Source organism: Ligaoa zhengdingensis (assembly GCF_014384885.1).
Classification (GTDB): domain Bacteria; phylum Bacillota; class Clostridia; order Oscillospirales; family Ruminococcaceae; genus Ligaoa; species Ligaoa zhengdingensis.
The window spans coordinates 1-100118 of the sequence record NZ_JACRST010000009.1 but is presented as its reverse complement, the minus strand read 5'-3'; the positions used below and the strand labels follow the sequence as shown (position 1 = coordinate 100118).

The 100118-nt window shown below is 58.1% G+C and carries 83 protein-coding genes and 3 tRNA genes; 33 read left to right on the top strand and 53 right to left on the bottom strand.

Annotation, left to right across the window (positions count from 1 at the left end; genetic code table 11):
* The 22 genes from H8711_RS07650 to H8711_RS07545 form a co-directional block, all read right to left on the bottom strand.
* Positions 1–59: transfer RNA gene (locus H8711_RS07650), tRNA-Asp, on the bottom strand.
* A gap of 16 nt (positions 60–75) precedes the next feature.
* A tRNA-Val gene (locus H8711_RS07645) sits at positions 76–151 on the bottom strand.
* Between the two features lie 139 nt (positions 152–290).
* On the bottom strand, positions 291–1166 hold the full coding sequence (gene hslO, locus H8711_RS07640) for an Hsp33 family molecular chaperone HslO (RefSeq protein ID WP_249282881.1): 876 nt from the start codon (positions 1164–1166) through the stop codon (positions 291–293).
* A 1-nt stretch (position 1167) separates the two neighbouring features.
* The gene (locus H8711_RS07635) at positions 1168–1959 is read right to left on the bottom strand and encodes a class I SAM-dependent DNA methyltransferase (RefSeq protein ID WP_249282880.1); all 792 of its coding nucleotides are present in this window, start codon (positions 1957–1959) and stop codon (positions 1168–1170) included.
* A gap of 2 nt (positions 1960–1961) precedes the next feature.
* Positions 1962–2264 (bottom strand): YerC/YecD family TrpR-related protein, encoded by a 303-nt coding sequence (locus H8711_RS07630; protein ID WP_249282879.1) that lies wholly within the window; start codon positions 2262–2264, stop codon positions 1962–1964.
* Between the two features lie 211 nt (positions 2265–2475).
* Positions 2476–3777: a diaminopimelate decarboxylase gene (gene lysA / locus H8711_RS07625; protein WP_249282878.1), complete on the bottom strand. Its 1302-nt coding sequence runs from the start codon at positions 3775–3777 to the stop codon at positions 2476–2478.
* A gap of 28 nt (positions 3778–3805) precedes the next feature.
* Positions 3806–4414, bottom strand: a complete 609-nt coding sequence (yihA, locus tag H8711_RS07620; RefSeq protein WP_249282877.1) for a ribosome biogenesis GTP-binding protein YihA/YsxC — start codon at positions 4412–4414, stop codon at positions 3806–3808.
* Positions 4415–4424: 10 nt separating this feature from the next.
* Positions 4425–6857 (bottom strand): endopeptidase La, encoded by a 2433-nt coding sequence (gene lon, locus H8711_RS07615; protein WP_249282876.1) that lies wholly within the window; start codon positions 6855–6857, stop codon positions 4425–4427.
* A 266-nt stretch (positions 6858–7123) separates the two neighbouring features.
* Entirely contained in the window at positions 7124–8449 is a 1326-nt protein-coding gene (gene clpX / locus H8711_RS07610; RefSeq protein WP_249282875.1) for an ATP-dependent Clp protease ATP-binding subunit ClpX, read from the bottom strand.
* Positions 8450–8520: 71 nt separating this feature from the next.
* Positions 8521–9105 (bottom strand): ATP-dependent Clp endopeptidase proteolytic subunit ClpP, encoded by a 585-nt coding sequence (gene clpP, locus H8711_RS07605; RefSeq protein WP_249282874.1) that lies wholly within the window; start codon positions 9103–9105, stop codon positions 8521–8523.
* Between the two features lie 249 nt (positions 9106–9354).
* Positions 9355–10656: a trigger factor gene (gene tig, locus H8711_RS07600; protein ID WP_249282873.1), complete on the bottom strand. Its 1302-nt coding sequence runs from the start codon at positions 10654–10656 to the stop codon at positions 9355–9357.
* Positions 10657–10798: 142 nt separating this feature from the next.
* On the bottom strand, positions 10799–11500 hold the full coding sequence (locus H8711_RS07595; RefSeq protein WP_249282872.1) for a metallophosphoesterase: 702 nt from the start codon (positions 11498–11500) through the stop codon (positions 10799–10801).
* Positions 11497–12987 carry a threonine synthase gene (thrC, locus tag H8711_RS07590; RefSeq protein WP_249282871.1) on the bottom strand — a complete coding sequence of 497 codons (1491 nt, stop codon included), beginning with the start codon at positions 12985–12987 and terminating at the stop codon, positions 11497–11499. Before thrC ends, H8711_RS07595 begins: the two co-directional genes overlap by 4 nt.
* Before the next feature lie 57 nt (positions 12988–13044).
* Positions 13045–13602, bottom strand: a complete 558-nt coding sequence (locus tag H8711_RS07585) for a flavodoxin domain-containing protein (RefSeq protein WP_249282870.1) — start codon at positions 13600–13602, stop codon at positions 13045–13047.
* 20 nt (positions 13603–13622) lie between these two features.
* The gene (locus H8711_RS07580) at positions 13623–14555 is read right to left on the bottom strand and encodes a dipeptidase (RefSeq protein ID WP_249282869.1); all 933 of its coding nucleotides are present in this window, start codon (positions 14553–14555) and stop codon (positions 13623–13625) included.
* A gap of 4 nt (positions 14556–14559) precedes the next feature.
* Positions 14560–14925 (bottom strand): YraN family protein, encoded by a 366-nt coding sequence (locus H8711_RS07575; protein ID WP_249282868.1) that lies wholly within the window; start codon positions 14923–14925, stop codon positions 14560–14562.
* Entirely contained in the window at positions 14922–15533 is a 612-nt protein-coding gene (gene rnhB / locus H8711_RS07570) for a ribonuclease HII (protein ID WP_249282867.1), read from the bottom strand. The genes H8711_RS07575 and rnhB overlap by 4 nt, the downstream gene beginning before the upstream one ends.
* Positions 15530–16411 (bottom strand): ribosome biogenesis GTPase YlqF, encoded by an 882-nt coding sequence (ylqF, locus tag H8711_RS07565; protein ID WP_249282866.1) that lies wholly within the window; start codon positions 16409–16411, stop codon positions 15530–15532. Before ylqF ends, rnhB begins: the two co-directional genes overlap by 4 nt.
* Positions 16412–16450: 39 nt before the next feature.
* Positions 16451–17014 (bottom strand): signal peptidase I, encoded by a 564-nt coding sequence (gene lepB, locus H8711_RS07560; protein ID WP_249282883.1) that lies wholly within the window; start codon positions 17012–17014, stop codon positions 16451–16453.
* Positions 17015–17126: 112 nt separating this feature from the next.
* Positions 17127–17471 carry a 50S ribosomal protein L19 gene (rplS, locus tag H8711_RS07555; protein WP_249282882.1) on the bottom strand — a complete coding sequence of 115 codons (345 nt, stop codon included), beginning with the start codon at positions 17469–17471 and terminating at the stop codon, positions 17127–17129.
* A 176-nt stretch (positions 17472–17647) separates the two neighbouring features.
* A complete protein-coding gene (locus H8711_RS07550; protein ID WP_249282865.1) occupies positions 17648–18337 on the bottom strand; it encodes a TIGR03936 family radical SAM-associated protein in 690 nt (229 codons plus the stop codon).
* A complete protein-coding gene (locus H8711_RS07545; protein ID WP_249282864.1) occupies positions 18334–20196 on the bottom strand; it encodes a TIGR03960 family B12-binding radical SAM protein in 1863 nt (620 codons plus the stop codon). Before H8711_RS07545 ends, H8711_RS07550 begins: the two co-directional genes overlap by 4 nt.
* Positions 20197–20357: 161 nt before the next feature.
* On the opposite strand from H8711_RS07545, the gene H8711_RS07540 reads away from it, so the two are divergent.
* Positions 20358–22022 (top strand): glycoside hydrolase family 13 protein, encoded by a 1665-nt coding sequence (locus tag H8711_RS07540; RefSeq protein ID WP_249282863.1) that lies wholly within the window; start codon positions 20358–20360, stop codon positions 22020–22022.
* 56 nt (positions 22023–22078) lie between these two features.
* On the opposite strand, the gene H8711_RS07535 is transcribed toward H8711_RS07540, so the two are convergent.
* Entirely contained in the window at positions 22079–29206 is a 7128-nt protein-coding gene (locus tag H8711_RS07535) for a discoidin domain-containing protein (protein WP_249282862.1), read from the bottom strand.
* Between the two features lie 168 nt (positions 29207–29374).
* Between H8711_RS07535 and H8711_RS07530 the strand changes: the two genes are divergently transcribed.
* Entirely contained in the window at positions 29375–30220 is an 846-nt protein-coding gene (locus tag H8711_RS07530; protein ID WP_249282861.1) for an AraC family transcriptional regulator, read from the top strand.
* Positions 30221–30867: 647 nt separating this feature from the next.
* Positions 30868–33198: a SpoIIE family protein phosphatase gene (locus H8711_RS07525; protein WP_249282860.1), complete on the top strand. Its 2331-nt coding sequence runs from the start codon at positions 30868–30870 to the stop codon at positions 33196–33198.
* A 52-nt stretch (positions 33199–33250) separates the two neighbouring features.
* Here H8711_RS07525 and H8711_RS07520 read toward each other — a convergent pair whose 3' ends face one another.
* The 4 genes from H8711_RS07520 to H8711_RS07505 form a co-directional block, all read right to left on the bottom strand.
* Positions 33251–34696: a potassium transporter TrkG gene (locus H8711_RS07520; RefSeq protein ID WP_249282859.1), complete on the bottom strand. Its 1446-nt coding sequence runs from the start codon at positions 34694–34696 to the stop codon at positions 33251–33253.
* A gap of 43 nt (positions 34697–34739) precedes the next feature.
* Complete coding sequence (gene trkA / locus H8711_RS07515; protein ID WP_249282858.1) at positions 34740–36101, bottom strand: Trk system potassium transporter TrkA; 1362 nt, start codon at positions 36099–36101, stop codon at positions 34740–34742.
* Between the two features lie 203 nt (positions 36102–36304).
* A complete protein-coding gene (locus H8711_RS07510; protein ID WP_249282857.1) occupies positions 36305–36643 on the bottom strand; it encodes a DUF1622 domain-containing protein in 339 nt (112 codons plus the stop codon).
* Positions 36644–36773: 130 nt separating this feature from the next.
* Complete coding sequence (locus H8711_RS07505) at positions 36774–37208, bottom strand: FMN-binding protein (RefSeq protein ID WP_249282856.1); 435 nt, start codon at positions 37206–37208, stop codon at positions 36774–36776.
* 266 nt (positions 37209–37474) lie between these two features.
* On the opposite strand from H8711_RS07505, the gene H8711_RS07500 reads away from it, so the two are divergent.
* From H8711_RS07500 to glpK, 8 genes are all read left to right on the top strand, one after another.
* On the top strand, positions 37475–38581 hold the full coding sequence (locus H8711_RS07500) for an FAD:protein FMN transferase (RefSeq protein WP_249282855.1): 1107 nt from the start codon (positions 37475–37477) through the stop codon (positions 38579–38581).
* 137 nt (positions 38582–38718) lie between these two features.
* On the top strand, positions 38719–40032 hold the full coding sequence (gene rsxC / locus H8711_RS07495) for an electron transport complex subunit RsxC (protein WP_249282854.1): 1314 nt from the start codon (positions 38719–38721) through the stop codon (positions 40030–40032).
* Between the two features lie 13 nt (positions 40033–40045).
* A complete protein-coding gene (locus H8711_RS07490) occupies positions 40046–40981 on the top strand; it encodes an RnfABCDGE type electron transport complex subunit D (RefSeq protein WP_249282853.1) in 936 nt (311 codons plus the stop codon).
* Complete coding sequence (locus tag H8711_RS07485) at positions 40978–41550, top strand: RnfABCDGE type electron transport complex subunit G (protein WP_249282852.1); 573 nt, start codon at positions 40978–40980, stop codon at positions 41548–41550. Before H8711_RS07490 ends, H8711_RS07485 begins: the two co-directional genes overlap by 4 nt.
* Before the next feature lies 1 nt (position 41551).
* Entirely contained in the window at positions 41552–42235 is a 684-nt protein-coding gene (gene rsxE, locus H8711_RS07480) for an electron transport complex subunit RsxE (RefSeq protein WP_249282851.1), read from the top strand.
* On the top strand, positions 42236–42835 hold the full coding sequence (locus tag H8711_RS07475; RefSeq protein ID WP_249282850.1) for an electron transport complex protein RnfA: 600 nt from the start codon (positions 42236–42238) through the stop codon (positions 42833–42835).
* Positions 42836–42850: 15 nt separating this feature from the next.
* The gene (locus H8711_RS07470) at positions 42851–43183 is read left to right on the top strand and encodes an RnfABCDGE type electron transport complex subunit B (protein WP_249282849.1); all 333 of its coding nucleotides are present in this window, start codon (positions 42851–42853) and stop codon (positions 43181–43183) included.
* Between the two features lie 81 nt (positions 43184–43264).
* Entirely contained in the window at positions 43265–44749 is a 1485-nt protein-coding gene (glpK, locus tag H8711_RS07465) for a glycerol kinase GlpK (protein ID WP_249282848.1), read from the top strand.
* Between the two features lie 73 nt (positions 44750–44822).
* On the opposite strand, the gene H8711_RS07460 is transcribed toward glpK, so the two are convergent.
* From H8711_RS07460 to H8711_RS07425, 9 genes are all read right to left on the bottom strand, one after another.
* Positions 44823–46103, bottom strand: a complete 1281-nt coding sequence (locus H8711_RS07460) for an L-cysteine desulfidase family protein (protein WP_249282847.1) — start codon at positions 46101–46103, stop codon at positions 44823–44825.
* Between the two features lie 102 nt (positions 46104–46205).
* Positions 46206–47303, bottom strand: a complete 1098-nt coding sequence (locus H8711_RS07455; RefSeq protein ID WP_249282846.1) for a Gfo/Idh/MocA family protein — start codon at positions 47301–47303, stop codon at positions 46206–46208.
* A 343-nt stretch (positions 47304–47646) separates the two neighbouring features.
* The gene (locus H8711_RS07450) at positions 47647–47853 is read right to left on the bottom strand and encodes a helix-hairpin-helix domain-containing protein (protein WP_249282845.1); all 207 of its coding nucleotides are present in this window, start codon (positions 47851–47853) and stop codon (positions 47647–47649) included.
* Positions 47854–47871: 18 nt separating this feature from the next.
* A complete protein-coding gene (locus H8711_RS07445) occupies positions 47872–48345 on the bottom strand; it encodes a VOC family protein (protein ID WP_249282844.1) in 474 nt (157 codons plus the stop codon).
* 39 nt (positions 48346–48384) lie between these two features.
* Entirely contained in the window at positions 48385–49209 is an 825-nt protein-coding gene (locus tag H8711_RS07440; RefSeq protein WP_249282843.1) for a helix-turn-helix domain-containing protein, read from the bottom strand.
* 20 nt (positions 49210–49229) lie between these two features.
* A complete protein-coding gene (locus H8711_RS14025) occupies positions 49230–49358 on the bottom strand; it encodes a hypothetical protein (protein WP_283245885.1) in 129 nt (42 codons plus the stop codon).
* A 68-nt stretch (positions 49359–49426) separates the two neighbouring features.
* Positions 49427–50425: a helix-turn-helix transcriptional regulator gene (locus H8711_RS07435; RefSeq protein ID WP_249282842.1), complete on the bottom strand. Its 999-nt coding sequence runs from the start codon at positions 50423–50425 to the stop codon at positions 49427–49429.
* Between the two features lie 50 nt (positions 50426–50475).
* Positions 50476–50736, bottom strand: a complete 261-nt coding sequence (locus H8711_RS07430; RefSeq protein ID WP_249282841.1) for a DUF1905 domain-containing protein — start codon at positions 50734–50736, stop codon at positions 50476–50478.
* 93 nt (positions 50737–50829) lie between these two features.
* The gene (locus tag H8711_RS07425; RefSeq protein ID WP_249282840.1) at positions 50830–51792 is read right to left on the bottom strand and encodes a GDSL-type esterase/lipase family protein; all 963 of its coding nucleotides are present in this window, start codon (positions 51790–51792) and stop codon (positions 50830–50832) included.
* A 168-nt stretch (positions 51793–51960) separates the two neighbouring features.
* On the opposite strand from H8711_RS07425, the gene yaaA reads away from it, so the two are divergent.
* Positions 51961–52716: a peroxide stress protein YaaA gene (gene yaaA / locus H8711_RS07420; RefSeq protein ID WP_249282839.1), complete on the top strand. Its 756-nt coding sequence runs from the start codon at positions 51961–51963 to the stop codon at positions 52714–52716.
* A gap of 57 nt (positions 52717–52773) precedes the next feature.
* Here yaaA and H8711_RS07415 read toward each other — a convergent pair whose 3' ends face one another.
* The 4 genes from H8711_RS07415 to H8711_RS07400 are packed head-to-tail and all read right to left on the bottom strand — an operon-like array spanning position 52774 to position 56437.
* A complete protein-coding gene (locus H8711_RS07415) occupies positions 52774–53613 on the bottom strand; it encodes a hypothetical protein (protein ID WP_249282838.1) in 840 nt (279 codons plus the stop codon).
* A 24-nt stretch (positions 53614–53637) separates the two neighbouring features.
* A complete protein-coding gene (locus tag H8711_RS07410) occupies positions 53638–54828 on the bottom strand; it encodes an amidase domain-containing protein (RefSeq protein ID WP_249282837.1) in 1191 nt (396 codons plus the stop codon).
* A gap of 18 nt (positions 54829–54846) precedes the next feature.
* Entirely contained in the window at positions 54847–55911 is a 1065-nt protein-coding gene (locus H8711_RS07405; protein ID WP_249282836.1) for a uridine kinase family protein, read from the bottom strand.
* Positions 55874–56437, bottom strand: a complete 564-nt coding sequence (locus H8711_RS07400) for an ECF transporter S component (protein ID WP_249282835.1) — start codon at positions 56435–56437, stop codon at positions 55874–55876. The genes H8711_RS07405 and H8711_RS07400 overlap by 38 nt, the downstream gene beginning before the upstream one ends.
* A 238-nt stretch (positions 56438–56675) precedes the next feature.
* Between H8711_RS07400 and H8711_RS07395 the strand changes: the two genes are divergently transcribed.
* Positions 56676–57062, top strand: coding sequence for a MerR family transcriptional regulator (locus H8711_RS07395; protein ID WP_249282834.1), 387 nt, complete (start codon positions 56676–56678; stop codon positions 57060–57062).
* Positions 57063–57324: 262 nt separating this feature from the next.
* Here the strand turns inward: H8711_RS07395 and H8711_RS07390 are convergent, their stop codons facing one another.
* The 4 genes from H8711_RS07390 to ytvI all read right to left on the bottom strand — a co-directional run bounded on the left by H8711_RS07390 (position 57325) and on the right by ytvI (position 60666).
* Entirely contained in the window at positions 57325–58866 is a 1542-nt protein-coding gene (locus H8711_RS07390; protein WP_249282833.1) for a recombinase family protein, read from the bottom strand.
* On the bottom strand, positions 58863–59027 hold the full coding sequence (locus tag H8711_RS07385; protein WP_249282832.1) for a hypothetical protein: 165 nt from the start codon (positions 59025–59027) through the stop codon (positions 58863–58865). Before H8711_RS07385 ends, H8711_RS07390 begins: the two co-directional genes overlap by 4 nt.
* 68 nt (positions 59028–59095) lie before the next feature.
* The gene (locus H8711_RS07380) at positions 59096–59410 is read right to left on the bottom strand and encodes a hypothetical protein (protein WP_249282831.1); all 315 of its coding nucleotides are present in this window, start codon (positions 59408–59410) and stop codon (positions 59096–59098) included.
* Positions 59411–59565: 155 nt separating this feature from the next.
* A complete protein-coding gene (ytvI, locus tag H8711_RS07375) occupies positions 59566–60666 on the bottom strand; it encodes a sporulation integral membrane protein YtvI (protein WP_249282830.1) in 1101 nt (366 codons plus the stop codon).
* Positions 60667–61018: 352 nt separating this feature from the next.
* On the opposite strand from ytvI, the gene H8711_RS07370 reads away from it, so the two are divergent.
* The 9 genes from H8711_RS07370 to H8711_RS07330 all read left to right on the top strand — a co-directional run bounded on the left by H8711_RS07370 (position 61019) and on the right by H8711_RS07330 (position 72202).
* Positions 61019–61459: an ACT domain-containing protein gene (locus H8711_RS07370; protein WP_249282829.1), complete on the top strand. Its 441-nt coding sequence runs from the start codon at positions 61019–61021 to the stop codon at positions 61457–61459.
* A 97-nt stretch (positions 61460–61556) separates the two neighbouring features.
* Complete coding sequence (locus H8711_RS07365) at positions 61557–62801, top strand: homoserine dehydrogenase (protein ID WP_249282828.1); 1245 nt, start codon at positions 61557–61559, stop codon at positions 62799–62801.
* A gap of 18 nt (positions 62802–62819) precedes the next feature.
* Entirely contained in the window at positions 62820–63710 is an 891-nt protein-coding gene (gene thrB / locus H8711_RS07360; protein WP_249282827.1) for a homoserine kinase, read from the top strand.
* A 188-nt stretch (positions 63711–63898) separates the two neighbouring features.
* On the top strand, positions 63899–65110 hold the full coding sequence (locus tag H8711_RS07355) for an aspartate kinase (RefSeq protein WP_249282826.1): 1212 nt from the start codon (positions 63899–63901) through the stop codon (positions 65108–65110).
* Positions 65111–65238: 128 nt separating this feature from the next.
* Positions 65239–67131: a polysaccharide biosynthesis protein gene (locus H8711_RS07350; RefSeq protein ID WP_249282825.1), complete on the top strand. Its 1893-nt coding sequence runs from the start codon at positions 65239–65241 to the stop codon at positions 67129–67131.
* A complete protein-coding gene (locus H8711_RS07345; RefSeq protein ID WP_249282824.1) occupies positions 67128–68405 on the top strand; it encodes a lipopolysaccharide biosynthesis protein in 1278 nt (425 codons plus the stop codon). The genes H8711_RS07350 and H8711_RS07345 overlap by 4 nt, the downstream gene beginning before the upstream one ends.
* The gene (locus tag H8711_RS07340; protein WP_249282823.1) at positions 68398–69789 is read left to right on the top strand and encodes an O-antigen ligase family protein; all 1392 of its coding nucleotides are present in this window, start codon (positions 68398–68400) and stop codon (positions 69787–69789) included. Before H8711_RS07345 ends, H8711_RS07340 begins: the two co-directional genes overlap by 8 nt.
* The gene (locus H8711_RS07335) at positions 69786–70898 is read left to right on the top strand and encodes a glycosyltransferase (protein WP_249282822.1); all 1113 of its coding nucleotides are present in this window, start codon (positions 69786–69788) and stop codon (positions 70896–70898) included. The genes H8711_RS07340 and H8711_RS07335 overlap by 4 nt, the downstream gene beginning before the upstream one ends.
* Positions 70899–70906: 8 nt before the next feature.
* Positions 70907–72202, top strand: coding sequence for a glycosyltransferase family 4 protein (locus tag H8711_RS07330; protein WP_249282821.1), 1296 nt, complete (start codon positions 70907–70909; stop codon positions 72200–72202).
* 25 nt (positions 72203–72227) lie between these two features.
* Here H8711_RS07330 and htpG read toward each other — a convergent pair whose 3' ends face one another.
* From htpG to H8711_RS07315, 3 genes are all read right to left on the bottom strand, one after another.
* A complete protein-coding gene (gene htpG / locus H8711_RS07325; RefSeq protein WP_249282820.1) occupies positions 72228–74147 on the bottom strand; it encodes a molecular chaperone HtpG in 1920 nt (639 codons plus the stop codon).
* A 152-nt stretch (positions 74148–74299) separates the two neighbouring features.
* The gene (locus H8711_RS07320) at positions 74300–77491 is read right to left on the bottom strand and encodes a UvrD-helicase domain-containing protein (RefSeq protein ID WP_249282819.1); all 3192 of its coding nucleotides are present in this window, start codon (positions 77489–77491) and stop codon (positions 74300–74302) included.
* 147 nt (positions 77492–77638) lie between these two features.
* A complete protein-coding gene (locus H8711_RS07315) occupies positions 77639–78532 on the bottom strand; it encodes a YitT family protein (protein WP_249282818.1) in 894 nt (297 codons plus the stop codon).
* 230 nt (positions 78533–78762) lie between these two features.
* Here H8711_RS07315 and H8711_RS07310 point away from each other — a divergent pair, with 230 nt between their 5' ends.
* The 4 genes from H8711_RS07310 (at position 78763) to H8711_RS07295 (ending at position 82509) form a co-directional block, all read left to right on the top strand.
* Complete coding sequence (locus H8711_RS07310; protein WP_249282817.1) at positions 78763–79959, top strand: DegT/DnrJ/EryC1/StrS family aminotransferase; 1197 nt, start codon at positions 78763–78765, stop codon at positions 79957–79959.
* Positions 79960–79966: 7 nt separating this feature from the next.
* Positions 79967–80659, top strand: a complete 693-nt coding sequence (locus tag H8711_RS07305) for a sugar transferase (protein ID WP_249282816.1) — start codon at positions 79967–79969, stop codon at positions 80657–80659.
* 107 nt (positions 80660–80766) lie between these two features.
* Positions 80767–81993: a class I SAM-dependent rRNA methyltransferase gene (locus tag H8711_RS07300; protein ID WP_249282815.1), complete on the top strand. Its 1227-nt coding sequence runs from the start codon at positions 80767–80769 to the stop codon at positions 81991–81993.
* An 87-nt stretch (positions 81994–82080) separates the two neighbouring features.
* A complete protein-coding gene (locus H8711_RS07295) occupies positions 82081–82509 on the top strand; it encodes a DUF2871 domain-containing protein (RefSeq protein ID WP_249282814.1) in 429 nt (142 codons plus the stop codon).
* Between the two features lie 67 nt (positions 82510–82576).
* Here H8711_RS07295 and H8711_RS07290 read toward each other — a convergent pair whose 3' ends face one another.
* From H8711_RS07290 to H8711_RS14020, 3 genes are all read right to left on the bottom strand, one after another.
* Entirely contained in the window at positions 82577–83020 is a 444-nt protein-coding gene (locus H8711_RS07290; RefSeq protein ID WP_249282813.1) for a glycosyl hydrolase family 18 protein, read from the bottom strand.
* A 16-nt stretch (positions 83021–83036) separates the two neighbouring features.
* Positions 83037–84626 (bottom strand): recombinase family protein, encoded by a 1590-nt coding sequence (locus H8711_RS07285; RefSeq protein ID WP_249282812.1) that lies wholly within the window; start codon positions 84624–84626, stop codon positions 83037–83039.
* 99 nt (positions 84627–84725) lie between these two features.
* Positions 84726–84860 (bottom strand): hypothetical protein, encoded by a 135-nt coding sequence (locus H8711_RS14020; protein WP_283245883.1) that lies wholly within the window; start codon positions 84858–84860, stop codon positions 84726–84728.
* Positions 84861–85047: 187 nt separating this feature from the next.
* Here H8711_RS14020 and H8711_RS07280 point away from each other — a divergent pair, with 187 nt between their 5' ends.
* Together H8711_RS07280 and H8711_RS14350 are read left to right on the top strand one after the other, a co-directional pair.
* The gene (locus tag H8711_RS07280) at positions 85048–85284 is read left to right on the top strand and encodes a hypothetical protein (protein WP_249282811.1); all 237 of its coding nucleotides are present in this window, start codon (positions 85048–85050) and stop codon (positions 85282–85284) included.
* Positions 85285–85566: 282 nt separating this feature from the next.
* Positions 85567–86016, top strand: coding sequence for a helix-turn-helix domain-containing protein (locus H8711_RS14350; RefSeq protein WP_425515990.1), 450 nt, complete (start codon positions 85567–85569; stop codon positions 86014–86016).
* Positions 86017–86142: 126 nt separating this feature from the next.
* On the opposite strand, the gene H8711_RS07275 is transcribed toward H8711_RS14350, so the two are convergent.
* Both H8711_RS07275 and H8711_RS07270 read right to left on the bottom strand, forming a co-directional pair.
* Positions 86143–91332, bottom strand: coding sequence for a glycoside hydrolase family 97 N-terminal domain-containing protein (locus H8711_RS07275; RefSeq protein ID WP_249282810.1), 5190 nt, complete (start codon positions 91330–91332; stop codon positions 86143–86145).
* A 227-nt stretch (positions 91333–91559) separates the two neighbouring features.
* Positions 91560–92435 (bottom strand): LysM peptidoglycan-binding domain-containing protein, encoded by an 876-nt coding sequence (locus tag H8711_RS07270; protein ID WP_249282809.1) that lies wholly within the window; start codon positions 92433–92435, stop codon positions 91560–91562.
* Between the two features lie 339 nt (positions 92436–92774).
* Here H8711_RS07270 and H8711_RS07265 point away from each other — a divergent pair, with 339 nt between their 5' ends.
* Both H8711_RS07265 and adhE read left to right on the top strand, forming a co-directional pair.
* A complete protein-coding gene (locus H8711_RS07265; RefSeq protein ID WP_249282808.1) occupies positions 92775–94571 on the top strand; it encodes an LTA synthase family protein in 1797 nt (598 codons plus the stop codon).
* A 269-nt stretch (positions 94572–94840) separates the two neighbouring features.
* Entirely contained in the window at positions 94841–97456 is a 2616-nt protein-coding gene (adhE, locus tag H8711_RS07260; RefSeq protein ID WP_249282807.1) for a bifunctional acetaldehyde-CoA/alcohol dehydrogenase, read from the top strand.
* Positions 97457–97547: 91 nt separating this feature from the next.
* Here adhE and H8711_RS07255 read toward each other — a convergent pair whose 3' ends face one another.
* A complete protein-coding gene (locus H8711_RS07255; RefSeq protein WP_249282806.1) occupies positions 97548–98249 on the bottom strand; it encodes a TVP38/TMEM64 family protein in 702 nt (233 codons plus the stop codon).
* Between the two features lie 330 nt (positions 98250–98579).
* Here H8711_RS07255 and H8711_RS07250 point away from each other — a divergent pair.
* The 3 genes from H8711_RS07250 (at position 98580) to H8711_RS07240 (ending at position 100026) form a co-directional block, all read left to right on the top strand.
* Positions 98580–98655 (top strand) — tRNA-Ala (locus tag H8711_RS07250).
* A 127-nt stretch (positions 98656–98782) separates the two neighbouring features.
* Positions 98783–99364: a DUF305 domain-containing protein gene (locus tag H8711_RS07245; protein WP_249282805.1), complete on the top strand. Its 582-nt coding sequence runs from the start codon at positions 98783–98785 to the stop codon at positions 99362–99364.
* A gap of 221 nt (positions 99365–99585) precedes the next feature.
* A complete protein-coding gene (locus H8711_RS07240; RefSeq protein WP_249282804.1) occupies positions 99586–100026 on the top strand; it encodes a nucleotidyltransferase domain-containing protein in 441 nt (146 codons plus the stop codon).
* Positions 100027–100118 lie beyond the last annotated feature (92 nt).

Below are 100118 nucleotides of genomic sequence, written 5' to 3'. Positions count from 1 at the left end.
GATGGGGCTCGAACCCACGACCTCTAGCGTGACAGGCTAGCGTTCTAACCAACTGAACTACCAGGCCATTTCTTTTGGTGGGAACAACAGGGCTCGAACCTGTGACCCTCTGCTTGTAAAGCAGATGCTCTCCCAGCTGAGCTATGCTCCCCCACTGCTATCGCCTCAAGCGACGATATTTATTATATAACAATTGATAGGATATGTCAATCCTTTTCTGAATATTCTGACAAAAAAAGCCACATAAAAAAATGGGAGGCCCGGCGAAAAATGCCGGGCCAGCGCTTCTATCAACAGGTTTCAGCGAGCGTTTTTAAATCCTCACTGGAAAAATGATACTTTTTATTACAAAAATGGCAGGCTACTTCGGTCTTTTCCTGTTCCTGCGCCATCTCGTTGAGCTCTTTTTTCCCCAGGGAAATCAAAGCGCGCTCGATGCGCTCCCGGCTGCAATTGCAGCGGTATTCCACATAGGCTTCATCTAAAATTTGAGGGGCGAACCCAGCCAAAGCGCGTTCGCACACCTGCTCCGGGGTAGCGCCTTCTGCGATCAACTTGGAAATAGCCGGCATCTCCCGCACGTTCTGTTCCAAGCGGTCGATCTCTTCGTCGGTAGCACCGGGCATAAGCTGCACCAAATAACCGCCAGCCGCCTTGACGGTCAAGTCCGGATTGACCAGCACCCCCAGGCCACACACAGTGGGGATCTGCTCACTCACTGCAAAATAGCTGGTGATGTCCTCTGCGATCTCGCCCGAGACGATAGGGATCTGCCCCGCATAAGGCTCCTTGAGGCCAATATCCTTGATGACCTGAAGATACCCCTGGGTACCCACAGCCCCCTTCACATCCAGCTTGCCGTACTGATTGAGCGGCAACTCGACGATCGGGTTCTGCACATAAACGCGCGGATTCCCCTTAGAATCGGACACTGCGATGATCGATCCAGCCGGACCGCCGCCCGCCAGGCGCAGCGTTACCGAATCCTCCTCCCCCTTCAATTGGGAACCCATCAAGGACGCCGCGGTTGCCAGGCGGCCAATCGCGGCGGTCACCACTGCGGAAGTGCAATGAATCTGTTCCGCTCGCGCGGCGATGTCCGTTGAATCGATCGCGGTGCAGACAATTCCCCCGTTTTCTGAGATGGAACGTACCAGTTTGCTCATTCTATTTCCTCCGAATCCGAATCTTTTTGGTGTTGTTTGCAGCAATCCCGCCCCGTTCGGGCGGCAGCTTGCGCGTCACATAGATCAGGCGCTGGGTATCCTCCTGAGGGGGCTGTAACGTATCGTCCCCATATACCGCCAGGATCTCCAGCCCAGCGCTATGCAGCATCTGTTCCAGTTCCTCCCGCTCGTAAGCGCGTTCGCAGAAACTTTCGCTTTCCCTGCGGTAGCGCTCCCCCTCCTCTTTGACAAAGAAGTCGAGATCGATCTGCACCAGATGATCCTGCTCCTGGTACTCATTCTGCCAGACACAGCAGCAGTCGTCGTTTTCGTAAAAAAAGGTGTTGCACCCGAGCACCTCGCGATGCTTATAGACCGTGTTCACGTCAAACAGGAACAGCCCATCCGGCGCGGTGAACAGCGTCACCCGCCGGATCACACGGCTGAGCTTATCCGCATCGATGATGTGGTTGAGACTGTCCAGGGCGCAGATGGTGGCGTCGATCGTCCCATAAAGGTTAAGTTCGGCCATATCCTGGCACAAAAACAGCGCGCCCGGCGCCTTGGACGCAGCAACAGACAGCATTTCAGCCGAACCGTCCACGCCGATCACATCGTAACCGAGGGATAGCAATTCCACCGTCAAGCTGCCTGTTCCGCACGCCAAATCCAGGATCAATTCAGCGCGATCTGTATATTGCCGAATCAACCGGTCGAAATACCGCGCCCGTTCCGGATAGGATACATTCCCCGTGAGGCGGTCGTAGTGGTTGGCAAAACAGGTGTATGACATTGTCAATCTTCCTGCTTCGCGGCATCCATCCGGTCAAATACGATCCGGTAGCCATCACATCCGTAGTTGAGCGAGCGGTTCACACGGCTGATCGTCGCAGTAGACGCGCCGGTCGCGTTGACGATGTCGCTGTACACCTTGTGCTCATCCAGCATTTTCGCCACTTGAAGCCGTTGGGACAGGGCCTTGAGCTCCGGCACCGTGCACAGATCGTCAAAAAAGTCGTAACATTCTTCCATTGTCTCCAGCGAAAGCACAGCTTTGAATAGAATTTCTACATTGATATCCTTCAGCTTTGAATTCATTGAGATGCCCTCCAAATCGTATGGTAAGCACGGGGGAAGAAATTCGCCCGCACATTTGCAGCGAACCAATTGATATTTAAGTTTAGTTTAACATACTAAATTGTGAAAGTAAACATCTGAAATGTGAATTTTTCTAATCTGTCCGCACACTGTGGACGAGAGGGCAAAACAGCCGCCCGAATGGGGCGGCTGTCAGTTTTCATCCATGATTTCAAAGGAGGTCGTTTTGCAGCAGTTCATCATAGCTTTCGCGGCGGATCACCACGCGGGAATCCCCGTCCTTTACCATCACCACGGCGGGCTTGGGCAGCCGGTTATAGTTGGAGGCCATCGAGTAGTTGTACGCGCCGGTGGCCAATACCGCGAGGATGTCCCCCGGCTTGGCCTGTTGAATCAGCATCCCTTCGCCGATGAGGTCGCCGCTCTCGCAGCATTTGCCTGCGAGCGTCACCTTCATATCCCGCTGGAGACCGGTCTTATTGGCAACCATCGCATGGTATTCCGACTGATACAGGATATAGCGCGGATTGTCCGCCATGCCGCCGTCCACCGAAACATAAGTGCGCACGTTCGGGATCTCCTTGACTGCGCCGATGGTGTAGAGGGTGACGCCCGCATCGCCCACCACCGAGCGCCCCGGTTCGATGATAATGTAGGGGATTTCCAGCCCCAACTCGGCGCAGGCGGCGTGCACCACCTTGGAGACGCTCTCCATATAGCGGTCATACTCCACCGGCTGGTGGTCCGGCACATACTTGATGCCGAAGCCGCCGCCCAAGTTGAGCTCGTGCAGCTCCACGCCGGTCTCCCGCTTGATATCGGCGATAAAGCGCAGCATCACCTGCGCTGCCAGCTCGAACGGGCTGATATCAAATATCTGCGAGCCGATGTGGCAGTGCAGCCCCTTGAGGTTGATATGCGGGAGGGCCAGCGCCTTTTTTACCGCATCCATCGCCTCGCCCGTCTCCAACGCAAGGCCGAACTTGCTGTCAATCTGGCCGGTACGGATAAACTGATGGGTGTGGGCGTCGATGCCAGGCTTGATGCGGAACATGATATCGGCATTTTTGCCGCGCGATGCCGCCAGGCTGTTGAGCAGCTCCAGCTCGGTCAGGTTATCCACCACGATGCGGCCCACGCCGTACTGCAGCGCCTGGGCAATCTCCTCCACCGTCTTGTTGTTGCCGTGAAAATAGATGCGCTCTGCGGGAAAATTCACGCTCATTGCGGTGTAGAGCTCCCCACCGGAGACCACATCCAGCCCCATGCCCTCTTCCATTGCGATTTTACACATCGCCTTGCAGCACATCGCCTTGCTCGCATAGGCCGCAATCCCTTTGCCGCCGTAAAAACGGTCGATGGAACTCTTGTACTTGCGGCAGTTGCGGCGGATCTGGTCCTCATCCATCACATACAATGGGGTTCCGTACCGCTCCGCCAGTGCGACGGTATCCAACCCGCCGATGGTGAGGTGGCCTAGCTCGTTGACGTTTAAGCAATCGGATACAAACATGGTGCTCACGCTCCTCATAAATTTTGTCTTATTCTTCAGCCGGTCCTTCCAGCTCCTCGGCGGCGAGCTCCTCGATGATCGAGCGCAGCTCATCCATCCCCTCGCCCGTTTCGGCCGATGTTACCACCATCGTGATCTGTTCAGCGCAGGGGATCTCCTGCTGCAGCGCGGCGAGGCGCTCCTCCCGCTGTTTCTTGCTCAACTTATCCGCTTTGGTCAGCGCGATCACAAACGGAGTCTCCGAATCGATCAGGTAATCGATCATTTGCAGGTCGTCCTTGGTGGGTGGATGGCGCATATCGACCAATTGGAACACCAGCACGATTTCGCGGTCGCTGTGCAGATAGTTGCTGATCAGCCCGGCCCAGCGATCCTTTTCCGAGCGCGATACCTTAGCGTAGCCGTAGCCGGGCAGGTCGGCAAACCGCACTTTCTCCAACCGGAAAAAGTTGATGGTGGTGGTCTTGCCCGGCATCGAGCTCACCCGAGCCAGCGACTTCCGGTTGAAAATTTTGTTGATCAGCGAGGACTTTCCGACATTGGAACGGCCGGAAAACGCGATTTCAATCGTCTCACAAGGGGGGATCTGTGAAAACAGCCCATAGGACGCCTCAAACTCCACCTGATTCCAATTCATAGCTCTCTCCTTACTGCGTAATCGCTTCCTGCGGCGCGGAAATCTCTCCCGCTTTCACCCGAGGCGCTGCGGCCAGCTCCGGCGGCACACAGCGGGATTCATAGGCGGAGATCAGCGCGGTTTTGAGCACCGTGTCGATCTGGTCGGCCGGCACAAACTGGATATGGCTCGCCACCACGGGGTCAATCTCGGCCAAGTCCGGCTCGTTCTCCTTGGGGATCACCACGGTCTTGATGCCCGCGCGGTAAGCGGCCATCGTCTTTTCCTTCAATCCGCCGATCGGCAGCACCCGGCCGCGCAGGGTGATTTCGCCGGTCATAGCCACATCGTAGCGCACCGGCGCACCTGAAAGAGCGGACGCCACAGCGGTGCACATGGTTACGCCCGCCGAGGGGCCGTCCTTGGGGATTGCACCCTCAGGGATGTGGATGTGAATATCCTTGGTCTTGTAGAAATCGGGTTCGATATGCAGCGAGGCGGCACGGGACCGGATGTAGCTGATGGCCGCGTGCGCAGACTCCTTCATCACGTCGCCGAGTTGGCCGGTGAGCTCCACCTTTCCCGATCCGTCGAGGATCGCCACCTCGATTTGCAGCATCTCGCCGCCCACCGAGGTCCAGGCCAGGCCGTTGACCAGCCCGATCTCATTTTTCGGCTCCACCATCTCGGGGCGAAACTTGTGGGGGCCCAGATATTCGGTGATATTCTTGCCGCTGATCGTGACCTTCTTGTGCTCGCCCGCCACAATCTGTTTGGCAGCCTTGCGGCAGAGGGACGCGACGGTACGTTCGAGGGTGCGCACGCCCGCCTCGCGGGTATAAAAATCGGTGAGTGCGTAAATCGCGTCGTCGGTGAGCTTGAACGTCCTGGCGCTCAGCCCGTGGCGCTTGGCCTGCTTGGGGGTCAGGTATTTTTTCGCGATCTGGAATTTCTCTTCGCGGGTGTAGCTGGAGAGCTCAATCACCTCCATGCGGTCGCGCAGCGGGTCGGGAATGGCGTCGAGGTTGTTTGCCGTCGTGACGAACAGCACATCGCTCAGATCGAACGGGATTTCGATATAGTGGTCGCGGAACGCGCTGTTCTGCTCGGAATCGAGCACCTCTAAAAGCGCCGAGGACGGATCGCCCCGGAAATCGTTGCCCAGCTTGTCGATCTCATCCAACAGGATCAGCGGATTTTTGCTGCCCGCCAGCTTGAGCGCATTGATGATACGGCCGGGCATGGAGCCCACGTAGGTCTTGCGGTGTCCGCGGATATCCGATTCATCCCGCACGCCGCCCAGCGAGATGCGGGTGTAGTTGCGGCCGAGCGCCCGCGCGATGCTCTTGGCCACCGAAGTTTTGCCGACGCCCGGCGGGCCCACCAGGCAGATGATCTGCCCCTTGATGTCCGGCGCGAGCTTGCGCACCGCCACCAGCTCGAGAATGCGCTCCTTGACCTTGGCGAGCCCATAGTGGTCCGCATCCAGAATTCTTTTGGCGCGCGCCACATCCGCCTTCTCTTTGGTCGCGGTGTTCCACGGCAGCTCGATGCAGGTGTCCAGATAGGTTCGGATCACCGCCGCCTCCTGGGAGTTGCCCGGCACGCGGGAAAGGCGCTCCACCTCCTGCCGCAGCTTTTGATCCGACTCCTCGGGGAGGGCGAGCTTATCGATCTTAGCCATGTACTCGTCCGCTTCCTCAATCGGGTTGTCGGTCTCGCCCAACTCCTCAGAGATCACCCTCATCTGCTCGCGCAGGAAGTAGTCGCGCTGGTTCTGGTCGATCTGATCCTTTACCTTATCGTAGATATCCTTTTCCAAACTCAGGATGTTGTTCTCATTCTCCAAAATTCCTGCGAGCGTCTCCAACCGCTTGACAATCACCGATTCCTCGAGGATACGCTGCTTCTCCTCCACATTGAGGGGGATGTTTGCGGTTATGTATTCGCCCAGGTAAACCGGATCTTCGCTTGAAAGCGCGTTCACAATCATTTCGCGCGGCATCTTGGGGGTGAGGTAGCAATATTCCTCGAACATATCCTTGACGGTGCGCATCAGCGCGTCGCAGAGGGCCGTGCGCGGGTAACGGGGCGTCTTTAACGGATAGCTTTCCACCGTGGCCTCAAGGTAGTTACCGGCATCGTTGAGACGCAGCATCTTCGCGCGGTAGTCGCCCTCCACCAGCACCCGCAGAGTGGAACCCTGCGCCTTGAGAATCTGGCGGATCTTTGCCACAACACCCACCCGGAAGAGATCCTTTTCGCCTGGGTCCTCCACCTTTACGTCTTTCTGTGCAACCAGAAAAATTTTCTGGTCATTTTTCATCGCTTGGTTGAGCGCGCTCATCGATTTTTCGCGGCCCACCTCAAAATGCAGCACCATATTGGGGAAGAGCACCAACCCCCGCAGCGCCAGCATCGGCATGGTGACCGGGGTTTCCTGCTCTTTGCGTTTCTCTTCCATCTTGATTCCTCCTTTGGAAGCTGCCTTTCACATCTATGGTTCAAAACCAGCCGGTTTTGTCACTCATTTTTTGTTGTGAAGTCATTATAGCGGATAATTGTGAATTTTGCAAGTAAGATTATTCCATCCTGCATTTTCAAAAAGAAAAAACAAGCCGGAGGGTGGATTCCCTCCGGCGCGATACTTGCAACATTCTGCGGCGCGGCGGTCAAATATTTCCACCGGCTGCGCCCCTTTGCAGCGCTTATCCGATCGCACTCGCCCGATCAGGAAACCGAAGAGGAGGACCGGGAACGGGGCTGCGCCCGCTTGGCTGAGAGCTGCAATTTTGAAGGTTTTCTTGCAGGATTGTAGGAGTACAGGGGAGGTTCTTTGCCCTCCACACAGGCTGCAGTCACGGTGACGGTCTCGATCGTGTGGTCGGACGGCGCGTTGAACATCGCATCTGAGAGGATGCCCTCCATGATACCGCGCAAGCCGCGCGCACCGGCCTTCTGTGCGATCGCCTTCTTGGCGACCGCCGACAGCGCCTCCTGTTCAAAGTTGAGCGCGATGCCGTCGAGCTCGAACAGGCGGGTATACTGCTTGAGCAACGAATTCTTGGGCTCGGTCAGGATGCGCACCAGCGCCTCCTCATCGAGGTTCTCGAGCGGCGCGATCACCGGTACGCGGCCGACCAACTCGGGGATCAGGCCGAATTTCACGAGGTCGTGCGCCTCAATATTTTGAAGAAGATAATCCTTTTCCTTGGTCTTTTTGTCGATCAGCTGCGCGCCGAACCCGATCGATGCCGAACGGTTGAGGCGCTTTTCGATGATCTTCTCGATGCCGTCGAACGCACCGCCGCAGATGAACAGAATGTTGGAGGTGTTGATCTGGATAAACTCCTGCTGCGGATGCTTGCGCCCGCCCTGTGGCGGCACATTGGAGACGGTGCCCTCCAAAATTTTAAGCAACGCCTGCTGTACCCCCTCGCCGCTCACATCGCGGGTGATCGAGGGGTTTTCGGACTTGCGCGCAATCTTGTCGATCTCGTCGATGTAGATGATACCGCGCTCGGCCTTCTGAATATCGAAATCCGCCGCCTGGATCAGACGGAGCAGGATGTTCTCCACATCCTCGCCCACATAACCCGCTTCGGTCAGTGTGGTCGCATCCGCAATGGCGAACGGCACATCCAAAATCCGTGCGAGCGTCTGCGCGAGCAGCGTCTTACCCACGCCGGTGGAACCGATCATCAGCACATTGCTTTTTTGCAGGTCCACATCCGCCCCCGACCCAAAGTAGATGCGCTTGTAGTGGTTGTACACCGCGACCGAGAGCGCGACCTTCGCCTTCTCCTGCCCAATCACGTATTCGTCGAGCGTCTCCTTGATCTCGCGCGGCTTGGGGATCACCAGTTCGGGTTCCTCGCGCGGGGCGCGCTTTTTCTGCGCCACATACCCCTCGTCATCCAGCACGTGTTGGCAAAGCTCGACACATTCGTTGCAGATGCACACGCCCGAACCCGCGATCATGCGCGTCACCTGATCCTGCGTCTTTCCGCAAAACGAGCAACGCAACGGTTTATTGTCGTCATATCTGTTGGCCATTGGCTCAAGTCCTCCATCTATATCTCGGAAAAAACGTGGGCTGACCCGTGAAACCAGATCAGCCCGGGATTTTATTCAGCCTTGGTGATCACTTTGTCGATCAAACCGTACTGCTTCGCCTCTTCGGCGGACATGAAGTTGTCGCGCTCGGTGTCGCGCTCGATGACCTCGAGAGGCTGCCCCGTGGCGTCGGCCAACATCTGGTTCAACTTCTTTTTGATCTTAATGAGGCGCTCCGCCTGGATTTTGATGTCTGTGACCTGGCCCTGCGAACCGCCCGACGGCTGATGGATCATGATCTCGCTGTTGGGCAGTGCAAACCGCTTGCCCTTCGCGCCTGCGGTCAAGAGAAATGCGCCCATCGAGGCGGCCATGCCGAGGCAGATAGTGGACACGTCGCATTTGATGTAGTTCATTGTGTCGTAGATCGCCATGCCGGCGGTCACAGAGCCGCCCGGGCTGTTGATATAAAGCGAAATGTCCTTGTCGGGGTCCTGCCCTTCCAGGAAGAGCAGCTGCGCCACCACCAGGCTGGCGGTGGTATCGTTCACCTCGTCGCAGAGCATCACGATGCGGTCGTTGAGCAGGCGGGAATAGATATCGTATGCGCGCTCGCCCCGGTTGGTCTGTTCAATTACGGTTGGCACCAGTGCCATAACACTCACCCATTTCTCCGCACGTCATATCAGTTTTGTTCAAAAATCCGGACGCACCCTCCGTGCGGAGAGCGGCGCGCCTTTTGCCGCAAATGGGGAGCTCTCCCTCCCGAAACACGCCAACCCGATCCGGTGCTGGCACAACGGAGAAGGCGGCGCGGCGGTTTCAATCAAGAGGATTGACCGTCTGCGCCGCTTCTATGCGCCCATCCGCCGCCATGTGGGGAAAACCTTGCTGCGTCCTGCCGGTCACTCCTGCACAGGGGCGGGCCCCTCGGTGATCACGGCGCTGTCGCGAACCAGATCGATCGCCTTGTTGACCGCCAGATCCTCGCCGACCTCTTCCGGGGAAACGGCCTTCTTGACCTGCTCGACCTTCATGCCGTAATTTTCTGCGAGCTTCGCATATTCGGCCTCGATCTCCTCCTCGGTGGCCTGGATACCCTCGAGTTCCACAATCTTCTCAAGCGCCAGACGGATCTTCACCTGTTTCTCGGCCTGTGCCGCGAACGTCTTGCGGAAGGTCTCCAGATCGGAGCCGGTATATTTGAGATAGTCGTTCAGGTTAAGGCCCTGCGACTGCAAACGGTATTCAAACTCACGCACGCTCTGGTCGATGCGGTGCTCATACATGCACTCGGGCACCTCGGCCTCCATGTTGGCGATGACCGCGTCGATCAGGCGGTTCTCCACATCGTCCTGCGCGTCCTTGTCCTTGCGCTCCTGCAGTTTGGTCTTGATGTCCGCCTTGAGCTCATCGAGGGTGGAGAAGTCGCTCATATCCTTGGCCAGCTCGTCGTCGAGGTCGGGCAGCTCCTTGGTCTTGAGCTCGTTGAGCTTGCACTTGAAGAGAGCAGGCTTGCCAGCCAGGCTCTCCTCGCCGTAGTTCTCAGGGAAAGTGACCTCAACGTCGAACTCCTGGCCGATCTCACGGCCCGCGACCTGCTCTTCAAAGCCGGGGATAAATTGGCCGGAACCGAGCTGCAGCGGGAAGTTCTCCGCCTTACCGCCTTCAAACGCGACCCCATCGCAGAAGCCTTCAAAGTCGATCACAGCGGTGTCGCCCATCTGGGAGACGCGGCCCTCCACGGGCACGATACGGCCAGCGCGCTCGCGCAGCTGCTGTAGCTCCGCATCCACCTCTTTGTCGGTGACCTCGGCCATATATTTCACCGCGTTGATGCCCTTGTAATCCTTCACCGCAACCTCAGGCTGAACAGTGACGGTCGCCGTGAAGGTGAATCCGTTTTTGTCCACATCGGACATCTCCACCTCGGCGCGGTCCACCGGCTTGATGCCCGCTTCCTTCACCGCGTCGTTGTAAGCGGTGGGATACAGGGCGTTGACCGCATCCTCATAAAACACACCCTCGCCGTAAGCCTTCTCGACAACCTTGCGGGGCGCTTTGCCCTTGCGGAAGCCGGGCATAACGATATTCTTGACCGCTTTGCGGTAAGCCTTCTCAACGGCGGCCTCAAACTCCTCCGCCTCGATGGCGATTTCCAGCTGATATTTGTTCGTCTCAATCTTTTCCGCTTTGATCAGTTTCATTTTCAAACTCCATTCCGCCGCTTGTATCGGCAAAAATTACAATCATTCGCGCGCAGATATCCGCATCTTCAGCATTCTGCGGACCCGGTCCCAGCCGGTTTCTGTTTAAGTGCGAAACATTATTATTATAACATATCCATTTTTAAAATTCCACTATTTGCTGTATTTTTATGGGGGAAAATCGCAAAAAGTCGCTGGAAATCAGCCGAAATTCGACCCCTTCATACTCCCCATTGAGGGCGTAGGCGCAACCGGTGGAATGGATATGTCCATAGTAGCACCGGCGGATTCCATTTTTTTTGAGCACCGCCACAATCTCCTCCGAGGTTTCGTCCGCATACACGGGTGGGTAGTGCAGAAACACCACCCGCTCGCCCTGCATATCCCGCGCCGCGTCGATCGACATCTGAAGCCGCGCCGCCTCGCGGGCCAGAATCTTCTGGTCGTGAGCCTCGCCCTTTTCAAACAGCCAGCCACGGGTGCCGCACAGCGCCATCCCCTCGGCCTGCACCGCACTGTTATGCAAAATGTGCAGCGAAGTCAGGCCGTTGGCCTCGAGGTATGCGTCCATCTTGGCGCGGGAGTTCCACCAGTAGTCGTGGTTGCCTTTGATGAGATACTTTTCCCCCGGCAAGCTGTGGATAAGCTGGAAATCAGCAAGGGTTGCGCTGAGGGTCATCGCCCAGGAGGTGTCCCCCGCCAAAATCACGGTATCCTCGGGCGAAATGAGGGCGCGCCAGTTCTGTTCCAGGCGCGCGACATAGTCCTGCCAGCCGGGGAAAACATCCATAGGCTTATCCCCACCCAGCGACAGATGCAGGTCGCCGATGGCAAATACACTCATAGGCCCAGCTGCTCCACCACATAGTCGAGGATGCCCTCGCGATCACACACGTCGGAAAACCGCGGCACCCTACCTTTGAGGGAGGCCAGCCCCGCCGGGATTTCACATCCGGTGCACGCCGCCAAGCGCTCCACCAGCTCGAATTCGGCCAGCCCCTCGGCCGGCTCGCCCAATGCTTCCAACACGCTGTGGGAAAACTTGAACGGGTTGGCGGTGGAGGCGATCACCGTCTTGGTGGCGTCGCCAGTGCGCGCAGCGTAATCCTGATATACCTTAACCGCAACGGCGGTATGGGGATCGCACAGGTAGGAGTAGGTGTCGAAGGTGGCGCGGATCGCCGCGCGGGTCGCGCCGTCGTCGCAGCAGCCGGCCGCAAACTCATCGCGCAGCCGCTCCAGCATCGGCGCGGGCAGGGTGTAGCTCCCCTCTGCGCTCAGTGAATCCATCAGCGCGCGCACCTGCGCGTCGTCGTTGTCCGCCAGCGCGTAGAGCAGCCGCTCCAAGTTGGAGGATATGAGGATATCCATCGAGGGGGAGATGGTAGTGTGGAACGGACGGTTACGGTTATAGACGCCCGTCTCGATGAACTCGGTGAGGACGTTGTTTTCATTGGAGGCGCAGATCAGCTTTGCCACCGGCAGGCCCATCCGCTTGGCGTAATAGGCCGCGAGGATGTTGCCGAAGTTGCCGGTGGGTACGCAAATGTTGATGGGATCGCCCAAAGCGATCTCCTCGTCCGCCAGCAGGTCGCAGTAGGCGCTGATATAATAGACGATCTGCGGCGCGAGGCGGCCCCAGTTGATCGAGTTGGCCGAGGAAAACATGCGGCCGCTCTGCTCCAAGCGCCCGGCCAGCGCCTGATCGGTGAAAATCCGCTTGACCGCCGTCTGTGCGTCGTCAAAGTTGCCGCGGATGCCGCAGACCGCGACATTGCCGCCCTCCTGGGTGGTCATCTGGAGCTTCTGCATCGGGCTGACTCCCTGTTCGGGGTAGAACACCAGCATACGGGTGCCCGGAATATCCTTAAAGCCCTCCAGCGCAGCCTTGCCGGTGTCGCCCGAGGTGGCCACCAGAATCACGATCTCCTTGCCATCCACTACCTTTTTCGCAGAGGTGGTCAGCAAATGGGGCAAAAGCTGCAGCGCCATATCCTTAAACGCGCAGGTCGGCCCGTGCCACAGCTCCAACAGATAGGCATTATCGCCCAAACGCGCGAGGTTGGTCACCGATTCGTCGTCGAACTTGCCCGCGTAGGCGCCGGAGACGCAGCGGTACAACTCCTCCTCAGTGAAGTCGGTGAGATATTCGCCCAAAATATCCTTGGCGCGTTCAATATAGCTCAATTTGGAGAGCTGAAGCAGACGCTCCTGCGTGAGCTGCGGAAATCGCTCCGGCACAAACAGGCCGCCCTCCCTGGAGATACCGGTGGCAATGGCTTCGGCCGCCGACGCTGTGCGATGGCTATCGCGTGTGCTGTTATAGTTCATTTATTTTCCTCCTTGCGGCTGCCCGACGGCAGCTTCAGTTGCTATCATTTTCTGTCGTCATCTGGCCTCAGCGGCCCTTTCCAGTTCTTTTAGGGCGTCCACCACCGGGCGCAGCGCCTTGCGGTCGGTGAAATCGACCGGTTTTTCATAGGCATTCAGGATCATCCGGTCGTTCTCAGTGAGCTCTTCCACTTTCTTCTTTGCGAGCACCCCGTGCAGTCCCTTCATCATCATGCGGTGCAGCAGGTTTAGCTTTCCGCAATCGAGCGCGCCGTTCAAATGGAATAAGCGCACCTGATCCCGCATCGCAGGCGGAAAGTTTTGCTCCAAAATCGCGGTGGAGGCGGCCGCATCCCGGACGGGATTCAGCCCCACGGTGAATACCACCAGCGTCTTCCCCTGAAATCGGTCCGGCCGCCGGGTGAGAAACGAAACGCCGTTGATCCCGCCTGCATAAAGTCCGCCGCCATAAGCGATGATCGGGACATCCTGCACCACATCCGGCCGGACCTTGGCTGCATTGTAGCAGTCGGCGCCGAGCTCCTCCGCCAGCCATCGGGCGTAGCGCTCGGTACTGCCGTAGTTGGATTGATACACCACTGCGATCTTTTTCATATCCTTCCCTCCATTTCCAATCAGGGCGTCATCCGCTCTCGATAAAACCGATGGGCGTTTTCAAAAAATATCTGATCCACAATGCCTTGATCTGAAATAGAGTGTAACATAAAGTCATAGAGATTTGCAATTTTTTCAACCGAATTTACCCCCCGCGGCATGGACGCGCCGTCGAAATCCGAGCCGATGGCCAGCACGTCCCGGCCGCCGATGGCCAAAAAGTGTTCGACGTGGTTGAGGATGTCGCGGAAGCCCGCCCCGTCCGGATCGGTTTTGCGCAGAAACAGGGGATAAAAGTTGATGCCCACCAGCCCCCCACGCCGCACAATCTCCCGGAACTGGTCATCGGTGAGGTTGCGCGGGACATCACAAACCGCGCGGGAATTGGAGTGGGTGGCGACAAACGGCCCGCGGGCAATCCCCACGAGGTCGTCGAAGCCCCGATCGGAGAGGTGCGAAACATCGGTGACGATCGACTGGCGCTCGAGCTCCGCCACCGCCTCCCGCCCAAACGGGGTGAGCGGCAGGTTTTCGTCCTGCCCGCTGCCCAGCTCGTTGACCCCGTTCCAGGTCAGCGTCAGGAGGGAGACCCCCTGCTGCTTGAGCAGGGCGATGCGGCGCAGGTCTCCCGCCAGCACCGCGCCGCCCTCCACCGAGAGCACCGCGGCGATCCTTCCCCCGTCCAACACCCCGCCGAGCTCACACCCGCTGCGCACCGGAGCGATGCGCGAAGCATAGCGCTCCATCTGCGCGTAAAAATAGGCCAGGTTGCGATCAAAGTATTCGACCGCCGCCTGCCCGCGGCACCCGTCGGGCACGAAGATGGCGAAGGTCTGGACGTAGCGGTCGAAGTCCGGCCGGTCGATCGAAAGCTGAAAGGTGCGGTTGACCAGGTCTTCGCCGGCGCGGCAAAGCTCGGTGATGGTGTCACAGTGCAGGTCGAACAGGTTCATCCGATCACTCCCCAAAAGCGTTTTCCAGGTGGTTGTGGCCTGTGACTCCGCCGTCCGGGGCGGTATACACCTCGAACACGTCGAAACGGGGCTGCCGGCCGCTCGGATGCTGCAACAGATAGCATTCGGCGGTTTGCAGCAGGCGGCGCTGTTTCACAGCATGAACCGCCTCGGCGGGGGTGCCAAAGCACCCCACGGCGCGGGTCTTTACCTCCACAAACACAATATACGGCCCGCTTTCCGCGATAATGTCAATCTCGCCAAAACGGGAGTGATAATTTTGGGCGAGAATCCGATAGCCGGCCTGTTCGAGACAGCGGGCGGCATACGCCTCCCCCATACGGCCGGTGGTCTGCGCGGCAGTTTTCATCGCCGCGCCTCCCATTTCTTTAAAAAGCTGCGCCGGTGGATGGGGGACATCCCGTACTGTTCCAGCATCTGATAGTGCAGCTTGGTGCCGTAGCCCTTGTGCCGCTCGAACTGATACTGAGGATATTGCTCCGCCATCCTGGCCATATAGCGGTCACGGCTGACCTTGGCCAGAATTGATGCGGCCGCGATTGAGGCGGAGCTCGCGTCGCCGCCCACCACGCATTCGGCTTTCAGGCCGCCGAGGTCGGGCATCTGGTTGCCGTCTATGTACACGGCCTGCGGCCGCACGGCGAGCCCCAGCACGCAACGGCGCATCGCCAGCAGGGTCGCCTGTAAAATGTTGATCTCGTCGATCGTCTTTTCGTCCACCGCGCAGATTTGGTAGGCGACCGCCCTGGCTGTGATCTCGTCGAACAGGGCCTCCCGCTTCTTTTCGGTCAGCTTCTTGCTGTCGTTGAGCCCCTCGATCTCAGCGTCTCCTGGCAGGATCACCGCTGCCGCGTAAACCGGTCCGGCCAGCGGGCCGCGTCCAGCTTCATCCACGCCGCAGATGAGTTCCAGTCCCTGCTGTTCACGGCGCTCCCGCTCAAATTCATACAGGCTCATGCAAGCACCTCCTCGGGCGGCCGTTCCAGCGTGATGCGCCCAATTTTGCCGCTGCGGAATTCATCCAGCACCGTGATGGCGGCCCGCTCGGTGTTGACCTCGTTTTTGGCCAGCAGCATCCCGCGCTTGCGGCCCACCAGCTCCAGCAGGTCATAGGGCTCGATCCCATCGGTCTCCTCGTCGGTGAGGTTGTAGCGGGCGCAGAGCAGCCCGTGGTATTCGCGGTTGAGCAGGTCGAGCAGGCGCATCGCCAGCAGCTCGATATCCACCACATCGTCCTTCACCGCGCCGGTGAAGGCCAGGTGCTCGCCCACCGCCTGATCCTCAAATTTGGGCCAGAGCACGCCCGGCATGTCCAGCAGATCGACGCCCCGCTCGAGGCTCACCCACTGTTTGCCGCGCGTCACGCCTGGACGGTCCTCCACCTTGGCTCGTTTGGAATTGGCCATGCGGTTGATGAACGAGGACTTGCCCGCATTGGGGATGCCCACGATCATCATGCGGATCGGCTTGCCCGCCATTCCCTTTTGCTCGCGGCGCTTCAGCTCGTCTGCGAGCACCTCGCGCACCAGCGGAATGAACTGCCCGAGCCCCTTGCCGCTGCGGCAATCGGTCGGGAGCGCAGGCACCCCTTGCCTGCGGTAGTAATCGCACCAAGCGCGCACGAGCGCTTCGTCCGCCGCATCGCACTTGTTGAGCAGCACGATGCGCGGCTTGCCGCCGGTCAGCCGGTCGATCTCCGGATTGCGGCTGCTCGCCGGGATGCGCGCATCGGTCAGTTCGATGATGATATCCACCAGCGGCAGGTTGGCCTGAATCAGCCGCCTGGTTTTTGCCATATGCCCTGGAAACCATTGGATGGAGGGCGCGTCGGTCATATCAGATAGCCTCCTTAAAAATCAAAACAAAGACGGCGCTCAACGAATCAGCCCGATCTCGCTGACAGGCAGCACCCGCATCAGCGCCTTCCCCAGCAGGTAACGGTTGTCCACCATGCCGATCGAGCTGTCGCGGCTGTCAAGTGAATGGTTGCGGTTATCCCCCATCACAAAGATGTGCCCCTTCGGCACCGTCTGTGGAAAACCGATGTCGTATTTCAAGTGGGTGCGTTGTGCGATGTACGGCTCGTCGAGCACTTCGCCGTCCACCGTCACGTCGCCGGTGATAAAATCGATATCCACCGTCTGGCCCTCGGTCGCGATCACCCGCTTGATGATCGGGATGTCCAGGCTGACGGTCGGGGTGATCACCACCACGTCCCCCTGCTTGGGCTGATAAAACAGGTCCGAAATGATGACAAAGCTCCCGTTCGTCAGGGTGGGCTCCATCGATTCGCCGTCCACCCCGACCACGCGGAACAAAAAGGTGAAGATCAGCACCACGGTGATCACCGCGAAAGCGATCGATTCCACCCATTCGTAGGCGCTTTTCACCATGCGCCGTTCGGCGTTCATCGCCTGTTCCCGCTGTTCCTCTTCCATCCCGTTCACCAGCTCTCTTGCTCATCTATTTGATTGTAACCGCGCGCAGGCGGTTTCATCCGTTTTGTAATAAAAGAAAAAGGGACGAAAAAATCCGTCCCTTTCGCGTTCATCAGCGAAGTTGCTCTTTCACTTTTGCAGCTTTACCAACTCTATCACGCAGGTAGTACAACTTGCTTCTGCGGACTTTACCGTGACGGACAAGCTCCACCTTGTCGACGTTGGGGGAGTGCAGCGGGAAGACTCTTTCGATCCCGCAGCCGTGCGCCACACGTCTGACCGTGAAGGTCTCAGCCACGCCGCCGTGACGTTTGGCAATTACTGTGCCCTCGAACACCTGGATTCTTTCGCGATCGCCCTCTTTGATCTTGACGTGAACCTTGACGGTATCACCGATCTCTACGACAGGGACTTCCGCTTTCAGGGAATCCTGTGCAATGAGTTTCAACGCATCCATGGAAAAATTTCCTCCTTCAATTTCAGACATTCATACTCACTCATCGGTGACAGAGGACTGTCCGCTCTAATGTCTCGGCCCATGGCCGGGCATTAGTCCCCACCCCGCAAACGGACGCGGTGCGGCCACTAAATGCCTAAATAGAATATCATATTTTACAAAAAAAAGCAAGCAATTTATTCAAATTCCTCGTCTCGAATCGGATTATCGGTGTAAACCGCGAGTTTTTCCACCCGCAGGCAGTCGAGTTCCACTTCATACAGCCGGGAAAAGGTGTCGAACACCAGCGTAGGGTTGATGTTGTTGGCGTTGCCCGCCGCGAGGCGCAGCACCATCCTCAGCCCGCTGCCGTCCGATGCGAGCGAGCGCAGCTCGATCAAGGGCTTCAAATCGATCGTTTTGCTCCCCTTCTTGGTGCGCTTCTCCGCCGGAATCTCCGGCTGGGCGAGCATCCCGCGGAACAGCGCCTCCAGCTCCGCCGCGCCCTTCTGCGGCGAAGAGACCTCCACCCGGTAGTCCGCGCAAGCGATATCGTCGGTGCCGTGCACCGGGAAAGCGGCGCGGGTCACGCGGAAGTCGGGCGGGAGCGCCGCATTGAGGCGATCCCGGACTTCCTCCATCGGGACCTCCGAAATCAGCCGCAGGTCCATCGTCTCGCAGCGGCTCTCGTAGCCCAACGGGCAAGGCATGGCGAAGGTGATATAGATGTGGGGATTGAACCCCTGCGTATACCAGACGGGCAGGTGCGAGCGGGCGAGCGCCCGCTGAAAGCAGCGGCTGACATCGAGGTGGGAGATGTAACGCGCCGACCCGTGCCGGGTATAGAACACCCGGATGTCGGTAAACGGTATCTGCTGCTGGCTCACAGGTGGCACCTCCCATCCGCATTGAGTCGGTTCGCGCCGCACCCGCTGCACTGTTGGCGGCAGTTCGGGGTACAGGCATCCGCGTGGGCGCGCTTGTTTTCTTCAATAAAGAACCGCTTGGACACCCCGTAGTCGAGGTGATCCCAGGGCAGCGCCTCGTCGTAGGAGCGCGCGCGGCTGGAATAGAACAGCGGGTCGATTCCGCACACCTCAAACGCCTGCATCCAGGTGTCGTAGCGGAAGTGGTTGTCCCAGCCGTCGAGGTTGCAGCCGTTCTTCCATGCGGTCTCGATCACGCTGCACAGGCAACGATCCCCGCGTGCCAGCACCCCTTCGAGCGCGCTGGTCTCCGCGTCGTGGTAATTGACGTTGATCTTGCGGCTGCTGACACAGGAGAGCAGATACTTCTGCTTCTGATGCAGCTGTTCCACAGTGGCCTGCGGCTCGAACTGGAAGGGGGTGAACGGCTTGGGCACAAACCCCGCCACGCTGATGGTGACGGTTACGCCGCGGCCCTTGGGCTTGTTGGGCAGCGAGTAGTACAGATCCACCACCTTCTGAGCCAGATCGACGATGCCCTTGAGGTCCTCTTCCGTCTCGGTGGGCAGGCCCAGCATAAAATAGAGCTTGACTGCCGTATAGCCGCCCTGGAAGGCTGTGGTACAGGTACGGATGACCTCCTCCTCGGTGACGTTCTTGTTGATGACGTCGCGCATCCGCTGGGTGCCCGCCTCGGGCGCAAAGGTGAGGCCGCTCTTGCGCACCTTGGCCACCTGCTCAAGCAGCTTCTCCGAGAAGTTGTCCACCCGCAGGGACGGCAGGCTCAAATTCACCTTCTCCCCGTCGGTCCAGCAGAGCAGCCGGTCCAGCAAATCTTCCAGCTTTGAATAGTCGCTGGTGGAGAGAGAGGAAAGCGAAATCTCGTCGTAGCCGGTGGTGCAGGTGAGGTTCCGCGCGTCGCGGTCGAGGGTTTCGGGCGATTTCTCGCGGAACGGCCGGTAGATAAAGCCCGCCTGGCAGAAGCGGCAGCCGCGGATGCAGCCGCGCAGCACCTCGATCATCGAGCGGTCGTGCACCGGCTCGACAAACGGCACAATGAACGATTTGGGGAAATAAACCTTGTCCAAGTCCTGGATGACGCGCTTTTTCACCACAGCGGGCGCGCCATCCTGCGGCGTCACTGAGTGAACAGTGCCGTCGGGGTTGTAATCCACATCATAAAGCGACGGGACGTACACCCCGCCCAGCTGTGAAGCTCGCAGCAGAAATTCCCGCTTGGAAAGCCCTTCGGCGCGCGCTGCGCGGTAGAGCTGCACCAGCTCGGGCAGCACCTCCTCCCCTTCGCCCAGCATGAACAGGTCGATGAAATCGGCGACCGGCTCGGGGTTGCAGGCGCAGGGGCCGCCCGCCACCACCAGCGGGGCGAGGGACTCGCGGTCCGCGCTGCGCACCGGCAGGCCCGCGAGGTCAAGCATGTTGAGCACAGCGGTGAAGCTGAGCTCATATTGCAGCGTGAAGCCGATCATGTCGAAGCCGCGGATCGGGTCCATGCTCTCCAGACCGTACAGCGGGATGCCATTTTGGCGCATCAGCGCCTCCATATCCGACTCGGGCGCAAACACGCGCTCGCACCACACGCCGTCCATGTCGTTAAGCTCCGCATAGAGAATCTTCATACCGAGGTGGGACATCCCCACTTCATAGGTATCGGGAAAACAGAACGCAAAGCGGAAATCTACCTGAGAGCGTTCCTTGACCACGCTGTTGAGTTCGCCGCCGACGTAGCGCGCCGGACGCTGCGTTTTGAGCAATATCTTATCCAACTGGTTTTTGATCTGTTCGATTTGAAAAACCCCCAATATTGGTATCCTAAAACTTATTTATCATACCGTATCCGGCAGTTTTTTGCAAGTTTCCGCGCTTTTTTACCGCTCTGATGTGTTTTGCCGCCACCCACTGCGCACAATAAACAGCGGCGGGGCGTGTCCCCGAAGCGATCAAACAGAAAGAAGGCGTATTCATGGAAAAAAAGGCGTGGTGGAAGGAGAGCGTCGTCTATCAAATTTATCCCCGCAGCTTTGCGGACAGCAACGGAGACGGCATAGGCGATCTGAACGGCATCACTGAACACCTCGATTATCTTCGCGACCTGGGGGTGGACGTGCTCTGGCTGTCTCCGGTCTATCAATCCCCCAACGACGACAACGGCTATGACATCTCCGACTACAAGGCGATCATGGCTGATTTTGGAACGATGGAGGACTTCGACCGGCTGCTCGCCGAGGCGCACAAACGCGGGCTCAAAATTGTGATGGACCTGGTGGTCAACCACACCTCGGACGAACACCCGTGGTTTGTGGAAAGCAGGCGTTCTGCCGACAGCCCCTACCGCGACTATTACATCTGGCGGGAGGGCAAAAAAGGCGGCCCGCCCAACAACTGGGGGTCGTTCTTCAGCGGTCCGGCCTGGGAATACGACGAAGCGAGCGGCATGTACTATCTGCATCTGTTCTCCAAAAAGCAGCCCGACCTCAACTGGGACAATCCCAAGGTGCGAAACGAAGTCTACGACATGATGACCTGGTGGTGCGACAAGGGGATCGACGGCTTTCGGATGGATGTGATCAGCATGATATCCAAAGATCCGGCGCTGCCTGACGGCCCGGTGGACGGCCTCTACGGGGACACCGGCCCGAGCTGCTGCAACGGCCCGCATGTGCACGAGTATTTGCAAGAGATGAACCGGCGGGTGCTCTCCCGCTACGACCTGATGACCGTGGGTGAGACGGGCGGCGCCACAGTGGAGGATGCGAGGCGCTACGCGGGCGAGGACGCCGGCGAGCTCAACATGGTGTTCCACTTTGAGCACGTGGGTCTGGGCGGCGGCGAGCTGGGCAAATGGACCGACCGCAGAATCCCGCTGCGCGAGCTGCGCGCGGTGCTCAACCGCTGGCAGACCGGGCTGGAGGGCACGGCCTGGAACAGCCTTTACTGGGACAACCACGACCAGCCCCGCGCGGTCTCCCGCTTTGGCGACGACAGCCCCCTGTGGCGGGAGCGCTCTGCAAAAATGCTGGCCACCTGCCTGCACATGATGAAGGGTACCCCCTACATCTACCAGGGGGAGGAGCTTGGGATGACCAACGCATATTTCCATAGCATCGGGGACTACCGCGACATCGAGAGCATCAACGCCTTCCACGAGCTGACCGAACAGGGGCTTGCCACCGAAGAAGAAATCCTGCACTACCTCAGGGCGATGAGCCGCGACAACGCCCGCACCCCCATGCAGTGGAACAGAACCCCAAACGCCGGCTTCACCACCAGTACCCCCTGGATCGCGGTCAACCCCAATTATTTGACGATCAACGCGGCGGATGAGGAGGCTGACCCGGAGAGCGTCCTTCATTATTATAAAAAGCTGATCCGCCTGCGCAAGCAATATCCGATTATCGTGTACGGAAAGTTCCTGCCCCTACTTGAGGACGACGACGCTATTTATGCCTACGAGCGCAGATTGGATGCCCAGCGCCTGACGGTCGCCTGCAACTTCACCCGCGATCCGCAGCCATGCGCCCTGTTCGGCAGTATCAAAGGCGGCCAAGAATTGATCTCGAACTGCGGTTCACACAAGCCGGGCATGCTCCAACCATACGAGGCGGTGGCGATGCTCCACGAAAGCTGATGCAAAAAATCCCCGAGGATGCCCTCGGGGATCTTTTTAGCCCTTGAATCAGGAGATCAATGGGCTTTGTGGTTCTTTCTCCATGCGGCAACTACAATGAGACCTGCCGCCGTCAGCACCAGCAGCCACAGACCCGAGAGGTTCTCGCCCTGCTCCGCCGCTTGCTGCGCGCCGCCGATCGTCTCGCTCGCACTGGCCGCTTCGCCAGCAGGCGCCGCCGCGTTCGGCACCGTCGCTGCCACCTCGCCGCCCGTCTCCGGGTTCAGGCTGATGGCGCCGCTTTGTGCCGCCGTCTCGCCGTCCGCCATCGCAATCAGTTCCGCCGCGCTGTAGTACACTGCGGATGCGTCGATCGCGTAATTGCTCAGCAGATATGCCTTTCCGCCGATCTCGATGTTCAGCGCGACACCCTTCGCCGCCGCTGCATCGATCACCGTCGCCGGCGTCATCGCTCCGCTCTCCAGCGTCGCGTTTACCGTGCCGCCTTTGGTCGTGCTGTTGATCTTCTCGATGATCTCGTTCCAGTAATCGCTGTCGCTTACTTTAGAAACGGAGCCGCTCGAGCCGCCCTTCTTCACCAGGCTCTTCACTGCGTTCGCCAGCTTAGTCGCTGCGCCGGTCAGCTCTTCTGCCGTCGCGTTTTCGTTCGCCAACAGCGCTTTCGCTTCCGCCTGCGCTGCCTGCACCGCATTCCAGCTCGCCGCCGTGTATCGCGCCGCGTTCAGCCCGTTCACTTCGGCCACCGCCTGCATGAGGCGCACCTTCGCAATCGCTCTGGTCAGCTCCGCTGCCATATCGTCGAGACCTTTCTGGGTCGCTTCATCGCTCTCGCACAGCGCTTCCGCTTTGGCCACCAGCTCGGCCAGGCCAGCCTTGCTCGCCTCGTCGTACTTGCTGTCAGCCAGGATCTCCTTCGCCAGCTTGATCGCTGCGTTGATCGCCGCATAGTTGAACTCGCTCTGCAATGCGTTGATCGCTTCAAACAGCTTGTCGCACGCCTCTGCGATCATCGCCTCGGTCGCGTTGCCGTTTGCTTCCACTGCCTTCGCCTCGGTCAGCACCGCTTGCAGGTTCGCCCAACTGCTCGGGCGGTAGTTTCCTTCTTTCAATTCTTCCGCCATTGCGATCAGCTGTCTCAGCAGGGTCTTATCCGCCTTCACCAGCTCGGTGATCCTGGTCATCACCGCTTCGTACTCGGCGTTGATCTCAGCCTGCGTCGCGTCCGCGTTATCCAGCACCGCTTTCGCGCTGTTCACTGCCGCTTGCAGCGCTTCCTTGGTGGCCGCAGTCAGGCTCTCGTCCTTCAGCAGGTCTTCCGCGATCTCGACCGCCAGCGCAAGCAGGCTCTTGTCGGGCGCGTAGGTCAGGCCGTCGCGCGCCGCTACCAGCGCGAGGTACGCTTCAAACACCTGGCTTTCGGTTGCAGCCGCGTCGGTAACGACCGCCTTCGCTGCATTCAGCGCATCGGTCAGAGCCTTCCAGCTCTCTGCGGTGTAGCGGGTCTCGTCGTATTTTCCTTCGACCGCCGCGATCAGAGCTTTCAGCGCCGTCTTATCTACGTCGGAGGGAGTGTCGTCCACGGGCACCAGCGCTTTCATGGCATCCAGAATCTTTTCGGTCAACACATCGGCATCGTGCTGCGTCGCCGCAGTCAGTGCGCCAAAGTTAGCCGCTTCATTCAGATATCCTTCCAATACACTCCACGATTCAACGGTGTAATCGGCCTGATTCAGCGCTTGCGCCTGCGCGACTGCCGCTTTCATTTCTTCTACATTGGGAGGGCGCGTCTCATCTTTGGGCAGCACTGTAATGGTGTAAAGGGCTTTGACATTCTTAAAGTTGGCCACGCCCTCTTTGTAAATATGTCCGGTAAAGGTATAATCCCCTGGAACGTTGGGATTGTAGTATCCCTCGCTCCAGATTACCGGCAGCACCTCAGTTTTATCGCCGCCAAAGAATACCTCCACCTCTTCTGGCAGCGGTGCGTTTTTCAAAATCTTCTCCAGCGCGGTGCCAAAACGCACAACCTGTGCCGGAGGATTCTCCACCGAAACAATGGTGTCTCCATTGTAAAGTTTCACCTCCGCAAAAGAAGCGGCGTTATCCTGTGTGAGAGATTTCTCCACCTGGATTTTGATAAATTTGGCCTCCTGCCGGTCAAAGGCAAAGACGCGGTTTTCATTGATATAGTTAAACTCCTCTTCGGCCACGACCTGGCGCCAGCTCTGGCCATCGTCGCTCAGGAAAATGGACGCCTGATAGATACCGCCGCCAGGGTTGTTCGGCCGGGCGTAGACGTACACCGCGCTCAGTTCGGTCATCTGAGGCAGCTCCAGTGTGACCGACTGGGGCAGCGAAGTTGTCTGATAGGCGGAATGCCAGATGGTGTTGAGGTTGCCGTCAATGGCGTTTTCAACCTTGTAGGTGCCGTTATCCAACTGGCTGGTTGCGGTAGCGGTCACGCCGGTCATATCCACCGGGGTGAGCTCCGCCTGACCGACTGTGACGACCAATTGGTTGGTGTAAATGGTCTCGCCCGCCGTCACAGTGGCCGTGACAGTCGTCATGCCGTTGGCAACCGCTGTGACAACGCCGCCAACGTCCACTGTAACGATGCTCTTATCCGCGCTCTCATAGGTGGTCGCAGCGCCGTCGGGCAGAGCCACCACCTGACCTTTGCTGTTGACGCCCTTCACCGTGATTTGGGCGGTTTCGCCGATCTGCAGCGAGGCATTTCCACTCAGCTGAATACCGGTCAATTCCTGGGTCGGCAACCGCTGTTTCAGGAAATCCGCCTCCACATCGACAGTGGGGTTAAAGTCGTCGCTATGCATATATTGAAGCATGGAGGACAAGAGCTGCTTGGAAGCCGCGTCAGACTTGTCCAGCAGGTTCAGGGTAGACACCATCAGCTTGCCCTCGTACACCTTGGCTTCAAAGATCGCGGCCAGGCGATCGGGCTGGTCAATGGTGGAGATAGGCTGCACGATCGGTTTGAGATCGACTGGCGCGCCGTTAATCAGCATGCCGCGTGCGCCGCCCTGTTCGATGCCGTACCATTGCCAGTTAGCAAACTCCTGGGTGGGGAAGTCGCGGAACATGGGATGCTCCTGGTCGATGTACACGCCCAGGGAATATCCATTCGAGCTTTCCGAGGCAACCGGGCCGTGGAACATCGGGCTCCAGAAGTCCTGACGGAAGCTGATGGCGCGGCTCTTGGGCAGGGACGCGGTATTTCCCTCCGAAACGATCAGCACCTTTTTGCCAGCTTTGAGATCCTGTTCGGCCTGGGGGCTGAAGTCGCGGTAGATGTTCACGTCGTCCGGAGCTTCGGTGTTGATGGTCTCTTTTGCGGGGAATACCCAAATCTCATACTCGTTTTTGCCCATCGAATAGGGTGCGATCTCCGCATAATCTTCGTTGGTCAAGCTCAGCTTGAACAGCAGGCGCTGCGCCTTGTCCACGCCGTTCAGGTCTGCGGTCACGCGGCCGTAGTCGGTGTTGGCGCCCTGCGGGGCACCCTTTGCATCCAGGCTGCCGCTTGCGATCACGTCGCCGGTCTCGGTTTCCAAACTCCAATTGATGCCGGTGTGGATACCATTCGCAGCAAAGTTGCCGATCAACAGGTTGGCCGAGAGCTGCTGGTTGTTTTCCAGGACAAAGTTGTCTAGCTCGGCCAACACCACCAGTTCGGAGCAGGACTGACGGAACTCCTCAGGGGTGATGTCGCCTTTGCTCTCTAAGAAAGCGTCCAGGATGCCGACCAGAGCGGTGCCCTGACCGGGGAAATCCTGCAGGCCGAGCAGCTGGAAGCCGCCTGCGCCATCGGTGCGGATGTAGGATTCCGCAAAATAGCGGTAGAACATGGCGGACAGGCTACCCGTTGCATCGCTGAATTTGCCGGACATATCGCCGATTCCGGCGCTCTTCAGAATATCCCAGAAATATTCGAGGTTGCGGGGCTTGAGCACCGCATCCTCATACTTGGGAAGTTCGTCCTCGTAGTCCGGATAGACCTGTACCTGGCCGGGTTCGTGGCCCATCGCCGCAACCGGCGTGGATCTGGTAAAGCTGTTGTAATTCCAAGTATTGCGGGGCTCCTCGTGGGGCAGATAGCCATAATTGTGCTTCGCGGCGAAATCCGCGCTTTCAGGGAAATAGCTGTGGCCCGCGATATCCGAGAGAAGCAAATCGGGTTCCAGCTTCTCGCAGAACTCCAGGAAGGTCTGGTAATAGATCCAACCGGGGCGCAGCTCGTTACCCAGCGCCATCATCGCAGCGGAGGGGCTGTTGAGGTAGGCCTGGAAGATCTTTTTGGTGTCCTCCTGGTAGTAGGCTTCGCCCGAGGGCTTGCCGTTTACTTCCTCGCCGAACATGCTGTAGCTCCAGTTGGGAAGCTCAAAGTTGAGGTAGAGGCCCAGGCGGTCGGCCGCTTTGAACGCTGCCTCCGGCGGAACCCAGGTGTGGAAACGGACGTGGTTGATACCGTAGTCCTTGTAGGTCTGCATGATCTTCATCCATTCCTCAAGCTCCATCGGAGCATAACCGGTTTTGGGGAACGCAGCGCAGTTGATCTCGCCGCGCATCATGACGACCTTATCATTGATCAGGAACTGACGGCCGCCGTTGGAATCGATCACAGTAAGCCGGCGCATACCGAACTCGCGTTCTTCAATGGTGCAGCTAGGCTCGTTGTTTTCATCCTGTTCGGTGGTGAGAACCGCCTTCATGGTGTACAGGTTGGGGGTGAACTCGTCCCAGAGTTTTACATCGTTGCCCATCTGATAGTTGTATTTCACGCCGGTTACCGTCTCGCTTGCCGCAAACGCGAAGGAAATCTCCTGCGGTTCGGCGCGGTGCGGTTCACCCTCGTGGTTAAAACTTTCCGCCGAGAGGGATACCGTGCCGTTAACTGCATAATCGGCCGATGCGCGCTCAATCCGCAGGGTCACGGCGGCGCTTTTCAGGTCGCTGTTGGGACGGATCTGGAAGTCGGTGATGTGGACCGATGGAGTCGCCTTCAGCTCCATTTTGCCCACGATGCCGTTCCAGTTTGTCTGGGTATATTCGCTGACCTGATGGCACCACGCGCGGTCGGTGCTATCTGGCGCGGTGTTGAAAAAGGTGTCAAAAATCGAAATCGGCAGCCCAGTTTCGTCGTTGTTCACCTCGATGGTGAGGGTCTGGGTTTCACCGGGTTTCAAAAATGCGGTGACATCATAAACATGGGGCGTGGTCAGGCTGAGTTGTTGCGGCCCGACCATTTGGCCGTCGATCTGAACCTTGGTTTTTTTAGTGCGTTCCAGGTTCAGGGTGACCGTTTTTCCGGCCCAATCGGCGGGCACCTGGATGGTGCGCTCATAGGTGGCCAGCCCGATCAGCATGGTATCACGGTTGAGGTGCTTGGGGCTGATGTTTTGCCGGTTGTCGTGCCCCAGGCCCGCCTCGTCGGTGCTGCCGGGCAGCTCGATGGTGTCGGTGTATTCCCCGCTCTCCTCAATTGCTCCCTCGCGGAACTGCCAGGTTCCGGCGATGCTCATCACATCATCTTCGCTGATCACTATAATCTGCGAACGGAACGCCGCCATCGCTTGCTTGAGCGACTGATAATCCGCAAACAGCTCCGCGAGCTGTTCCTCGGTGACATAGCCCGAAAGGTCGATCTGTTCTGCGGCGACAATCGCCTTTTCAAAGGCATCCTTGGCCGCCTGCGGAGCCTGGCCGTTTTCCTCGCCCGCCTGGGTTCTGTTCTGGAGGGCGCGCGCCTCCTGGCGCAACGCGTCGAACAGATCGGCTGTAAAGCGCTTTTCCGACGCCAAAAATTCATCGGTCGCCGCGTTCAACGCTTCGATCGCCTCGCTCAATCCGCTCTTATCGGCGAGCGCCCGCTCCGCATCCGCGATGGCCGACAGATACCGGTTATACGCCGCCTGCGGATACTGTCCAAAATCATCGCCCACCTGACCGGCCGATTCCTCCGCCAGCACTTTGGCCTCGGCAACACGCTTGGTGAGGGCGAACAGCGTCTCAACATCGATCACATCGGTGTTGTAAACCGCGGCATCCAGCTCGGCGATCGCCATGAAATTGTTGTTGGCGCCCTCGACTTTAACGTACCGTCCGTAGGCGTTGACCGGGACTTTGGTGGTGACGCCCTTGCCGTTGTCCAAAGCATAGTCGCTCACGACCGGGTCGCCCCAGGTCTGGCCGTCGCTGCTCACGTAAAGGTTGACCTTGACGCCCGTGACAGCCGGATGGTCCGGGTTCGCCCCCGCATCCTTGCGGTGGGTGATCGACACCGATTCGACCGCGAAATCCTCAGCGGCATCCTGATCCAGACAGAGGGAAATCCAGTAGGGCAGAGGTTCTGTTCCATCCCATTGGCCGTGCCACAGGGTCATCGCGTCGCCATCGATCGCCTTGCCGGCGCTGTAAGCGTCGCCGCCGCTGCTGCTGGCTTCCACTGCAAACCCGCTCTGCGGCAGCGCCACAACGGCGTCTTCAGCAGGGGACGGGGTCTCGCCGCCAGCCACGCCGAATTGGATTTCGCCGACCGACATGCTGATCGGATCATAATCGGAAATTTCGTGATGCTTGGATAAAAACACCAGCTTGAGCTTAGCGGCTGTTTCTGTCTGTTCAAACACAATTTCCCGATCCTGTTGCGCTAGTTCTCCACTGTAATCCGGTTGATCGCCATATTCCCCGTCCGCGCTTTCGCTCAGGTAAATTTCGTAACCCTTTATGTAGTGGGGATAATAGGCGTTATCTCCTCTCGGCTCATAGCGGATGACATCCATCTGGATCGGCTCGTGGAGTACGAATTCCAACCAATGGGGAAACTCCGTGGGAACAATTGGATTTCCGTCCGCGTCTTCCTCCATGGAATACTCGGTGTGCCAAATTGTGGCGGGATCGCCATCCAGCACATTTTCGACTAGAAACCCCTCGTCAGTCGCCGTATTGTCCGCAACAACCGACGACACCACCTCCTGCATATCCAGATATTCGATCTGCGCTGATGTTTGCGAAATCTGCATTTCAGCCGCAGCCGCCTCATGGATTTGCGGCGCCAATTCTGTGGCGTCCAATCCGTCGGCTTGCGCCCAGGCCATGGTCAGATTGCTCGACGCCAAGCATATCGCCAGGCAGCAGGCAAGCCATTTCCCAGTCCTCCGTTTCATTGGATTTCCTCCTTTTGCTTTCTCTTTTATTCTCATCCGCGCTGACAGCGCAGAAATGAGCGTGGGCCATCCATCAAAAATTATAAAAAGTTGACAAGTTTCCCTCATCTTTCCTATACTAAAGATAGCTTCTGATCCACATCTTTTGATCACAAAGAGGTATCCTCCATGAAATTGTACGAAAATGGGGTGCTGATTCCATCGGACACCTATCTGCACACCATCAGCGAGAACGCACAGAAATTGTACTTCTATCCGCTGTGCTTGGGGCATTACTTTTGTAACGAGGATTATTTTGTCAACCGCGCCAACTACGACAGCTATCTCATCATATATGTCAAAAAGGGGAGCGGTTGCGTCTATTTGAACGACCGCAAAACACCTCTTGAAGAGGGAGGAGCCGTGCTGCTGGATTGTTACCATCCCCACCGTTATGGCACCGACGTCGGCTGGGAAATCCTGTGGCTGCACTTCGATGGCCTGTTGGCAAAGGACTACTATCAGGCGATCGTTCAAAACGGCAACCAAATCGTCTCTTCTTCGTCCCCTTCCTCCATTCCGCGGAACCTGTTTAAAATCTACGATATGTACCACAGGCTGCACAGGGTGAGTGAACCGGTCATCAACAAATACATCGTCAGCATCCTCACCGATTTCCTCACAGTTCACAAAAACAGCCCGGATAACCAGCCCAACATCATCGAGGAGGTTCTCGCCTACATCACGGAGAATATCAGCCAACCGATCACCCTAGAGCAGCTGGCAAAACGCGCTTCGCTGAGCCCCTTTTATTTCACCCGCCTGTTCAAACGGGAAACCGGCTATACGCCGCACGAATATCTGCTGACCTCGCGTGTCAACATGGCCAAATTCTACTTAAAAACCACATCCCTGCCCGTCAAAGAGATCACTTTCCTCTGCGGATTCTCCAGTGAATGCAATTTTTGTACGGCGTTCAAGCGTGTCACCGGCTTTACACCGCTTTCTTACCGCAGCAAAGCATTAGGTATTTAAATTTATTATAACAAGGTTTCTACTTTTTCCATTCTTCAAACTTGCCCTTTTATTTTGAAAAATTGCTCTTTCATTTTTTGTTCATCTTTTCTGTTGTCAATAAAGTACACTTTATTTTGTATGTATTCAGTGAAAATAACGGCCAATACCCCCAAAATCTCTTCTTGTTTTTGGAATCATTTTTTGTAGATACGACGCATATTTCCATGTTGTAATTAATTTCCCGAAAAACTTTATAAAACCATGTATAGACCGACTTTAAAATATTGCCTTTCTAAAGCAGTATAGCCATACAAAACGAGCCCAGCGCCATTCTATTGTAAATGCGCTGGGCTCATTTTTATCCTTAATTTTTTACCTTACTTGAGGTTGCGAACCGTAACCGCATACGCCAAAATGATATTCTTTTGACGCATCGTCTTTTCCCCCAGCCCTAAACCGTTCGGGTGCAATTTTTATAGCCAAAACGGGGGCAAGCCCGCCTCTCTTCGCTTCCACGCGCATCCCCGCTCTTTTTCGTCACCTTTTGCTGTGGGATTCTGACAGAATCTCGTCTGCAAATTGTAATAAAATGGAAATGAAAAACAGGATTATGCTGCGGCGGGCGGCCGATATCTGCCGTTCGCCGCCGAAATGGAGCGGATCAGATGAAAACAGCACTGGAAAGGACAAGCTTCGGCGGACGGATCAAACAACTGTTTCTGAGCAAAATGGGTTGGATTGAAAGCGGCGTCTGCGCAGCCGTGGCCTTTTTGATGGCAAACGCCTTTCTCTTCAACACCATGGCCCCCTTTGGGGTCAGCTTTGCGGCATCGGTCAAACGCGAACACGGGTTGGCCGCGGCTGCGGGCGCAATTCTGGGATATACCTTTTCGTATAACCCCACCTCCAATGTCAAATACATCATCGCTGTGGTGCTGACACTGGCGGCCAACTGGGTCATCACCGACACCAAGCTGATCAAGCACCGCGGCATCGCCGTGCCGGTTATCACACTGCTGGCCGTGCTCGCCTCCGACTTCGCCGTACTTTCGATCGGCGGGCTGACCCTGTACGATGCGGTGCTCTCCCTGTCTGAGGGCGCACTGGCGGGCGGCGTCACCTTCTTCATCATGCGCACCCTGTCGGTGGCAGACCGCCGGGAAAACCTCGTCGCCATCTCCAAGTCAGATCTCTCCTGCCTCATCATCACCTTTGCGGTGGCGATGATGGCGCTGGGCTCCTTCACAGTCGCAGGCCTCTCGATGGGGCGCGTGGCATCGGTGGTGGTCATCCTGCTGTGCGCCAAATACGGGCAGGAATCCGCAGGCGCGGTGGCGGGTGTGACCGCTGGCGCGGCGATGGGCCTGTTGGGCGGTGAACTCACCTATCTGGCCGCGTCCTACGGCTTCGGCGGACTGGTGGCGGGCATGTTCTCCACCTTCGGCGGCTTTGGCTGTGCGGTGGTGTTCGTCATCGTCAACGGCATCGTGTCGCTGGTGATGGGCGGCCGCACAGAAGTGCTCAGCTCGATGTACGAGGTGTTTGCGGCCAGCGTCATCTTTGTGCTGATCCCCGGCTCCTGGACCGACAAGCTGATGCTGGCGCGGCGCGGCAAGGTGGAGGCGGTGACCCAGACCGCAAAAAACATCATGCTGGGTAAGCTGCACTTCGCCTCCCACGCGCTTTCTGATATTTCGACCACCACCCAGCAGGTCTCGGGCAAGCTGATGGAGATGCAGAATGTGGACATCAGCAGCGTGTACAGCAAGAGTGTGGACACCGCCTGCCGCAAATGCAAGCAGCGCGGAGACTGCTGGGGGAGCAATTTTTCTGAGAGCATGGATAGCCTCAATCACCTAGGCGCCGCCCTCAAGCGCAAGGGCAAAATTTTTGAACAGGATATCGGCGGCCGGTTGGGTGAGGTTTGCGTCCGCAAGCCCGAACTGGCAATCGCTGTCAACGCGGAATACAGCGTCTTCACCCAGCGCCAGGGCAGCCGCCGACGGGTATCCCAGATTCGTGGGGTGGTCACCGACCAGTTCGAGGGCATGGCGATGCTGCTCGACACCCTGGCCGACGACCTGTCGCAGATATACGAGGTGGACAACCGCAAAAACCGCTGCATCGTCGATCTGTTTCAGCGCAACAACACTGAATTGACCTCGGCCTCCAGCTATGAGGACCGGTTCGGGCGGCTATATGTGGAGGTGGACCTGCCCGCCTTCAAGCTGGCGCGGCTGCCGGTGGCCGAAATCACCGCAGAGCTCTCCGATTTGTGCGAAACCACCTTCGACCTGCCGGTGGTGCGCCAGGCCGAGGGCAGCGCGAACCTGCTGTTCGCTGAGAAAGCTGCTTTAAGCGCTGAATACGGCCGGGTACAGATTCCTTACGGCGACAGCAAGCTGTGCGGCGACTGCGGCGATTTCCTGCTGGATAACCGCGGCCGCGCCCACATGATCCTGAGCGACGGCATGGGCAGCGGCGGCAAGGCGGCGATCGATGCGGCCATGACCGTGAGCCTGTTCACCAAGCTGATCGGCGCGGGCTTCGAGTACGACGCCGCCCTCAAGATGGTCAACTCCGCGCTCCTGGTCAAATCCAACGAGGAGTCGCTCTCAACGGTGGACATCGCCTGTGTCGATCTCTACACCGGCAAGACCGAGTTTCTCAAGGCCGGTGCAGCTCCCTCCTTTGTGCTGCGGTCCGGCACGGTGGGCAAGGTGGAGTCGATGTCGATGCCAGCCGGCATCCTGCGCGGGGTGGAGTTTGAAAAGTCCACCATGACTCTGCGCGAAGGGGATGTGATTGTGATGATCTCCGACGGGGTGATCCTCACCGGCGTAGAGTGGCTCTATCCCCAGATCAAGCTCTCGCGCGACCGTTCTGCACAGGAGATGGCGCAGGAGATCGCCGAGACCGCCAAGCTGCGCCGCACCGACAGCCACGACGACGACATCACCGTCTCAGTGCTCAAGCTGGGACGCGGCGTATCATAATCAAAATCCCTCCACCCGAATCGGGCGGAGGGATTTTTTGCACTGTATTTCTTTATTTTCTTTTCCAAACCGGGGGCAAAAACAGCATGAGGATCGGGAAAATTTCCAGACGGCCGGCCAGCATATTGAAGCTGAGCAGCAGCTTTCCCGCATCCGAAAAGATTGAGTAGTTGCCGGTGGGGCCCACCAGGCCGATACCTGGCCCGATGTTGTTGATGCAGGCCGCCACCGCCGAAAAGGTGGTGGCGAAGTCGAAATGATCGAGCGATAACAGCAGCACCGATCCCGAAAAGAGCATCATATAGACGATGAAAAAGGTATGGATGGAGTTGAGCGAGCTTTCCTCCACCCGCTTGCCCTCGAATTTAACCGCGACCACCGAGCGCGGCTGGAACAGATGGCGAATCTGTGCCAGGCCCGATTTGACCATGATAACCAGGCGCGCGGTCTTGAGCCCGCCGCCGGTGGAACCCGCGCAGGCGCCAAAAAACATCAACAGCAACAGAATTCCCTGAGAAAACTCAGGCCAGGCGGTGTAGTCCGCGGTGGCGAATCCGGTGGTGGTGATGATCGACGCCACCTGAAAGGAGGCATACCGGAACGCCTGCAGCAGGTTGTCGTACAGGTGCCCGATGTTGAGGGTGATGGCTGCGATGGAGACGGCGATGATGCCGAGGTACCAGTGCAGCTCCTCGCTGCGCAGCGCCCGCAGAAAGCTGCCCGCGATGAGAAAATAAAACACGTTGAAGTTGATGCCAAACAGGATCATAAACACAGTGATGACCCCATCGACATAGGCGCTGTTATAAAAGCCGATGCTCGCATTTTTGATGGCAAAGCCGCCGGTGCCCGCCGTACCGAACGCATTGACCAGGCTGTCGAACACCGGCATGCCGCCCAGACAGAGCAGCAGGACCTCCAGCGCGGTCATGGCGATGTAGATGCCATAGAGGATGCGCGCGGTCAGCCGAATTTGCGAAACCAGCTTGCCCACCGTGGGGCCGGGAACCTCGGCGCGCATCAGGTGCATGCTGTTGCCCTCCGATTTGGGCATCACCGCGAGCACAAAAACCAGCACCCCCATGCCGCCCACCCAATGGGTGAAGCTGCGCCAAAACAACATCCCGTGGGAGAGGGCCTCGACGTCCGTCAGGATGCTCGCACCGGTCGTTGTAAAACCGGATACCGTCTCAAAAAAGCTATCGACGAACGACGGGATTTCCCCACTCAGCCAGAAAGGCAGCGCCCCAAACAGCGAAATCAAAATCCAGGCGAGCGCCACAGTGATAAAGCCGTCGCGCGCATAATAGGTCCGGTTGTGCCGGGGCTCCAAACGGGAAAGCAATGTTCCCAACAACATCAAAACGCCGATCGGCAACAAAAATGCCAGGATGGTATCCTCCCGGTAAAGCAGCGCCACGGCCAGGGGCAAAAGCAGCAGCGCCGCAACGACGTGCATAATCCTGCCCAAGATGGAAAAGATCATTCGATAATTCACAAGAAATACCCACCTGTTGCCATTTTCTTGCGGACAATCCGCATCAAACCGAACGGATATCGCTCAGGTTGCTCAGATAACGGTTGGAGGTCACGATGATGACATTGTCCCCCACCCGGATGGTGTCGTTGCCGCCGGGGATGATCGGGCGGTTGTCCCGCACAATGCAGGCGATGAGCAGGTTATCCAGCGTGGGCAGGTCCTTGAGCGGAATGCCCACCACGCCGGAGCTGTCGTCTTTCACGTGGAATTCCAGCGCTTCCACCTGCTGATCGACCAACTGATAGAGGGTTTCCACGCTGCTGCCGATCGAACTCTGCTTTGCGCGGACATAGCGCACGATCCGGTTGGCCGTGACATATTTGGGGGAGATCACGCTCTCGATCCCCAAGCTGCCCAGCATTCGCATCAAGCTCATGCGGTTGATCTTGGTCACCACGCGGCCGATCCCTCGGGACGCGGCGTACATCGACACGATGATGTTCTCCTCGTCGATGCCGGTGAGGGCAACGAACCCGTCGCAGCTGCCGATTCCCTCCTCCTCCAGCACATCCTGATCGGAGCCGTCCCCGTGGATGACCTCCGCTTTGGGCAGCAGGTCGCTGAGGACGACGCTCCGCGATTCATCCAGCTCGATGATCTTGACATGCATTCCCCGTTCGATCAGGTCCCGGGCCAAATAGTAGCCGATCCGGCCGCCGCCCACGATCATAGCCGAGCGCACCTTGCTTTTAAAGATGCCGATCTGGCGGAAAAAACTTGTGATCTCATTGGGCGCGCCGGTCAGCGAAATTTTGTCCCCTGCGCGCAGCACAAAGCTCCCGTTCGGGATGACGACCTCACCCTCCCGCTGCACGATGCACACCAGGATTTTGACATGATAAGCCGCTGGCAATGCGGACAGCGCCATCCCGTCCAACGGGCTGTCGTTGGGCAGCTTGATTTCCACCAGATCTACCCGCCCGCGCGCGAACGAATCGATCTTGAGCGCCGATGGAAACCGCAAAATCCGGGAAATCTCGTTGGCGGCCTCCATCTCGGGGTTGACCACCATACTGAGTCCCAATTCATCCTTTAAAAACAGTAACTGCTGGGAATATTCCGGGTCGCGCACACGGGCGATGGTGTGCCGTGCGCCGATCTTTTTCGCCACCATACAGCTGAGCAGGTTGAGCTCATCCGACGAGGTGGCCGCGATCAGCAGGTCGGCCTTATTGACGCCAGCCTCCAGCTGCACCGCGCGGCTCGCGCCGTTTCCGTTGATTCCCATGACATCGTAAGCGTTGACCGCATTGTCGATCACCTTCGAGCTGCTGTCGATGATGACGATGCTGTGCCCCTCCTTGGACAACTGCTCCACAAGCGCCTGCCCCACCTTGCCGTCGCCCACAATTACAATCCGCATCTGAAACAGAACCCCCCATTTTTGTACATCCCTACTATAGCACAACCGGACAAGAAAGGGCAATTTTCTGCAAAAAAAAGCAATCCGCACAAAGATAAATTTTTTCTTTGTAGAAAAGCCACAATAAAAAGCGCGCAGACGCGGTTTCCCGCCGCCTTTGCGCGCTCTGTTTTCAACATCCAGCCGCCGCATCCAGCACCCGTTCATTCCTGATGCGGATGCTGTGTCTCCGCCAGCTCCTCATTTTTGATCTCCCAATGGATCAAAACCGTGAGGGCCGCGCGCAGCACAATGATGCCCGCCACCGTAAAAATTTCGGAAAAATCCCGCACCACCACGGTGCGCAGAATCTCGCTGCCCAGCTTGAACTCCAGGCCCATCGCGAGCCCCTTGGCAAGGTTCAGCCTGGTCTGGGGGTCGCGCCGCAGATAGCTGACGGTGCCGCGGATACCGGAAAGGATCACCACGACGACACCCACCAGCTCAAACAGCAGGATAGATACATCCACGACCCGGTTGAGCACCTCGTGCAACAGTTCCAACTTGCTTTTCTTCCCTTCTCCTACAACGGCAAAAGTCTACGCCGTCTAGTTTATCAGATTCCCGAATATTGTCAATATAAGAAAACGGCGGGAAACCTCCCGTTTCCCGCCGTTTGGCCAGATCAATCGTTTAGCGCGTCACGATGGCTGCGTCAGTCTTACCGTTTTTCGCGTTCTTCAGGGCCTCGGTGGCCAGCACTTTGAAGGCGTCGGAGGAGTTGGTCGCGCCCGCGACGGTATCCACCTTCTTTACCTCTTGCTTGTCCACCAGCTGCTGCTCCAGCTCGGAAGAAAACTTCTCGGGATAGGTGCCGGAGACGGGCTCCATCGACTCTTTGTAAGCCGCATCTTCGGACTTGCGGGTCCCTTCCTCGTTCACCGCATCGTAGTCCACCGCCGTAATTTTGCCGCTGGAAACCGTCACCTCGACAAAATCTTTCCAGCCGTGATCGTCAAAGCTGCTATACTCCGCACGATAGGTGCCGTCCTTCATCGAAGAACCGCAGGCGGTCAGAAGCGCCAAAGCAAATACCATAGCCAAAACTGCTGCCAAAATCTTTTTCATACATGTTACCTCCAAACTATTGATCAAAAAGCTTTTCTATTTTATAATAACTCTGCACAAAAGTCAACCGCAAAAATCTGGCGTTTCACCAAGATGTAATACTATACCAAATTAATCCAGTTTTCTTTTCTTTTATTATAATCCTTTGTCTCCATTTTGTCAATTACCTGCGTTCGAAAATTATTGTATGCGTCCGCCCCTGGTCTATGCATTGTGGCCGCAAAAAAGGCAAAGGTAAAACCAAACAGCAAAAAGGAAGTGTCTTCATGGAACAGCGCCGGCGCAACCTCGTCCTAGTTTTGATTCTAATCGCAGCGGTGTGCCTGTTTGTGGGCCTCACGCTTTCGCGGCGGGAAACCCACGCGGAACGCGTCGATTTTTTGATGGATACCTTTGTGGAACAGCGGATCACGGGACCGAACGCAGAAAAAACCGGAGAAAAAGCCTATCAGGCGCTCCGCGATTTTGACGAGGCGCTCTCGCTTTACAACGCGGAATCGCAGATCAGCCGGATCAATGCGGCCGCCGGCCGGGAGCCGGTCGTTGTGGAGCAGATGGTCTACGATCTGTTGAAGCGCGCACGCGACCTCTCGGAGCAGTCCTACGGCGCGTTTGACTTCACCATCGCTCCGGTGACAACCCTGTGGCACGAGGCCAAGGCGGAGGGGCGGCCGCCGGAAAACGACGCCGTCGCCCAACGGCTGGCGCTGGTGGATTACCGCAGGGTGCGCTTTGACGACGCGGCCCGCAGCGTAATGCTGGAGGAGGCCGGCATGGCCATCGACCTCGGCGGCATCGCCAAGGGGTATGCCTGCGACATCGTGCGCCAGATCTATCGCGAATCCGGCGTATCCACGGCGCTGGTATCGATCGGCGGCAATGTCTACACCTACCGTGCCCCCAAAGGCGAACAGACCTACCACGTCGGCATCCGCAACCCGCTCGGGGACTCCGCCGACCCGATGATGAGGCTGAACATCACCGAAGAAGTGATTGCGACCTCGGGCGCTTACGAGCGTTTTTTCGAGTATGAAGGGGTGTCTTATCACCACATCCTGTCCACCCAGACCGGCCAACCGGCGGAAACCGACCTGTTGGCGGCTGTGGCGATCTCCCCGGACGGCGCGCTGGCCGATTTTCTCTCGACCACTTTTTTTGTGCTCGGACGCGATGCGGTTCTGGAAGCGATTGCACAGGAGGAGACGCTGCTCGCGCAGGGAGAGCAGCCACAGTTCCGCGTGATTGCAGTGGACCGGGATCACAAGATTTATGTCTCCCCCTCCCTGCGCGGCCAGGTGGAGCTGTTGGAGCCGGAGCAATTCCAGATTGTGGAGCTTTCCGGCGATGAAATCAAAAAAATAACAACAGATTGAATGAAAACGGCGGATGGTTGGATATCCTATGGGATGAAACCGAATTCTGACATCCGTTGTTTTCTGAGCGCACAGGGCTCGGACTGACACTTCTATGGGTCGGTCCGGGCCTTACTTTTTTGTTTGGAGGTTTTCCCGTGAGTCTTTCCAAAACGAGATTGCTGCACGGCGTGCGGCTGGCGCACCAGAAAAACACCGCGCAGTCATCCACCGTGATTCTTCCCACACCCAAGCGGGTGACCCTGCCGATGCGCCAGCACCTGGGTGTCCCCTGCCAGTGCACCGTTTCTCCAGGGGAAGCGGTTGGCCGCGGCCAGCCGGTCGGTCAGTGCCCCAACGAGGCGAGCTTTTGTTCCCCCGTCCACGCCAGCGTGTCGGGGACTGTCAAATCAATCGAGACGATCGACGACCCATGGGGCGGACAATGCGAAGCGGTGGTGATCGACAGCGACGGCAAGCAGACCCCGTGGGACGGCCTCGCAAAACCGTCGGTCGCCTCACGCGAGGAGTTCATCACGGCGGTAAAAAACTCGGGCGCTGTGGGGCTGGGCGGCGCGGGCTTCCCCACCTGGGTCAAGCTCAACCTGAAAAACGGCCAGCGCGCCGAGCTTTTGTTGGTCAACGCGGCGGAGTGCGAGCCGTACATCACCTCGGATTACCGCGAGATGCTTGAAAACACCGATGACATCGAGGCCGGCATCCAAGCGGTCAAGACCTGGCTGGGCATCCCGCGCGTGATCGTGGCGATCGAGGACAACAAACCAGAGGCGATCGAGCGGATGAGACAGCGCGCAACCGGGACCAACGCCTTCGAGGTGTTTTCCCTGAAATCGCGCTACCCGCGCGGCGCGGAGAAGGTCGTCCTGCACGACGCGGCGGGACTCGTCATCCCCGAGGGCAAGCTGCCCATCGATGTGGGCGCGCTGGTGATGAACGTGGCCACAGTGGGCTTTTTGGGGCGCTACCTGCGCACCGGGATGCCGTTGGTGTCCCGCCGGGTGACGGTGGACGGCGGCGCGGTGTGCAAACCGCAGAACCTGCTGGTTCCGATCGGGACCCCGCTCAGCGCGCTCGCCGATTTCTGCCAGGTGGACAGCAAAGCGGCACGGATGGCGATAATGGGCGGCCCGATGATGGGCGTCGCGGTGGAAAGTCTCGATCAGCCGGTGCTTAAGAACAACAACGCCGTGTTATTTTTCGACGAGAAGCAGGCGCGTCTGCCCGAGACCACCCTCTGCATCCGCTGTGGCAAGTGCCTTGCGGTCTGCCCCGTGCGCCTCGCCCCCGCCGCGCTCGAACGCGCTTATGAGGCGCAGGACCCCGACCGGTTGCGGCGGCTCAAGGTCAACCTGTGCATCGAATGCGGGTGCTGCGCCTACGTCTGCCCCGCCCGCCGGCCCCTGGTGCAGGCCAACCGCGCCTCCAAGGCGCTGATTAAAAACAAACGATAGAGGGTTTTGCCGAATGTCTAAAAAACTCATAACCTCCCCGTCGCCGCATATCCGCGGGCGGCGCACCACCCAAAACCTGATGGGCGACGTGGTGATCGCACTGCTGCCCGCGCTGGCTGCTGCCTGCTACCTCTTTGGCGCGCGGGCGCTGCTGCTCTCGGCGGTGTGCGTCTTCTCCTGCGTGTTCTTTGAGTGGACGCTCTGCCGCCTGCTCAAAATGGACAGCGCCATCGGCGATCTCTCCGCCGTGGTGACCGGCCTGCTGCTCGCCTTCAACCTGCCCGCCGCCCTGCCCCTGTGGATGGCGGTGATCGGCTCGTTCACCGCCATTGTGGTGGTGAAGGGGCTGTTCGGCGGCATCGGGCAGAACTTTGCCAACCCGGCCATCGTGGCTCGCATTGTGCTGTTCGTCTCCTTCTCATCGGCGATGACCACTTGGGTAAAGCCGTTCTCCTACCAATACCCCACCGCCGACGTGATTACCACTGCGACTCCGCTGGCTCTGATGCGCAACGGGCGTTGGACCGAGTACGCCGACCTGTTCTGGGGGACAACCGGCGGCTGCCTGGGCGAGACCTGCGCCGCAGCGCTGCTGTTGGGCGGCGTTTACCTCGTGATCCGCCGCGTTATCAGTCCGTTGGTGCCGCTGGTCTACCTGGGTACGGTAGCGCTGGGCGCGTTTCTCGGCGGGCAGGACGTGCTGTTTCACCTGCTGAGCGGCGGCCTCATGCTGGGCGCGATTTTTATGGCGACCGACTACACCACCTCCCCGACCACCACCTGGGGACGGGTGCTGTTCGCATTCGGCTGCGGCGCAATCACCATTCTCATCCGACTGTTCGGTTCCTACGCCGAGGGCGTCTCGTTCGCCATCCTGTTTATGAACCTGTTGACCCCTTATCTGGAAAAGGCGACCCTGCCCCGCGTGATCGGAGGTGCCACCGAATGAATGAAACAAACAAACAGTCCTCTATTTTTGCGCCGATCGCGGCGCTTGGGCTCACCTGCCTGATCGTCACCGCGCTGCTGGCGGTCACCAACTTTTTCACCGCCCCAGTCATCGCGGAACAGAGCGGAAATAAAGCCAACGCCGCACGCCTGCTGGTACTACCCGAAGGGGACGACTTCTCGTTGATCGACCTGCCGGAGGGCGCGGCGGAAAGCGGCGTCACCGAGATAGCCCGGGCGGGCAACGGCGCGGGGTACACCGTCACGGTGGTGACCCCCGGTTACCACGGCGATATCACCGCGATGTTCGGCATCGGCCCGGACGGAAAAATCAGCGGTGTGGAGGTGCTGGAGCACACCGAGACGCAGGGTCTGGGCGAGCGCATCGTCACGCCGGAATTCCGGCAGCAGTTCACCGGCAAGAGCGGGGTGCTCAACCTGGTCAAGGGCGGCGCCAACACCGAACAGGATATCGAGGCGCTCGCGGGCGCGACCGTCTCGTCCACCGCAATGACCAACGCTGCAAACGCCGCACTGGCGGCCTACGAACAGAGCAAGGAGGTATCGTGATATGGAGCAAACGGCCGGCGATAAACGCCTTTCCGTTTTATTAAACGGCATCCTCCGCGAAAATCCTGTGATGGTGCTGCTGCTGGGCACCTGCCCCTCCCTGGCGGTCACCACCTCCGTGACCAATGCCATCGGCATGGGGCTTGCCACCACCTTTGTTCTGCTGGGTTCCAACGTGGTGATTTCGCTCATCAAAAAGCTGATCCCCTCCTCGGTGCGCATCCCCTGCTACATCGTTGTGATCGCGGGCTTTGTCACCATCATCAAACAACTGATGATGGCCTACCTCCAGCCGCTCTACCTCGCGTTGGGGGTCTATCTCGACCTGATCGTGGTCAACTGCATCCTGCTGGGGCGCGCGGAGGCGTTCGCTAGCCGCAACACCGTGGGGCTCTCCTTCCTAGACGGGCTCGGCATGGGGCTGGGCTTCACCCTCTCGCTCTTTGCCATCGGCAGCATCCGCGAGTTATTGGGCAACGGCTCCTGGTTCGGGGTGGAGCTCACCGCGGGCGTGATCGAGCCGATGGGCATCTTCGCCGCGCCCGCCGGCGGGTTCTTCGTCTACGGTATTTTGATTGCACTGGTGGGCATTCTGCTGCGCCGAGACGGCCGTAAGCCGCGCAAATCGTTCGGTTGCGGCGACTGCCCCTCCGCCAAAGACTGCAAGGGAAAGGAGGGCGCATAAATGGAGCTGGCGCGAGAACTTAGCATCGTGCTGTTCAGCGCGATTTTGGTGGACAACTTTGTGTTGACCCGTTTTATGGGCATCTGCCCGTTCCTGGGCGTCTCCAAAAAGGTGGGACCCGCCTTCGGCATGAGCTGCGCGGTTATCTTCGTGATGGTCGCAGCCACTGCCGTGACCTATCCCATCTACACCTATCTGCTAGAACCAAACGGGCTCGCGTACCTCGACACCCTCACCTTCATCCTGGTGATCGCCGCTTTCGTGCAGTTGGTTGAGCTGGTATTGGGCCGCTTTTTGCCCTCGCTGCACCGCACGCTGGGCATCTACCTGCCGCTCATCACCACCAACTGTGCGGTGCTGGGCGTCACCCTGCTCAATATCCAGGAGGGTTACGGCTACCTCACCGCGCTCGCGCACGCCCTGGGCGCCGGGCTCGGTTTCCTGCTGGCGATGCTGCTGTTCGCCGGGGTGCGCATCCGCCTGGAGAACAGCCGGGTGCTCGAAGCCTTCCAGGGTCTTCCCATCACGCTGATCTCAGCATCGATCGTGGCGCTGTCCTTCCTCGGCTTCGGCGGGGTGGTGGACGGCATTTTCCGATAACAAGGAGGCGCTTTTATGCTCGAACAAATCTGGTTTCCGGTCGCCCTGCTCACCGCCATCGGCGTTGCGGCCGGCCTGCTGCTGGCGCTGGCCAGCCGCTTTTTGACCATTCCTGTGGGCAAAAAGGTGGAGGAGGCGCGCTCGTTTCTGCCGGGAATCAACTGCGGGGCCTGCGGTTACCCCGGCTGCGACCAATACGCCAAAGCGGTGGTTGAGGAGGGCGCGGCCCCCAACCGCTGCGTCCCAGGGCGGGAAGCCACCGCGCGGAAGCTCTGCGACCTGATGGGGGTGCCGTTTGAGGGCATGGCCGCCCGCAAAAAGCCGCCCCAGCGCCCGCAAAAAAGCTGACCGGGCTTTGCAATCCGCCCGCCTTTGCTCTATAATAAAACGTGTAATCACCCGTTCATTTTGAGAGAGGAGCGTTAACCGATGGGAACCTATGTCTTGGCGCTGGATCAGGGAACCACCAGCTCCCGCGCAATTCTGTTCGACCGCGAACAGAACATCGTGGGCATCGCGCAGAAGGAATTCACGCAGTATTACCCATGCGAGGGGTGGGTGGAGCACGACCCCATGGAGATTTTTTCTTCCCAGTACGCGGTGATGATGGAGGTGATCGCCCAAAGCGGCATCCGCGTGGAGGAGATCGCCGCCATCGGCATCACCAACCAGCGCGAGACCACCATCCTGTGGGATAAGGCCACCGGACGGCCGATTTATAACGCGATTGTCTGGCAATGCCGCCGCACCGCACCGTTGGTGGACCAACTGGTGGCGGATGGGTTCGGCGATGCCATCCGTGAGGCCACGGGGCTGATTCCCGACGCCTACTTCTCCGGCACCAAAATCAGGTGGATTCTCGACCACGTGGAGGGCGCGCGGGAACGCGCCCGGCGCGGCGAAATCCTGTTTGGCACGGTGGATACCTGGCTGATCTGGAAGCTGACCGGAGGAAAGGTTCATGTGACCGATTACACCAACGCCTCGCGCACCATGATCTACAACATCCACACCCTCGACTGGGACGACCGGCTGCTCGCGGCGCTGGACATCCCCCGTCAGATGCTGCCCGAGGTACATAACAGCAGCGAAGTGTACGGCACCACCACCATCCAGGGGGTGCCGGTGCCGATCGCGGGCATCGCAGGCGACCAACAGGCCGCCCTGTTTGGCCAGACCTGCTTTGCAAAGGGCGAGGCCAAAAACACCTATGGCACCGGCTGTTTCCTGTTGATGAACACCGGGGATACCCCCTGCCGCAGCGAAAACGGCCTGCTCACCACCATCGCCATCGGGCTGAACGGCAAGGTGCAGTATGCGCTGGAGGGCAGCGTGTTTGTGGGCGGCGCGGTCATCCAGTGGCTGCGCGACGAGCTTCGGTTTATCACCGAAAGCCGCGACGCGGAATACTACGCCCGCAAGGTGGAGGACACCGGCGGGGTCTATCTGGTTCCCGCCTTCACCGGGCTGGGCGCGCCCTACTGGGATATGTACGCGCGCGGCTGCCTGGTGGGGCTCACGCGCGGCACCCGGCGGGAGCATATCATCCGCGCTGCGCAGGAGTCGATCGCCTACCAGAGCTTCGACCTGGTGGCTGCGATGGAAAAAGACACCGGTGTGACTCTCACCGAGCTCAACGTGGATGGCGGGGCCAGCCGCGACAGTTTCTTGATGCAGTTCCAGGCGGATATCCTGGGCAAGCGCGTCCGCCGGCCGATGATCCGCGAGACCACAGCGCTGGGAGCGGCCTATCTGGCCGGGCTGGCCACGGGCGTGTGGAGCGGGCCTGACGAAATCAAGCGGCTGTGGAGCTGCGACGTCACCTTCTCTCCGGATATGGACGCGGAGCGCCGTGAGGCGCTGCTGAGCGGCTGGCATAAGGCGGTCGGCCGCAGCCTCGGCTGGGCGCGCTGACCGGATTTTAAGACGCACAAAGGGCGGATCCCCGTTTGCTTCGGGAATCCGCCCTTTTCTCTCTTCCGATGGCTCACCGGTCGATCATAATCTTGAGAATTTCCTCGTCGGTCACCTGCATCCCGTCCTTGGCGAGGCGGGACACGCTGTCGATGGTGTCCTCCACCCCCGCCTTCACAATCCCCTCGCCGGGGCGGAAACGGCGCTTCTGCATGGTCATGTAGCAGGCGAGCAGCGCCGCGTCCACGCTGGAGGCGATTTTGGCCGCGCAGCTCGGCTTCGCGCCGTCGCACACGATGCCCGATACGTTGGCCAGGGTGCTGGTGATCGTCTCGGAGATCTCCTCCACCCCGCCGCCGTAGAGATAAGTGACGCCCGCGCCCGCGCCCGCCGCCGCGCTCACCGCGCCGCAGTAGGCCGAGAGTCGGCCGATTTTGGCCTTCTGATGAATCGCCACCAGGTTGCTGACGCACAGCGCCCGGTAAAGCCGGTCGGTGGTGACGCACAGCTCCTTGGCGTATTCGATGACCGGCAGAGATACGGTCATGCCCTGGTTGCCGCTGCCCGAATTGATGACCACCGGCATCTCACACCCGCTCATGCGCGCATCCGACCCGGCGGCAGCCGCCGCCTTGGCGCGGGTCTTCACATCGTCCCCGTACACGCTCAGCAGGGTGATGCCGATGTTCGCCCCGTAGATGCGGTGCAGCCCCTCGTCGGAGATGGCTGTGTTGTACGCCACCTGCTTGGCCAATACGTCGCGCACGTCGTCCACGTCCACGGTATTGGCGAATTCCACGATGTCCGCGATGTTCAGGCAGTCGCGGCTGGTGGCGGCCTCCTCTTCTTCGCTCTCAGAATGGGGGATATCGAGGATCACCTCCCCGTTTTTCTCGATGTGCACGATGCCGGTGTGGGTGTGGATGATCTCCACCATCGCGCTGTCACCGCCCCGGTACACGCGGACGACGATGTGCAGCTTGGCCCTGGTTTCGAGTAGCTTCTCCTCGCACACCCCGGCGTCGATCATCGCCTTGGCGCGGTCGAGGTGCTCCTGTGTGACGTTGCTGAGCACCTCCAGCTGCCTGCTCGCGTCGCCGCCCACCACGCCGATAATCGCGGCCGCCTCGATGCCGCGCAGGTCCTTGGTGGTCGGCACCACCACGCCCTTGACATTTTTGACGATGTTGCCGCTGCATTCGGCCACGATCCGTTCGGGCATGCCGCCGAGCACCTCGCGCGCTTTTGCCGCCGCATAGGCGATCGCAATCGGTTCGGTGCACCCCAGGGCCGGGATCAATTCCTCCCGCAAAATATTGACGTATCGCTCATAGATTTCTCTGGTCAAGGCCATCGCTCCGCGCCTCCGTTCCAATTGAATGTTGCAATTCTGGTTATTCCCATTGTAGAACAGCCGCCGTCGCAGCGGCAAGTTCTAATGTTACAAAGTATCGCTTTATCGCTTGTGCAGCGCGCTGTGCCACGCCTGCGGCTGTGCCGCCTGCTCCCGGCCGGTGGCGATCGCCTGATCCATCAGCAGCGCCAGATAGGCATCCTGAAGCGACTCGCACAGCGGGTAGCACTCCGCACCGCCGCGCACGTAGCGCCCCATCTCCAACATCCGCTGCGCCGTGGCGATCTCGTCGTCATTCAGCCGCGCCATCTTTTCCGCAAAGGGGTTTTGGTAGACGAACCGCTCCCCCAGCAGGATACCCCGGTGACAGTAGCCCTCCAGGTTACCGTCGCGCCCCAGATCCACACGGTGCAGGGACAGGGTGACGGGAAGATTCTCCTCGTTTAAAAAATTTACGGTATTGTCGCAGATTTCGCCCCGGCTGCCCCACACCTGCATGTGGCGGGTGTGGATATAGTTGAAGTATTGATCGTTGCAAAAATCATAAAACGCGGTCTTGCCGCCCTCGAACCGGAAAGTGGCGACCTTGCGGTTGCCCTTGTCGTTGACCGCGCCGGAGGCGTCCATGCCGCTGCGGCCGCAGGTCGCTGTGACCGGGAAATGGTAAAGGCGCGCATCCACCGCGCAGGGCTCGTCCTGCACGCCGAGCAACAGCCGGATGTTGCTGACCGCGTGGTAATCGTGCAGCATGGAGATGCGCAAGCTGTGCACCTCGCCCAGCAGCCCGCTGCGCACCACCTCGCGAACCGCCGCCTGGTAGGGGAACAGGTGGCAGTGCTCGAACACCTGAACCCGCGCGTCGTACCGCTGCTTTAGTTCCCACAGGCGGGTGAGCTCCTCCAGGCCGTTGGCGGCGGGGGTCTCGGTGAGCACAGGCACCCCGCGCGGGTAGAGCAGCTCGCTGTAGGCGAGCGCCGCGCCGCGCACGCACAGGATCACATAGTCCGGATTTTGCGCCAGAAACTTGTCCAGATCGGTGAAAGCCTTGCCAGGCCGCTCCTGCGCGAAGCGGCTAGCCTTTTCGCTGTTGCGAAAGAGCATCCCCGTCAGCTCAAAGATATCCGGCAGCGCGTCGATCACCCGCAAATAAAAGCCGGTGCGCCATCCGTTGCCGATGATGCCGACCCGTATTCTCTCCATTTTGCATCCCTCCATCGACTCTATTATATCGAATTTTGCAGCGGTTGAACATAGGAATCTTTTGAACACAAAGTTTCATGCACCAGTGCGCACCACGAAATTTATCAAAAGTTGCGTGCATGGAGTTTTTTGTGCATGTGAGCCGTCCCCAACCCACGCACTTTACTCTGACGGCCGTGCCGTCAGAGAGGGCATATGGCCATTTTTACTATGTAAAAGTATAGCAAAAATGAAACGGCAGGCGAAATGTCCTGCCGTTTCAAAGTTTACGCCACTATTTTGAAAAAACGCTGTGGTACTCGTGGTTTTTCCAATACCACCAGCGGAGCTTTTCCGGATCGGGCTATTCTGTCTCAGCGAAATAGACCGCGCAGCGAAAGACATAGAGCACACAGCGGTCGACTGCGCATCCCTTGCGGATGCACTCCCGATTGTACATATCCTCGGGGTCGGCCCCGCGCAGCGACGCCACCGATGGATAACCGATCGCAATCAGGTCCTGCTCTATCGATTTGCCCACGCCGGGGATGATCTTGAGATCGGTCTTCACAGCTGTCTGCACCTCGCTTTACCGTTTACTTTGCTCTTCCACCATGCGGACAAACTCAAGCGGGAACATGGTGCGCTCAGCGACCTGTTCGGCGGGCATCCCTTCGCGCAGCAGACGGCCTACCACACAGTCCATCGGCTCCCCCACCTCGATGATGTGGCCGTCCGGGTCATAAAACCGCACCACCCGCTGGCCCCACGGCTGCTCCAGCAACGGATGCACATACTGAATGCCGCCCATCTGCTCCAGGCTTTTGACAAATTCGTCGATCTTTTCCTCCTCAAAGTAAAGCTCCGCATTGTGGGAACGCTTCACTTCTGTGGCCGGGTCGAGCCCCAGCATTTGAGTAAACCTCGCCTGAAGCACCGGCCCGCCCTCAAACGTGAGGTTGGCGCCGAAATCCTGAATCACTTTGCGCCCCAGAACCGTCTCATAAAACTGCCGCGAACGGGCCATATCCGTCACCGACAACAAAAATCCTTCTAATTTCATTTCAATCGCCCCTTTCTCTTTGGTTTCCCCCATCATACCTCAGAATTTGAGCGCTTCATTGTAAAAACCGGACATCCCTTCGAGGTATTGCCGCGGGGTTACCCCGCACACCGCCTTAAATTCGCGGATAAAGTGCGACTGATCGTAAAAGCCCGACTCCTGCGCAAGCGTAGTCAGGGCGACTTCGCGCCGCTGCATCCGCTGGATTGCGCCGTTGATGCGCACCAGACGCAGAAAGGTCTTTGCACTCACCCCGACATGATCCCGGAACATCCGGTTGACCTGCCGCTCGCTGTATCCCGCGAGAGCCGCCAGGTGAGCCACTGTGAGCTGCCCGCCCGCGCCGCGGCCGTGCGCCATCGCCGCACAGAGGGGCGCTGGAAGGCCGTCCGGCGGCAGCCGCCTGAGCAGGAGCTGTTCTACAAGACACACCCAGGCGTCGAGATCCTCCGCCCGCTCATAGGCCTCCGCCACTGCCCGCTCCAGCCCGCGGTCCACGTCGGAGAGGGCCGGCCGCAGATCGGTGAGCTCGGCCGGGCCGGCGCAGAGAAACCGCCCCAGCCCGCCGGGCAGGAACTCCACAAACAGGCGCAGCGGGTTCACATCCAGGTCGTTGTTGACCACCACCGTCCGGGTTGTAGCTCCGTAGACGGTTCCCTGCAAGCCGTTTGAGGTCGGACCAAAAATCAGGCATCCGCTGGCGTCCGGCACCAAGGCGAGGGTATCGGTTCGCGCCTCTCCTCCCGCCATGGTGATGGTGTAATGGGCGACGTATGGTTGCAGCAGCGGGTGCGGCCGGATGTAGAGATGGGACGCGGTGCGCCCCATTTCGTTGAAACAGCGGTTTTGAAATTGCAGCCGCATCCCGCACCCCCTCTGCGCGGTCACGCCGCGCTCAATTCCTCCAGGTCGTCCAGAGCCTCCTGCTCGGTGTCGGCGGAGAACAGAAAACGTCCCGCCGCATCGAACACTTCCACATGCCCCTTTACCCACTTGATTCTGAACTCCTTCATGACCGACACTTCCTTTCGTTTTGGTATCTCTACTATACCGCAGAAAGTGTCCCATAAGAAGGACTATATCATCCGACCGGCGCGCCCTGCTGGTACTGCCCCAGCACGGCCTGCGCCTGCTGCCGCAGCTGATCGATCACACTGTCCGGCGACAGCACCGTGACGTCTGCGCCGAAGGCGAACAGCCAAGAAAGAAATTGTGGGCTGACCGCCACCTGCAGGTTGATGACAAAATGCTCTGGGCCGCTGCGGGTCATGGGGATATCCCGCCCGAACCGGTCGATCACCACGCCAGCCAGCCGGTTGGCAAAGCGCAAGCGCACGGTTTCCTCGCGCCCATTGAACATGCCGAACATCTTTTTGGAGTAAACAGCCATATCGAAGCACTCAAAATGCTCCTGCCCGTCCCGGTTTTCTTTGGTGACCGAGATGTCCTGCATCTTGTCCACACGGTAGTGGCGAATGCTGTTCCGCTTGCTGTCAAACCCGATCATATAGTAATTCTCGTCGTCCCAGGTGAGCGCCCACGGGCTGATGCGGTAGAGCTTTCCATCGTGCCGCAGGCGCTTTTTGCCCTCGCAGGTCCACTCGAAGTAATGGAAGGTGATCTTTTTCCCCGCAGAGATGGCGGAATGGACCTTGTCTACATTGTAGTAGATGCTCTCGTTCATCGTCTTGATCCGATTCGCCACGTACACCTGCCGCTGAAGTGTGCGCGCCTGGTGGACGCTCGCCAGCCCCTCCACTTTTTTGATGAGCTCCTCCGATTTACGGTGGGTGATAAATCTGGAAGACTGCACCGCATCGACGAGCAGCTTGAGCTCCGCGAGCTGAAAGGGCCGTTCCCCCACGTAACAGCCCCGACGGCGGTTCCGGACGATGTCCAAGCCGAACAATTCGAGCGCCTCCAGGTCGGCATAGATGCTCTTGCGCTCTGCCGGGACGCCGTACCCTTCCAGTGCCGAAATCAACTCGGCCGTGGTCATCGGATGCTCTTCGTCGGTGCGCTCCATTAAAATTCTCCACAGATACAAAAGTTTGAGCTTTTGGTTCGACTGTTTCGCCATCTTACTCCCTCCTGTGCTGTCAAAGCGCGACCGATGATGTGCCCGCCGCGCTAGTCCCGTTCTTCCACCGTCACAGCCACCCAGTCGCCCGGCTGCTTGCCGATCTTGGCCCGAATCTCCTTGCGGATACCGATGATGTGGCAGGGGGTGCCCATCCGCACCAAACTGCCGTCGTACGGTTCCCCGTCAAAGGTGGCGTGCACCTTGACCCGACCCTTGCCGTACACCGCTTTTACGTCAAAGGGAATTTCCACATAGGCGCCGTCCACATCCGGCACCTTTTTGATCTGCGCTGTAAACTCCCGCTTCATGGCAAAGCCTCCATCTTCTGGTTTAGTCGGCTGTAACGATCCGCCGACTAACCCAGTTTTCCTTCTTTTCGCAGCACTATGCACACCTCTGTGCTACTCCGCCTCGACTGGCAGGGCGTGTTTGCGCAGATAGGCAAACCATTTTTCATAGTAGGCCGTTCCAAAGTGCATGCCGTCGGTAGGAGAAGCGGAATCGGGCAGCATCCCCTTTTCGTCCTTAAAGCATTCGGCCACATTCAGGTAGTGGATCCCTTTTTCGGAGCAGAGGTCGAGCAAAGCCTCGTTGAACCGGTCGATGCGCGCGTTATCCATGCGGTACCTGTTGTTTTTGGTCACCGGCAAAATGGATTGGATGTACAAAATCGCGTCGGGATACAGGTCGCGCAAGTCGTCAATCAATTTACTATACCGGGTTAAGAACGCCTCCTCCGACTCGTCCCGAATCTCGTTGCCGCCCAGCATCACGTAAATCTTCCGGTAATCCCCGCCGGCGATTGCGTCCATGATCGCCACCTTACTGCCGTCCTTCAGGCGGATGGCGGGCGAGGTGTACACCGAGGCCAGGTTGATATTTTGCGCCGCCAGCACCTTGGTGTTGGCCATCACACCGTACAGCGCAATACCGCTGGTGATCGAATCCCCGACAAACACCGCATCGTCGAAGTAGGAGTTATCCATCTCCTCGCCCTCCGGCACCAGTGCGTCGCCAGAGAGCGGAGCGGGCTGTTCGCCGGACGGTTCCTCCTCCGCGGAGGACGCGCCGCTCTCCTCCGGTTCGGCCGCCAGCTCCTCCGATGAGAGGGACTGTGAGGAGGACGGCTCAGGGAGACTCTCTGGTTCCGATTGGGACCCCGGCTCGGGCTCCTGACTCGACAAAGAAGAGGGCATTACCACCGCGGAGGATTCCGCCGGGATCACCTCGGACGGCGCGGCCTCGTCCGGCCGCAGAGCCAGGCACAGCACCGCCGCTGCAATCAGGCCCACAGCCAGCGCCGCCCCGGCTGCAATCCAACCGGTGCGCAGGCTGCGCCTCGTTGATTTATGATTAATCATCATCGTTTCGCCCCTTCTATTTGATATAAGCCGCATATTTCGGCAGATTCCGTCACCGCCATTACTGCCATTATAGAAGAGTTTTTCCGCGATTGCAAACCATTTCCGTTTTCATCCGGTTGCATGTGGCAAAGCGGCGTGTTATCATAGGGGAAAAAACGAGGAGACCCTATGATTGCGATCATTTCCCCGGCCAAAAATATGGTGCAGGCCCAGGCGGATGGGGTATATCCGTCCCGGCCGCAATACCGCGCGCAGACCGCGCGGCTGCATCAAATCCTGAAGGAATACACCCCCTGGCAGCTCGAGACACTGATGAACATCAATCCCCAGCTGGCGTTCAGCGCATTCGCCGCTTATCAGGCGTTCGACCCCGATCTGCCCGGCTCGCCCGCGCTGCTCGCCTACCGTGGATTGCAATACCAGAACATCGCCGCGCTGGACTTCACCCCGGATGACTTCGCATTTGCCGACCGCCATCTGCGCATCGTCAGCGCATTTTATGGCCTGCTGCGCCCCAGCGACGGAATCCTTCCCTACCGGCTGGAGCTGCAATGCAAGCTGCGCGTGGACGGCGAAAGCCTGTACAGCTTCTGGGGGGACCGGCTCTGTCGGGACCTGTTTGCCCCAGGCGAGACGGTCATCAATCTGGCTTCGGGGGAATATTCCCGCGCTTTTCTCCCCCACCTGCGGGAGGGCGACCGGATGATCACCTGCGATTTTCTTGTGCCCAAACGGGACCGGCTGCGGATGCTGCCCACCGCCGCCAAAACCGCGCGGGGGCAGATGGCGCGTTACCTGGTAAAAAACCGCATCGACGACCCGGAAGCGCTCAAGCAGTTTTGCTGGGGTGGGTATCGGTTCCTGCCGCGCCTTTCCAGCCCGTCCAAATTCACCTTTGTCCAGTGCCCCGAGGGAGAGGATTGATGCAAAAAGGCCATGTGGAATCGGATTCGTCCACATGGCCTTTTCTCTTTGCCCCTTTTAGTCGTGATCGCACAGGCTCAAAAACTTCTCTATCGTCTTTTTGCAGACAGCATCGACCTGATTAAAATTCATATTTGCCGTATAGAAGCGCTCCAGCTCGTCATGGATCTCCTTGGCCTCCGCCAGCAGGCGGCTCGCCTCCCCCAGCAGCTCCGCGATCGCCTTGCGGTTGAACGAAAGGCGCTGTTTTTTGGTGCGCAGCCCATCCATATCCATAAAGCGGCGCGCATGGACGCAGCGGTAGCTGTCGATCTCAAAGGGATGGTAGCGGTTCGCGGTCAGGAAGCCAACGCCCAGCTCGGGGATCAGGATATGCTCCAGTTTATCAAACGGAGAAGAGATGCAGTAACATGAAATGATATCCAGCCCGGCGGATAGCGCGTGGGACCGAAGCGCGTTCATCAGCAGGCGCGACGCAGCGCCATATTCGTCTTCCACGATATATAAGCGGTTGCACAGCGCTTCAGGCGTATGCGCAAATGTGGTGACCCCCTGCGCGGTGACCGCGCTCAAAAAGCGGATCGTCTCCCGGCCACGTTCCATCCCTTTGCCGCGGAATTCCTTGTGGGCCACGCGGGCCGCATAGCGCGCGATCTTTCCCGCGTCCACATAGTCCGCAGCGAGGCGGGCGCTGTCGTTGAGCAGTGAACCTGCGGCTGCTAAAAAACGGCAGCAGCGTTCGTGGCAGCGGGAGTTCCGTTTGGCGGCATCCATCACGCCCTCGCGCACCGCCTGCATGGCATCCTCGTCCCAGCAGTTGGTCAAATTGACCACCGTCTCATATGCGCCGGGATATTGGGGTTCGATCACATGGGCGAGGCGTGCGCAATATAACAACCGTTTCTGGCGGCTGCGCCAGCGTCAGGCAAACAGATAGCACGGCCGAAAGATGCGGGTTTGTACATTCACCAAATCGGAGTAATACACCAGACACGCCGGCGAATTCTGTGCCAGCAATAGGCGCTCGCCGTCCGTCACGATCAGGATGTGATTGTATTCATCCTCGTCACCCGCCCCCTTGGTGCGGGTCTGCATCACATCGCCCGCCTGCGCCGAAGCGATAGAGGGAACGACCTGTCCGCCCATGCCGCCGTTTTCCACAGCGAACCGCCAAAAGGAGTTGACGCTCTCCCACGCGGCGGAACCTCCCCCGCTGCCGCCGAACCACTCGCCGGTCATCTCATCGCCGAAGCCATGGCTGAGCGCCTGGGAGACAAAATTCTGGCAGTTCCCCTGCCAATCGCCGATGTGATAAAACTCAGAATTGGACTTCGCCATGTAGCGGTTGGCGTAGTCCACCGCCGCTTCCGCGTTGTAGGGCGCGGCCCCCGGCGGGGTCGCAACGGCCTGTGCCGCCTGTGCGGAGGAAAATTCCAGCTTGAGCTCCGCGAGCATCTCCTCCTCAGAGGGCAGAGTGAGCTCCCCTGCAAAGCGCAGGCTGCGCACCGAGCCGGGGTAATAATGGCGGATAATCTTCCAAATACCGCCCTCCCGCTTGAGGAATACGGTATGCTGGGCGTTGACAGCGAAGGTGGGGGGATAGGCCCTCCCCTCCTCGCCGGAGATGCGGAAATGGTAGACCTCGTCGTAGTCGGTCTCCATGCGGCTGCTCCAAAACGACATCCGGTCGTCCTCCGGCTGTTCCTCATAGAGGATGGTGTAGGGGAACACCTCGGTTTCCACATAGCAGAGGTCGTTTTCGCGCAGCAGCCTGCGGCGCTGATTCAGAATTTGCAGCCAGGTCAGCAGATTCCGGTTCTCCATCTGGTTTAGATCCAGCAGGCCGCTGATATCGATGTCGGAAAGGCTGGTATAGGCCTGGTATTGCTGATCGAAGTAAGCTGCGATGGTCTCCTGCGCCGTGAGCCCTTCCTCCGGCTGGTACACCTCCCGCTGCTGTTCGGGGGCCGTCTCAACTGGAAGCTGTATTGCAGAAGCCGCAGACGGCTCGGAGGACGCGCTTATCCCTTGGGCGGCCGGCGGCTGCGCCGGAGAGCAGCCGGCCAGCAGGACAGCCAGCGCCAGCGCTGCAAATTTATCTTTTTTCATCATGACTATCCCTCATTTGTCTCAACCGTTGGAAAAGCGCAGATCGCAGCGCTCCGCGATTGAGAAGGTTTTAAAATAGTTCTCTTCCATCGGAATCCATTCGGACGCAAAGCGCCGCGCCATCTCCTCCCCGTTGCGGGCGAAGATGCGGCGCATCTGTTCCTGAGGATCGACCGATAAAAAGACCTTGAGATCGTAGGCATCCGCAAGCGCCGGGTGGAGGCTGTAGGAGCCCTCGACAATGTTGATCGGGCGGCGCCCCACCGGGACCGGCTCGCCGAGGGTGCGGCTGTCGCAACGGTACGGCCGGTAGGAAAACGGCTGACCGCTGCGGAGCGGCGCCAAAACCTCCCGGTAAAAACGCTCGTGATCCACATTCCCGCCCGGCTCAGCCAGCCGCTCGGCGGTGCGCTGCTCCGGACGCAGGAAGAAGTGATCCATCGGCAGAATGTTGCACCCATAGACCAGTTGCAGCAGCGCGGCGAGGGTGGTCTTTCCCGAAGCGCAGTTTCCATCGATCGCCACCAGAACCCTGCCCTTCTCCGTCAGCAAGCTGTCGATGCGGCAGAAAAGCTGTAAATAGTCGCAGAAAGGCTGCTCCACCACCCGGTAGGCGGGGGCGTAAGCTGCGCGGAACTGTGCGCTGTGCCGGAATGGCCGGCCTTTTCCAGTTTTCCACACTTCAATCTGGCGGCGCACCTCCTCCGCGTCAAAGGGCAGCGCTCCGTCCCGGCAGAGCTGCTCCAACACGGCGGCCTTCCCGAGAAAGCCGTCCCGGCTGCCCCGCAGACGGACAGCGGAAAGCTCAAAAAAGCGGTGTAGGGTATTTAGCCGGAGCCTCTCCCGGTGTAGCACCCGCAGGTGGATACGGCAGAGGCCGTTGCCGATCCGCTCTATAAAAGGCCCATCGTCCTGTTTCGCAGGCAGCCTGTCCGATTCCTCTTTCAGCCGGTTCCGGCTTTTCATCGGGTCATCGATCAGGTGTCCGCATCCGAACTCGTTTTGATAGAGCAGCTTGAGCAGGTCGACGGGCTGGGCAAGCGGATATTCAGCGAGTTGTCGTGCCAACAGCGGCAGCAGATTCATAGCCCAAAACTCCCATCCTTTTCAGTGAATACATGACGGCCGGAATCAGCATCAATTGCAGGATAATGCCGGGCGCGGCGCTGAAAAATGCCCCGCTCATGAACAGCTCCCAGGTGAACGCGCTGCCTGTAACACCCGAAAGCAGCACGCGAACCAGCCCCCAAACCAACCGGCCGGCCACCATCGCCGCACCTAAAGAGAGGTAAACACCGCCGATCCTCTGCGGCAGGCGGCTGTAAAGCAGACCGATCACAATGCCATAGGTCGCCAGCTCGAAGGCCATGGCGACGCCGGTGGGAAAGATCGGCGGCATTCCAAACAGGAAGAAGCGCAAAATCGGCAGGACAAACCCCACCGCGCCGCCATACTTCCAGCCACAGATCAACCCGCAGAGCAAAACCGGCAGGTGCATCGGCAGAAGCATGTTCCCAATCTGCGGGATCTGGCCGGTCAAAAACGGGAGCAGCAGCCCAAGCGCCAGGAAGAGCGCGGCCAGGGATAGACGTTTCATCAATTTGTTTTGCATCGGTGTTCCTCCTCAATCAGTCGTCAGGGTGCGGAGGCCCGCCCCCAATTCCATTTGTTAGGCTCTGTTGCCAGCATAAACCTTTAAGTGAGCTCCAAGTCAAGTAAACGATTTGTGAACAGGGCCGTCCCCACATAAATTTAATGGGGCCTCAAAAAAAGATTGACTTGGAGTGGGCTCCAGGGATTACAATAGGAGACAGAAAAATCCTTGTCCAAATTTCAGGGAGGTTGTTGCAATGACGATCACAGAAGTGAGCAAACAATATGATATCCCCGCCGACACCCTGCGCTATTACGAGCGGATTGGCCTGATCCCCTCCGTCCCGCGCTCCAAAAGCGGATTCCGCGACTACGACGAGGAGAGCTGCCGGTGGGTACAGTTTGCCAAATGTATGCGCAACGCAGGAATTCAGGTGGAGGCATTGATCGAATATGTGGATCTGGTGCAACAGGGGGACGTCACCCGGGATGCACGCAAACAGATCCTGCTGGAACAGCGGGATCTGTTGCAGGCAAAGATCGCAGAAATGCAGGAGACCCTGCGCTTTCTCGATACAAAGATCGACCGCTACGAGCAGTGGAATTCTGAGTTTGAGAAAAACATCCTGAAGTCGTCGCAATGATCTATCCCCGGCGAGAACCAGTTACATAAAAAAACAGAGGCGGTCCATCTGGAACGATCAGACAGGGCCGCCTCTCTTTTAAATAGAACCTTGCTCCGCATTCTGTCTCAAATTAGCCGCTCCTTGCCGTCAAACATATCGCCGGGAAATTACATCCGCCCGTTTTCAACCAGTATAACAAAATTCTTCCGCTTTTCCCAGCCAAATCGCTAAAAATCTGGAGGAAATCCGCCAACAAGGGCCCGCTCGCTCTGTTTTCCGCTCAGATACGCCAATAGATGCGAATATTTTGCGTGCCGTCCGGCTGCCGCTCCCCGATCTCAACGAAATCGATCAGCAGATCGACTAGCCGCTGCGGCATTGGGTCGAGCCGGAGCAGCGCCTGTATCTCTTCTCCGCCGTCTGATGCAGGCGACCCCGCCTCCCTATCCGCCCACTGCAAACGGTTCAGCCGCGTTTCCAGCCGTTCCTTCTCCTCCAAAAACCTCCGGTTCATCTCGGCGAACTGTTCCCGCCCGATCAGTCCGTCTACCCTGTCCAGATACAGCGAGCGCAGCGCATCCTCCCGCCGGGCAATTTGACTTTGCAGCGCGAGGCGCTCCTTTTGCAGCCCTGGCCGACGGGACAGCAACTCCTGCCGCAGCCCTCCCCGTTCGGCGTCGTACCATGCATCCACATAGAACCGGACGCGTTCCTCCACCGCGGCCGTCAGGTCGTCCAAGCGCACCGAATGGCGCGCACATTGTGGGGCGCGCCGCGATGCGGCATACAGTCGGCATTGCAGATAGCTGTGCTGCGTCCCCTTGTATCGGTGGGAGACCTTAACCATGCCGCTTCCGCAGTCCGCACAGCGCACCTTGCCCGCCAGCAGGTGGGGCTTCCCCGCGGCGCCCGACCGGGTGCGCTGCGCCAAAAGCCGCTGCACCGTGTCGAAGGTCTCCCGCTCGACGATCGCCTCGTGAGTTCCCGCCACGCGGCTCCACTGGTCCTGTGGCAGGCTGACACAGGCTTTTGCCTTGTAGCTCACCCTGCGCTTGACACCCTGCACCATCGTGCCGGTATACATCTCGTTGCGGAGAATGCGGCCCACTGTGGTGCGGCTCCACAAGCCTTCCCCGTTCCCCGTTCCCCCATTGTGGTAGTTCCAGCCCTTTTCCCGCTTATATGCCGTGGGATTGGGCAGCCCCCATTCGTTTAACCGCTCTGCGATGCGCTGCTTCCCCAGGCCCTGCAGGCACAGGTGAAAGATCGTCCGAACCACCTCAGCGGCCGGTGGGTCGACGATCAGCCGGTTGTGGTCGCCGGGCGCCTTCTGATACCCGTAAACGGGGAAACTGCCGATATATTGCCCGGCGCTGCGCTTCTGGGCGAACACCGCCCGGATATTTTCCGACAAGTCCTCTAAATACCATTCGTTGATAAGGCCGTTGATCTGCCGGGCCTTCTTGTTCCCCTTGAGCTCGGTGTCGATGTTGTCCACCACCGCCACAAACCGGATGCCCCAAAGTGGAAACAGGCCGTGGATATATCTCTCCACCAGCTCCATATCGCGCGTGAAGCGCGACTGCGTCTTGCACAGGATCACCTGGAACCTGCGGCTGCGGGCCGCCTCCAGCATGGCGTTCCAATCGGGGCGCTCCCGGTCGACGCCGGAGTAATCCTCGTCGCAGTAGATGCGGTAGACCACCCACCCCTGCCGCGTCGCGTAGTCCATCAGCATCGACTTCTGGTTTTGGATGCTTTCGCTCTCGCTGGCCTTCCCCTCGTCCTCCTTGCTCAGCCGGCAATAGATGGCGCAGGTCAAGGGGTGTCACCCCCTGTCGGTGCGGCGGGAACTTCGGCCGGACCGGCGCTTTCCATCGCAAATCGAAGGTAGCGGTCAACCGCATCCTGCAAATTTTGCTTTCGCTCCCGCTCATCCTGAGAGCGGAAGGTCTCAGAGATTGTAAAGACGGTGTTTTTCATGGAAGTTCACCTCGCCACAGCCTATGAACCGGACAAAACCGGGTATGCCTATGGGGTGGCGGTGCGGTTCAATTATTTGTTTCTGTTCCCCCCGCATGGGGCGGGGTACCATCGGCAATCGAAGCCTTGATGTTATGTACAATCACTGCATCCAGCGAATCGACATCCGACGAACAGTGAATCAGCTCCATCCGGTCGCAGCGGCCGGAGAGCTCCGCGGCCAGCTTTTTCATCAGGCTGCTCTTTCCAGTGCCAGGCCCCCCTTTGATGACAAACTTTCGCCATCCATCCTCCGGGTCGGCCAACTGGTCAAATCTGGAAACAAAGCCTTGCGGCGTATTCGCACCCAAGAAAAATTCTACGGTAGGTTTCCCATTTTCCATCGATGATTCCTCCTGCAACATATTTGGTTCTTCCCGGTTTATCCTATGTAAATTGACCTCCTTTTGACACAGGGCGGAGCAGATGGACAAAATATTCACGCCAAACAGCCCGCCGCCCGGAGGACCACTGATCTTCTCCGGGCGGCGGGCTTCTTCTATTTCGGCGGAACAGCGGGCGGGCTGTTGTCCCACAGGTGAATTTTTCCGCTGTCGTTCAGGAATTTAACAATTAGCACGAGCAGCGGTGCGAGAAACAAACCGATTGCGCCCAACAGCTTGAGACCGAAGAACATCGAGGTGATGGTGACCAACGGAGGCAGACCGATGTTATCCCCCACGATTTTGGGCTCGATGATGCTGCGCACCACCGTGATGATCCCGTAGACCACCAGTAGCCCGATCCCCAAAAAGCGGTTGTCCTGGATAAACGCCAGCACCGCCCACGGAATCAGGATGAGCCCGGTCCCCACAGCGGGCAGCAGGTCGGCCGCCGCAATGCCCAAGGCCCACCATCCGCTGCCCTTCACCCGCAGCAACGCGAGCCCCGCCCACACCTCTACAAAGGTGATGGCGAGCAGCAGCAAGTAGGCCCGCGCGTAGCGAAACACCGTCTTGACCAGGAAATCCTTGATCTCGAACAGCATCCCCCTGTGGCGTTTGGGTACCAACCGCGCCAGGAAGCTGACCACGTTGTTGTAATCCATCGAGATAAAAAAGGAGGAAAGGATGGTGAACAAAAACGTCAGCATCAGTCCAGGCAGACCGCTCACCAGCGCGCCCATCCCCCCGATCAGGCGCTCGGAGAGTCCCCCGACCACGGTCGTCGTCTGTTCGGAGATCATCTGCGCAAGGGTGCTGAATTCCTCGCTGAGCTGGGGGAAGAAGCGGCCCAACAGTCCGGAAAACCAGTCGCTCAAGCTGCCCGCAGCCGGCAAAAACGAAGATTCATAGAGCTCGGGCAGGGTGAGGATCAGCCGCCTCAGGCCGACCACCAGCTGAACCACCCCGAGCCATACCAGGGCGGCGAGGGTGGCATAGGCGCAGAGCAGCACCATCACCGCGCAAAACCGGCGGGTCGCGCTGGACATCTGATAGACCAGGTTGACCAGCGGCTTGAGGGCAAACGCGATGCAAAAGCCCAACACCAGCGGCAGCAGCCACCAGACCAGGTATTTGAGCGCAAAGACAGCCAGCGCTGCGACCAGCACCACGTACACCACATCGACGATAAATTTGATCTTCTTTTCTCCGGTCATGTGCATCCCGCCCCGCCCAGTTTGTTTCTTTCCTAATAATATGTCTGCGAACCGGCTGGATATGAAATTTGTCCAGATTCCAAAAACAGCCAAAAAATTTCTTTCGGTCCCGCGCAGGGATTTCTGGCGATATCCTCCAAAGGTACGTCTTTTGGGGCAAAAATAATGTTTGAATCAACAATTGTATGAAGGAATCAAAAGAAAACAGGAGAAAACAAGAGATAATTTAAAATAATTTGAAAATTTTCGTTTGAAATAAAAAATATCGTCCATTTTTAGAATTGTGCGTTTTTCACAACAATGATATATTGTATATCATTACGATACAAATGTGCTTGGAGGATGTACAGACATGGATCACCCAAAATATCTTCTGGTGGACACCTCCGTATTGCCGGAGGTATTTTTAAAGGTTATCAACGCCAAAAAGCTGCTCGCCCAGGGGAAGGTGAAGAGCGCCAGCGAGGCCGCCCGCATCGCCGGGATTTCGCGCAGCGCCTTTTACAAGTACAAGGACTGCGTGCAGCCCTATCACAGCAAAATCAGCGACCACATCGTCACCATCTACGCGTCGCTGGCGGATGAACCGGGGGTGCTCTCCTCAGTGATCTCCCAACTCTATAATTCGGGGGCGAATATCCTCACCCTCAACCAGAACATCCCGGTGGATTCGGTCGCTCATGTTTCAATCTCGGCCAAGGTTGGTTCGATCACCTGCTCGGAGGAGGCGCTGGTGGATCAGATCCGCACTTTGCCCGGCGTTGTGAACGCCAAGCTGCTTTCAGGGAATTGAGCAGCGGTTCGCGGCCAGGATTCCCGCCGCGGGTAAAAAATATAATCGAAACGGGCCGCGCAGCATCCCGCTTGAGGCCCGGTGTGGGGGTAATGAAATGTTAAAAATTGCAGTCATGGGCCATGGTGTGGTCGGTTCGGGTGTGCTGGAGGTCTTTTATAAGAACCGCGCCGCCATGGAACGCAAGGCCGGCACCGAGATGGACATCAAATATGTTTTGGATCTGCGGGATTTCCCCGGGCTTCCCTACTCGGATAAATTCATCAAGGATTTTGAGCTGATCGCAAACGATCCCGAAATCCGCGTGGTGGTAGAAGTGATGGGCGGGCTGGACCCCGCATTTTCTTATGTCAAGCGCTGCCTGGAGGCGGGCAAAAGCGTGGTGACCTCCAACAAGGAATTGGTCGCGGCCAAGGGCGCGGAGCTCCTGCGGGTGGCCAACGAACACGACGTCAACTTCTTCTTTGAGGCGAGCGTCGGCGGCGGCATCCCGATCATCCGCCCGCTGCACGCCTGCCTGGTGGCCAACCAGATCGACGAGATCGCGGGGATACTCAACGGCACCACCAACTTCATCCTCACCAAGATGATCCGCGAGGGGATGTCGTTTGACGACGCATTGGCGCTGGCGCAGCAGCTCGGCTATGCGGAGCGCAACCCCGCCGCGGATGTGGAGGGATTTGACGCCTGCCGTAAAATCTGCATTTTGGCCTCCCTTGCGTTCGGCCGGCATGTCTACCCCGAGGAGGTGCACACTGAGGGCATCACCCAGCTCACGCTGGAGGATGTGGAGTACGCGCGCGCGTGGGGCGGTGTGATCAAGCTAATCGGCCGGGCCAAGCGCCTGCCAAGCGGCAAGGTGGAGGCGATGGTCAGCCCGGCCCTCGTCGGGAACGATAGCCAACTGGCGAGCGTGGACGACGTATTCAACGCGGTGCTGGTGCGCGGCGACGCAACCGGCGACGTCGTGTTTTACGGCAAGGGCGCGGGCAAGCTGCCCACAGCCTCGGCCGTGGTGGCCGATGTAGTGGATGCGGTGAAAGCGCAGCACAGCAGCACATCGCTGCGCTGGGAGGACAATCCCGCGCATGACACTGTGCAGGGCTACTTTGACAATGAGGTGAGGATGTATGTCCGCATCTCCTACGACAATTTCGATAAGGCGATGCGCGCGGTGGTCGATCTGTTCGGAGGCGTGAAGCCCCTCTACCGCAGCGGTTCGGAGGACGAAATGGCGTTCATCACCGGTGTCTGCACCGAGCGCGAGATGACGCAGCGCCTGGACGCGCTCGCTGCGCGGGGTATTCCTGTGCTCGGCAAAATCCGCGTGCTCGATTACTGAGAAAAGGGAAGATTCGTCATGATTAAAGTACAAATCCCGGCCACCAGCGCCAACATCGGCGCCGGCTTCGACTGCCTGGGCCTGGCGGTCTCGATGTACAACTATGTCACCATGGAGGAGCAGGAGGGCGTCGAGATCATTTCCAGCGACGGCAAGCCCATCCCCACCGACGAGACCAATCTGGTCTACACCAGCGCCAAATATATCTACGACCTGTGCGACAAGCCGCTCAAGGGCCTGCGCATCGAACAGGTCAACAACATCCCCATGGCGCGCGGCCTGGGCAGCTCCTCCGCCTGCATTGTGGGCGGCCTGGTCGGCGCAAACGCCATGCTGGGCTATCCGCTGCGCACCAGCGAACTGGTCAACATCGCGGCCACCATGGAGGGCCACCCCGACAACTCCACCCCCGCGCTGCTGGGGGGATTGGTCACGGCGGTACTCAGTAACGGCAAGGTCTACTATGTAAAACAGGAGATCGCTGAGGACCTGCGCTTTGTGACCATCATCCCGGACTTTGAATTGAAAACCAAGTTTGCGCGCGAGGCGCTGCCCAAGGAGATTCCTCACAAGGATGGGGTGTTCAACCTCTCCCGCGCGGCGCTGATGTCGGTTTCGCTCTACTCCCGCAACTATCAGAACCTGCGCATCGCGGCGGACGACCGCCTGCACCAGCCCTACCGCCTGTCGCTCATCAACGGCGCGCACGAGGTGCTCGATTTTTCTTATAAACATGGCGCCTACGCCTCGTATATCAGCGGCGCGGGCAGCACCTTAATGTCGATTATTTCCTCGGGAAACTTCGAGTTTGAAAATACCGTCCGCGAATTTCTGCGCGAACAGGGCTACACCGGCTGGCAGGTCAACGTCCTCTCTATTGACAACATGGGTACGCGCATCGTTCCCTGACGCTGGCAGGCAAAAATCAGCCAAAAGAACTTGTAAACTGCGGCCTTCGGCTGTAATATAATAAAGTATCCGATCAAGCGACTGAAAATGAGGTATGGAAAAGCGCGCCCTGGCTTGAGGGCGCACAGCGGCGCGAACCTAGATAGACCCACCGCGCGCCGTGTCCTGAAACTTTAGGAGGTAAGAGAATGGGCCTGATTGTTCAGAAATTCGGCGGCACCTCGGTGAAGGACGCCGAACGCATTTTTAACGTGGCGAGGATCGTCACCGACACCTACGCCCAGGGGAACAACGTGGTTGTGGTGGTCTCCGCGCAGGGCGACACCACCGACGACCTGATTGAAAAGGCGAAGGAGATCAACCCGAACGCCTCCGAGCGCGAAATGGATGTGTTGCTCTCCACCGGCGAGCAAATTTCCATTTCCCTGCTCGCGATGGCGATCGATAAGCTCGGATTCCCGGTTAAGTCCCTCACCGGCTGGCAGGCCGGCTTTCTGACCGACTCCAGCCACACCCGCGCGCGCATCCGCCGCATCAACAAGGAACGGCTGGAAAACGAGCTGAGCAAGCGCAACATCGTGATTGTGGCCGGCTTCCAGGGCATCAACCGCTACGACGACATCACCACCCTGGGGCGCGGCGGCTCGGACACCAGCGCCGTGGCGCTGGCCGCTGCGCTGCACGCGGACAACTGCCAGATCTACACCGATGTGGACGGCGTCTACACGGCCGACCCGCGGCTGGTTCCCAATGCGAAAAAGCTGGATGAAATTACATACGACGAAATGCTCGAGCTGGCGACGCTGGGGGCGAATGTCCTGCACAACCGCTCGGTTGAGATGGGCAAAAAGTATTCGGTTCCCATGGAGGTGCTGTCCAGCCTGGAAAGAAAGCCCGGCACACAGATTAAGGAGGTAATTAAAGTGGAGAAAATGTTGATCAAAGGGGTTGCGCGCGACAATGACGTGGCCCGTGTCTCGATTGTTGGCGTGCCCGATACGCCGGGTATCGCGTTCAAGGTGTTCTCGCAGCTCGCTGCCAAAAAGATCAACGTGGACATCATCCTCCAGTCGATCGGCCGAGACGGCACCAAGGACATCAGCTTCACCGTGTCTCGTTCCCACAAGGACCTCGCCATGGAGGTGCTGGGCGACATCAAGGAGAACTTGAACGCCCACGACGTGGTGTGCGACGACAACATCTCCAAGGTCTCGGTGGTGGGCGCTGGGATGCAGACCAATCCGGGCGTCGCCTCCAAAATGTTTGAAGCGCTGGCCGATGCGGGCGTCAACATCCAGATGATTTCCACCAGTGAGATCAAAATTTCGGTGTTGATCGACCTCAAGGACTCCGAAAAGGCGCTCAATGCGATCCACGACGCGTTCATCAACGAGGATTAATTTACCTTTTTATGACCGAAAGGCCGCTCCGATTTTGTTGTCGGGGCGGCCTTTTTGCACCCATCCGCATATCGAACGCCATTTTTCACAAGATAATGTCATCGAATTTTGTATGTGGAGGGGATGCCATGGAGCGCAGGACGCAATTCTCCGCAACCTTGCGCGTGGCCGCCTTCGACCTGGTAGCGGTGGCTCTCTCGGTCTGGATCGGGTTCCGGCTGCGGTTCGGTTTTGTGCGGGAGATTCCCGTATTCTATCTGGCCAATCAAAACCGCTACATTCTCACCACCTTTCTCATCCTGTTGGGCATGGAGCTGCTTTGCGGGGGAGGCGGTTATCTGCCCGCCTTTTCCGCTGCTGACGGCGCGCGGGTGCTTCTGGCTGTGGCTGGCACCGCCGGTATGCTGCTCCTGCTCGACCGCTATCTCCAGCTCGGCATTCCGCTGGAAGTGCTCATCATCCAGGCGCTGCTGCTCGCCGCCTTTCTGCTCGCCATCCGCTTTTCTATCCGCCTTTTGCAGCAGGCGGACGCTTGGCGGGCCGGCGCCTTTCGCCGGGCGGGCAAGGAGTGCGCGCTCATCTACGGCGCGGGCGAGGCCGGCCGCTATCTCTGCCGGCGTATTTTAACCCGCCCGGAGGAAAATCTGCGCGTCGTCGGATTTATCGACGACGACCCCGCTCTGCTCGGGGCGCGCATTCAACGGGTGCGGGTACTGGGCGGCGTACAGCACTTGCCGCAAATTCTGCGCGAGACCCATGCCTCGCAGCTGATCCTTGCCATCGAACAGTTTCCGCGGACGCGCCTATCCTCCCTGTTGGAGACCTGCCGCGAGCAGGGCTGCCAGGTGAAACGATTCGGCAGCGTGGAGGAGCTGCGGGACAACCGCCTGGATACGGCGCGCATCAACGATATCCGCCTGGAGGACCTGCTGCGGCGGGACAGCGTGACCCTTTCGGATGACCTTCCGCGCCGGTTTGTACAGGGCCGCTGCGTGATGGTCACCGGTGGTGCGGGCTCCATCGGCTCTGAGCTCTGCCGCCAGCTGCTGGCCATGGGCGCGCGTCTGCTGGTGGTGTTCGATATCCACGAAAACGGCCTTTACGCGCTCGATAACGAACTGCGGGAACACTATGGCCCCGAGCGGTATCGCCTGTGCATCGGTTCTGTGCGCGATAAAGACCGCCTGCTCGAGGTGATGCGGGAATACGCTCCGGAAATCCTGTTCCATGCAGCGGCCCACAAACACGTGCCCATGATGGAATGGAACCCGCGGGAGGCGGTGAAAAACAACGTGTTCGGTACCCTGCGCACCGCCGATGCGGCGATTAAATGCGGAGTGCGCCGCTTCATCCTGATCTCGACCGACAAGGCGGTCAACCCGGCCAACGTGATGGGGGCCACCAAGCGCATCGCGGAGCTGTGCATCCAGATGCTCGACCGCGAGGGACAGACACGCTTTGCCGCGGTGCGCTTCGGCAATGTGCTGGGGAGCTGCGGCAGCGTGGTGCCCCTGTTCAAATCGCAGATCGAGCGCGGCGGGCCGGTCACCGTCACCCACCCAGACATGCGGCGCTACTTTATGACCATTCCGGAGGCGGTGCAGTTGGTGCTGGAGGCGGGCGCGATGGCGCGCGGCGGGGAAATCTTTGTGCTGGATATGGGGGAACCGGTCAAAATTTTCGACCTCGCCTGCGATATGATCCGCCTCTCGGGGCTCGCGCCCGGCCGCGACATCCCGATTGTGTTCAGCGGTTTACGGCCCGGCGAGAAGCTGTTTGAGGAGCTGCGCCTCGCCGAGGAGGACACTATCAAAACCGCCAACAACCAAATCTATGTGAACAAACCGGTGCCGTTCGACACCAAAACGCTGCGCTGCAACATCGGTGCGCTCTATCAGGCGTTGGACGAGCCGGATAACGACACCCTGTTCGAGGCGATTCGCGCCCTGGTTCCCACCTTTACGCGGGATGAAAACCGGCTGATTTCCCAAAGCGCGCGGGTGCGGGGGGCTGCCGAATGACCGGACGACTGCGGGCGCTGTGGCGCGGGGCGATACAAAGCCGCTTTGTTCGCAGCTTTGGCGTGCTGCTCTCCGGTTCGGCTGTGGCGCAGCTGCTCCCCCTCGCGGTGTCCCCTCTGCTCACCCGGCTGTACACCCCCGCACAGTTCGGCGAATACGCGCTGTTTGTCAGTGGCGTCAATATTCTGTCGCAGTTGGTCTGCCTCAAATATGACTTCGCCATCCTCACCGCTAAAACCGACGAGGACGCGGCTGCGCTCTTCCGCCTCTGTCTGGCGCTCTCCCTTGTGCTGGCGCTGCTCCTCTCGCTGGCCGCCCCATTTGCACCGCAGATCTCGTCGGCGCTCGGCGCTCAGGGCAGCGGATGGCTCTACCTGTTGCCCGTGGGTTCGATGCTCACCGGGCTTCATTCGGCGCTCACCTACTACAATACACGCGTACAGTGCTACCGCCGGATCACCGGTGCAAACATCCTCCGTTCGGCGGTGTTGGCGGCCAGCCAGGTGCTGCTCTGCTTCGCACATCTGGGCGCGTTCGCCCTGACGCTGGGGCAGGTGCTCTCCTACGGCGCGGCCTGCCTTCTCCTCTGGCAGAAGGTGGCCCCCTTCCACCGGAGCGCGGCCGGGCAAGGGATGCGCAGCGCGGCGCGCGATTACGACGCCTTTCCCAAATACACCATGCCGGGAGCGCTGTGCAACACGGCGGCCTCGGGCAGCGTCAGTTTTTTTCTGGCCACCTTCTACTCCTCCCGCGAGCTGGGGTATTATTCCCTGGTCAACCGGGTGCTGGCGACCCCTCTCACGCTGGTCTCCACCTCCGTCGGGCAGGTGTACGCCAAGGAGTTGACCGATGCGCGCGAAAACGGCGACCCCAAACGGGTGTTCCGCCGGGTCGCCGGAGTGCTCTCTGTCGGAGCGGCCCTGCTGTTTTTGCTGCTGTTCCCAGCCGCGCCCGCACTCATCCGGTTGGTATTCGGCGAACAATGGGGGCCGTCCGCCGCCATGCTGCGCATCCTCCTGCCGATGGTCGCGGTCCGGTTTGTGGTCTCCCCGGTCAGCTCCACCGGTATCGTGTTCGGCAGGCAGCTTCCCACCATGCTTTGGCAGGCGGGGCTGCTGCTCGCAGCGCTGCTACCGGCCGGTATCCATCTGATCCATCCCATGCCCCTTACCCATTATCTCGCGCTGCAAAGCCTCCTGATGGGGCTCTGCTACCTGATTTTGCTCATTTATTGCGCCCGTTTGACGGCGAAAGGAGGACAAAACCATGCCTAAATTCTGGGAAAGCCGCGAAAATCTGTTCGGCGCGGTGCTCTGGCTGACGCTGGGTGCGGTGGTGTTCGAGCTCGCCGCCACCTTCAGCTACCGCATCCTCGATCTGCTGCTGATCCTGCTGGCGATCCTGTTTCTTGTCTCCGCAATCGACTACCTGCGTCCCAGCCGTCCCGGCGCGGTGGCGGAGCTGTTCGGCCGGCTGGGTGGAAGGTGGATCGCCGTCGCACTACTGGCAGCCTATCTGCTTTATGACCTCAGTAGCCTCCTCTGGTCGCCCGCACCGGCTTATGGGATGAGCAAATATAAGGTCGTCGTCTTGATGATTTTTTTATCCGCTTGTATCCTGTTATATGTCGATTCGGTGCCGAAGCTGCGCGCCCTGCTGCTATCGCTCGGCGTAGCGAGCGGCGTGACTGCGGCCTTTTCAATTGTCAATTACCTGCTGGCCGGACCGTTCCCGGTGCGCTACACCCTGCGGTTGACCCTGCGCAGCGATTACAACGTGTTCGCCACCACGCTGCTGCTGGGGCTGCTGTGCGCTATTTATCTGTTCACAACCGCTAAGTTCACTGTCATGCGCTGCATCCTGTTCGCGCTCGACCTTGGGGTGACGCTGACGGTGCTCTATCTCTCCGCTTCCCGCCGCATCTTCCTCATGCTGCCGCCAATCCTCTTGTTTTGGCTGTGCGTGCTGCTCTTCCGGCAGAAGTCCTGGCGCGAGTTGGCGACGGCCATCGGGGTGATCCTGGCGGCGGGGCTGCTGTTCTGGGGCGGCGTATGGGCGATGCAGAACCAGATGCGTATTCGGTATGAGGAATACGGCAGTTTTGGGTTCGGCCAAGGTTCCACCGGCGGGAACGGTTCGACCGAGGGCAGCGCCGTGGACCGCTACGAAACGGTGACTGAAGGCGGGCTGCTTCAAAAGCGCGGACTGATCTGGGGCATCGCATGGGAGGACTACCAGCAGTTCTCCCTGACTGAAAAGCTCTTTGGCCGCGGTTTTGGGTACGACATTGTCCTGTATGACGAGGTGGAAAACGATGAGCTCGCGCAGGAATACGCCCATCTCAACGGTCAAAAGGGCCTGCTTTCCGCACACAGCTTTCTGCTGGCCGACCTGTTGAACGGCGGCATCGTCAAGGCTGTGCTCGGGTTGGCGCTGATGCTCACCCTTGCGTGGGACTGCATCGTCCTCTGCCGCCGGTCGTTCCCCGCAGGCGCGCTGATGGGCAACGCACTGGCGGTTGTCGCGCTGGGCAGCCTGGTGTCCAACCGCTTCGGCCTGCTATACGATAAATTTTTCTGGCTGTTCGCGCTGTTTCTGCTGCTGGCGCTCGGCCTCCCGATCAGGCAGGAGCCCCATCAGAGGAGGGTATTCTCTTGAGTTCCGGACCGATCCATGTGGCGGTGCTCACCAGTGTGCACCCGCACGACGACGTGCGCATCTTTCACAAGGAGGCGCTTTCGCTCGCGCAGGCGGGATACCGCGTCACCCTGCTCAACCCCGAATTCTCCGGTGAAAAGCAGGGGGTGCGTTTTTTGCGCGTGCCGGTGCGTCAAGGCCGGATGGGGCGCATCGCTTTCTCTTGGCGGCGCTATGCCGACGCGGCGCTGGAGCAGCATCCGGACATCTGCCACCTGCACGACCCCGAACTGCTGCCCGCCGTCTTTCCCCTCAAGCGGCGTGGCATCCTCACCGTCTACGACGCGCACGAGGACCTGCCGCTGCAAATCCGCGGGAAGCCGTGGATTCCGTCTCCGATTCGTCCGGGGCTCGCCTGGGGGGCCGGAACCGCTCTCGTTCGGATGGCGCGGAGCTGCGACCTGGTTTTTTGCGCAACTGAGCTCATAGCCGGGCGCTTTTCGGGCAACACTAACAGCGTTATCCCGCTGCACAATTACCCCACTTTGGCGGAGTTCCTACCGGTTCCGTCCGTCCCCAGGGAGCGGGCGGTCTGCTACGCCGGCGCGCTGTCGCCCGATCGCGGCCTGTTTCAGATGATCGGGGCCGCCCGTGCGGCCAAGGCGCCGCTCTATCTGGCCGGGCGCTTTGAAACCCGGGCCCTTGAGGAAGATATCTGCCACATGCCGGGGGTGGCCTACCTGGGCGTGCTGGGCCGTAAGGAGCTGGCCTGCCTCTACGGCCGATGCGCCGCCGGGTTGGCGGTGCTGCACCCCACCCCAGCCTACCGGGAGGCCCTGCCGATCAAGCTGCTGGAATATCTGGCGGCCGGTTTACCGGCGATCACATCTGATTTTCCCGCTTGGCGGACACTGCTTGCGGGTACTGACTGCGCGCGGTTCGTCGATCCGCTCGATGAGACCGCCTTGACCAGCTCCATCCGCGAGCTGACGGGTAATCTCTCGCTCTCATCCGCCCTCGGCGAACGGGGACGCGCCTTAATAGGGGAGCGCTACTGTTGGGAGCGGGAACGGGAACAGCTTTTGCGGGGGTATCGGGAACTACTCCAAAATAAACAATCTGGCAGGTGAAGCAAGCCTTGAATATTCTATTGATCGACCACTATGCGGGCAGCCCGCGCATGGGCATGGAATACCGCCCTTATTATCTCGCGCGCGAATGGGGTAAGCTCGGGCACAATGTCACCATCGTTGCGGCCGACTACTCGCATCTACGGCAAAAGAACCCCACCATCAGCGAGCCCACCTGCGAAAAAGTGATCGAACAGGTGCGCTATCTGTTGGTGAAAACCCCGGTTTATGAGGAGAACGACCACCACCGCTACCGCAACGTCTACCGCTTTGTCGAGACCTTATGGCGCAGCGCCGACGAGCTGGCAAAACGTTATCAGCCCGATTTGGTCATCGCCTCCTCTACCTATCCGCTCGACATCTACCCCGCGCGGCGCATCGCTGTGGCCGCCCACGCGCGTCTGGTGTACGAGGTCCACGACATCCACCCCGACAGCTACATCGAAATCTACGGCTATTCCCCGCGCCACCCTGTGATGTTGGCGCTGCGTCACGCGGTCAAATACGCCTACCGCCACGCTGATCATGTAATCTCGATTTTGCCCCGGGCCGACCTGCACATGAAGGAGCTCGGTTTTTCCGCCGACCATTACACCTACATCCCCAACGGCATCGAGCCGGAGGACGCCCCGCACAAACAGCCCCAGCGCCAGATCGACCTCATCACCCGCTACCACGACAAGGGGTACTTCCTGGTTCTGTATCTGGGCGGATTCGCACCCGCGAACGCGCTGGACGAGCTGGTGGAATCGGCCCGCCAGGCCGACCGCGACGTGATGTACCTGTTCGTGGGCAGCGGCCTGCACAAGGCCCCGCTCAAGCGCTACGCCAAACAGCACAACCTCTGCAACATCCTTTGGCTGGACGCGGTGGACAAGGACCAGGTGCAGAGCATCCTGCCGCTGGCCGATTGCCTCTATATCGGCGCGCTGCCGCTCGAGGTCTACCGCTACGGCGTCGGGATGAACAAGCTGTACGACTATATGTACTCCGGCCGGCCGATCATCTGCGCGATGAACGTGCCGCACAATCCGGTGGAATCCGCCCGGTGCGGCATCGTCACGCCGGACAACGCGCCGGAGGAGATCACCGCGGCGATCGGCAAGCTCAAGGCCATGTCCCCCGCAGAGCGCGACGCGATGGGTGCGCGCGGCCGTGCCTACGTGTTGGAGCACCACCTCTACGGCGTATTGGCACAGCGCTTTTTGGACGCCGTCGCGCCCCCCGCCGGTGAAACATCCGAAAAAACTGGTTCTGACGCCACTGAGCCGGAAATACAAAAAGGACCGGGCACCCCTGAATGAGGGTGTCCGGTCCTATTATTCATCATCAATCCGCTTTTTCTGCCATCAGGTCGCAAATCTGATTGGAGAACGCCACCGGATCCTCCACCGAAAGCCCTTCGATCAACAGCGCCTGCGCGTAAAGCAACTGCGCATAGGTCTTGACCTTCTCCCGGTCGGCCCCGTACAGCTTTTGCAGCGAAACGAACACTGGATGATTCGCGTTGATCTCCAGCACCCGCTGCGCCTTGACCTTCTGGTCGTTCGGCATGGCGTTGAGCACCTTCTCCATCTCGAGCGAGAGGGCGCCCTCGCTCGACAGGCAGACCGCGTGACTCTTGAGACGCTGGGACAGCCGCACGTCCTCCACCTTGCCGTCCAGCGCCTCCTTCATCAGCGCCAGCAGGTCCTTGTTTTCCTCAGTCTGCTTCTTGGCGGCCTCCTTTTCCTCGTCGCTCTCGAGGTTGAGCTCGCTGTTGGCCGCCGAGCGGAACTCCTTACCGTCGAAGTCGTGCAGCATGGTCAATGCGAACTCATCGATATCGTCGGTCAGGTAGAGCACCTCGTAACCCTTGTCCTTGAGCAGCTCGATCTGCGGCAGGTGGTCGATGCGTTCCACCGTCTCGCCGCAGGCGTAGTAGATATATTTCTGCTCCTCGCGCATCCGGCCGACGTACTCAGACAGGGTAACCAGCTTATTTTCCGACGAGGAGTGGAACAGCAGCAGATCCTGCAGCAGATCCTTCTTCGCGCCGTACTCGGCATAGACCCCGTATTTGAGCTGTAAGCCGAAGTTTTTCCAAAACGCCTCGTACTTTTCGCGGTCGCTGTTGAGCATGGCGAGCAACTCGCTCTTGATCTTCTTCTCCAAACGGCCCTCGATGATCTTAAGCTGGCGGTCGTGCTGGAGCATCTCGCGCGAGATGTTGAGGCTCAAATCCTGCGAATCGACCAGGCCGCGCACAAAGCTGAAACAGTCGGGCAACAGGTCGGGGCACTTATCCATAATCATCACGCCGGACGCATAGAGCTGAAGGCCCTTTTCATAGTCGCGGGTGTAGAAGTTGTAAGGCGCGCGCGCCGGGATGAACAACAGCGCGTTGTAGGTGGCGGTGCCCTCGGTGCTGCTGTGGATCACCCGCGCAGGGTCCTCGTAGTCGAAGAATTTTTCCTTGTAGAATTTGTTGTATTCCTCCGCGGTGATCTCCGACTTGTTCTTCTTCCAAAGCGGCACCATGCTGTTGAGGGTCTCCACCTCGGTGTATGTCTCGTACTCGGGCGCTTCCCCTTCCTTGGGCTCTACGCCCTCCTTGGGTCTGGTCTTCTCCACCGGCATCCGGATGGGGTAACGGATGTAGTCGGAGTATTTCTTGACGATCTGGCGCAGGCGGTAGGGCTCGAGAAATTCATCGTAGTTTTCCTCCTCGGTGCTCTTTTTCACCGTCATGATGATGTCGGTGCCGTGGCCCTCCTTCTCGCAGGGCTCGATGGTGTAGCCGTCCGCACCGAGGCTCTCCCAGCACCAGGCCTCGTCGCTGCCGTAGGCGCGGCTGATCACCTTGACGCAGTCGGCCACCATGAACGCCGAATAAAAGCCCACGCCGAACTGGCCGATGATATCGATATCCCCGGCCTTTTCGGGATCCTCCTGCTCCTTTTTAAAGGCGAGGGAACCGCTTTTGGCGATGGTGCCGAGGTTCTGCTCCAGCTCCTCCTTGGTCATGCCGCAGCCGTTATCCGACACGGTGAGGACGCGCGCATCCTTATCCACAGAGAGGCTGATTGCAAAGTCGTCGCGGCTTAGCCCCGTGATGCCCTCGGTGAGGGAGCGGTAATAGAGCTTGTCGATGGCGTCGCTCGCGTTAGAGATCAGCTCGCGCAGAAAAATCTCGCGGTGGGTATAAATCGAATTGATCATCAAATCCAGCAGGCGTTTCGACTCCGCCTTAAATTGTTTTTTGGCCATAATCATTCCACCCTTGTTGTATTTTCTGGCACTCAAGTTGCCAGAGTGCTAATATTACTATAGTACAACCCCGCGTAAAAATCAAGTGGGTGGCTGTTTTTTAACAAATTCTTCAAAAAGTAAGCGCCCAACCTCCCGGCTGGGCGCATCTTTTAATCGAACAGGCTGAGCTGAACCCCTTCCGGGCGCTTGGGGCCGATGGCGCCGGTTTCTACCGCGCCCTCGGGCAGCTCCTTTAAAAAGCTGGACGGCTCCTGGGAGGTCAGCAGCACGAGCTCCTCCTGCGCGCGGGTCATCCCGACGTAAAACAGCCGGCGCTCCTCCGCAATGTCGGCCGGACGGCCGGGTGATTCCAGCGGCAGGCAGCCGCGCCGCAGACCGCACAGAAATACGGCTGGGAACTCGAGGCCCTTCGAGCCGTGCAGGGTCATCAGCATGACCGCGCCGGACGCGTAGCTCTTGCCTCCGCTGCGCACGAGGTCGCGCTCCTGCCCCAGCAGCAGGGTCTGCAAAAAGCTGAACAGATCGCTGTGGAACGCCGCCATATTCGTGAGCCTTGTAAACGGTTCGGCGGCGGATAGCCCATTTTCCTCGCCCCACTTCTTCAGCAGCGCCGCCGGTTTCTCCTTCGCGGCGCGCGGCCGGTAACGCTCGATCCGCTCCAACAGCGGCGCGCTCAGGCCGTCCGGGCCGGATGCCGCCCACTGCGCCGCAATGCATCCGGCCTCCTGCTCAGAGCAGCCCTCCAGGGCGCGCAGCCAGGTGCGCAGCGACGCCGTATCCTGCGGGTTGAGCAAAAAGCGGAAGAAGCCGATTGTCCCGCGCACCGAGCGGTCGGCCAGGTAGTCCTCGCGCCCGGCGACCAGGTAGGGGACGCCCTCCTTGCGCAGGCATTTCTCCAAGAGCTGCGCCTGCCGGTGGGTGCGGTAGAGCACGGCGATATCCGAAAAACTGCGCGGCTGCGCAGATGAACCGGACAGGCTCTGCGCGTCGAGCATGTCGATGCCGCCGGTCATGCGGTTGATCTCCTTCGCCACAAAGATGGCTTCCGACAGGTCGCTCTCCGCAGTCAGCAGCCGCACCGTGGCGCCGCTGGGGCGCTGTGGCAGCAGCATCCGCTCCGGCCCGTCGTTGTGGGAGATCACCGGGAGGGCGCACCGCAATATCTCGGGCGTCGAGCGGTAGTTTTGCAGCAGAGAAATCCGCCGCAGCTCCGGCCAGTCCTCCTCCAGCCGCTCGAAGCAGCGGGCGTCCGAACCGCGGAATCCGTAGATCGACTGATCCGGGTCTCCGATGACAAACAGCGACTTTCCGGCGCGGTTCCACATCCGCACCAAGCGGTACTGGATCGGGTTGATGTCCTGGAACTCGTCCACCAAAAGGTGGGAAAACCGCTGGGTCCAGGCCGCCCCCTGCTCCGCATCGTTTTCCAGCTCCGCGAGGGTCTCCAGCAGAAGGTCGTCGAAATCCAAAACTCCCAACTCCCGCAAGCGGCCGCCGTAGCGTTCGCACGCCTCGTCCATCCCTTCCGGACTTTCCCCCGCTGTCAGGCCGTTCTTGCGGCGCGACGCCTCCTGGAGCAACGCCTTGGGTGAAATCTTTGTATGCAGCCCCTCCAGCACCTCCTGCGCGATCTCCAATGCCTCATATTCGTCGATCAGCGAGATTTCGCCTCGCCGCTCGGTGAGCAGACGCAGGCAGATCGAATGGAAGGTGCCCACCGTGAGGCTGCGCACCGCCCGCTTGCCGCCGAGGCGCTGTTGCAGGCGTTCCAGCATCTCACTCGCCGCCTTGTTGGTGAAGGTGACGGCCGTGATCTCTGCGGGCTTGATCCCGCGCGCTTCGATCATATCGGCGATGCGGGCGACCAGCGTCTTGGTCTTGCCCGTCCCCGGTCCGGCGACCACCGCGACCGCGCGCTCCTGTGCCGCAACCGCCTCGCGCTGGCGCTCGTTGAGCTGTGCAAGTGGGTCGGCCGGCGGCTCGGGCTCTTGGACTATGTCTGCACGCGCCTTTCGCGGCGCTCTGGCCGCCTTGACGGATTTTGCCGCGCGCTTTTCCCCGGGTGTGCCGCCAAACAGGCTGATCTGTCCGCCAAGCGCCTCCCGTTCCGCGGGTTCCAGCAGCGAGATTGTCCCGTATTCTCCATCATATCCAGGGGTGCGCTGCACACGCCCGGCGCGCAGCCGGCGGATGCCCTCAGCTACGCAGGGGCCCGCCACCCGCTCGATCTCCTCAGGCGGGATCTCCCGCAGGATAGAAAATTCCGGCCCCAGCTCGCGGAGCATCTGCTCATACTGCGCGGCCGCCTTGGTTCCCGCCGCGGAGATTCCGACCGAGGCGGCGATCACCTCGCACAGGGGAGCCAGGCTCTCGAAGGGAAGCGCGCCGGGCGGGGTGAACCCCTCGTCGCGGTCGGCGAGCTGCTCCACCCGGTGCTGCACCCCAATGGTGATCTTTTTGCCGCAGACGGGGCAGCGTCCGCCCGCCCGCTCGGTTTCCGCCGGCGTGAGGCAGAGCTTACAGCTGCGGTGGCCGTCGTAATGGTATTTGCCCTCCTCCGGAAAGAATTCGATGGTGCCGCGGAGACCGCCCTCCCCGCGCAGCGCGCCGGCGAGCGCCGCGTAGGAAAGCTCCGGCAGATCGAGGAGGTTGGCCTCGCGCCCGAGCTTGGAGGGGGAATGCGCATCGGAATTGGAGACCAGCGCATATCTGTCCAGGGCGGACAGCCGCCAGTTCATGGGCGGGTCGGAGGAAAGCCCCGTTTCCAGCGCATGGATGTGCGGCGTCAGATCCTCAAAGCACTCCTCGATCGTGTCGAAACCGGAAAACGCGCCGAAGAGGGAAAAGTGCGGCGTCCAGATGTGGGCCGGGATGAAAACCGCTTCCGGGCAGGTTTCCAGGGTGATCTCCAGCAGGTCGCGGCTGTCCAACCCCAGGATCGGCCGCCCGTCTGAGTGGATGTTGCCGATCGCCTCGAGGCGCTGCGAGAGCGCCTCCGCTTCTTCGAGACCGGGCAACAAAATTACGTTGTGCACCTTGCGCACCCGGCCGTTCTTTTTGTAGATCGAGCTGATCTCCCCGGAGAGGACGAATCGGGGCGGCTGCGCGCCCACCGCGGCCGGATCTGACCGGCGCAGTTCCTCGCGCAGGGTGTACAGTCCGGCTTCGGCGGGAACGAGCTTCTCGCGCAGCTCCTGCCGCCAGGCGGGATGGGTGAAATCCCCGGTGCCGAGCAGGCCAATCCCCTTGCGGCGCGCCCAGAAATCCAGCGCCTCGGGCACACAGTCCCGGCTGGTGGCCCTGGAGTATTTGGAATGGATGTGAAGGTCCGCAATGATCATAATGTTCACCTGTTGTCGTCTGGGCCGTTGAGGGCCCGAATTTTGTAAGAACCACTCTTATCATACCGTTTTTTCCCGTCAAATGCAAATAATGGCCCCTTGAAACCACGCCGCGCGGCATCCAAGGGGCCAAATCCCTATTGATATTTACAGGCGCTTGACAAAATTACCACTGACCGAAATGCCTTCCTTCACCACCATGAACGCCTGCGGATTGGCGGAATAGACGATGCGCTTCAGCGTGGCGATTTCAAATTTCGATATCACCGTGTAAAAAACATCGGCGTTTTCCTCAGTGTAGCCTCCGTGCGCATTCCAATGGGTGATGCCGTGGTGCAGTTCCTTCAGGATGTTCTGTTCGATCAGGTCGTTATTGGTCTTGGAGATGATGATCGCCTCCACCAGGATGTTCTGCGAGTGCAGTTTGTCCATTGTGATAGAATAGAATACCATATAGATGATCGAATAGATCGCCACCTCCACATCGAACAGTACAAGGCAGATTGAATAAATGACTGCGTTGACGATCATGCTCATCTTGCCCACGCTGAAATCGTTTCGCTTGCGGGTGAGATAGAGGCCGATCACCTCGAAGCCGCCGCCCGAACAGCCCGCGCGCAGATAAGTGCCGATGCCAAAGCCGCAGATGATCCCCCCGATCAGGCAGCCGGTGAGGGGCTCGTCCAGCAGGGGCTCTGCGGGAATGGGGATCAGCGACAGGAAGATGGACATCGCCGTGAGAATGACGACCAGCTTGCGCACAAAAATGCGGTTCATCACCTTGTAGGCCAGGATCACAACGGGCACATTGAGCACATAGTTGATGATGCCCGCAATGTCGAACGAACCGAACTGAAGGCCCAAAACCGAGGTGAGAAATGTGCGGATCAATTGGCAGATGCCCATGAGCCCCCCGCTGTAGAGGCCGAGCGGCACGATGAACAAATTGAGGCCGATGGAATAGATCAGGATTCCCAGTACGCCGGAGATCACCTTGCCCTTTTCGCTGTAAACCAGCATCTCTTCCAGTTTTTCTTTCATGGCTGCTCTCCTCTGAGGCGGCGCGTTTCGCCCAAATTTGCGCAAAATTGTGGTCGCTGGAGGGCGCTTGACCGCGCATATTCACTGTCATTTTAGCGGTCTGGCCGTCATTCGTCAAGAGGGATATTTTCATATTTCCCGAAATCGTTTTCTTTCCCTGCGCAATCCGGTATAATACCCTTGGATGGACAAAAAATAATGGAGATTTTCACGAGATGAGGTGCCGCCTTATGAACATCCCCTTTTCTCCTCCTGACATCACCCAGCTGGAAATCGACGCGGTATCCGACACCCTGCGCTCCGGCTGGATCACCACCGGGCCAAAAACCAAGCGCTTTGAGCAGGAGATCTCCGCCCGCTGCGGAACGCCGCGCTCGGTCTGCCTCTCTTCGGCGACCGCCGCGATGGAACTGACCCTGCGCCTGCTGGAGATCGGCCCCGGCGATGAGGTGATTACCAGCGCCTACACCTACACCGCCTCGGCCAGCGTGATCTGCCATGTGGGCGCACGCCCGGTGTTGGTGGACACCGCCCCGGGCAGCTATCATCTCGACCCCGACGCTGTTTCCCGCGCGGTCACCTCGCGCACCAAGGCGATCCTGCCCGTGGACATCGCCGGAATCCCCTGCGATTACGAACAATTCATCGGCATCGCGCAGCGCCGCAAGGGACTTTTCAAAGCTGCTTCCCCGCAGCAAAAGGCGCTGGGGCGGGCCGCCGTGATCGCCGACGCGGCCCACAGCTTCGGTTCTTTGCGCGGCGGGGTTCCCAGCGGAGCCCTGGCCGATTTTAGCTGTTTTTCCTTCCATGCGGTCAAAAACCTCACCACCGGCGAGGGAGGCGCGGTCACCTGGCGCGCGCGGGAAGAATGGGACGATGCGGAGCTCTACCGCCAGTTCCAGCTTCTATCGCTGCACGGGCAAAGCCGCGACGCACTCGCCAAGAACGCCCCCGGCGCCTGGGAGTATGACATCCTCCTGCCCGGCTATAAATGCAATATGACCGACGTGGCGGCGTCCATCGGGCTCGCCCAGCTCGAGCGCTACCCGTCGATCCTCGCGCGCCGTCGCCAGCTCATCGAGCGGTACGACCGCGCGTTCGCCAATTTGGATGTGGAGCTGCTCCCCCACTTCACTGATGCGTACACCTCCAACGGTCACCTCTACCCGGTGCGGTTGACCGGCCGGGACGAGGCCGCGCGCAACCGGGTGATCGAATCGCTCGCGCGCGACGGTGTGGCCGCCAATGTGCACTACAAGCCGCTCCCCCTGCTCACCGCCTACCGCAAGCTGGGATACGATGCAGCCTCCTTTCCCAACGCACTCGCCCTCTACAAAAACGAGGTCACCCTGCCGCTCTTTTCCGCCATGACCGACGACCAGCAGGACTACGTCATCGACCGCTTTTGCATCGCGCTGCGGGGGTGATCCTGCCATGACTTTGCTCCCCTGGGATCGCCTGCCCAACGCCATGCGCCTGGAGGAGGTGCGCCCCTATTATGAGATTCTGGCTCGAAGGCGCTTCAGAATCTTCCTCTGCCGTGTGGCGGACCGCGTCCTTGCAGCCGCGCTGCTCCTGCTGCTCTCCCCCATCTTCGCTGCTGTGGCCATCTGTATCAAGCTGGATTCCCCACAGGAGCCGGTGATCTTCCGACAAACCCGCGTCACCCAATATGGCCGCAAATTCTCCATCTGCAAATTCCGCACCATGACCAGCAACCGGAAAGAAGGCGAAAATCCGGCCGTCACCACATGTAACGACGCGCGTGTGACCAGGCCCGGCCTCTTTCTTCGGCGCAGCCGGCTGGATGAACTGCCCCAGCTCTGGAACATCCTGAAGGGGGAGATGGCGTTTGTCGGCGTGCGCCCAGAGGTCCCGAGCTATGTGGCGCGCTACACCCCGGAGATGATGGCAACCCTATTGCTGCCTGCCGGGCTCACGTCGGAGGCCAGCATCGCCTATCAGGATGAAGCGCGCCTGCTTGTCCCCGGCTGCGATGTCGACGAGGTCTATCTCACGCAAATTCTGCCCGCCAAGATGGGTTACAACCTGCGGGAACTTCGCGTCTATGGCCCACTGCACTGCCTGAAAATAATGTTTCGCACCCTCTTTGCGGTGGCAGCCTGACCTTCGGACCCCTTCTCGCTTTCCTATTGACCGCGAGGATGGATTGGGGGTATACTGGACTGGATTCCTCTGCGGAGGGGCGACTAAAACATCAGGAGAATGAGCTTATGAAACTGGAACGCGGTTTCCCCATCGTGACCGTTACACGCAAAGCACAGGCCAGCATCCTGGCGGGGCACCCCTGGATTTACGACACCGAACTGCTCAAAACCGAAGGGCCGGTACAAAACGGCGGCTTGGTCGATGTCGTCAGCGACAAGGGCCGCTATCTCGGCACGGGATTTCTCAGCGAACACTCGAAGATACGGGTGCGGCTGCTCTCGCGCAATGCGAACGACCGCTTTGACGAGGCGTTTTATGAGCGGCGGCTGCGCCACGCCTGGGATTACCGCAAAACCGTGATGGGCAGCGACCTCTCCTGCTGCCGCATTATCTTTGGAGAAGCCGATCAGTTTCCCGGCCTCACTGTGGACCGGTTCGGCGATATCTTGGTTGCGCAGACCCTCTCGATCGGCATGGAACGGATCAAGCACCTGCTGTTTCCGCTGCTTTGCCGCATCCTGTGCGAGGACGGTCAGGAGATTCGCGGGCTTTACGAGCGCAACGATGTGGCGATCCGCGAGCTGGAAGGACTCGAGCAGTACAAGGGCTGGTTCGATCTGCCCGGACGGGAGCATCCCAGCAGCACACAGACCACGATTGTGGAAAATGGCGTGACCTACGGCGTGGACTTTGAAAACGGACAAAAGACCGGCTTTTTCCTCGATCAGAAGTACAACCGCCAAGCGGTGGCCCGTCTGGCCTACGGCAAGCGGGTGCTCGACTGCTTCACCCATACCGGCTCGTTTGCCCTCAATGCGGCGCTGGGTGGCGCAGCCCATGTCTGCGCGGTGGATGTCAGCGAATCGGCCATCGACATGGCGCGCGCCAACGCCCGCCGCAACGGCCTGGAGGATCGGATGTCCTTCCAGGTGGCCAATGTATTCGACCTGCTGCCATCTCTGGAGCATTCCTCCGAAAAATACGACTTCATCATCCTGGACCCACCCGCCTTCACCAAATCGCGCAGAACCGCCGAAAGCGCCATGCGGGGCTACAAGGAGATCAATCTGCGCGCGATGAAGCTGCTCCCCCGGGGCGGCTATCTGGCCACCTGTTCCTGCTCCCACTTCGCCACCGACCCGCTCTTCCGCTCGATGCTGCAAAGCGCCGCCCATGACGCCAGCGTGCAGCTCAAACAGATCGAGGCGCGTCAGCAGTCCCCCGATCACCCGATCCTGTGGAACGTCGAGGAGACCAATTATCTGAAATTTTATCTCTTCCAGGTGGTGTAAATCCTGCCTTTCCTTGCTTTTGTGCTCTCCCTTTGCTATCATATACGTAATTTGTGTATGATAGATCATGCATCAGGAGGCGTTTCTATGAAAAAGCTGATCGGCACCTCATTTGGCTACGCCGTCGCAGCGCTTGCGGGCGGCGTATTCTACCGTGAATTCACAAAGTTAAGCGGCTTTTCCGGGCAGACGTCGCTCGGCGTGGTGCACACCCACCTCTTTGTGCTGGGTATGGTCTTCTTCCTTTTGCTCGCCCTGCTGAACGACCGGCTCGACCTGTGGGGGAACAGGCGCTTCCGGCTGGGGTTCCCGCTTTACAACGCCGGGATGATCGTTGCGGTGGGCTCTCTGGTCGCCCGCGGCGTGGTTCAGGTGTTGGGGCTTGCGCTCAGCCGCGCAGCCGACGCCTCGCTCTCCGGCGTCGCCGGGCTTGGGCACATTCTGCTCGGCGCCGGCATGGTTCTGTTTTTTGTGGCCATGCTCCAACAGGCCTCCGTCCGTTCCGCCGCAAAGTAGCAGATTCCCTGCATATAGTAAAATCCCCCGCTCTTAAGCGGGGGATTTTTTGTTGTGAGCAAAAGCCTTACAGCACCTTATTCACCTTGTACATCGCATTCAGCACCGCCCAGTTTTGTGGATAGAAGGTGTTGATGTTCCAGTAACTGACCCCTGCGAGGTTGTATTTTGCCACTAATGCAAGCCGCGCCGCAATGCTGCGTGGATCGTCGAACCAAACCACGTGGGGGTGCCCCTGCTCATCGTAGTAGTTGAAGTACGGGGCCTGCACCCGCTCGTCGTAGAGAATCATTGCACCCACGCGGGAAGCGAGTTCCACAGCCTCCTGGTTGGAGAGGGATCGCGCCGCCGAGCCTGGAACGAACGGAAGGGTCCAGTCGTAGCCGTAGTTGGGCATCCCCATGAGAATTTTTTCCGAGGGCATCACCGATACAGCGTATTGCAGCACCCGCTCCACCTGGTCGATCGGGGAAACCGCCTGAGCGGGTGCTCCGGTATTATCTTGCTCCACAAAATGCAGCATGGATTTACTTTAATTCACACAACACCCGGTAACTGTCGCCTCTGCCGGCAACCTGATATGCGACAACAAACGGGCTTGCCATGTTATGGATGCTGATATGCAGCTCGTTGCGATAGACAACGATTTCATCGACCACTCTGGCGAAAAAGGCGCCGTCCAAATATTCTTCCCTCAAAATAATCTCTTCGACCCGTTTTTTTAAGACAGGCATCACTTCAGGTCTATCAGGGTGCAAATCGAGCTGCTTGTGGTCCTCCATCTGATCCTTCAACGCGTTAATTTTGTTGTCGTAGTCTTTCCGCAAAACCTCAATTTCATCCTCGCTGATCGCCCCATCGACATACAGAGACAGCGCCTTGACCCGCTGCGCCTCAACGACTTCAATCTGTTTCCGGAAGTACTCCGCTGTGAGGCTGTTCTTTTCGGATACAATTGATTCCACCGCCCGATAAAACTCGGGGAGCAAGGCGTCCATATGCAATGTAAATTGATCCATAACACATTTGACGCAGGCCACAATCACTTTGTAATTGATCTGACAGTTACTACACCCCACCTTCTCACCCAACCCGTTGATCTTCTCTTTACCATATTGGATGGAATTGATGCAACGCCACAGATATACCGGCCTGCCGTCCGCCATCCGCTTCCTGTTGATCGAATATCCTCTGCCGCAGACGCCGCAGATGATTTTTCCGGAGCACCAGTACCGGTTGGAAACCTTCCTCCTCGTCTGTGCGGCCTGGCTGGTGTGATTGATGATCTTTTGCGCTGTGTCCCATGTCTCACGGTCGATAATCGGTTCGTGATGATTTTTCCATGCAAAAAGGGTTTCGGAATTGGTGTTGGGGATCAAATTGTGATCCAGATAATTTTCAACCACATGTTTTCGTTGAATCAAATCCCCCACATATTTTTCATTTTTTAAAATTCTATAAATGGCGGTGGAGGACCATGTCTTCATCTGTTTGACAGGCCGAATCCCCATTTCTGTCAGGGTTTGGGCGATCTTGCGTGCGCTGACCCCCTCGTTGACAAATAGGTTAAAGATCATTCTAACCGTGTATGCTTCCTCACGGTTTACAGCGATCTGTCCACCGGAAATATCATATCCCAATAGGGATGGTGCGAACACCTTTCCCTGCTCCATGAAGCGCTCAATTCCCCATTTTACACGTTCAGATGTCTTGCGCGATTCGTCCTGCGCCAGGGACGCCATAATGGTAAGACGCAGTTCTCCATCGTTATCCAGCGTATTGATTTGATCCGAGATAAAAAATACGCCAACCCTTTTGGCTTTCAACTGTCTGGTGTAAAATAGGGTATCCACAGTGTTGCGGGCAAACCGGGATACCTCTTTGGTCACAATCAAATCGATTGCGCCGTTCTTGGCGTCCTCAATCATCTGTTTAAACTGCGTCCGATTTTTGGTGGATGTGCCTGTGATCCCCTCGTCAGCATAAATTTTGACCAGCTTCCAATCGTCATGGCCGCTGATGTAGCGGGTAAAATATTCCTGTTGCGTTGAAAAGCTGTTTTTCTGGTCTTCGTGATCGGTAGATACCCGGCAATAAGCTGCTACATTGATACTCAAATGTTCCTTTCCCCCTCAATCAAGGAACCCTAAAATGAAAGCCTTACCCATACAATATGTATCGATAAGGCTTCCTTTTGCGTTCACCAGAATGTCAGTTCAATTGATGCTTATTTTTCTTTGTATGTTCATCTGCTGCTCCCTTGTGATGTACTGTTCCTCCGCCAGCCTGTTGAGAATACTCATCATAATCATCTTTGTGATAAACGCAGAATCCCGCTTATCTGCCAGCACTTGAGCGCACCTCCTATTGTGATATATAGGAAGCATATGCGCTGGGTCCATTCTCTATGTCAACCTGCTTTTCTGCGTTTTCCATATCTTGCTCAGCAGGATAAATTTGCGTGTTTACATGTGAATATCGTGTTGATCTTTTTACTATACTTAAATTTAGTAGAGCAAATAACTTTGGGAGGTTATTATGATGGCAGAAACCGCGAAACGCAATTACAGGTCCAAGGAAGAACGCATTGCAGAAATCGAGCAGAAAATTGAGACACACAAAGCCAACATTGCTGTATTAGAGGGTAAGAAGGCAGCGATCTTAAACCCCGCTCCACGCAGAAAAAGGGTTGGTGTTGGAACTGTTTTAAAAGCAGCCAAAGAGTCTGGAATGACCCCGGAAGAGATCGCAAATAAGTTGGGGATCAAACTTTAATTTTTCCAAGTTGGAGCGCAATATCGGAACAATTTGACACCCGGAGGGATATCCCGGGTGTCTTTTGTATTTTTTACGCGTATCCGGGCCGTGGGCCGGAACGACCCACATGGCCGTTTTTTATAGCTTTGCTGCGCAAAGCTATAAAATAGTGGCGAAGCAACTATATCACTCGGCCAAAACCGCCAATATATTGACGCTAATATATTGAAGTTGTAATTTGGTGGAATATTTTCTATTATATAGCTGGAGATAATAGTCTCTGGAGGTAATAGAAAAGCCATGACATTAAAGAGTATATTAGGACAGAATATCGTAACAGTTCGCAAGGAAAAAAATATTACCCAACAAAATCTTGCTACAATGGCCGGTATTAGTGTGTCGCATCTCCGGAGCATCGAACATGGCAAGGGAAATACAACCGTTGATATCATCGAGAGGGTGTCAAGCTGCCTGAAAATTCAACCATATTCGTTGCTTCGGACCGCACCAATCCCGGCCAAAAAATATAAGAGGTGTTATAGGATGTATACAATATTTTATGATAGCTATAAACTTGAGGATCAATCCTACATCGGCTATGGAATTTTATGTGACGGACTTGTAATTGCGGATATTACAACCGACCGGCCAAAACTGGGACGGCTGGTTTCACTGTGCAATGTCAAAAGATTGAGTTGTTTACATCTTTACGATGTGGTGGAAGATTTTCTATATCTAATTTCATCTTGAAAAAAGAGAAACTGCATCTGGAAAACGGAAACTTCCAGGGCTCGGTCTCGTTTGCAATCAATAAGGATGCAGGGCGGCAGACCATCTGCCGCCCTGCATCCTTGTTAAAAGGAAAATTAAGAAAGTTTAATCTCTGTTTCTTTTGCGAAGCAGAACCAGCGCCGTGCCGACCAGTACAGCCGCCGCTGCAACCGCCATTGCAACGATCTCCCAGGCCGACAGATCCACCGCGGTCTCCGCCGCAGCCTGCGCGCCGCCAATCGTCTCGTTCGCGCTGGCCGCCTCAGCCGGGGCGACCGCTTCAGGCGCTACCGCCATAGCGATCCCGCCGCCCGTTTCCGGGTTGCTGTTTACGGGGATTTCCGCTGCCGCAGTTTTCGCCTCGCCGCCGGCCATCGCCATGATCTCTTCCGCCGTGTAATACACCGCAGAAGCGCTGTAGCCCTTGAGCTCGCTCAGGCCGTTCAGTTCATAGTTTTTATCGCTGATGGTCACGACTAAGGTCACATCCCTGCCCTTCAGCGTATCGATCACGGTGGCGGGCATCATCGCGCCGCCCTCCAGCGTCGCGTTCACCTTGCCGCCCTTATCCGCGCCGCTGATCTTCTCGGCCACGCCGGCCCAGTAATCGCTGTCGCTCACCTGCGCAACTGAATTCTTCGAGCTGGACGGCCTGCGCAGCACATCGGCCGCGCCCTTCAGTTGGCTTGCCGCCAAGTCGATCTGCTCTTCTGTTGCACCCATGTCGTTGTACACCATCTCTGCCTTCTCGATGATCGACAGGTAATTCTTCCAACTCCTCGCAGTGTAATCCGACTTGGAAAGCGCCGCCTTCTCCACCTTCGCATCGTCCAACGCTTTCTTCAGGCGCACCTTCGCGGTTGCAGTAACCACCGCCACCTTAGCGCCGTCAACCCGCTGCTGGGTCGCATGCTCATCGTCCAGCACCCTCTGAGCGTCAGCCACCGCCGCGATCAGGTCGGCCAACGTCGCTTCGTCGTATTTTCCACTGTCAATCAGTTCGTTTGCCAGATCCACCGCATTTTGCAGCGCCACTTTGTTTACAGTCAGGGATTCGAGCTCGGTCATCGCTTTCATCAGCGCATCGAGCGCTTCCTTCACCTGCGTTTCGCTCGCCGCATTGTTCCCGTAGACGAGCTCAGCTGCAGCCAGCTTTTCCACGAACGCGGCCCAGCTCGCTGTGGTGTAGTTCTTCTTCTGAAGTCCGCGCGCAGCTTCAATCGTTTCGCCCAGCCACTTTTTATCCACCGGAACCAGCTCGGTGATCTTCGTCATGACAGCCTTATACTGCGCATTGACCTCGCTCTGGGTCGCCTCCGCATTGTTCAGCACTGCCCTGGCCGCTTCCACAGCTTCGGTCAGCTCCAGCCTGGATTTGTCGGTCATGCCGGTATTCTCCAGGACCTCTTCCGCCAGTTTGATCGCCAGCTCCAACAGGCTGGTGTCCACCGCGTAAGTCAAACCGTCGCGCGCCTTCACCAGCTCCAGGTATGCGCTATAAACCTCCTGCTGAGTCGCGGCGATATCCTTCTCAACCACTTTCGCGTTGTTCAGGGCCTTTGCAAACGCCGCCCAACTCTGCGCTGTGAAGCGGTTCCCGTCGTATTTGCCGTCGGTTGCCGCAAGCAGGTCGGTCAAAATTGCCTTGTCCGCAGCAAAGGGGGCGACCAACGCCTCAAGAGCCTGCTCATAAGCCGCCAGTTCATCGGTGTTCTGCGCGGTCTCCGCATAGTAGACCGCGTCGTCAATCGCCGCGATCCAGGCCGCCTTCTCCGCCTCGTCGGTGATACGCGGCAGCAGGTCGTTCGCACGGCTTACCAGACGGTTCAGATAGGAAAACGGGCTGTAGTACAGATTCAGTTCCGCAATCGCCGCCGGAACATAGGGACTATTGTTGTGATATGCATCCAAGATGTGCAATTCAATGTAACGGCTGTTGATCGTCTCGGGAAGATCGATCCTGCGGGTGGTGCCCGCGCCGACCGACATCCCCTTCCAATTGACTGAGGTCACCTGCTTGTCGTAGGTGACGCCGTCCTCACTGGTGTAAACCTCAATTACTACGGGGAAGCCGTTATAGCTGGAACCCGAGTCGCGCCGCCCGGTGATCTCGATGGCATCCACCGCTCTCTCCTCACCGAGGTCGAGCCAAAACTCAAACGGCGGCGGATCTACACCGACACCACCCTTGATATGCCAGATGGAATCGGGATTGCCATCCAACACGAACTTGGCCTCATGGGTACCGGGACGTTCGGTGCTAGCGCTGGCACTCAGCAGACTTTGATCTATCTTTTCAAAATAGAAGGTTTTCTCAACCAGGGCCGCCATCGCGCTCTCCAGGTTATCCGCCGCGAGTATCACATCCGCCTCCTCGGCGGCGATATTTTCATAGACCAAACGCGCTGCCTCACGCACCGCGACGATGTCACTTTCGCGCAGCGAGCGGGTGGTGTACACGCTCAGGTCAAGTTGCTCCGCCACTTTGAGGCGGTTGCCCAAGCGCTCGCGGTGCTTGGAATAGGGCGCGATGCTCGAGATTTCAGCCTCGGTGGCGGGCACCATGCGCACCGACAATCCTCCGCCCACAATCATTGGGAACAGGAATTCAGTTTCACTGTTGACGATATATTTGCTGATGGCAACCTTGTTGTTGCTCAGGGTATCGCCGGCAGAGTTGGTGTAGCATTCTGCCACATAGGAGACGCCCGGGGTGAGGAAGTCCGGGGTGAATTCCAAATCACGGTTCACCGCCGACAGGCTGCCCAGGAACCACTCCTCGCCGTTGCGGCGCGCCATGGTGTAGTACTCGCCGAAGCTCGAGTCGATATGGCGGGACTCGTCCCATTCGCCGGGCATATCCACCCAGAACTTGCGCTCAGGGTACGCGCTGTCGTCCGGATAGTCCGCCGGGCTGCCGTACCAGAACGGGCAGGAGAGCGGGGCATAGAACAGCATGGGGGACGCCAACGAATAGGCGTCGGTCTTGATCGCACCGCGGTATTTCATCATCGGATAGCAGAAGGTGTGGTCTGCGGGCCCTAGGATCATGCGGGTGAATACCTGCTTGAGGTCCGCTGCATAGTTTGGACTGCCCTCGTCGCCCAGCACGCCTTCCACATTGAGCAGGTTGGGGTAGGCCCGGTCCAAACCGGTGGGGATGTATTCGTCGTGGATTTTGACCACCAGGTCATATTTGGCGGCAGTGGCCACTGCATCGGCCAGCCACTTGGTCCAATACTGGTTGCCCACGTTGACAAAGCCGAATTTCACGCCTTTGATGCCCCACTCCTTGTAGGTGCGGAACACCTCATCCAGATCATACTCTTCCAAATGGATGTGATTGACGTAGAGGATAACGCCGATGTCCTTTTCCGCCGCCCACTTGGCCGCATCGCGGACATCCACATAACAGCTGCGCATAGAAGATCCGCCGAGCATGTAGGGGAATTCGCCGATAAAGGGCTCCATCGGGTTCATAGCGGGATCATTTTCGGTACCGTACCAGCCGGAATCATACAGGATGTATTCGATCCCGTTTTCCGCTGCAAAGTCGATGCACTCCTTGGTGTTCTCCTCGGTGAGCTTTGCCTCGCGGATCAACTGGCCGGTCTTGATCCAGGACATGTCCTGGATCTTCTGCTCATCGGCCAGATTCTGCACCAGGTAGTTGTTCTCCTGCAGGCCGCCGAGGCTGTCAGCCACGATCATGCCGCGCCAGGGGGATTCAAACGGCACGCTGGCAGTAATGTTTGCGCTGCCCCATCTGACATTGGAGGACAGCACACCGCCGTTCGCATCCAGTTTGAGGCGCGCGTAGTCATACAGGTCGGACTCGAACATGCCCGCCTTGCTTCCGCTCTCGTATTCGAGCACGATCGGCACATAGTGGGTGCCGATCAGCTTTTCTATCATGACATCGTTCGGGATCGACTGGCTGTGGGTGCCGTGGGCATGCGCGCGGGTTCCCGCGGGGATGGCGAAGGTGGAATTCTCCTGATAAATGGTGAAATCCGTCAACGCATTGTCCTCTTCCGGGAAGAAGTAGCGGAATCCAAAGCCCTCGTCGTAGGCGCGGAAGATGATATCCATCCTGCGGCCCGCCTCGTCGCCCAGATGGAACACCGACTGGGTGTACACGTCGGGGATTTCGTCGCGGGTCCACTTGACTGCCGGCGTCCAGGAGGTATCCACCTCGGCGGTGTCGACCGACAACAGGGACAGCTCCGAGGTCAGTGCTCCGCCATTCTCCTCCACCAGGGTCACACCCATCGAAGACTCTCCGACCAGAGTTTCGTCGCCGCGAACCACCTGATACCGAGGTGTGCCCTTCGCATCCAACCAGAAGGTGGCCGTGAGGCTGCCATCCGGGGAAGAAACGTCATATCGCACAATCAGCTTCTCCGCGATCTCATCCATCACCGCCTGGAGTTTCTCCAGTTCAGCGTCGATCTCCGTGGGGTTGTCCGCTGCTACAAACTCCGCCGCCGCGTCGATGGCGGCCTGCAGCGCGGCCCGATCCTCTTCCGCCGTCACGCGGTCGAGCAGCTTCTCCGCATCCTCGATCAGCGTTTCCAACTGTGTGAACGGCTCTATGTAGTAGAGGTTGAGCTCCGCGATCGCCGCCGGTTTATAGGGGGAACTGTTGATGATGGTATCGGTGATATGTAATTTTAGGTAGCGTGTCGTCACGGCGTTATCCAGCTCGATTGTCTTGACCATGCCTGACGAAAGCGTTGTACCCGTCCAGTTTACCTGGCCGACCAGCTCTTCGTAGATTTCTCCGTCCTCGCTGGCGTACACCTCAATCTTTGCAGGAAAGCCATTAAGGCTGTTGCCGCTGCCCTTACGGCCAGTGATCTCGATGAGGGAGACGGCCTGCTCGCTCCCCATGTCGATGAAAAAGTCATGCGGGGGATTCGCGCCTCCAGCGGTGTGCCAAAGGGTGTTCGGGTTTCCGTCCACTGCGTTTGTATCCGGATAATCCTCACGGCCGTTGGTGGAGCTCACCGTGAGGGTGTCCTGCGGTATCTTCTCCGCGCCCTCTGGAACCGATGCGGCCAGTAGTACCGGCGCTTGGGCCTCCGCTATCTCTGCTGGGTCTTCCTCCTTCAACTCCCCGTCGGGAACGGCGGGCTCCTCGGGTACTGCGGGAGATTCAGACGGCTCCACTGCCGACAGCTCCACCGGAGGTTCGGTCTCGATACCCTCCGCCATTGCCGCGATACTGCCGCTGAGCGCCAGCTGCATCGCCAGAATCGCTGCGAGGATCGCCTTGAACATCTGCTTTTTCATGATCTTCCTCCTCTTTTGTTGTCGTTTTATTGAATAAAATGATCTCTAATAAATGAAAATTTTTATTTCTTTTATAAGTTTATTATAACAACTTCCACAAAAAAGTCATTCCAAAATCCGACCGAATAGTTTCGAAATCCGATCATATTTGGCCGATATCAATAATTGACCCACCAGCGGCAACCTCCACAGGTGAAAAGCTATTTGACAGATCTCACGGCGCAATATCATACTTGAGCGGGTCCGTAGGTGTATCCCCACTCATAGGTCATCAAAATCACGCGATCGACGATCGCACCGATCTGGGCGTAGTCGTGCGCTTCGTACAGAATGCCCTTCTGCGTGGCGGAAAGTTTGGGCGCCAGCGCCACGCTGAGCGAATAGCCCAGCGGACGGAGCTTATCCGCCGCCCTGCGCAGAAACGCCACATAGGCGTCCCGGTCTTCGGGGTAGATGTATTCAAAGTCCACGTCCAATCCGTAATAGTTCTTTTCATCCATCTCCAGAACAACCGCATCCAGGAGCAAATCCTGTACCGCAGTGCTTTGCAGGATGTCGTGCGCGATGTCGCTGTCGAACCTTCCGCCCTCCTTGATGTTGGTGAGCACCATTACGGGCGCGACACGGTCACGCAGCGCACGTTCGATGAGCGGGCGGTCGTTGATCTCGGTGATGGTGCCGTCCGGCCTGGCTTGGTAGCTGAAGATACTCAAATAGGTGAGGTTGGGCAGCGTGGCGTCCAACACATCCATACTGATGTCGGGCAGGGCGTAACCGTTGACATCGATGCCTCCCCCCTGGGTGGTCCCCACCGGAACGGAGATCACCTGGCCGGGATGAATCTGAGAGGGGTCGGAAATCGAGGGATTGGCCTTCAGGATGTCCTCCACGGTGGAGCCATACATCCGGGCGATGGAGGACAGGGTCTGCCCCAACGACACGACATGCCGCACCCGCTGGGCCGGGATCAAAAGCGCCTGGCCGATCATCAAGCGATTGACGTTATGTAATTGGTTTTCTTCAATGATCCGCTCCGGCGATACGCCAAATTGGCGCGAGAGGTTGTAGACACTGTCTCCGGGACGCACTGTGTAGATTATCAAACTGATCACACCTTTGCATGGATTTATTCTTTCTACTATATGAATCATTTCGCAATTTGGTGCATTTCTCGATTTTCTGGGCAGAGTTCCATAAAAACCGGCGGGGCGCGGACTGATTCTTCATATTTTTGTCAAAAATACATGATATGATAGCATTATAAAAAAATTTCTTTTCCACGTTGACTCAATTTGCATTAAAATTACAACCGTTTCGGCATTTTTTGTTCGGGTACGCTACAAACAGAAAGAAATTTGTAAGATTCTTCTGGAGAAAACCGAAAGATTTGATCGTTATAGTAGTAGCAGGCAAAAAGAGAGGCCACAACGGAGGTAACGTTTATGAATCAAATCACTTACTTATACAATAGAATTAAAGCCAACCGCACTTTAGACCGTGTACTGTGTGCTGTGACGGTCGGATTCTTTCCCCTATTTCTAGTCTTGGTGGTGGAAAATATCCACCTGCAAAGCCTGCCTGCGCTGCTGCGTTTTCTTGGGGATTCTGTGGGCGTGTTGGTCTACGATTACTTTTTCGTGGGGCTCGTGTTCGCCGGCCTGGCGCTACTGTTGCGGCAGGTCTGGATGGCGATGTTTCTGGAGGGCGGCGCGCTGTACCTGTTGGCGCTGGTGGAATACTTCAAATACGACGCCAACGGTACCCACTTTAGCATCGCAGATCTGGTGATGGCCGGAAAAATTTCGGATGTTGCCCGCTTTGCCCAGATTCAAATCAGCCCGGTGATGGTATGCAGCTTGGCGGCGCTGATCCTTTACGTCCTTTGGACGGCATTTCTGCACATCCGCGTCCGCCTGCCGTGGAAGGGTGCGCTCCCGCTCGGCGCCGGGGTATTGGCGCTGCTCACCCTGACGGTCACTGTTCCTCCGGTCTACAGCGCAATCTATCAGGTCTGCGGAATCGACTACGAGCCGGGTTACAGCCCCTACAGCACCGACGAGGTCTTTCAAAAAAATCTACAGATCGCATATCTGAGCCAGAATATCTCCGGCGAGGTGAGTAAGCGCCTCGCCCGGCCGAAGGACTACTCCCAGAAGAGCATCGAAGCCCTGCTTCCCACCCAGGTCCCGGCCGAAAGCGGCCCGTTTGAAGCGCCGGACGTGATTCTGATTATGTCCGAGGCCTACACCGATTTTCGTCAGTTCGACGGCGTTAAAGTTCCGAACGGGACCTACGACGTGTTCGACCGCATGGCCCGCGAGGGCGCAAAAGGGGAGGCGATGGTGCCCACCTTCGGCGGCTACACCTGCAAAACCGAATTTGAATTGTTGTTCGGCCTCCCAGTCAAGGGAATCAGCGACGAGAGCGTCCCCCATCAGCTCTTCACCGATGGGGAGGAGCGGCCCACCTTCCCAGCCTATCTGCGGGAACAGGGCTACGAAACCACCTTTATCCACCCCTTCTCCGAAAGCTTTTACAACCGCGATAAGGCGTACCGCAGCTACGGGTTTGACAACCTCTGCTTCGAGAACGATTTCGACGTCAAGACCACCCGCTTGGGCGACTATATCGACGACAACACCCTCATGCGCCAGATCGAGGCGCAGTTGGAGTCCGGAACGGACAAGCCCCAATTCATTTACGCAATTTCAATGCAGAACCACGGGCCCTACACCGGCACCGAAAAATATGCATTGCGCGATGATCGGCTAACCAGCGGGGAGGAAGCCGAGCTTGGCCGGTATCTGTACGGCATCGCACAGACAGACAAAGCGCTGGGTGAGCTGACCGCCTATTTGAAGCAGCGCAGCCGCCCCACTGTGGTGATGTTCGTCGGGGATCATTACCCCTATCTCGGCCGTCAGGCTGGCCTCTACAAAAAGCTGACCCGTGTTGCGAGCGGCTACAGCCTCTACCGTCAGCCCTATCTGCTGTGGAGCAACTACCAGCTGAATTACGAACTGCCAAAGGAACAGGTGTCCACATTCTATCTTCCCCACATCCTGGGGGACGCGATCGATCTGCCGAAGGATCGCTTCCTCACCGATATGTGGTCGATGATGCAGACAACTCCCCGTTTCACCTTTGATTTGGGGGACAACAGCGAAGACGCACAGGCCCTGATGAAGTTGACCTACGACCGCACGCAGGGCAGCGCGTGGTCGGATATGGACAACTGATGCAGCACCCGCCAGGGTGTCCGAAAAAAGAGACTCAACCGGCCTCTTTTTTTGACGTTACCTTTCCAGTTGATTTTTCACAAAAAATCAGGTAAACTATTAGTATATATCGTGAAAAACATTGTTAAAAAAATATCAATATCAGCTTGACGAAAAATCGAAAAGGTGATATTATATTGTTAAAGAATTAACAAGTAATTCTTTCATCCAAAAACGTTTGATGGTTCCGCACACGGCGGAACGCGAAAATAGTGTTAGGAGGAACAGCAATGGCAGACAAGAAGAAAGAAACCGCGCAGCCTGTTGAGACTCAGGAAATGATCGACACCTTGGTGGCCAAGGGCCAGGCAGCTCTTAGGAAAATGATGGAGCTCGACCAGGAGCAGGTGGACAACATCGTCCATGAGATGTCCCTCGCGGGCCTGGACGCACACGAGAAGCTGGCAAAGATGGCGGTGGATGAGACCGGCCGCGGCGTGTACGAGGACAAGGTCATCAAAAACATGTTCGCCACCGAGTATATCTGGCACAGCATCAAGCACCAGCAGACGGTCGGCGTGATCGACGAAAACGAGATGGAAGGCTACGTGGAAGTGGCTGAGCCGGTCGGCGTCATCTGCGGCGTCACCCCCACCACCAACCCGACTTCCACCACCCTGTTTAAAAGCATCATCGCGATTAAAACCCGCAATCCCATCATCTTTGCGTTCCACCCCTCCGCGCAGAAGTGCTCGGCCGAGGCGGCCCGCATCGTCTACGAGGCCGCTGTAAAAGCCGGCGCTCCCAAGGATTGCATCCAGTGGATCGAATACCCCTCGATCGACGCGACCAACCTGCTGATGCGCCACTCTGGCGTCGCCACCATCCTGGCCACCGGCGGCCCCGGCATGGTCAAAGCGGCTTACTCCGCCGGCAAACCGGCGCTGGGCGTGGGCCCGGGCAATGTCCCCTGCTACATCGAAAAAACGGCGAAGCTGGAGCAGGCCTGCACCGACCTGATGATGTCCAAGACCTTTGACAACGGCATGATCTGCGCCTCCGAGCAGGCTGTCATCGTCGATAAGGAGATCAAAGCCCAGTTTGAACAGTACATGAAAGCGAACAACTGCTACTTCCTCAACGCCGAGGAGACCGAGAAGCTCACCGCTTTTGCAATGAACGCCGAGAAACAGGCGGTCAATCCCGCCATCGTCGGCAAATCCGCCAACTGGATCGCCGAGCAGGCCGGGATCAAAGTTCCGGAAAAGACCAAAATCCTGATTGCTCCGCTCCCCGAGCCGAGCGAAAAATATCTGCTGAGCCGCGAGAAGCTCAGCCCGATCCTGGCCTACTTTGTGGCTAACAGCACCGAGCAGGGCTTCGCCTTCGCCAATAAGATGCTGGAGCTGGGCGGCCTTGGGCACTCGGCGGTCATCCACACCGGCGATATGGATCTGGCGGAGCGCTACGGTCAGGAGATGAAGGTCGGCCGCATCATCGTCAACTCCCCGTCCTCTCAGGGCGCCATCGGTGATATCTACAACACCAACACCCCATCCCTCACCCTCGGCTGCGGTTCCTACGGCGGAAACTCGGTCTCTCAGAACGTCTCCACCGTCAACCTGATCAACAAAAAACGCATCGCCAAGAGGAGAGTCAATATGCAGTGGTTCAAGATTCCCCCGAAGATCTACTTTGAAGAGGATTCCATCCAGTATCTGGAGAAAATGCCCGACATCTCCCGCGCGTTTATCGTCACCGACCCGATGATGGTCAAGCTCGGCAACATCGATAAGGTTTTGTATTACCTGCGCAAACGCACCGAGTATTGCCACAGTGAAATTTATGCGGATGTGGAGTCCGATCCCTCGGTGGAATGCATCATGAAGGGCGTCGAGGCCATGAGAGCCTTCCAGCCCGACGTTATCATCGCTGTGGGCGGCGGTTCCGCTATCGACGCGGCCAAGGGCATGTGGCTGTTCTATGAGCATCCCGACACCGATTTCGACGGCCTGCGCCTGCGTTTCCTGGATATCCGCAAGAGAACCTTCAGCTTCCCCAAGCTGGGCACCAAAACCAAGCTGGTCGCCATCCCCACCACCTCCGGTACCGGCTCTGAGGTCACCAACTTCTCGGTCATCACCGATAAGAAAAACGGCAACATCAAATATCCTCTGGCCGACTACGAGCTGACTCCCGATGTGGCGATCATCGACCCGCAGTTCTGCATGTCGATGCCCAAATCGATCACCGCCGACACCGGTCTGGACGTTCTGACCCACGCGATTGAAGCCTATGTTTCGGTCATGGCCTCCGACTATACCGACGGCCTGGCGATCAAAGCGATCGAGCTGGTGTTTGATTACCTGAGAAGGGCCTACACCAACGGCTCGGAGGACAAACTCGCGCGTGAGAAGATGCATAACGCCTCTGCGATCGCCGGTATGGCGTTTACCAACGCGTTCCTGGGCCTCAACCATTCGATGGCACACAAGCTGGGCGGCGAATACCATGTGCCTCACGGCCGTGCCAACGCGGTGCTGCTGCCCTACGTGATTGAGTACAATGCGACCAAACCCACCAAGTTTGCTTCCTTCCCGAAATATGATAAATTCGTTGCCGACGAGAAGTACGCGAAGATCGCCCGCTATCTGGGCCTGCCCGCCAAAACAACGGAGGAGGGCGTGAAATCCCTGATTAAAGCGATCCGCGACCTGATGAAGGATCTCGAACGCCCGATGTCCATCAAAGAGTGCGGCGTGGATGAACTGGTGTTCAAGAGCAAGGTGGAGGAGCTCTCCTACAAGGCGTTTGAAGATCAGTGCACAACCGCGAACCCGCGTTATCCTCTGGTGAGCGAGATTCAGGAGCTCTATATGAAGGCTTACTACGGGGAAACCAAATAACTTTTGACAGACCTCTTACAGATAGACCCTAACACACAAAGGAACCGGGCGGCGGCTCACAAGCCTCGCCCGGTTCCTTTGGTTTTCTTGACTATTTCTTTGGCCGTTCCTTGCCGTTGTTCTTGTCCAGAATCGAGTTATTAATCAGGATTCCCGCTATGCCGATCAGCCCCATCAGCACAAACATCCCCACCGTTTTCCACCACTCGCCGTCAATAAACGTCTGGCCCGCATAAGTTGAGGTGATCACCGACGGGATGCGCGCCAAAATAGCGATCAGAAAAAAATTGATCGGACGGATTTTGGTGAGCGGCGCCACATAGGTGAGCACATCCTTTGGGGTGCCAGGGATGAAAAAGAGCAAAAAGGTGAGCACCTCCAATTTTTTGGTATTCTGTAGAAAAGAGAAACGGCCCACTTCCTTTTTGCTGAAGATGCCCTCCACAAAGCCCTTTCCAAGCAGCCTCACCAGGTAAAAAATCATTATTGTGCCGATCAACAGCCCCACTATACAGATGGCAAGGCCGCCCCAAATGCCGAACGTCATGCCCGCCAGCAGCTCCACCGGCTCGCCGGGCAGCACTGCGATTACCACCTGGAGCACCTGGATGCCCAGCACCAGCAGAACCCCTTTCCAGCCGAGGGACGCCACATAGTTTTTAAACTCCTCGCGCACTTCCGGCAGCCGCAAGGAGTAAAACCAGGGCATCAACTTGATCATCAGCACTGCTGATACAATCAGCAGCAGGATGACCCCTGCCAATTTGAACCGCCGCTTTGTCTGTTCTTTCATTTTACTACGCTCCATCTTCCAGGCACATCTCGCTGCTGTGCGCCCTCTCTCATATGATCTATTATAGCACAAATCGCACAAAAATCGTTACAGAACGATTGATCCCCCTATGGGTGATCCTTTTTCCGCTGAAATAACTGTGCCGCCGTCGCGTGGAGCGCGGCGGGCCAACAGTAGCATCGTTGGGCCTTGAGGTTGTCATAACATAGAACGACATTACCTTCGGATTCTCTTCAAAACCTCTAAAAAATTTTACAAACTTATAAAAAATGCTTGCATCCTTCATTCAATTGTGCTATAATAATTAAGTCGAAAAGATAAGATTGTTTTGGGGGCGTAGCTCATCTGGGAGAGCGCTACACTGGCAGTGTAGAGGTAGAGAGTTCGATCCTCTTCGTCTCCACCAAAAACAGACTCGCTGATGCGAGTCTGTTTTTTTATTTCTCTTTTCATCAGGCTTTTTACTTCACCGGAAAAATGACACATACATCGTGGCTCTCACATAAGCTGGTAGAAGAAAGGAGAAATAAATTATGGCAGATCCATATATGTTAAGCAACGTGGCTAAGAACTACCTTTGCCGTTTTTATGAAATCCTTGATGAAATGATTGCAGAAATGACAACGGCAGAGCTTACAGACAGCATTTCTCACAATTTTATCGTACAGATGATTCCACATCATCGGGCGGCCATTGAAATGTCGCGCAATCTTTTGCAATATACTACATTTATACCATTACAGAATATTGCAACTAATATCATCACGTCACAGACGAAGAGCATCGAAAACATGGAGGCAGCGCTGGACCGCTGTAGTGAGCTGAAAAATACTGAGCAAGAACTGCGACTTTATGAGCGGCGCTTCCGACAAATTACGCAAACTATGTTTACCGATATGGGAACCGCCCCAGTCAGCAACCAGATTAACGCTGACTTTATGCGGGAAATGATCCCACACCATAAGGGCGCTATCCAAATGTCGAAAAATGCTCTGAGTTTTCCTATCTGTCCAGAACTCAAGCCAATTTTACAGGCAATTATCATATCTCAGCAGGAAGGTGTACAGCAGATGGAGGCCCTGCTGTGCTGCAAGGATTATAGACACACTTCTTAGCAACACATAAAAAATTTCTAGTGATCCTATCTCTGTTAGTGGACCACAAATTGACTTAAAGCGATTCTTTGGGACGGCATGGATCGTTCTTACAGTGTTACCCAACAAATCCGAACTTCGTTCAACGGTGACGAGGTTCGGATTTGCCACATCATCGGACAAAATCGCGGAGAAGCCCTCTCTATTTATAATAAAAGGACACCACAACAAAGGAGAAGCATATGATTAACTACGACCTCTGGATCAAAGAAATTATGATGGGGAAAATTATGAATTGCTTCGGCTCACGGGTCCATTTTGTAGGGATTCAGGGAAGCTATCGCCGCGGCGAAGCCACCGAGCAGAGCGATATCGACTTGGTATTCATCCTGGACAGCCTCGGGATGGAAGATCTCGCGGAATACCGCGCAATCGTTCAGTCGATGCCTCATGCCGAAAAAGCCTGCGGTTTTGTCTCCGGTCGTGCGGAGCTTCTGGCCTGGCCCAAACTGGATCTGTTCCAGTTTTACCACGATACCCAACCGCTCTACGGCAGCCTTGATGAGCTCCTCCCTTTTATCACACGCAGAGACATCCGACAGTCGGTCTCCGTCCAGGCCGCCAACCTCTATCACGCCGCTTGTCATAGCTACCTATTGCAACGGTGTACAAAGGGAACATAATAAAAAACTTAATAATGGACTGCCAATCTTACACAAAGTACCGCCCAAACGAGACTACGGGCGGTATTTTTGTATCATGGCGGAGAAAGGAG

Bases quoted from the DNA above. Each gene is read 5' to 3' on its own strand.
- htpG (WP_249282820.1), bottom strand. From the start codon at position 74,147: ATGGCCAAAAAACAATTTAAGGCGGAGTCGAAACGCCTGCTGGATTTG.
- H8711_RS07575 (WP_249282868.1), bottom strand. From the start codon at position 14,925: ATGAAAACTGCCGCGCAGACCACCGGCCGTATGGGGGAGGCGTATGCC.
- H8711_RS07310 (WP_249282817.1), top strand. From the start codon at position 78,763: ATGAACATCCCCTTTTCTCCTCCTGACATCACCCAGCTGGAAATCGAC.
- H8711_RS07300 (WP_249282815.1), top strand. From the start codon at position 80,767: ATGAAACTGGAACGCGGTTTCCCCATCGTGACCGTTACACGCAAAGCA.
- lon (WP_249282876.1), bottom strand. From the start codon at position 6,857: ATGGAAGAGAAACGCAAAGAGCAGGAAACCCCGGTCACCATGCCGATG.
- H8711_RS07580 (WP_249282869.1), bottom strand. From the start codon at position 14,555: ATGAACCTGTTCGACCTGCACTGTGACACCATCACCGAGCTTTGCCGC.
- H8711_RS07370 (WP_249282829.1), top strand. From the start codon at position 61,019: ATGGATCACCCAAAATATCTTCTGGTGGACACCTCCGTATTGCCGGAG.
- H8711_RS07430 (WP_249282841.1), bottom strand. From the start codon at position 50,736: ATGAAGCGGGAGTTTACAGCGCAGATCAAAAAGGTGCCGGATGTGGAC.
- H8711_RS07635 (WP_249282880.1), bottom strand. From the start codon at position 1,959: ATGTCATACACCTGTTTTGCCAACCACTACGACCGCCTCACGGGGAAT.
- H8711_RS07400 (WP_249282835.1), bottom strand. From the start codon at position 56,437: ATGCAAAACAAATTGATGAAACGTCTATCCCTGGCCGCGCTCTTCCTG.
- H8711_RS07380 (WP_249282831.1), bottom strand. From the start codon at position 59,410: ATGGAAAATGGGAAACCTACCGTAGAATTTTTCTTGGGTGCGAATACG.
- H8711_RS07245 (WP_249282805.1), top strand. From the start codon at position 98,783: ATGGCAGATCCATATATGTTAAGCAACGTGGCTAAGAACTACCTTTGC.
- H8711_RS07440 (WP_249282843.1), bottom strand. From the start codon at position 49,209: ATGCGGCTGCAATTTCAAAACCGCTGTTTCAACGAAATGGGGCGCACC.
- rsxE (WP_249282851.1), top strand. From the start codon at position 41,552: ATGGAGCAAACGGCCGGCGATAAACGCCTTTCCGTTTTATTAAACGGC.
- H8711_RS14350 (WP_425515990.1), top strand. From the start codon at position 85,567: ATGACATTAAAGAGTATATTAGGACAGAATATCGTAACAGTTCGCAAG.
- H8711_RS07460 (WP_249282847.1), bottom strand. From the start codon at position 46,103: ATGGCCTTGACCAGAGAAATCTATGAGCGATACGTCAATATTTTGCGG.
- H8711_RS07365 (WP_249282828.1), top strand. From the start codon at position 61,557: ATGTTAAAAATTGCAGTCATGGGCCATGGTGTGGTCGGTTCGGGTGTG.
- hslO (WP_249282881.1), bottom strand. From the start codon at position 1,166: ATGAGCAAACTGGTACGTTCCATCTCAGAAAACGGGGGAATTGTCTGC.
- H8711_RS07395 (WP_249282834.1), top strand. From the start codon at position 56,676: ATGACGATCACAGAAGTGAGCAAACAATATGATATCCCCGCCGACACC.
- H8711_RS07280 (WP_249282811.1), top strand. From the start codon at position 85,048: ATGATGGCAGAAACCGCGAAACGCAATTACAGGTCCAAGGAAGAACGC.
- H8711_RS07435 (WP_249282842.1), bottom strand. From the start codon at position 50,425: ATGGCGAAACAGTCGAACCAAAAGCTCAAACTTTTGTATCTGTGGAGA.
- H8711_RS07630 (WP_249282879.1), bottom strand. From the start codon at position 2,264: ATGAATTCAAAGCTGAAGGATATCAATGTAGAAATTCTATTCAAAGCT.
- H8711_RS07255 (WP_249282806.1), bottom strand. From the start codon at position 98,249: ATGAAAGAACAGACAAAGCGGCGGTTCAAATTGGCAGGGGTCATCCTG.
- H8711_RS07540 (WP_249282863.1), top strand. From the start codon at position 20,358: ATGGAAAAAAAGGCGTGGTGGAAGGAGAGCGTCGTCTATCAAATTTAT.
- clpX (WP_249282875.1), bottom strand. From the start codon at position 8,449: ATGGCCAACAGATATGACGACAATAAACCGTTGCGTTGCTCGTTTTGC.
- H8711_RS07265 (WP_249282808.1), top strand. From the start codon at position 92,775: ATGAATCAAATCACTTACTTATACAATAGAATTAAAGCCAACCGCACT.
- H8711_RS07535 (WP_249282862.1), bottom strand. From the start codon at position 29,206: ATGAAACGGAGGACTGGGAAATGGCTTGCCTGCTGCCTGGCGATATGC.
- lepB (WP_249282883.1), bottom strand. From the start codon at position 17,014: ATGGAAGAGGAACAGCGGGAACAGGCGATGAACGCCGAACGGCGCATG.
- thrB (WP_249282827.1), top strand. From the start codon at position 62,820: ATGATTAAAGTACAAATCCCGGCCACCAGCGCCAACATCGGCGCCGGC.
- H8711_RS07295 (WP_249282814.1), top strand. From the start codon at position 82,081: ATGAAAAAGCTGATCGGCACCTCATTTGGCTACGCCGTCGCAGCGCTT.
- rplS (WP_249282882.1), bottom strand. From the start codon at position 17,471: ATGGATGCGTTGAAACTCATTGCACAGGATTCCCTGAAAGCGGAAGTC.
- H8711_RS07355 (WP_249282826.1), top strand. From the start codon at position 63,899: ATGGGCCTGATTGTTCAGAAATTCGGCGGCACCTCGGTGAAGGACGCC.
- H8711_RS07595 (WP_249282872.1), bottom strand. From the start codon at position 11,500: ATGAGTGTATTTGCCATCGGCGACCTGCATCTGTCGCTGGGTGGGGAT.
- H8711_RS07315 (WP_249282818.1), bottom strand. From the start codon at position 78,532: ATGAAAGAAAAACTGGAAGAGATGCTGGTTTACAGCGAAAAGGGCAAG.
- H8711_RS07455 (WP_249282846.1), bottom strand. From the start codon at position 47,303: ATGGAGAGAATACGGGTCGGCATCATCGGCAACGGATGGCGCACCGGC.
- tig (WP_249282873.1), bottom strand. From the start codon at position 10,656: ATGAAACTGATCAAAGCGGAAAAGATTGAGACGAACAAATATCAGCTG.
- H8711_RS07275 (WP_249282810.1), bottom strand. From the start codon at position 91,332: ATGAAAAAGCAGATGTTCAAGGCGATCCTCGCAGCGATTCTGGCGATG.
- H8711_RS07525 (WP_249282860.1), top strand. From the start codon at position 30,868: ATGAAAACAGCACTGGAAAGGACAAGCTTCGGCGGACGGATCAAACAA.
- H8711_RS07320 (WP_249282819.1), bottom strand. From the start codon at position 77,491: ATGATCATTGCGGACCTTCACATCCATTCCAAATACTCCAGGGCCACC.
- glpK (WP_249282848.1), top strand. From the start codon at position 43,265: ATGGGAACCTATGTCTTGGCGCTGGATCAGGGAACCACCAGCTCCCGC.
- H8711_RS07405 (WP_249282836.1), bottom strand. From the start codon at position 55,911: ATGAATCTGCTGCCGCTGTTGGCACGACAACTCGCTGAATATCCGCTT.
- H8711_RS07240 (WP_249282804.1), top strand. From the start codon at position 99,586: ATGATTAACTACGACCTCTGGATCAAAGAAATTATGATGGGGAAAATT.
- H8711_RS07340 (WP_249282823.1), top strand. From the start codon at position 68,398: ATGCCTAAATTCTGGGAAAGCCGCGAAAATCTGTTCGGCGCGGTGCTC.
- H8711_RS07345 (WP_249282824.1), top strand. From the start codon at position 67,128: ATGACCGGACGACTGCGGGCGCTGTGGCGCGGGGCGATACAAAGCCGC.
- H8711_RS07385 (WP_249282832.1), bottom strand. From the start codon at position 59,027: ATGAAAAACACCGTCTTTACAATCTCTGAGACCTTCCGCTCTCAGGAT.
- thrC (WP_249282871.1), bottom strand. From the start codon at position 12,987: ATGAACTATAACAGCACACGCGATAGCCATCGCACAGCGTCGGCGGCC.
- H8711_RS07350 (WP_249282825.1), top strand. From the start codon at position 65,239: ATGGAGCGCAGGACGCAATTCTCCGCAACCTTGCGCGTGGCCGCCTTC.
- H8711_RS07585 (WP_249282870.1), bottom strand. From the start codon at position 13,602: ATGAAAAAGATCGCAGTGGTGTATCAATCCAACTACGGCAGTACCGAG.
- rnhB (WP_249282867.1), bottom strand. From the start codon at position 15,533: ATGAGCCTGTATGAATTTGAGCGGGAGCGCCGTGAACAGCAGGGACTG.
- H8711_RS14025 (WP_283245885.1), bottom strand. From the start codon at position 49,358: ATGAAGGAGTTCAGAATCAAGTGGGTAAAGGGGCATGTGGAAGTGTTC.
- ytvI (WP_249282830.1), bottom strand. From the start codon at position 60,666: ATGACCGGAGAAAAGAAGATCAAATTTATCGTCGATGTGGTGTACGTG.
- H8711_RS07500 (WP_249282855.1), top strand. From the start codon at position 37,475: ATGGAACAGCGCCGGCGCAACCTCGTCCTAGTTTTGATTCTAATCGCA.
- clpP (WP_249282874.1), bottom strand. From the start codon at position 9,105: ATGGCACTGGTGCCAACCGTAATTGAACAGACCAACCGGGGCGAGCGC.
- H8711_RS07445 (WP_249282844.1), bottom strand. From the start codon at position 48,345: ATGAAATTAGAAGGATTTTTGTTGTCGGTGACGGATATGGCCCGTTCG.
- H8711_RS07425 (WP_249282840.1), bottom strand. From the start codon at position 51,792: ATGATGATTAATCATAAATCAACGAGGCGCAGCCTGCGCACCGGTTGG.
- yaaA (WP_249282839.1), top strand. From the start codon at position 51,961: ATGATTGCGATCATTTCCCCGGCCAAAAATATGGTGCAGGCCCAGGCG.
- H8711_RS07505 (WP_249282856.1), bottom strand. From the start codon at position 37,208: ATGAAAAAGATTTTGGCAGCAGTTTTGGCTATGGTATTTGCTTTGGCG.
- H8711_RS07485 (WP_249282852.1), top strand. From the start codon at position 40,978: ATGAATGAAACAAACAAACAGTCCTCTATTTTTGCGCCGATCGCGGCG.
- H8711_RS07530 (WP_249282861.1), top strand. From the start codon at position 29,375: ATGAAATTGTACGAAAATGGGGTGCTGATTCCATCGGACACCTATCTG.
- H8711_RS07410 (WP_249282837.1), bottom strand. From the start codon at position 54,828: ATGATGAAAAAAGATAAATTTGCAGCGCTGGCGCTGGCTGTCCTGCTG.
- yihA (WP_249282877.1), bottom strand. From the start codon at position 4,414: ATGAATTGGAATCAGGTGGAGTTTGAGGCGTCCTATGGGCTGTTTTCA.
- H8711_RS07475 (WP_249282850.1), top strand. From the start codon at position 42,236: ATGGAGCTGGCGCGAGAACTTAGCATCGTGCTGTTCAGCGCGATTTTG.
- lysA (WP_249282878.1), bottom strand. From the start codon at position 3,777: ATGTTTGTATCCGATTGCTTAAACGTCAACGAGCTAGGCCACCTCACC.
- trkA (WP_249282858.1), bottom strand. From the start codon at position 36,101: ATGCGGATTGTAATTGTGGGCGACGGCAAGGTGGGGCAGGCGCTTGTG.
- H8711_RS07305 (WP_249282816.1), top strand. From the start codon at position 79,967: ATGACTTTGCTCCCCTGGGATCGCCTGCCCAACGCCATGCGCCTGGAG.
- ylqF (WP_249282866.1), bottom strand. From the start codon at position 16,411: ATGACCGACGCGCCCTCCATCCAATGGTTTCCAGGGCATATGGCAAAA.
- H8711_RS07490 (WP_249282853.1), top strand. From the start codon at position 40,046: ATGTCTAAAAAACTCATAACCTCCCCGTCGCCGCATATCCGCGGGCGG.
- adhE (WP_249282807.1), top strand. From the start codon at position 94,841: ATGGCAGACAAGAAGAAAGAAACCGCGCAGCCTGTTGAGACTCAGGAA.
- H8711_RS07470 (WP_249282849.1), top strand. From the start codon at position 42,851: ATGCTCGAACAAATCTGGTTTCCGGTCGCCCTGCTCACCGCCATCGGC.